Consider the following 97,189-nt stretch of genomic DNA (forward strand, 5'->3'; position numbering starts at 1 on the left):
GCCCCTGGCTCAACCGATGCGGCTTTTAGGTCATAATGGCGAAATTAATACCCTGTTGGGTAATATCAACTGGATGATGGCACGAGAAGCTAGCCTGAATCATTCAGTATGGGGCGTACAGCACTCCGTGCATGAAAACGGCGCAGCCTCTTTGCAGGAGACTCGCATCAATGAACTCAAGCCATTAGTCCATATTGACAATAGCGACTCTGCCACCTTAGATAACGTACTGGAGTTATTGGTACGTTCCGGTCGCAGCCCCTCAGAAAGCTTGATGATTATGGTTCCAGAGGCTTACCAAAACCAGCCTTCTTTGCAGGACTATCCAGAAATTGTTGATTTTTACGAGTATTACAGTGGTCTGCAAGAAGCGTGGGACGGGCCAGCACTTTTGGTATTTAGCGATGGGCAAAAAGTTGGTGCAACATTAGATCGCAATGGCTTAAGACCAGCTCGCTACGTGATCACTAAGGATGATTATATCGTCGTCGCTTCTGAAGCAGGTGTGGTGGAATTCCCAGAAGCCAGCATTCTTGAGAAAGGGAGATTAGGGCCAGGGCAAATGATTGCTGTGGATTTAGTAAACCATGAAGTGTTGAAAAATTGGGAGATTAAGCAGCGCATCGCCAAGCAGCAACCGTACGGGGAATGGTTGCGACAGCATCGTCAAGAATTAAAGTCATTAGTGAGCCAACGCGATCTTGGGGGTCTCCCCCATGAGCGATTGGCGAACTCCGAAGGGGTCATTAGTCATTCCTCATTAGCAAATGGAAATGGAAATGGCAGACAAATAACAAATGACATCGAGACAACTGATAGACAAACCTTACTTCAGCGTCAAACAGCCTTTGGCTACACTTCTGAAGATGTAGAAATGGTGATTCAACCAATGGCGATCGCCGGTTCAGAGCCGACTTTCTGCATGGGTGATGATATTCCTTTAGCAGTGCTGTCATCAAAACCTCACCTGCTTTATGATTATTTCAAACAACGCTTTGCTCAGGTGACGAACCCAGCAATTGATCCCCTACGGGAAAAGCTTGTAATGTCCTTGAAAGTCGAACTGGGTGAGCGGGGTAACTTATTAGAAGCAAAGCCAGAATATGCCCGAAGACTGAAGCTAGAATCGCCACTATTGACAGAAGCAGAGCTAGAGGCAATTAAGCTGTCGGGATTTGCCACAGCTGAGTTGTCAACCCTATTTGCAATTGCCAACGGCCCAGAAGGATTGAAAGCAGCAGTAGAGTCATTACAAGCACAAGCAGCTGAATCAGTCCGAGCAGGTGCGAAGATTTTAATTCTTAGCGATCGCCCTGTGCTCGATACTGAATACACCTACATTCCTCCCCTGTTGGCGGTGGGTGCTGTACATCATCACCTGATTCGCGAGGGATTGCGAATGAAAACTTCTCTGATTGTCAATACAGCCCAGTGCTGGAGTACCCATCACTTTGCTTGTCTGATTGGCTATGGTGCAGGCGCAATTTGCCCGTATATGGCTTTGGATACGGTGCGCGATTGGTGGTTTGACCCCAAAACTCAAAAGTTAATGAGTTTGGAGAAAATTCCAGCCCTGACTCTGGAGCAAGCTTTAGGAAATTATCGCAAAGCTGTAGAGTCAGGTTTGTTAAAAATTCTTTCAAAAATGGGAATTTCCTTGCTGTCCAGTTATCAAGCAGCGCAAATCTTTGAAGCCATTGGCATTGGTAGGGATTTAATAGAACTGGGATTCCGTGGTACGACTTCCCGTATTGGTGGTTTGAGTATCAAGGAACTCGCTGATGAAGTGCTTTCTTTCCACGTCAAGGCTTTCCCTGTAACGACTAAGAAGCTAGAAAACCTAGGTTTTGTGCAGTATCGTCCTGGTGGCGAGTACCACATGAATAGCCCCGAAATGGTAAAGGCTCTGCATAAAGCTTTAGATAGCAAGGAATACGACCACTACGAAGTTTATAAAAAGCATCTTCAAGGTAGGCCAGTAACAGCCTTGCGTGACTTGCTAGATTTCCAAAGCAATCGCTCGCCAATTCCCATAGAAGAAGTGGAGTCAGTTAGTGAAATTGTCAAACGCTTCTGCACTGGTGGGATGTCTTTAGGCGCTTTATCACGAGAAGCGCATGAAACTTTGGCGATCGCCATGAACCGTATTGGCGGTAAATCTAACTCTGGGGAAGGCGGTGAAGACCCAGTGCGCTACACAGTCCTAGATGATGTAGACGAGTTTGGTCACTCGCCAACCCTACCGCATTTAAAAGGATTGCAGAACGGTGACACTGCTTCTAGTGCGATTAAGCAAGTTGCATCAGGACGCTTTGGTGTTACCCCAGCCTACCTCAGTAGCGCTAAACAAATAGAAATCAAAATTGCCCAAGGTGCAAAGCCTGGGGAAGGTGGACAACTGCCAGGGCCCAAAGTTAGTCCTTACATTGCGATGTTAAGACGCTCCAAGCCAGGTGTTACATTGATTTCGCCGCCACCGCACCACGATATTTATTCTATTGAAGACCTGGCACAGCTGATTTTTGACCTCCACCAAATTAACCCCAGAGCGCAGGTGTCGGTCAAGCTAGTTGCAGAAATCGGCATCGGTACAATTGCCGCAGGTGTAGCAAAAGCTAACGCTGATATCATTCAGATTTCCGGTCACGATGGCGGTACGGGGGCATCACCGTTGAGTTCCATTAAACATGCTGGTTCACCTTGGGAACTCGGTTTAAGCGAAGTGCATCGCGTTTTGATGCAAAATAGTCTACGCGATCGCGTGATTTTGCGCGTAGATGGCGGATTCAAAAGTGGTTGGGATGTGGTAATAGGTGCATTGATGGGCGGCGAAGAATTCGGTTTTGGTTCCATCGCCATGATTGCCGAAGGTTGTATCATGGCGCGAATTTGCCATACAAATAACTGCCCCGTGGGTGTCGCCTCTCAGAAAGAAGAACTCCGTAAGCGGTTTACGGGGATACCAGAAAACGTCGTTAACTTTTTCTACTTCATTGCCGAAGAGGTGCGTAGTCTTTTAGCAAGACTCGGCTACCGTTCCTTGTCGGAAATCATTGGACGTGCAGATTTGTTAAAAGTCCGCCAAGAGGCAACACTTACCAAGACACAAGCACTAAATCTCGACTGCTTACTCCAACTACCAGATACCAGAGATAATCGCAGTTGGTTGGTACATGAAGAAGTCCACAGTAATGGCATGGTCTTAGATGATCAATTGCTTGCTGATCCCGAAATTAGGACTGCTATTAGCAAACAATCAACTGTCACCAAAACCTTCCCAATAGTCAACACCGACAGAACAGTAGGTACACGTTTAGCAGGGGCGATCGCTTCTCAGTACGGCGATAGCGGCTTTGAAGGACATATTAACCTCAACTTTCAAGGCAGTGTTGGACAAAGCTTTGGAGCCTTCAATCTCCCCGGTATAGTTCTAACGCTGGCAGGTGAGGCAAACGATTACGTAGGTAAGGGAATGCATGGTGGTGAAATCATTATCAAACCACCATTTGATGCTACCTATGACCCATCACAAAACGTGATTGTTGGCAATACCTGCCTCTATGGTGCTACTGGTGGCGTTTTATTTGCTAACGGCTTAGCGGGAGAGCGCTTTGCTGTGCGTAACTCTAAAGGCACAGCAGTTATTGAAGGCGCTGGGGATCACTGCTGTGAGTATATGACTGGTGGCGTGATTGTTGTCCTCGGCAAGGTTGGACGTAACGTCGCTGCTGGGATGACTGGTGGACTGGCGTACTTCTTGGATGAAGACGGCTTATTTCCTGAGTTAGTCAACCGAGAAATTGTTAAAATACAGCAGGTGATTACAGAAGCAGGCGCAAAACAACTGCAAGAGTTAATTAAAACTCATGCGGAACGCACTGGTTCACCAAAAGCAAACAAGATTCTGCAAAACTGGCAAGAATACTTGCTGAAGTTCTGGCAGTTAGTTCCACCTTCTGAAGCTGATAGTCCAGAAGCAAATCCCAACGTTAAACCTGAAAAAACAACTGAGTGGAGTTTAGCTGTTAGTCATTAGTTATTTAATTTAAGTTAATTGTGGTGACTAATAGACTTTTTGCAGAAGTCGGGGAAAAGGTAAAGGGAAAAGGTCAAGAGTATTGAGTTTTCGCTGTACTATTTCTCTTTAACCTTTACCCAGCATTTTGCAATCATATATGAATGCGAAATGACTAATTCAGGACTAACGTATTATGAACTACATGCGTTACTCCTGAATATGAATACGCCCTGCTCAAGCGAATCCAGGCGTGTGTAGTTCATGAAATCAAAAAACCTCTATCGATAGAGGTTTCATATCAGAATAAAATTTTCTGTGACTGATGCAACTTTTTTAGGTAAATACCCAGAGATCTGAAAATATTGCCGAAATGGCAACATTACTTTTGCGAGTTTAGTTATTGTCGGTATTAGGTTTATCAATTGTGGATTTTACATTTACCCTTATCTATTAAATAAGTCGGTATTTGTATAATAAGTTGCCCATAGTTACTGATCTAAATCTTCATCTGCACAGTCGTTTGCTAAAATTCACATAGGAGAATTTTACTTGGTATCTTCAAGTATGTGGTAATACAGAATCTATGTAAAAGAAGACAAAGTGTAAAGATATGAACAAGAGGCGCTAAAAAGGCGTGAAGTGGCGTTAGAGCCTCTTAAAGTAGTAAATTTGACTACACATTGCCCATAAAAATGGAATATGTAGCTTTTCTATAGTTGACTAGTGCAGAATTTAAGTTACTCTTAAAACGGATAGCTGCCAGTAACAATCTATCCTGACAGCACTGTTATGAAGACAAAACTAAGTTTAGCAATTCTGTCTGAAATTTTGAATTTACAAATTGAATAATTTGATACGGTAGCCAAATCCGTTATCAACTACCCTAAGCAAGGTAGTCTATTAATGACTTCATCTATTTCTTGGAATTGTAATGAATAGTTTACAATACCAGTGGGTGAGAAAATCTAAAGAAAATATAAAAGAGACTCAAATGACTGTGGTGTCTGGAGGACAAAAGTGTTTCTGAGACTAGCACATCAACACCGACAATTCGTCCAAGACTTGGTAATGAACCTACAAGCCTTGGCAATTGTACTAGAACGACGGGGATATCCTGCGTCTTGCTATACCTGTGGTGATCAGATGAATAGTGCATCATTTATGGTTAGCTTGGGTGATAACCACCTAATTCGGTTTTTAGTGTCCGATTACGGAATTACTTGGACGGAGATGCGAGATGACCGCGAATTAATGAAGTTAGAGGGTGCAGAGGCAATTAACCAGTTACAAGAATTAGCTAATCTTGTCAAGCAATCCATGCAAACTGGAACAGTCTCTAAAACTCTTGCCAAGAAGTATTAAGGTTCCAAGAATCGATGGCAAATTGGGAATTAATCATCGGTAATGGGGAATATTGGTTTGGTTGACATCGCCTATTAGCAATTCTCTATTACCGTTAAGTGATTGGCTGATCGCTAGCCTGTCATATCTTTTTGCGAGTTTGCCAAAATCTCACCCAAAGGATTGTGAGCTAGAAGCTCGAACGTAATTAAAACGCATTGCCAATCAAAATGAAGGGTGCCCAATATCATAGACAATCGGGTCAGGGCTGCCAGTCATCAGAGCAGTGTAAATTTTTGTCAGGGTTTCTGCCGTAAACTTGCCAGTTTGCTCTGTGGCAAAGAAAGCTTTATCAGGGGTATTAAATATTTATAAAGTAGTAATTGCTACTTTTGCTTGACAATTTTAGATTAATCTTACACAAGATAACGCGATCGCTATTGGCAAAGGTTGCGATCGCTCAATAGCTAAAGTCCATTACCAATTAAAATAAAGGGTGCCCAGTAGTACGGGTGACTGAAGTCACTAACTGCTGTAGATTTATTGTGACTTACCTTCCAATCTCCAGTAATTAAAGAGATTTGAGCTTGTCGTAAAGCTTCAGCTTTTGTCAACTTGCCTGATGGCAGCGTAGCATAAAAAGCACTCATCAATGCCTGCGTACCACCATCATCCACAGCCCACAAAGAAGCAATTGCTGCCTTAGCACCAGTTTTTTGCATCTGATAGCCAAAACCCAAGATTTCCTCACCGTTGCCTAAAGAGCTTCCTAAGCCGGTTTCGCAGGCACTTAAAACTACCAAATCTACATTGGGAAGTGACCAAGTGGCGACATCTCTAAGATTAACGCGATCGCCATTCCCAAATAAAATAAACGAATCTTCTGGTTTACCCATTACAAAAGCTGCATGAGTCGCTAAATGGACAATTGTATAATCATCCATTTGCGGTACAGTGACTTTGGGGCTAAAAGCATCGTCTAAAAGTTTCTTTGTTTCAGGAACTACCTCTGCTAAGCTTTCCACTTCTCGCCCTGCAAACGGCAATCCAGCAAAAGCAAACTGCCGATTACCAACTTTAATCTGATAATTACCTTTAGTGAAAGCACCAGCTAAAACCCGCAAACTAGATTGATTTGGGGTGTTCAAATTACTTAAGCTAGCAGATGTGATGTGATTAACGCTGAAGCGCTCAACTAACCATTTTCCATCAAATAAAGCAGTTATTGGAATGTAGCGTAACTGGTCATCTGGAGCATAAATTAGAGTTTGTGTACCTGAGAGCTTTAGGTCGTTTTCTATCGGCTTGATTAGCCAGTCATATAATTGGCGTGCAGGTGTTTTGAGATTGCGACTGGGATTTTTTAAAGCTTGGCGGAAAGCAACAATTGTCTGACTGAGGTTTTTGCTTGTCACAGCAACGGTGCGATGAATTGGTGGGGATTCAGGAGTTACTAGTACCAATTCCAAACTATCTTTTAAAATTAGTGGGTAAAGAAGTGCAGATTTTTGAGGCAATCGCGCTAAATTATCCCGAACTTGATTGAGACTCTCCAAATCTAAATTTTGCTGTCTTGCTGTGCGGCTAATTTGCTCTACCTGCGCTGTGACTGCGGGACTAGTGATAAATTTATTAAATGCTTCTAACTGTTGTTGCTGAGTCAATACTAATTGCTCAATGCGTTGTTCCTGCTGAGGCGATCGCTTTTGAGGAGAAATTTTACGTAATGTTGTCAGTTCTTTACCCAGTAAAATAGCCTGAGCTAGGGTTTGCTCTAACTTTTGTTTAATTGGTTTTTCTCTTGTTACAATCTCAATGCCTTTAGCAGTACGTTGATTACCTGGCACATTCTGGAGATATTCCTCTAGTTCTTCGACTTTGAGTAAATCCATTGTTCTTTGCGCTTCAGCAACACGTTCCTGTTTGAGCAATCGTTCAGCCAAAATCCGATATGTCTGGGCAACAGTTATGCTGTAAGCATCTGGTTGTGGTAGAGAAAGTGCTGATGGATTCAAACGAGCTTTCTCGCGATTAATCAAGCAATGCTTATAGAAGAAAATTGCTAACTCTGGTTTATTTTGGATATCAAATAAGTAACCAATATTACTATAGGTTTTGCCAAGTCGGACAGCATCTCCGATTTCTTTATCAATAACTAAAGCTTGTTGATAAGATTTTAGTGCTTGTGAATACTGACCTTGACTTTGGTATACTCTACCGATGTTATTGAATGTTACGGCTTCCCAAGAGCGTTCTCCAAATTCTCTAGTTATGTCTAATGCTTTCTGTAATCTCTGTAATGCTTCTGGAAAACGCTTTTGCTGAGATTGCTGGATAGCCTCTTGATTGAGCTTCTCGATTTCTAATTGGCTATTATTATTGGGTGAAGCTTGAGCTTTTTCTGCGTAGTCGTAGCGCAATTTGGCATTTGAGGTTACTTGTTTACCTTCTGGGTACACCATCCCAAAACCTAGTAAACTAAATACAGTTATTATCAGATTAACGTAGCGGAGATTAAGCAGCATAACAAAACACTCCTTGCGTTCAGAATTGTAAATATTAAATCAATAAGTTCTGCAATGCAATGGACTTTTATGCTATTTAATATCTGGAAAATTTATAGCTGCTTAGAAACTTGAATATGTCAGAAAAAAAACCTAGCCAACCACAACTACCGCCAATCAGTGCTATTGATACTCCATCACTGAGGGCATACGAGAGTTGGTTTGAATATCCTATCAGAGTACAACCACATCATACTGACTATGCAGGTATTGTCTGGCATGGTTCATATATTGCTTGGATGGAAGAAGCACGAATCGAATGCTTGCGCTCTATAGGGATTGAATTTGCTGATTTAGTAGCTTTAGGTTGCGATTTACCAGTTGTGGAACTGTCAATACAGTACCACCGTTCAGTGCAATTAGGTATGGCAGTGGTCGTAAAAACCCGCATGGCTGAGGTGACTGGTGTCCGCATCAATTGGGATTATGCGATCGCTTCAATTGATGGGCAAGAATTATACGTCACTGGCAAGGTGACTTTAGTAGCATTAGATCGCGAAAGAGGTAAGATTATGCGTCAGTTACCTGCAACTTTTAAGGATGCATTAGCAAAAGTTTCCGTGTTACCTAAATAGTCGTTTCTAATCTCATCCTTATTACTTGCTGCCTTGAATTTGTAACAAGTTTTCAGCAAATTGAGTTATTTGATGCCAAATATCTTGCGGAGTAATACCAAAACCAATATTTAATAAGACAAGGATCGCAGCAATAGTCAACGCATTGCTTACGGTTGTTTTTAACAATTTCCACAATATTGTAAAAACGATCCAAGCTACAATCAAGGTAACAATCATATATAACTTCCTTGAAAATCGCTCTATTTAAAAAAGGGGGTTTATTTAGAAAAAGTAAATTTTTATCTTGATAATAATTTCCAATGTAAAAGTTATGACACCAAATTTATAGTAACTATTAAGTTTGGTTTTCTGTTTGATAATCTCACAACGACTATACCCGAAAATATGAAAATAATTTAGATGTAAAGCAACTCCTTTTGTAAATTTTTGAAGAATTTTTATTGAGTTGTAGATATATAATTTTTCTGCGTAATTAGGAGGTAATTAGGTATATTTTAGGCAGATTTACATTTTTATTCCTTAGCTGTGAATAAATAGACTAATGTATTCTTAGTTGATTGAAATAAAAGACAAGAGTCAAGTGAAATTTAAAAATGATTATCAGCCTTCAGCATTAAGCTGAAGGCTGAACGATTTTATCGCAGAGAAATTATCCGCGATTGAGTTTGTAGCTTTTCAGTTGCTATTAAAACTTCTTGTCTTGCCCATTTATCTGCTGCCACAATGTCATCTAAAGAAGGATTTGCACAGTTATCATTTTGATGGCGATCGCACACCAATTCGATACACCGGGGAATATCTAAAAATCGAATTTTTTCTTCTAAAAATAACGCTACAGCTTGTTCATTTGCAGCATTTAATACAGCCGGCATTGAACCACCAGCCCTACCCACAGCATAAGCCAACCGCATACAAGGATACTTTTGGTGATCTGGTTCACGGAAGGTTAAATTTCCCGCTTTTACTAAATCTAGGCGTTCCCAATCCGTATAAATGCGATCAGGCCAAGATAAAGCATACAGCAGAGGTAAACGCATATCCGGCCAGCCGAGTTGGGCTAAAACTGAAGTATCTTGCAGTTCAATTAGCGAGTGAATAATGCTTTGAGGATGAATGACAATATCGATATCGTCATAATCCAACCCAAACAAGAAGTGAGCTTCAATCACTTCTAAGCCCTTATTCATTAAAGTGGCAGAGTCAACCGTGATTTTACGTCCCATCGACCAATTGGGATGCTTGAGGGCATCAGCAACCGTCACTTCTGCCAACTTTTCTACATCGCAATCTCGGAAAGCTCCACCAGACGCAGTGAGCAAAATCCGCCGCAAGCCAGCTTTGGGCACACCTTGAAGGCACTGAAATATAGCAGAATGCTCGGAGTCGGCTGGTAATAATTTAACACCGTGTTTTTCTACTAGGGGGAGAACAACAGGGCCGCCAGCGATCAGAGTTTCTTTGTTCGCTAAGGCGATATCTTTACCAGCTTCAATAGCGGCGATGGTGGGTAGCAACCCAGCACAACCAACAATACCCGTAACAACCGTTTGGGCTTCGCCGTAGCGGGCAACTTCTATAACTCCGGCTTCGCCAGCCAGGAGAATCGGTTGGGGATCAAGGTCTTTAATAGCTGCTTGGAGTGCTGGCAATTTCTCTTCTGAGCAAATCGCTGCTATTTTTGGTTGAAACTGCCGAATCTGAGCAGCCAACATTTCCACATTGTTCCCAGCTGCTAATCCCACAATCCGAAACTGATCTGGGTACTGAGCGACGATATCTAAAGTCTGAGTACCGATAGAACCAGTGGAACCAACAAGAGTAATCGCTTTCACAATTGCTTCAGGATTTACAGACAACTCCCACTATAAATTGCTTGGGACTCCTTAATAACAGCGATCGCTATAATCAATAGACTTCTTACAAAAGTTGCTCAATTTTCCTTGAAATAGACAAAATATGTGTTCATAAATACTATATATAAAATAAATGCTGAGGATTTTAGCAAAAATGACTAAATAGCAAATACTTTCAACTAAGTGCCGATCTTTTTAGTGGTAGAGGATTAATGTGCAAAATGTTACTCATAAATTGCTGTGTTACAGCCATAGGTCAGAGGATGCATAAAGGAGTCTGTTGAAACACTCAAGTCTATGGCAAAAGTTCAGACAGATATAAAAAAACTTTTATGGAAAAATGATTTTTTCTTTCCCGCAATAATGTGGCTTGTCAGCCGAATATTTATTTTGACTGCCATGTTGCTGGTTGCGCCAAAGCTGCCGTTACCAGTAGAAGGAATTGTGCCCCGTTTTGGCTGGGAGGTTTTTGACGCTTGGGATAGTATGCATTACCGAGCGATCGTCACTTCCGGGTATGAATTTGTCAATGACGGCAAACAGTATAATCTAGCCTTTTTTCCCTTATTTCCCTTAAGCATTTGGGTGTTGATGAAGTTGGGCTTGCCGTTTGAAATGGCAGGTACGCTGGTGAATAATCTGGCATTTTTTGCAGCGCTTTACTGTTTGTATTTTTGGGTTAAGGAGCATTATGGGATCAGCGCCGCGCAGTGGGCGACTGCGGTGTTGTCTTGGTGTCCGTCGTCCATGTTTACGGGGGTGATTTACACAGAAGGGCTGTATTTGTTTTTGAGTACAGCTACTTTACGGGCGTTTGATCAAAAGCAGTATGGCTGGACTACCCTTTGGGGTGCAATGGCCACAGCAACACGACCCACAGGGATGGCGCTAATTCCGGCCTTGGCGATTGCATCTTGGAAAGAACGCAGACCACCTATTGCCTACGTTGCTAGTTTAGCTACCGCTATTGGGCTACTTTTATTCAGTCTGTACTGTGCAATTTATTTTGGTAATCCCTTAGCGTTTATCGAAGCACAGCGGGGATGGCGACCTTCCCTAGGGTTTGATTGGCAGGGTTGGTTAAACATGCTCATGCAAATTCCATTGGGCACAAATAATTGGCAATTTGGCTGGATTAAAGACCCATCTGGCAGGATTATTAAAGATCCTTGGTATCCTTTGTGCTTCGGTGTAATTGTTGTCAGTGCTTATCTTTTATGGCATTACCGTAAACATTTGAGTTCTGCAAAGGTAGTCTATAGCTTTTATGCGTTCGTCTTATTTTTGTTGATACTGGCAAACGAACAATTGATCAATAACTTGCTGAACGCGTTTATGGTCTTGGGTGGAGGCTGTATATTATGGCGATTACGTGCACAACTGACCCCAGTTACTATTCTCTATGGCTTTTGTGGTATTAGTCTGCTGCTAGCCTCTGGAGGAACTATCTCCTTAAGTCGTCTCGCTTACGGTATTGTGCCTCTGAATATAGCTATGGGTGTGCTGCTATCTCGCCATCCGCGTCAGGGATATTTAATGTTGGGTTTGTTTATGACATTACTCGCCAAGATTGCTGTAGGATTTGCCCAAGAACGCTGGGTAGGGTGAAGAGGATTGGGGACTGGGGAACTCGGGGCCCCCTCTGGGGATAAGGGGCAATGGGGATTAGGGATTGGAAATTGGAATTTGCTCTTAACTTCAGACTATTGATGCTTACTAATAATAGTTTTTTGATGGCATGGGAAAAAAACTGAATCAGTTTAGTTCTGTTGGTTGGATGATTGGCGTAAGTGCCTTAATTTTGTTCGCGTCCAGCGGCTTACGACACGAGCTGTTTAATTCAGGCGCTTGGGACTTAGGAATTTTTGACCAAGCAGTTTACTTAATTAGTCAGGGACAACCGCCGATTTCTTCTTTTTTGGGTTTTCATATTCTTGGCGACCATGCTGCTTGGATATTGTATCCCTTGGCTTTGCTGTACAAAATTTATCCCAGTGTTTATTGGTTGTTTGCAGTCCAGTCAGCTGCTTTGGCGTTAGGTGCTTTGCCTACATGGCATCTAGCCCGTCAAGCTGGGTTGAAAGAAAGCCAAGCAGCAGCAATGGTGGGGGTTTATCTGCTGTATCCAGTAGTGTATAACGCCAATTTGTTTGATTTTCACCCAGATACGATCGCCATCCCAGCACTTTTGGCGGCGGTTTTAGCAGCACGGCTAGGTCAGGTAGGATGGTTTTGCTTAAGTATTCTCATAGTGTTGGGATGTAAAGCGGTATTATCTTTGACAGTTACCGCTATGGGAATTTGGTTACTTTTTTTTGAAAAGCGGCGGCTATATGGTGCGATCGCTTTTATTAGTGGTCTTGCCTGGTTTTTAATTGCTAACAAGGGGATCATCCCATTTTTTGGCAGTGAAGCAGCGTTACTTGAACGTCATCTTTATCGATATAGTTATCTGGGAAACTCCTTTCCCGAAATGACTAAAATTTTGCTGTTTCAACCAGAATTAATCTTAGGAAAAGTTTTTTCATTAACTAACTTAGAATATTTAGTTCTATTATTAGCACCTGTAATTTGGGGACTTCTGCCTCAAGTGACAGCTTTGATTGGTGCTATTCCTTGTTTAGTACTCAACATTCTCGCCAATCATCCATCGCAAAAAAACTTGATTTTTCATTATTCGCTACCAGTCATACCATTTCTAGTGTTAGCTGTAATTGCCAACTTAGCAGCAGGTAGGGCATGGCTGCGAACCCCAAGAGCAATTATTTTGTGGTCATTAGTAGGATTTTTTGCTTTAGCTAAATTTGGTTTTTTTGCCTCACAACATCTGAAATATCTGGATAATTGGCAAGCTACACGAGAAGCGCTCGCCCTTGTTTCGTCATCAGGAAATGTACTAACTACAGAACACATTGCACCACACTTAAGCCAACGCAAATTAATTAAATGTAAATTTGTTAAGTTTCCACCAGATAATGAGTTGAATACGTTTGATTATATATTACTAAATGTCCGCCATCCTGGTTGGTCAGATACTTCTGAGTCTGCTATTAACTTGGTAAATCAACTGAAAACTCAGTCAAGGTTTAAGTTAACATACCAGCGCGATGATATATTTCTATTTATAAAAAATTGAGCAAATTGTCTAAAATTACTTACGGAATGAAAAACCTGAAGCTTGGTACTGTTGGTTGGATGATTGGCATCAGTGCGTTAGTTTTATTCGCTTCTAGTAGCTTACGGCACGAACTATTTCAATCAACCGCTTGGGACTTAGGAATTTTTGACCAAGCAGTTTACTTAATAAGTCAAGGACAAACGCCTATTTCTTCTTTTTTAGGCTTTCATATTCTCGGTGATCACGCTGCTTGGATTTTCTATCCTTTGGCTTTACTATACAAAATTTCCCCTAGTGTTTACTGGTTGTTTGCTGTACAAGCTGCTGCTTTGGCGCTAGGAGCTTTGCCTACATGGTATCTAGCCCGTCAAGCTGGATTAAAAGAAAGCCAAGTACTTGCAATTACTACTACATATTTACTATATCCGTTGGTTTTTAATATTAATTTGTTTGATTTCCATCCAGAAGTTATGGTTTTACCTGCACTTTTGGGAGCAGTTTTAGCAGCTAGAGAAAAACATATTTGGTGGTTTTGTTTTAGCATTATCTTAGTGTTAGGATGTAAGGCTGTTTTGTCTCTCACAGTTGCCGCAATGGGTGTTTGGTTACTATTTTTTGAAAAGCGGCGACTATATGGTGTGATCGCTCTTATTGTTGGTCTTGCCTGGTTTGCGATCGCCACTAAAGGTATCATTCCCTTTTATGGGACAGAAGCAGCCTCCATAACACGTCATCTTGGAAGATACGGCTATTTAGGAAGCTCATTTTCAGAGATAACTAAAAATTTACTTTTCAACCCAATAATTATCTTAGAAAAGCTTTTTTCATTGGATAACTTAGGATATTTAGTACTGCTGCTAGCACCGATCATTTGGGGAATATCGCTCCAAGGAATGACGCCCTTAATTAGTGCTATTCCTTGTTTAGCTATCAACCTTTTTGCCGACTACCAACCTCAAAAAGAATTGCTACATCAGTACTCTCTACCAATTTTACCATTCCTGTTATTATCTGTAATTTCTAGCTTAGCAGCAGGTAGAGGTTGGCTACAACATAAACGAGCAATTATATTGTGGTCATTAGTGGCGTTTTTGAGTTTAGCAAAGTTTACTTACTTCGGTGAAAGATATTTAGAATCTCTCGATACTTGGCAAGCTACGCGAGAAGCGATCTCTCAAGTTCAACCTATAGGAAGTGTTCTCACTACAGATGAAATTGCTCCGCATTTAAGCCATCGACCATTGATTAAATTAATTCAATCAAATTCACCATCAGTTAATTTAAAAGCATTCAATTATATATTGCTTAATATTCGCCATCACGGTCTATCAAGTAATCAAGAATTTGATATAAACTTGTTAAATCAGCTTAAAAATCAGCCAGAATTTAAACTGCAATATCAACGTGATGATGTGTATTTATTTGTAAAAACCTAGTTATTTTTTATCCATTTTTTCTTATTAATTTTTATATATATTGCTGCAATACATGAAAACCAAAAAAATAATCATAGTAATTTTACTTTTAATAATATGTAGTGCATTTATACTTTGTGCTGCTGTAGGGATGTGGATTTACCCTGATACTTTCTATAAGTTTTTTTCACAGTCTCAATTGGTTCGAGAAAATCCTCCACAGTTACCCCATAAAAGTTACTACTGGGATATACAAGCTTACGCCGAGATGGCTATAAATCCAAGCTGTCAGGCATTTTATCCGCTTTGGCCTTTAATCATCCGTAATATTTTTCATCCACAAACTATAGAGCAGGCTGCACACTATTTTTTACTCGTTGCTACTACTTTATTTTTTATTTCTACTTTTTTGCTTTTTTGGGTTTTAAAAATAGGTTTACAACGCTTATATTTAACTTTCTGGTTAGTTTTAGCCTATACTCTGAATCCTATGGCAATATTCCGAGTTATAGGTTACACAGAAAGCTTATTTGCGACACTTAGCACCTTTCTTATTTGGGTTTGCTTGCCACAATTAAAACTCAATGAAAAAATAAAACTTTGTTTTACATTTATTATTACACTTTTAATGGCTTTAACTAGACCAGTATTGCTCCAAATATTTTTTTCGACCATAGCAGCAATTATGACAATGTTTACATTAGAAATTTTGCAGTTAAAAGTTTATTCTTGGAGGAATTTATTAATTGGCATCAAAAAATATCAATATGAACTTAAAATGTCCATCACTATGTGGATATCAACATTATTAGGCTACTCTATTTACGGAAATTTCTGTCTCCAAACTAGAGGTGATTTTCTTGCTCCTTTCCATGACCAAAAAAACTGGGGAAAAGCTTTAGGTCTGCATTTAGAACTGTTATTATTTCCTAAATCTTTGCTAATTGACCTTTTAGGTTTGTATTTACCTTTAATTATTTTATTTTTATCACTTGTTTTTGTTTATTTCAAACTTATTCAACCACAAAATATATTTGCTCCTAAATATAAGTTTTGGCAAAATATATTAATACTATATCCACCTTTGCTAATCTGCTTATATGTTCTTAATTTTATTATCTTAAAAAAGAGAAGTTTTCAATACAATTCATACAAACTGTTGATATCTAATTACACTAAAATATTGGCTAGTAACTATCTTTTTTGGTTTTGTATTTACTTTACTACTGCTCACTCAATTATTATATTTTTTACCCAGGATAGATTACATAGCTTGGGAAGATATATATTTGCAGTTCCCTTCTTTTTCGTAGCTTTAGGATATTTATATCGTTGTATTTCTGGTAAAACAAAATATCACACTTTGTGGTGGCTAATTTCGATTTCTGCTATTGGATTAGTTCAACAGTGGATTAATTATGGTCAGGATAAATGGCTTGGTTAGAACATATAAAATCTGATTAATTATCTAAATAAAAGTAATGATAGTTAAAATTTAATTAATTGATGGTGAAATTAAAGTAAAATCTTCAGCAGTGCCAAGAACTTTACTACCTAGTAAATTGACTTTTTGTAAACTTGCATTATCTAGCAGTAAATAAGATTTATTTGACCACATTTCTTGTAAAATAGGCAAACTTTGAGGAATTACTTTGCAATCACAATAAAAGTTCAAACTAGGACGGCCATAAGCAAAAGAGGTGTAAATTGTTGTTCCTGGTGAGACGTGTTTGCGAATTAATGTAGCAACTGGCTTGACTGCGAAAGCTTCATTTAACTCCCAAATCCATGATTGTGAACTCATTAGCAGTGCTAAAACTAAATACATTCCACAAAACAAAACTTGAATAAACTGGCGATCGCGCTGTTTAATCAGCCATGCTACAATGCTCATACTTATTGTTAAAACTATACTCATAACAATTAAAATAGGCTGAGAATTTGTAATCGTAAAGTAAACGCAACCTCCTAAACCTGCAATAGCTATAACAGCAAATAATATTGCCAAAATTTGTGTTTTAAAACGATGTTGTTGCCATTCACTAAGTTCAGCACCAATTGCCAAAGCTAAAAATGGATAAACAGGCATGACATACCACGGCAGTTTTGTTCTCATCAAAGAGATAGTTCCTAAGTAAACAATTGTGCCGATCAGAATTAAAGAACCCCAAGTCGTATAACGCTTTTTCCAAGCTAGATAAAATCCTTGCGGCAAAAATAACAGCCAGGGAAAACCATACTTAAGTAGCTCAATTAAATAGTACCAAGGAGGTGCGCTATGACCTTCAACAGGTTGTACAAGGCGAGCAAAAGTTTGTGCTTGAAAATTAACTTGTAAGAAACTACTTCCATAATGTTGCCATTGAGCAGTATACCAAGCGATCGCTGGAGCATTTCCTAAAAACATTCCCACCCATAAATAGGGGTTTATCAATAAAGCTAATTGTCGATTTGCCAACATAAATAAACAAACAATACCTCCTAATAGCAAAACTATCATTCCCTTTGTCAGAGTAATTAGCCCAAAACAAAATCCTACACCGAGAGCATATCGTCGGTTATAACGTGCTTTTAAAAAGCAAAACAACAACATTAGGAAAAAAGTAATAATCGTACCATCTAACATCGCCAGTCGTCCGTGACGCACCACAGGCAACATTGTTAAGTAAACCAAAGCAGCAAACAGAGCTGGTATTTGGTTAAAAAGTAAACGCCCCACCAAGTAAAGCAAAGGCACTCCCAAGGCAGTTAAAACTGCACTAGGTAAACGTGTTGTCCACTCATTGACGCCACCAATTGAGTAAGCCCAAGCAATTAGTAAGTGTATTAGGGGCGGCTTATTATGGTAAGGTTCACCTCCCAAGGTAGGGTAAAGCCAACGCATTGAACCAACTGGAGCACGCCAAATTTCACGGGCAACTTGTGCTACTGTACCTTCATCCCAGTCTCGTAAGGGGGAGTTTCCCAAAAATATTAGCCACAGAAATAGAGCTCCCACGAGCAAGCTCAATAGCCATTCTTTTTCTCGGAATGGACGCATATCTAAAATCGGAATAATCCTTTGATAATAGGTTGATTCATTTCTGTAACTCTATATAATTTTTTATTTGCACAAAAATTTATATTGACATGAGAAATGACAGCAATTATTTTACAGTAAATCTCTCTCATTAAAGGTGATATAAACCAGATAACAACTGTGACTAAGCCAATCTACTCTCTAGTAATCCCTATTTATAACGAAGAAGAAAATATCACTGAAATGTATCGGCGTCTGATTAATGTAACATCACAGTTAGATGGTGAAGTAGAATTGATTTTGATTGACGATGGTAGTCGCGATCGCTCTTTAAGTATGATTCGTGAACTTCACCATTGCGATCGTCGTGTGCGCTATCTCAGTTTTGCTCGGAATTTTGGTCATCAAATCGCAGTCACAGCTGGTTTGAACTTTGTTCAAGGCAAAAGTATCATCGTCATGGATGCCGATCTCCAAGATCCTCCAGAACTAATCTTAAAGATGATTGAAAAATGGCAACAGGGCTACCAAGTAGTTTATGCTCAGCGTATATCTCGCCAAAAGGAAAGCTGGCTAAAACGTCTTACTGCCTACGCTTTTTATCGCATTCTTCAACGGCTAGCTAATGTAGACATACCTGCCGATACAGGAGACTTTTGCTTGATGGATAGGCAAGTAGTAGATATTCTGAACGCAATGCCTGAGCGCAACCGCTACATTCGCGGCTTACGAGCTTGGATAGGATTCCGTCAAACAGCCATACATTTTGAACGAAATCCTCGTTTTGCCGGCAAAGTTAAGTATACTTTTGGTCAATCTTGGGCATTAGCAGTTGATGGAATTATTTCATTTTCAATTGTTCCCTTAAGACTGGCAACTTATATAGGGTTGCTGTCAGCCGGTATAGCTCTGTTAATGATATTGCTAGTACTATATTGGCGTTTATTTGACCCAGTGTCTCCATTAATTGGCTTCACTTTAATTACAATTGCTATGTTGTTTCTAGGGTCTGTGCAATTACTTTGTATTGGAATTTTAGGCGAGTACATTGGACGTATTTATGAAGAAGTCAAAGGTCGCCCTATCTATACTTTGAAGGAAACTGGAGGCTTTACTAAGACATCAGAGCCAGCCAAATAAGCCTTACATTTGTGTTAGAGCTTTATGAATGAGGGTTTATAACTTTTAATTAACCTATTTGCCAACGTTTGGCTGTCGAATATACAGTAAATTTCTTTAACTCTGCAATAATTTTGTTTACTTTTGTTAACTAAATTTAGACGCATTTATCTAGGATGATTAGTAACAAAAGTTACATTATTTGTGAATAATTGATGCTGGAATAATTATATCAGATAGCTACTATAATTTTAACATTTTTCTCATAATTTTCCTATCAATTACCGTATAAATACGGTAACATTGCATATTGAATTGTACTATTAATAATGTATTGCCTTTCTGGACTTGAGGTAAATAGTAGCTAACAAAAAATTTCAAGTAATTTAGGCTGATGTACCAGCATCAAAAACTGAAATAAGCTATCAATAAAATTATTTTCAGTGAATGAGTGAACAGTATCTATGTTAACGAATAACTGCCCCTTGGCAATGAGAAACTATATTAACTTGATTTGCGTCTATTTATTTCTCAGAAGGTCAAAGGCAACATCAGCATGTTAAAAATTTAACTTTTTCTTAAAAAGGAAGGAATAGTCATAGACAGTAGAATATACATTATAAAGAATGAACTATTAGTTCATTAGATTTTTTCTAGGTGGTTACTGTACCCCTTGTGTCAATTCTGTATACTAATCCAATAATTCACTAGCCCACCTCATTCGCGAAGACACAAAACCCGGAAGGCTACTGACTCCCGGTTAAACTGTCTACAAGCAATTAGCGGTTAGAGGAAAACAGGAGTTATAAATTGGCTCCTAGTAGCATGGTTTGTTGAGGTGCGGTTACTTATTCAATTACGCTTATTCTTAAAGCTAATAGTGGAAGTGTGGAAATGCAGACTTTACCTCTTATAGACGCGTAGTTGAAATTAAATAGTACCAATTTTTATATGACCAGCGTATGTCCAAAGCCAACCAATTTGGACTTTGGTTAAACCTGTATAATTTTCTTCACAATTTTTTCATTCCTGTTAATCTCTATTCTATTTTTCAGGATTATTTAGAGAATCACTGTGTATTTGAGTATCTAGAAAAAATGTGCTACAACGTACCGTCAAAATTGTTACCGATGGTTCGACCCTTGAAGGAGCTATGAAGTGGAAAACAATAAATCGTTTCTTTGGCCGGAAGGAATATTAATTACACTGCTTGCATTGTGCGGTACTTTCAGCCTTGGTTTTATGATGCTTGTAAAATCAAATTTTTCCGAGGCTCAGAATAGACAAAATATATATGTCACCGATATAGCAGCGAAAGTAGGAACTCAGCAGCGCATTGAGGGATTAAAGGCGGCGATGCTCACAACTTGGCAGCAAGAAGCACAAGCAAAGGGACTTTCCTACTCTGTACCATCAAGCTTTCAAGGAGTAATAATTAAGGCTGCAAAACTTACTCATGGTCAAAAGGTGATTGCTCTTACTTTTGATGACGGCCCTTGGCCTGAGACTACAGACCAAGTATTAGATATTCTCAAAGCAAATAATATCAAAGGGACATTTTTTGTTGTTGGGCAGAACTTGAAAAATTATCCCGAATTAGGGAAGCGGATTGTAATTGAGGGCCATGTGATTGCTAACCATACTTGGCATCACTGGTATCATTTTTTCAATCCACAGGCAGCTGCTTTTGAAATTGAGCGTACGACAGACCTGATTTATCAAGTTACAGGTGCTAAAACAACTCTGTTCCGACCACCTGGTGGCATGCTACATAATGGATTAGCGGCTTATGCCAAAAACAAAAAATATACTGTAGTTATGTGGTCAGCTGACTCCATAGATTACAAGCTGCCAACTGTACCAAACTTGATCAAGAACGTGATCAAAGATTCAAAACCTGGTGGTATTGTGCTAATGCATGATGGTGGTGGTAATCGTTCCAGAACTGTGCAAGCTTTACCAGAAATTGTTAGTACTTTTAGAAAGCAAGGCTATCGTTTTGTAACTATCCCAGAACTTTTAGAAATACAAGATACAGACCAAAAGTTGGCTGCTCACAAACAGAAATAGTTATTAAATATGAGTTAATATGGTTAAGTCAAAAATAATTATTGGGTTTCCCTTTGCTTTACTCAACCTACTAATTTTATGGTTTTTAGCTCTAACACATAGCGTATTGAATTAAAGGTTATTAATCAATAATTATTTGTTAACAATTAATAACTAACTCTGACTTTTGGTATTTTATACTCCCACCAGGTTTTCTGATAAAAAGTCTACTTATGAACGGTTACGCGGAAGAAGCGTAACCGTTCATAAATGAAATCAATATTTATAAGACTACTTGCCACCAACCAAAAGCTGGGCCGATAAAACGGATAGTCACCCATGCAACAACCATAATGCCAATACCTATCCAGGCACCGCGAGTAGTCCAAGCGACAAAGAGTTCAGCTTGGGTTTTGGTGATGGGAACCCAAGGCAAGATTCGAGTATCTTGACCGTATTTTTCTCCAAGTGTGGTTTTACGACGCTTTGCTTCACCCATAATCAGCAATTAAAAATTTAAAATTCAACGTAGTTCTAAGTTCATACTGACAAATTTATTACTTGCACAACAGCCGTTGTAAACTTTATTGCTAGTGCAAATTTCAAATGTCATAGTTAATGAAACTTGGAATGTTCGATCAAACTGATAATAGCGCTTGCTATGAGACGATCGCGCTTCGGTTGACAAAACGTAAATAGTCAGTAAAAGAGAATAAATAACTGTAAACTGACCTTACGCAGAATTTTCCTCACTAGTATTAGAAAACAGACTTGGGTCAAGATAGTTAATGCGTGCTAAAGGACTAAGAGCGGCAAGAATTTGAGCGCCGTAGCTACGGTTAACCACGCGACTATCAAGTAAAGCAACGATACCTTGATTTTCTCGCACTGGCGCGATCGCCCGTTGTAATTCATTCAAGGCAGATGGTAACAAGAATAAACGAAACCAATCTTGATGCGATCGCTTATAGTGAGCGACCCTACCAGCGACTAAAGGATTTTCCAAAGATGGCAAGGGCAAAGTAGCAATGATCAATAGCCTGGGTGCAGGTAAGACTGTTTGATGTTCTCGCCAAAATTCCCAACCACTGACCAAAATACCATTCTCGTCTAAACAAGTTTTTTCCACCTGCACCCGCGAACCAAACTCTGAAGCCAGAATTGCCCCTACTTGAGACTTGAGTGGCACATCTCCCACTAACACAACCGTCAATCCTGGCGATGTAGCACTTAGGCAAACTAGTGTACGGACTTTGTGGATAAATGCCGCTTGAAATTCTGGCGTGTTAGGTAGGGGCAACTTATAGGGTACATAAAGTTGAATTGCTTCCGCTTGGCTATCCGAGGAAAACTTTAAGCAAGTCAAATCGTCCAAACCCAAGCGCTGGTGAAACAGAGGAGCCTCTGTTTCTGATTCTAAAGCGCTGCCAATTAAAACCACAGGTTGCCGCTGCCAAATGGGCGAGAGTATTTGCGCTAACTCGATTGGGGCGTAGTGCAATGAAAATAAACCTTGACGACGGGCAATAGTCGCCCAGAGGAGGGGAGATGAGGGAGAAAGATTTTCATTAAAGCTTTGAAATTGCTGCCAGAAATGTTTCCAGCCATCAGGTATGTTGGCTGATTCCAATACTGAATAAAGATGGCTTAAAATCTCGGCTTCTGGTTGAGAAATCAGATAGCACTCATAAGGATTAGCGGGATGCTGGAACAGTTCATGTGTCAGTTGCACCCGTGCAGAGCGAATTGCCTCAGCTTGGTTTGGACAAGCGAGCATAAGTTGATCCCAGTCATGCGGTTGAATAGATTGAGTCAGCTGATGACGCACCCAATCTTCCAGATCATCCACTCCATCAATTATTGTGGGAATACCGTGAGGAAAACGATCGCTATCAGTCAACTGACCTCTTAACCAGGCTTCTGGAGTGGTCAACAATAGTCCTTGGAACTCGCTACCTGGCCAGGCGTCACCTGTCCTAATTGGTTTGTTGGCTGGTAGCCACTGCTGTAGCCGAGGAATTTCTACTTGTAACAGGCGTTGCTGTACTATTTCTTGAGCAACAATAATTACAGGCCCATGCCACATCAACGCTGATGCGACAAAACTAGTACGATAGCGCCCTTGATAGCCACAAACTGCCCCTACTTGAATTAAGGCGCTACGTCCTAAGCGCAAGGCGCGTGCTACCAACCTTGCCATCGTCAAATGATGGGGCCAGGAAGGGAAACCCGCCTGCGATCGCAAAAAGTTATGTAGTGACAAATGAACTTCTGCCTCAATCACACGCTTTTAATCCCATACAAAGTGATTTTTACTTACAAAGCCCCATTTCTATTATCTTGTCATTAGTCATTTGTCCTTTGTAAAACGAATGACTAATGACCAATCACCAATCCCTCTGAATTATGCCAACTTACACAGGAATTTCCAGCGAAGCCTTCAGGCATCCACTGGATCGCCAAGCCGAGCAAGCTTTACGAAACTTACCAGGATTTGATTTAATCGCTCGTAAATTCGTGGAATTTGTCTACGAACGTCCTCAATTAGTCTATCTAATGGGCAACACCATCCAAGTCGGGCCGCGCCAATATTCCACTATTTACCAGATGTTTCGGGAATGTGTGCGGGATTTGGACATTTATCCAGAGCCTACACTATTTGTCTCACAAGATCCCCAAGCAAATAGCTATGCTCTAGGGCAAGAGAATCCTTACATAGTCATAAATACAGGGATACTAGACTTACTAGACGAAGCCGAGATTCGGGTGGTGCTAGCCCATGAATTGGGGCACATTAAATGTGGTCATACTATTTTAATTCAAATGGCGATGTGGGCGATGAGTGCTGCATCTGCCTTGGGTGAATTAACCTTTGGCATAGGAAACTTTCTTAGTCAAGGGTTGATTTATGCGTTTTTTGAATGGCGGCGCAAAGCCGAGTTATCTTCAGATCGCGCTGCACTGTTAGTGATGGATGACTTGAACCCAGTGATGTCTTCAATGATGAAAATTTCTGGCGGTAGTATCAAATATAGCCATGAATGCAGTTTACAGGAGTTTATTCGTCAGTCAGAAAGTTATCAAGCACTAGATGAAGATGGACTGAATCAAGTGTATAAATTCTTAATGTATAGCGGTGTGCAAGGAACAATGCTGAGCCATCCTTTTGCTGTGGAACGCTTGCACTATTTACGGCAATGGGCAGTATCAGAAGAATATCAGCAAATTCGCCGGGGAAATTATCAGCGATCGCCTGCTTCAGGATCAGTAAATGTTGCCGCCAAGACTAATGAAAATGAAGCTGAAGCTTTACGCCGTCAAATTGAAGAATTACAACAAGAAATTGAGAGAATGAAAAGATCACAATAGTACTGATCACTAAGTCTGTTAGCTTTCTTCTCTATGTTCGCGTAGCGTGTCGTAGACAGAGGCAGCGCCAATGGGGTGTTTAGCCCATCTTGATTTAGTTTTCTTTTACTCAACACTATTTTTATGTGAAATATATTTCATGAGTTAGTGCATTATGAAAATTAACTTGACAAAACGACTGTTTGTGTTGATTAATATTCTGCTTCTAAGCCTTTTCTTGCCTAGAATTACTTTGGCTGCACCAGTTCAACTCCATACTAATTCTGGTGCTATTTTTGCCCAAGCTGCTAACTCTGTAAAATACTCTGCCGCATCTGCTGATCTAAACCTGACGCCGCAACAACGCCAACAACTCCAGGCTGTGCGTCAACGCAGAAACAAGGAAATTAGTGCAGTCTTAAACTCTTCTCAACGTGCCCAACTTGCTCAAAAACTGCGTGGGAATAATATCTATCAAGCTTTAGAAACACTGAAGTTGCAACCAAATCAGCAAGAATTGGTGGATGCGATCGTGCAATTTACTAACTTGAAGATGAAAGCAATATTATCTCGATATTCACTACAAGTCGGGCAAAAATAAAGGTTGAAAACTCTGGCACAGTTGATCCAACCTCTCCTGACATCTTTCTCTTAGTCAGAAAGTGGGCTTTATCTTTGTCTAACAAAAGAGAAGTTTAGAATTTTCAATTCATGTAAAGCCAAAAATTATGGAAACAGTTGACTAATCTGAACTTCTATTTCTGGAAATGCAACCAAAGATAATGTTGTATCTTCCTCCAGAATAAATTCTTGATTGTAAGCTTCCGAACTGGGTTCACGGAAAACATAAACCTGACGCTGATTCACATCCAAAATCCAGTATTCAATAATTCCTGCTTTAGCATAAAGAAGGGCTTTTTGTTTACGATCTGTCTCTAGCGTCGTGTCAGCGACCTCAATCAATATAAAAACTTCATTGGGTGCAGGATGGTGGTCAATGTACTTTCGTAAATCGATACGGACAACAGCAATATCTGGCTCAGGTTCCGAGTATTGGCTCAACTGAATGGGATCTTGTACCCGAACTAAGGCAACTTCCGCTAGCAGACGCTTGAGGTAGTCAGATGCACACAGCGTTGTCGCTGCGTGGGGAGGATTTTTGGCACTCATCGGAATTACTTGCCCTTCAATCAGTTCCACGCGCTCATCCGCTGCAATAATACCTGTCTCAAACATGCGGTGATACTCATCTATATTCCACAAGCGCACTCTAGTTTGTGTCATTGTGCATTTCCTTGATTCGGCGATTGCATGGCATTCTGGAAGTAGCCTGCAAAGCGTAAATATCTCTTACTCTCAACTTTTGCAGCATCTATAATTAATCTTGCCCTATTTAGTTCGTTACCATGTCGGAAGAAGATATCCGTGCCGCCAGGCTGGAAAAAGTAGACCAGCTCAAGCAGCTAGGAACAAATCCCTACGCCTATCGTTGGGAATCTACCCATCATGCAGCGCAATTGCAAGAACAATTTGCCGATTTACCCAGTGGTGAAGAAGTTGATTTAGAAGTTGCCATTGCTGGACGCATTATGGCGCGTCGCGTTTTTGGTAAGCTGGCTTTCTTCACCTTGCAAGATGAAACCGGCACAATTCAGCTTTATCTGGAGAAAAATCGCATCCAAGAAAGCATGGCAGATATTGATGCCGATGCCTTCAATCACTTGAAACAACTCACAGATGCCGGCGACATCTTGGGAGCAAAAGGTACTGTCAAACGGACTGAAAAGGGCGAGTTATCTGTCTACGTCAGACAATACACCATCCTCACTAAATCACTTTTGCCCCTACCCGACAAGTGGCATGGGTTGACGGATGTTGCTAAGCGTTACCGTCAGCGCTACGTTGACTTGATTGTTAACCCGGAAGTTCGGCAAACTTTCCGCCGTCGTGCCCAAATTACTGCCGGTATTCGCCGTTATTTAGAACAGCGAGATTTTCTAGAAATTGAAACGCCAGTTTTGCAAAGTGAAGCTGGGGGTGCAGATGCACGTCCATTCACCACTTACCACAACACCTTAGAAATGGAGTTGTATCTACGAATTGCCACAGAACTTCATCTCAAACGGTTGATTGTGGGTGGTTTTGAAAAGGTGTTTGAATTGGGGCGGATTTTTCGTAATGAGGGAATTTCGACTCGTCACAATCCTGAATTTACAACGATTGAAGTTTACCAAGCCTACGCTGACTACAACGATATGATGGCGTTAACAGAAGGGATTATTACCACTGTCGCTCAAGAGGTACTCGGCACACTGCAAATTACCTACCAAGGGGAAAGTGTAGATTTGACACCACCTTGGCGGCGGGTAACAATGCACGATTTAGTTAAAGAAATTACAGGCTTAGATTTCAATTCTTTCCAAACCTTGGCAGAAGCTAAAACAGCAAGTAAAAATGCTGGGCTTGAAGCTATAGAAGATGTGCCATCAATTGGTAAACTCTTAAATGAAGCCTTTGAGCAAAAGGTAGAAAGCAACTTAATTCAGCCTACCTTTGTAATTGACTATCCTGTAGAAATTTCGCCTTTAGCCAAGCCTCACCGCTCTAAGCCTGGTTTGGTGGAACGATTTGAGTTATTTATTGTGGGGCGCGAGACTGCTAACAGCTTCTCAGAACTTACCGATCCCATCGACCAAAGAGAACGCCTAGAAGCACAAGCCCAGAGAAAAGCCGCGGGTGATTTGGAAGCGCAAGGCGTAGATGAGGATTTTCTGACTGCCCTTGAATATGGAATGCCGCCTACTGGTGGTTTAGGTATTGGGATTGATCGGTTAGTGATGTTATTAACTGATTGTGCCAGTATTCGGGATGCGATCGCCTTCCCTCTACTCAAGCCTGAAGGCAGCGTTATTAAGCAATTTAGCTATGAGCCAAAAACTCAAACACTGACTATTGAATTTGATAGTGGAAGTGTTTACGAGTATTTTAAAGTACCTCCTAGTGTCAAGGAAGATTTAGACAATGCACCGTCTAAAGGTCAATACTTTAACAAGCTTATTAAAGGGAAATTTAAATTTGAACAATTGAGTTGAGACAGTAAGTAAACCAAATAAAGATATAGGGTGCGTTGAGCTAAGCCTTAACACACCCTACTTTTAATGACTAATAACTAATTTGCTACTTCAGCCAGTTCGATAATGCGCCCTTCATAATCCTTAACCAAAAAATTCAGTGGCTTCTGGTTACGAATCTTAAACTTCAAGCCGCGTGTTTCAACTCGCATTAAAATCATTTCCAGGCAGTCACGGTCAAAGCAAACGTGGCGTTGCTGATTTTTGCTGCCTAAACTAGCGCCAGTAATCACGTGTAGCTGGATGTTTTTCTTTAATTGATACCACAGCCCATCGTTAGCATTATTCATCATTCTGCCTGACATGGTGGGACTTGCGGACATATAAAGTGGATCAATCCCAGTTGCGCCTATAGTTTGTTCGTAGTTGTAGTAGTAGTGCAAAGGCACATCCGCTGCTGGTAAATCTAGCAGACCTTCATATAGCTGTCGTGCTATCTCCAAATCCGACACCATAACGGTGTGTACTTTTGGGGCACTAGTAAGGAACATCCACATAGCGCCAGCATAGGCCGCCAGCAGTATTACCATAATGCCTTGGGTGGAAAACAGGCTATCCAAGGGCAGGGAAGGCAAAAAAGAGCCTAAAGTAACAGGATTGAACAGGAACGATATCACACTAACTGCTATAACCATGAACAAATCAAAGATTGTATAAGGGATTCGCTTTTTATGATTGTCGATTTCAGACTAAAATTAAGTCTTTGTTTTTAGTTTATCAATACTCAACTGATGTGAGTCTCAGCTACAAACTGAGCAGCACCAAGATATTATGCGTTTAACTACGAGGCTATGAGTCTCAAAGATATTTTAACAACTATCAACCGAAAGGCTTGTGCAAATTCCTCACTTTCCTGAAGCTAATCACCCACTAGTTAAGTCGCTGTTTCATCACAGTGACCATGAATTGCTGACCCTGTTTCAGCGCTATCCAGAGGCAGGCAAGTACTTTACAGTCATTTTTTGCCGCTATAGCCCGATAGTGTACACCTTGATTCGGCATTCGGCGCGATCGCCTGTGCAAGCAGATTATCTGTTTGCCCTCACCTGGCGTCATATCTACTACGAACTCGGTGGACTCAATTTAACTAGCGCTGAATCAGGCAAAGAAGCCTTAACCATGCAAAATTGGTTGATCAATATGACAGCTTTCTGTATTAACGAGATTAAAATACCACCCACAGAAGCAATTCATTATTCTCTTCAGGCGACTTCTCCACCACTATGGTGCTATGTAGAACAAGCATTAGACCAACTAAAACCAGTTTTGCGATTAATCGTGTTGATGGCTCAGACTTTCCACTGGAGCGAAACTAGAATCGCTGCTTATCTGCAAGCCGAAGGAGAAGCGATCGCCCCTATCGAAGTAGCCAATTTTCTCCAAGAAGGCTATCGTATGCTAGAAGACAAATTACCTGTAGATATTCGTGCCATTTACTTTGGTGAGGATTTAGGCAAATCTTAATATACGTAAAAACGCGTATGCTAATTGTCTTCCATTTAAAACATTAATACTTCTTCTTAGACCTTCTACTTAAACCCGAAATTTCAGGGGTAAGTTTTATGAAACAACGGCATGTGTTAGGGGATACCATTTTGGATTTAGACCCAACTTTTCACTCACGACGCTATGGTTTATGGATTTTGGCTGTCATCCATGTCTTACGCCAGATTGACAAATTTAAGTTTTGCACTTTTTATTTATTGTTTACTTTTTTGCTTAGTCCCATAGCAGCGGGTGCAGTTGATATTACACAACAACTACATCGCCCTTTAAATAGTTCGGTTGGGCGACAATCAAGAGATCAAGCAGACAGCTTGTTGCGTATCGCTGAACAACAATACGTCTCAGGATATGCTGATAAAACAATTGCGTCTTGCTTGCAGGCACAGAAAATATATCACTCAATTGGCGACTTAAAAGCACAAGGTTTAACTTATAATTTGCTTGCTAAGGCTTATGTCCAGCTAGGTAGTTTCAAAGAAGCGGATGATGCTTTACGGCGAGGATTAGCGATCGCTCGTGATACTAGAGACTTTCAATCTCAGATTTTTGTGCTGAATAACATCGCTACATATTTACTACAACAAGGGGAGTTTGCTGCTGCTGGCAAAACTGTTGAGGAAGCACTTTCAATTGCTCATGATGTCAAAAATATTGAAGGAGAAGGGCTATCATTGAGCAATTTGGGTTTAGTAACTGCCAGATTGGGAGATTATAACAAGGCGATTAAACTGTATGAAAATGCTTTAATTTTCCGCCGTCAAACTGGCGATGCTATCGGTGAAGCTAATACTCTGAATAATTTGGGTGATGCCTACTTAGCATCTGGAAATTATCAGGATACAATTGGCACTTATGGGGCAGCAATGCGGATAGCAAAAACTAAGAGCGATCGCACTAATCAATTACGATCAATTGATGGTTTAGTTACAGCTCACACTGCTGTAGGACGCTATGAGCGTGCCTTGGACTTACTAGAACAGCGTCTAGTACTTGCTAACGAATTACAAAGTCTCCAGGAAGAATTAAAATCGTTTGAATCTTATGCTCAGTTGTATGAGCAACTAGGTAATTATCCAACTGCCCGCAATTTTTATGAAAGGGCTATTACACTGGCCCGGAATTTGGAAGACAACAAGCGGGAAGTATTTTTGCTGGATAAGCTGACTAAAATTCAGAAGCGTTAAGGTGATTTAAAAATCTGAGGTTCCCGCTGACGCTGAGATTCCCGACTTTTCTAAAAAGTCGGGAATCTTGTTATTTCTAATTCAACAATACTGCACCATTTTGCTGAATCCGCATCGTACCTCTATCCTTACCTACGTCAGTTGCTTCGTTCAGTCTGAGTTCTAACATTCCTGGCTCCGAAGAAGACTGAGGAGTCGCTATAAGTAAACCGCCATCGTCGCGTTGGAATGTTACTGTTACTGGCGCATTTAGACCTTGCAACATTACATCCGACTTACCTTTTAGCGATCGCGGTGCTGTATCACCAATTACTTCGTAAGTTACATTAGCCGCAGTGTCATTTACTAACTTGACATTAACTCTACCATTCGCCAGTGCGATCGTAGTACTGGGGGCTTGTTGTTGAGTTGTAGTCGGAACCTGTGGGCTTAAAACACCTTGTCCAGGTATTGATGATTGGGACGTAGGTGGGCTAACTGAAACACCTTGTTCGGGTGCTGGTGATTGGGTTCTAGTGGGAACTTGTGGACTAACTGAAACACCTTGTTCGGGTGCTGGTGGTTGAGTCGTAGTTGGAACCTGTGGACTTGAAACACTTTGTTCGGGCGCTACTGGTTGCGTTGTAATCGGAACCTGTTGGCTTGGAACTTCTTGACTAGAAGTTACTCCTTGTGCTTGACGTTGTTGAGTGAAAGCATTCGGAGGGCATCCCTGTGGTACTATAACCCGACTGTTATGTGGTTCTTCGTAAAAAATTCTTGGGCAGGGGTTGACTTTGGGAGTTGATTGTTGTGCTATTGCTGCTTGAGGAATTGCTGGCAAGCTTATTAGTAATCCTCCACAAATAGCGCCGAGTAACTCAGCCGATTTGCGTAACTTTAGATAATCATTCATTTTTACCTCCTGGGAAAATATTTCAACTTGATCTACACTGCTAAACTTAGCAGCAGTTAAAACTGGGGATAAAAGCCCATTTAGCTTTGCCTGCTGTATTCAGATTTCATTGTTACTTAATAAATATAGAATAAATAGTAATTTTAAATTACCAAATAAATAAAAGTTTTTAACTCTTACTGTAGAGATGAAAAAATCTTGATTTTAAGTATATTTTTAAGCCGTAAGTAGCAGGTAAATAAATCAATAGTTATAGTTAAGAGTTAAGAAATATTTCCTAACTCCTAACTTTAAACTTTACTAAGCTTCTTCCCAGAGTTGACGAACTTTATCAGGCAACCAGCTAGCAATTTCTTGAATTCGTTCTGATGATAATTCGTCTTTAGTAGCAGAAAAAACAGCCTTAACCACCTGTTCCCGGTCTATATTTGGTGGCATTCCACCTTCATTTGCTACTCGAAATAAAAAGCGATCGCTATCAATTTTAAAGATACCAGGGCCTTGCCAAGGTGGGCGTACCCGACTCAGAAATCCCACAATCGGATTTGTATCATGCCACAGATCTGCAATTTCCATTTGCAGCGATTTATCATCAGTTACTTCGGCTGGTTTGTGCAGTTCCTCTTCAACCCGATCAGCAGCTTCGGTAGTCATCAAGTCGCGCATTACCCGGAATACTAATTCGGTTAAGTCTCTAGCATCATAAAGATCTGCCAAACCACTTTTAGCTTTAACCTTTTCTAAAAAAGCCGTATCTTTTTCTTCTATGGGAACTGGTGGCATCTAAACCCTCCGAAATACTTTTATAAATGCGTCATGAGTAAAGAAATTTCACCAAAAATAAACTAGCAGTAGCGATATAAAACTTTTATAAGCTAGAATTATGGTTTAATTTCTCAACCTTTGCAATATAAATTAATATTTAAAACTAAACGTCTGCATCTATCACAGGAAACAATTATTAGATCAGAAATTTAAGACTCAAGAGTTATTGGTAAAGTGACAATGAATGTTGTGCCCTTACCAAGTGTGCTTTCAACTTGAATCTGGCCTTGATGATGTTCGACAATAGCTTGAGCGATCGCTAATCCCAATCCTGAACCAGTAGCGCTTTGTGTAGCTGTATTCTCAGTAGTATGCGTACGCGCTGGATCTACCCGATAAAAACGGTCAAACAAGTGTGGTAGCGCCTCCGGTGGAATTCCAATGCCAGTATCACTGACTTTAATTTGCAATTGGGCGCTGGTGTAACGTAGTCCAGATACCCGATTTATTCCCTCAATACGCGCCAATTCTACATTTACTCTTCCACCAGCAGGTGTGTAGCGCAAGGCATTGCCAATCAAATTTGTAAACAGCCGCACCAGTTGATCCCAGTTACCTATAAATGTGAACCAATTTTCGAGCAATTCAAGACTGTTTTCTGATGCGGGAGGATCAATTAGTTTTAGAGAAAGGCTGATTTCTTGTTCAGCAGCTAACAGTTGTTGTTCTTCCACTACTTCTATCAGTAAGGCATCCAGTGGACAAGGTGAAAAGACATCTTTGGTAATACCGCTATCTTGCCGTGCTAAGAAGAGTAAGTCATTGACTAACTTACCTAAACGCTGTGTTAAGCGTTCCACCACCTTTAACTGTTGTCGATAGTGTAAAGCAGTAGTGGCTTCTGTCTGTGCTAACTCCAAGTCAGCAAGAGCAACTTGCACATTAGTTTGAATCAAAGTAATGGGACTTCTGAGTTCGTGAGAAGCATCAGCAGTAAATTGCTTGAGACGTTGGTAAGACTCGCCAACGGGTTCCATTGCTTTACCCGAAAGAAACCAGCCACTTGCAGCCACGGAAAGCACCATTAATCCAGTACCCAGTGCCAAATCAAATATTAACTGACGGCTGGGTTTGGTGACTTCAAACCAGGGATGACTAACACGCAGATATCCCAATACCTGCCGTCCAACTTCTACACGCTGTGTTACTTGTCGTAATAACAGGGCTGAGTCTTGAGTGCTGTTAGCGAATAGCTTTGGTTTAGCCTGTGCTGAGTTAAGAGTGAGAAGTTTTTCATCTGGCCCTGTCTCCCTCTCTTGCTTAATTACACGCACAGTTTCACCAGTGCGGTTGGCATGAATGGGAATATTTAAAGGTTCGGATAGTGTTGACCAGAGTAATTCACCAGTTGGACTGAACCATTCTAAGTCGATGTGATCATCTTCTACGGTGTCAGCGTTATTACGAAAACTGGCTTCTACATTGATGCGGGATTTATCAGCATCGGAATTAATTGACTCGATAACGAGCGATCGCTCTACTATCTCCACTACATGGTTCAGGGTATCATCAATCCGCTCAACCAATGTACTACGGACGTATAAATAAACGCCACTGGCAAACAGTAGCAGTAGTACAGCAGTGACGGCAGTATACCAAAGAGCAAGACGGCGACGCGTAGCTTGAAACATATTTTTTTACCCTACTTTTTTCACTCAACATACCTGTACTAAGTATTTATATGGTTAAATTTAAGCTTTGTTGTTTAACTTAAGTGATATTACTGAGGCTAGTTTTTGACTCAACAATTACACTCTTGTTGCAGTGAATTTGCTTAAGTCTCCTTGACTCTTTACAGCTAGGTTACAAAAGTCTGTTTTCTTTAGTTACCTATATCAAGATTAGCGAGATAACTGTTTAGTGCATTAAAACAAACGGCAAACACTGATTTTTTAACATCAAAAGTAATAGCTTGTATCTGATAGCTACCAATTTTGTGCAAACAAAACTGGTGGTCAAATTTAGCTGTTTAATTTGAACTTATTCCTTTTGAATATGTCGGGATTTGAACTAAAAGTTATCTTGTTAATTTGTCAAGCAAAAGATTATTTACTTTAAGGAAAACAGCAAGATTTTGGGTCAATTGATTACTGGCATGTACTACTGATGAAAATTACAATTCATATCCGAATTATTTTAGCTTGGTTAATTTTACCTACTATTTTAACAAAATTTATATTGGATGAATCATTTGCGATCGCCTTAGAAATAGATAATCAAAACAGTATTAGCTTAATTGTAAATTCCGATAATAATTTGCAAATAGCTTCTAATAGAGAAAGTAAATTGTATGAAGTAGAAAAATCTCAAAGCCAAGCACTGTTAAAACAGACTTTAAAAAATGCTAAACCTAACTCACAGCAAACAAAACAGCTACCGAAACTTATAATAGCTGAAGTTATCCCAATTGAAGATTTTAAGGTGCAACCTCCTAAGCCACCTGAGCAAGGTGAGGATGAGCCTGAAGCAGATACAACTCAACCATCAAAATTAAACGAAAACAGACCATATACACAAACGCAAGAAATCCTGATACAAAAACTACGCCAAGCGAAAAAGCAACAACAAGACAAACAAAAAGAAATCGTTCTTAATGCCCTGACATTTAGTGCTAATAAATATTCTTGGATTGTTAATCCAACAGATAATATTACCTTTAATGCTCAATTGTTTAAGCCAAATGAAAATGAGAACTATATAGATACAAATATTAGTGTCAGAGATTCACAAGATAGTCAGATTATTGATAAATTTACTTATGCAAATTTTCCTAAAAATGACCAGTTTTACTGGGTCACTAGTAATAATAGGCTAGTATTTGAAACTAAAGGTTCGCAAGCAGGTATCCTTTATCAAGGAAGACAAACTGACACTTATATAACTCAAAATGTGACATCATCGCAAGCATTTTGGGGATTGCAAACTCTCGTCAGCTTGCCTCCTGATTTTGAAGCTTTAAATGGGGAAGCTAATAATAATGAATTGTCTTTAATCTCAGTAGCAGGACAGGTGATTAATCCTGAAGGCGTACCTGCTGGTAGAGTTGTGATTAATAGTGGCGTTGATTTGCAAAGTGCTAACGTCACAGTTTTAGAAAATCGTACACCGATTATTGGTAGTGGCTCAACTTATAGTCCCGATGGTGGTGGAGCTTTATTCCAAGCGTTAGATGCTAGTAATACCCCCCAAATTATTCAAGGCTTTCCTACAATTGATTTGAAACCCCTCCTAGACGAAGGCAATATCAGACTTCAAGAAGGAGAAATCATCCCTAATAACGTTCTAGAAGCAGCTGGTATTTTCTGGGGAGATATTATAACTGGAAAAGGTTTTGGTTTTTCAGCTCCGGTTACTTCAGCACCAGGTATTAAAGTTGCCCAGCGTAGCAAATTCGACAACTTTGATTTATTAAATATAGCAGTCAATCCTTTCCTTTCTCCAACTGAGAGAGACTTACATTATCTTAATTCTTTATTTTGGGTATCTTTTGGAAAAAGGACACCGATATCTGAAACTCTATCTGAGGAACAAGATAGTTCTAATTGGTATAGATTCTACGTCAGCTATCCCCATAATCGTAGTATCCTTCAATACGACACTATAAAAATTAGTGCTACTTATTCTAATATTTTTGCTGCTCCTGGATTATCCATAACAGCTAATTTAAGCAATACTGAAATTGATGCTAAGCAAACTATCAATTCCACATTAGGCATGGCGCTAGGTGGAATTTTTGAAGCAATTCAAATCGAACAAATCGACCAAAGCTTAGTACAAGCTCGCCAAGAATTTGAGAATGGAGAAGGTTTTTCCCCTTTAAAAACAACTGCAACACCTTTTCAACGAAGACAAATAAATCAAAGACTTAATCGTACTTTAGCCTATGCTAATTCAGCTAGTGGTCTAGCACAAGTGTCAGGAACTTTCACACTACCAAGTAAAATTAATCCCAACGAATCAAATATTTTACAAGTGAGAACCGGAAATCATAGACGAGCAGTTCAGTTTCTAGAAAGAGATATTGAACTTTTAGATCCAGGTGATACTTACTTTTCTAATCTCAGTCTTTCTAATGAAAAATTTGGCCCACTGACTTTCGCTGGAATTGCAGTTCCTTTAGATAATACTTCTATTAGCCCAATTAATGAAGCTTCTGCTGCACAAATTATTTTAACTGATTCTCAGGGCAGGCAATTTATACAGAGTTTTAGTTCAAACGATAATACTGTAGTACCGCTTAACGTTCGGACATTTGATTTAGCATTCGATTATATGGAATTCACCAGAGTTGACAAAATAGGCACTAGCTTTAAAGGATTTTCTGGTGAGCTATTGTTACCTACAATCGAATTATTAACAGCAGGTTCTTCTGGTGATTTTAACTATAGTGCTAACTTAGGAACTTGGTTCAATATAGATGCAAACTCAGCCCCAGGCGTTGCTAACAATAATCTAGGACTAGAAGAACCAACTGTTGGTATTTATACTAATGTTTTGCTTAACTATATTAAAACCTATGTACAGTTCGACTCAGCAAAAAAACCTGTAGCTATTGATAATCATGTACCATTTTTGAAAATTACCTGGAATAGCGCCTCTAGTAGAAATAATCCTTTTACTACTTTCCTTAGCTACTTCTTTGAACATCAGGAGAAGAAATTTGGTTATTCTTTAGCTCCTGGCATAGCATTTGTTCAAGATAATAGCAATGGAGAATTACTAGTTCTTTTTAATGGACAGTTCAGTACTAGTAGTGGTTTAAATTTAAAAACAAGTTTCGAGATAGGTAAAGAAACTTTCTTTGAAATACAAGGTTTACATAAGATAGTTACAAATTTTTCTCTTGGGACTTACATAAAAAATTACAGTGTGGGCAATAGAGGTTTGAGTAATAGAGTTTCTGGTTTCAACTACGGTGGTATTTTAAAGTATAATTTCCCTGACAATAATGTTTTTATAGAAACCAGAATTGGTACAGGTGATAGCGGATTTGAACTTCAGCTTCAAGGTGGTTATCGATTCTAATTTTATTAACATAGATGCCCCTGGTGTCGTAGATGCGCTCAATTGTAAAGTAAGTTACTCCATACCTCCTGATAATCCTTGAACTCCATTACCCGCCTGAATAAGAGCCGCTGCATCTTCAAGTTCGTTTACATTTTTTATTGCCTCCACTGTTTGTCCTGTTACTGAAACAAATGGGTTGGTATCAATGGTTGCAGTACTTGCAGGTGTTCCCGCAGAAATAGAAAGAGACTCTACACTTTCGTTACTTGTGCCTAAATTGGTAAAGGTAGGTGTAACTATTAAAGTCGGATTATTTCCTGAGTTAAAATACATACCTTCAGGTAAGAACAGTTCACCACTCAAGCTTTGATAAGCACCAGAAGGTCTAACTATTGTAACAGCACCACGAGCAACAGCTTGTTCCGCATTGGTTGGCGCTACCAAGAAATTCCCCACACCTACTAAGGTTAACAGGCAGGCACTTCCTTTGATTGTTATAGATAATTGGCTAAATAGTTTATTCATGATTTATGAACTCTTGATGTTTTTTGGTTTTACGCCATTTACGACTTTTCCTAAACTGTCATTACCTTGACAATGACAGCATTAAAGTTAGACATCGCGTAGTTTTGTATTTGTAATATAATCATGACTTTTAAGAAGGATTTGAGTAATACGCTACTGAAATTTTTATTAGTATTAAATATTACAAAAACATTAAAATGATTCAATAACAAAAAAACTGGGTTTTTGTTTAATAGCCCGGTTTTTTAGATATTTATTTTTATCTGGCTAATGATAATTGCTGAAAATAAATAAAAAGATTATACGAGCAGATCCCCGACTTCTTGAAGAAGTCGGGGATCTAGCAACCCAGCAGTCGACAAACTAGTAGTTTATTAATGTGAACAAAAAACAGACTCCCAATTTCTTGAAGAAGTTAGGAGTCTTATTTTCAAAGTATGTAGAAATTCAGTTTATTCTAAACCGTCAACGCCAGCAGCAGCTTTGATGATTGCTGATGCATCGTCAATAGTTACAGCGTTAACACCAGGGGTAGTATTAGTACCTCTAAGAATAGCTATAACAGCAGCAGATAGTGATCCTGGTGTACCTGTACTTGCATTTCCACCTGCATTGAAAGATAGACTGCTTACAGATTGACTGGTTGTTCCTGGATTGGTATAAACAGGTGTAACTGTTAAAGTTGCGCCGGATGGCCCTGTGAAATAATAACCATCGGGCAAAAGCACCTCACCACTGATGCTTTCTGTAAAAGAACTAGGTCTAGTAACTGAGACAGCAGCACGAGCAGCTGCTTGGTCTGCATTTGCAGGGGCTACTAAGAAGTTACCAGCACCAACTAAACCTAACAGACCAATACTACCTTTAAGAATTGCAGATACTTTCATGATTAACAATCTCTCCGTATTGTTTATCTTTGTGTTCTTAATATAACCTTCGTATTGAAGAGTAGTTTCAGTGGTAAAACTGAAGTTTCCTAGTACATAAGTAGTATAAAAAACTACTAATAATTTACAAAGGATTATATTAAGTAGATAGTATTAAATAAAACTATTAAGTAAGTAGATGTAATTAAATGTAAAATAAAATTTTTGTTCGTAGTGAGGGATTTATCGCTTTATCTATATAAGGTTTTCAAAGGCTAAAGCCGCTTACCCTAGCTCTAATTTAATTAAGCTTTTCTACTTAATATGTAAAAAACATGTAAAAAAATGCGTAGTATTCCTGACGCTCTTTTCTACATGTCTTTTATTCAACTGCAAGATTTAGCAGTTGCTAATATATGGATAATCTGAACAATTTCTTGAACTTTAGTACTTTGTCAAGTTAGTTTTGAGGGTTTGTAGTAAGCACTTTAGTGCTTAGAACAATCAGGACTAAAGTCCTTACTACGAATTTGCTATCCATCAATTTAAACTTGATGCACATGCCTTCTTGAATTAATCTACGCCTCTGATAGAAATTTTGTCGGATTTTTCTGGTGTCGTAAAAGTGTGCAGTGCAAAACTCAGTCTACTCTAAGCCATCAGCACCAGCAGCGGATTTGATGATAGCTGCTGCACCATCGATAGTTGGAGCTTTAACGCCATCATTATCACTTTGAAGTATGTCTACAACAACACCGGCAACTGTACCTACGCTATTCACTGCTGTGGGTGTACCAGCGTTAAAGGATAAACCGTTTATGGATTCGTTAGTTTTTCCTGCGTTAGCGTAAGTGGGAGCAATTGTTAAAGTTGCACCAGGTGTTCCAGGTATTTCAGGGGTTGCAGGCGATCCTCCTACTAAGAATACTGTATAAAATGGATCGCCTGGGTTAGGTTGATAACATTCACTAAAGCCACATGTTGAGGTCGGGGCTCCTGGTGGTACGGCTAAAGTACCAGTACCGGGGACATTATAAGATTTAGTACCAGGAATTGCAGGCATTGCAGGAATTGTAGGAACCGCTGGTATTCCTTGGAAGAAATAACCAATAGGCGTAAGCACTTCACCAGCGAGGCTTTCGGTTACACCGCTGGGTCTGGTAACTGAAGCAGCAGAGCGAGCAGCACCTTGACCTGCATTTGCGGGTGCTGTCAACAAATTACTAGCACCAACCAAACCTAACAGACAAATACTTTTGATAATTGCAGAGACTTTCATGATTACAAGCTTCGTGTTTTGTGTATCTTTGCGTTATATGACCTTTACTTTGGTAGTCGTCTCAGTCTTGTGACTGTAATTTATTTATTGCATGAATAAAATAGTAGGTTCGGTAGATGGTATTAGTTTTAATGCCACGTGGAAAACATGTAGAAAAGATATGCAGTATTTCTACTGCCCTTTCCTACATGTGTCCTACTCAACTGCTAGATTTAGCAGTTGCTAGTTTGTAAATAACCCGGACAATTTTTTGAATTCTAGAGGCATTAACTATTATTCCAGCTTGAAATCTGTGATCTTGCCTTTTCTAGTTAATCTACGCCTCTTGTAAAAATTTTGCCTGGATTTTTGTAGTGTGTAAACTTGTGTGGTGCAAAACCCAGTTTACTCTAAGCCATCAGCGCCAGCAGCGGCCTTGATGATAGCTGCTGCATCGTCAATGCTTGCAGCGTTAACGTTACCAGTGTTGTCACCTTGGAGTATATCAATAACAACACCAGCAATTGTGCCTGAACTGTTTGTAGCTACAGGCATACCAGCATTGAAAGCTAAACCGTTTAGAGATTGAGAGGTTGTTCCTGCGTTTGCATAACTAGGTGTAACTGTCAAAGTGTTACCACCTGTACCCTCGAAATAATAACCAGTAGGCAGTAGCACTTCACCACTGAGGCTTTCGGTAACACTACCGGGTCTGGTAACAGAAGCAGAAGCACGAGCAGCTGCTTGATTTGCATTTGCTTGCTCTGCCAACAAACCACCAGCACCAACCAAACCTAACAAACAAACGCTTCCTTTGATAATTGCAGATACTTTCATGTTTACGAACTCCTCGTCGTTGTATGTATCTTTGCGCTCTTAATATAGCTTTCACTTTGGGTAGTAGTTTCAGTGAAATCACTGAAATTAATCAAAAATAAGTTGGTAATAAATTTTAAATAATAACAGGCATAATTTCTAGTATGAGCTTGAAAGCTAGTGCCAAAATTTTCATAAAAATAGAGCTTATGTTAATGAAAGAGACTAATATCAACTAAATAAATCCTACGGTTGTATTTGGGTAAGTTACTCGATGCATAGTATTTATATGTACTAAAAACTACAATACATATTAATTTCGGTAAAAGTACTGATGTTACATCTGAGCTTTGATGATGTACTAGGTAACGCTTGCAATATTTACGCGATACGCAACTTTCTCTTGAGTTCTCTGCTTTTTAAGGAGGGTCAGGGATAATTCAAATCTTGCACTTGCCCAATTTCTCGCAAAGAAATTTATTTCTTGGCTAACAGCTTAAGTCTACTTAAGTGAACTGCTATCCATGTATCAATGGGGTTTAATTCTCTTGAGAGGATTAGAGAATAGTGAAAGTTCGTAAAGTGTGGACTGAATTCCCTTACCAGTTGTCTTGAGATGACTTTAACTATTAACCTGAGCATTTATTCTCAAGCGGTTGTTGCAATTTAGTTTGAGTGAGATCTCCTCATTTACCCAACTTTAGGGAGAACTCTTACGCTTTTGATAAAGCTTGCTCTAGAAACAGTTGCATATTGCGTAATGTTTTTAATCTTCTTTATAAACTTAGGGCTAAATGCATGAGTGACGGTACTGCTTTGCTTACCAAAGGGCATTACTCAGAGGCTATTGCCTACTTTCAAGAAGAAATTACTAAAAGCCCAAATGCACCAGAATTTTATTTCCAGCTAGGAACCGCTTTAGCTTTGAGTAGTCAACTTCAAGAGGCGGTAGGTGCATTTCAGCAGGCTCTACAGATCAACCCAGAGTACGCGGAAGCTTACAGTAACTTAGGAGTGTTATTTTCCCTCCAAGGACAGGTTGAGAAAGCTATTACCTGTTATCGTCAAGCTGTGCGTTTGCAACCAAACTTTCCAGAAGTTCTGAATAATTTAGGACTTTTGCTCAGAGAGCAAGGCAAGTTAGATGAAGCAATAAGCAGTTTTCGAGAAGCCTTAAATCTGAACTCTAACTATCTCGAAGCCATTAATAATTTGGGCTTAGTTTTAACGCAACAAGGGGAACTAGATGAAGCTATTACCCTATTCAGACAAGCTCTAACATTGAATCCTGATAATGTTGATACTCTCAACCATCTAGGCTCAACCCTAAAAACAAAGGGAATGTTAGCAGAAGCTATTGTTTATTTAAAACAAGCAATCCAGCTAGAACCAGAAGAAGCGATCGCCCATAATTATTTAGGAACTATTTACAAAGACCAAGGACAAGTTGAAGAAGCTGTTGTCTGTTACCGCCGAGCAATTGATATTGATCCCAGCTATGCAGAGGCTTACCGAAATTTGGGATTAATCTTAACTCGACAAAATCAACTAGAAGAGGCAACCGAGTGTTTAGAAACAGCCCTAAAGTTAAAGCCAGATTTTCCTGAAGCTTTTAACAATCTAGGCATTATTTGTAAACGCCGGATGAGATGGCAAGAGGCTGGTGATTACTTTGAACAAGCGATTGAGTTACGTCCTCATTATGCTCTTGCCCACAAAAATTTAGCTGATATCTTTGTGCTAACGGGTTGCATAGATAAGGCTATTACAAGCTATCAAGAAGCCCTAAATTTGGGATTGACTGACCTAGATGCTTGGGTTACTCTGTGCCGTCTTTTGCGTCAACAGTCTCGGATAGAGGAAGCCTTATTTTGTAGTCAACGAGGTCTAGAGCAGTATCCTAAATGTGCCAATCTACATTATGCACAAGGTCTAATTTATATCCATACCAATAAAGTAGATAAGGCAGTTGATAGTCTGCGACAAGCTTTGGAGTTAGAGCCAGAGCAGTTTGAAACTTACTATCACCTGGGAGAAGCTCTAATTTCTCAAGGACGGCTTGCTGAAGGCAGAGATGTGTTACGACGAGGCTATTCTGTCCACCGCGATCCTAATTTTCGAGTTCGCCGGGCCCTGTCTTTGCCTATAATTTTGAGTTCTTGCCAAGAAATTGATCAAGAGCGCGATCGCTTGCTTGATGAAATGCAAGCGTTAGACAGTGAAGGAATCACGCTCAAAGATCCGGTTGGTGTTGCTTCAGTAGTAAATTTTTACCCAGCCTATCATGGTCGCAATGATCGCCAATTGCAAACAGCAATAGCTCGCTTTTACGTGAACAATTGCCCAAATCTGGACTGGGTTGCTCCTCATTGTAAAGGCGATCGTCCTATCAAGAAGCGATGGCGCATCGGCTTTTGTTCCCAATTTCTCCGGGGACACACAATGGGTAAACTCTACGGAGGCATTCTTGAGAAATTACCTCGTGACCAGTTTGAGGTGATTTTGCTACGTCTACCTGATTTTAAGGATGCTATGACCGCAAAAATTGGTAGTTATGCGGATAGTGTCATTTCCTTAGAAAACAATTTAGTCAAGGCGCGTCAGCAAATTGCTGAGCAGGAACTAGACTTGCTGTTTTATACCGACATTGGGATGGCTCCTTTGTCTTACTTCCTGGCTTTTGCGCGACTGGCTCCAGTTCAATGCATGACTTGGGGACACCCTTCCACTACTGGTATCCCCAACATGGATTACTTTCTCTCAGCAGAGGTTTTTGAATCTGACAATGCTCAGGATCACTACAGCGAGCATCTGATCCAATTGAAGCAACCAGGAATTTATTATACTCAGCCAACTCTGCCCCTTCCTGCCAGCCGTGAAACTTTTGGTTTACCTCCAGAAGGTTCCCTTTACCTCTGTCCCCAAAGCTCATTTAAGTTCCATCCAGAGTTTGACCAAATTATTGGGGATTTGTTGCGACGTGATCCACAGGGATGGTTTGTGCTGCTTGAAGGAATCTCCTCTCATTGGGATGAGCTACTGCGCCAACGTTGGGTAGAAAACATTCCCGATGTGGCAAACCGGATCTGTATTATGCGACGGCTTAGTTATGAAGAATATCTACAGCTATTGATCTTAGGGGATGTCATGCTTGACCCTATTCACTTTGGGGGTGGCAACACTTCCTTAGAGGCATTTGCTGCGGGACTACCTATTGTCACTTGGCCAGGAGATTACCTGCGTAGCCGGCTTACTTATGGATTTTATCAACAAATGGGCTTGCTAGATTGCGTTGCTTGGGACGCTAAATCCTATATTGAGATGGCCTACCGCCTCGTGCATGACTTGGAATGGCGTAGCCACATTCAGCAAGAAATCCAAAAACGAGCCTCGGTGTTGTACGAAAATCAAGCCGCTATTACCGAAATAGCTAGATTTTTCCAACTTGCCATTACTGCTTACGACTGCCATCAAACTATTCGCACCTGGAGGTAATTGAAAAATGCTAGTTTCTGTCATCACCCCGGTAACAGGTAATCCTTTGATGAAGCAGGCGATTCAAAACGTCCAAGATCAGGATTACCCACACATTGAACATCTAATTGTCATTGACGGTCAAGAGCGGGAAGCCGCTGCCCAGTCTATTTTAGAGGAAATTGAGTTTAAGAAGCCTCAAACCCATGTTCTTTGTTTACCCTATGCCACAGGTAAAGATGGGTTTAATGGACATCGTATTTATGGTATGTCGCCTTTCTTAGCGAAAGGAGATTATTTGGCTTTTCTAGATGAGGATAACTGGTTTGAGCCAAATCATATTAGTTCTCTTGTTCATATTGTCGAAGAAAAACAACTTGATTGGGCTTATGCCTTAAGAAAAATAGTAAATTCTAATGGCACTTTTGCAACCTACGACAACTGCGAGAGCTTGGGTAAATGGCAAGTCTTTTACAACAACTATCATCTAATCGATACTAATTGCTACTTTCTTAAAAAACGAGTTGCCCTCCAACATGCTCACCAGTTATACATGAGACATGGCGAACTTACTACAGGTGAACCTGGCACAGCAAGTGTCAAAAGTTCAGCGATCATTCTGTGCAATGAATTGCTAAAAGCCTATCCTCACTGCGATACTCCTGGCCTTTACACAGTTAATTATCGAGCGGGAATGAGTAGGTTTTCTGTACAGCTTGAGTTCTTCCATCAGGGCAATGCTGTCATGCAGACCAAATATCCCCAAGGTTTTCCTTGGCAAAAAGAATCCTTAATTCAAACGCACACTCAACCTGTATCTAACGCAGCTCAAGATAATTCTTTTGTTCCTGCACCTTCTATTCTTCAAATATCTTTAGATGATTTGGAACAGAATGGTAAAGCTACTGCATTTAAAGATTCAACTCAAGCAATTGTAGACAACCTGGGTTTAGAAAATCCCTACACTAACTTCAACTACCAAGATTATCCTTTAGACTTGCAAGGCTGGGGAAGTAACCATCCCTCATTTAGTCAATTAATCGATCAAATCAAACCCAAGATTATTATCGAAGTTGGCACTTGGAAGGGTGCTTCTGCTGTTCACATGGCCAAGTTGCTGCAAGAGAAGCACATTGACGGCACAATTGTCTGCGTTGATACTTGGCTTGGAGCCATAGAGCATTTATCAGGAGAATACTCTATTAGCCTATCCCGGAAGCATGGCTGGCCAACAATGTACTACCAATTTTTAGCAAATGTTATGTATAACAATTTACATGACTCCATTGTACCATTGCCTCTTCCCAGTAACATTGCTGGTCGATGGATACAGCAAAAAGACTTAAAAGCTGATTTGATTTACATCGATGCCAGCCATGAGGCGGACGATGTGTATGCAGACATTACATTATATTGGGAATTGCTCAAACCTAATGGTGTAATGCTTGGAGATGACTATGTTGTTTTAAAACACATTGGTGTGACGAGCGCTGTTCACAAATTTACCAAAGAACGCAATCTGACATTGAAAACAGCAGGAAATAAGTGGTGGTTACAGAAGCCTTCCGATCCTCAAGAAGTCATTGGTGCTTTGAACCGCCGTATTTCTCAACTTGAGATGATGTTGTTGAATCGTGATGTCGAGCTAACCTCAAACAAACGCATCTAGTACTAATTCGTAACTCGCTCCGGAGCTACGCCTTGCTGCGTTAACGTAATTAAGACACATAGAATAAGGCTTGATACAAGTTACGCTGTTTCTGAAACAATACATCTTTTTCCAATTTGTACAAGTCCAAGATGCGTTCCATGTCAAGTTAATAATCGCAAAACTTCCTTCTATAGAGACGCGCTGTTTCAAGTGTCTCTATAGGAGGAAAAATTATAGCGCAAATATTGTATCCATCATTGCTCTATAGCAGGCAAAAAGACAGAGTAGCCATATACAACTAAGAGCTCAGAGTTCCGCTCAAGCCCTATTTAATTTACTATGTTTGTATTCTCCAGTTAAATGGGCGACACCTGCCTCATATTAGGTCATCATGGCAAAATCCAAAAAGAGCGCGACCCCCATCAATCTGAGTGACCCGCAATACTATATAAATCGAGAGTTAAGCTGGTTGGAGTTTAATGGCAGGGTGTTACATGAAGCTTGTGACGATCGCACGCCTCTTCTCGAACGCCTCAAGTTTCTAGCAATCTTCAGTTCTAATTTAGATGAGTTTTTCATGGTGCGTGTTGCAGGGTTAAAGCAACAGGTAGAAGCAAAAGTTAGTCAGTTAACCCCTGATGGACGTACGCCGCAACAACAGTTAGACGATATCGGGTCTACCCTCAGTCCTCAAATCACAAAACAGCACCAACATTTTGAGCAAGTACTTCGACCCCTGTTAGCAAGTCACGGTATCCATATCCTAGATTACATAGATTTGAATCAGAAACAGCGGACTCATTTAGAGGGTTACTTTGAAGAACAAATCTTCCCGGTTCTAACTCCCCTTGCTGTTGACCCTAGTCATCCCTTTCCGTTTATTTCCAATCTCAGTTTGAATCTGGCTGTTGTAGTCAAAAACCCAGACACCGAAGAGGAATTTTTTGCCAGAGTTAAAGTCCCTAACGTTTTGCCGCGATTTTTACCGATACCGCCAGAGTTAGGAGATCAGCAAGACGGAAAACCGATCCACTGGACTGGAGTACCTTTAGAACAGGCGATCGCTCATAATTTAGAATCCCTATTTCCAGGGATGATTATTCAAGAATATCATCCGTTCCGTATTACCCGCGACGCCGATTTGGTATTAGAAGAAGATGAAGCAGATGACCTGTTGTTAGCGATCGAACAAGAATTGCGAAAACGGCGCATGGGTGGGAGTCCAGTCCGGCTAGAAATTCAATCCCAGACTCCTGAACCAGTGCGATCGCGATTATTGCAAGATTTAGAATTAACAGACAAGGATGTTTACGAAGTAGACGGTCTTTTGGGACTACGGGACTTAATGTACTTTATGGCATTACCATTACCGGAACTCAAAGATCCACCGCGACAATCTGTTGTGCCTCTGCGTTTACAACGGCTCAGAGAACCAAGTTTAGACCCGAATGTTGTGGAAGTAGACGAAGGCAAAGACTTTTTTGCTGTAATTCGGGAAAAGGATTTGCTAGTACACCATCCCTATCAATCCTTTTCGGCAACAGTGGTGCGCTTTATTACCCACGCTGCTCATGACCCAAATGTGTTAGCCATCAAGATGACCCTTTACCGGACTTCTGGTGACTCGCCCATAGTTAATGCTTTAATTGCCGCCGCTGAAAATGGTAAGCAGGTATCTGTATTGGTGGAATTAAAGGCGCGGTTTGATGAAGAGAATAATATTTACTGGGCAAGACGTCTAGAAAGAGTCGGAGTTCATGTTGTCTATGGTTTAGTGGGGCTGAAAACCCATAGTAAAACCCTGATGGTGGTGCGGCGGGAAAAAGATTGTATGCGTCGCTACGTGCATATTGGCACTGGTAATTATAACCCAAAAACAGCACGACTGTATACAGATTTAGGATTATTTAGTTGCCGCGAAGAATTGGGTGCTGACATCACAGATTTATTTAATTTCTTAACAGGTTACTCTCTGCAAAAGTCTTATCGAGAGTTGCTGGTTGCACCTGTGAATATGCGCGATCGCTTTCTAGCACTAATTCACCGCGAAATCGAAAATGTTCAAAATGGATTTACTGGACGCATTGTTGCCAAAATGAACGCCCTAGTAGATCCACAAATTATTGCCACTTTATATGAAGCTTCCCGCGCTGGAGTGCAAATTGACCTAATTATTAGAGGCGTTTGCTGTTTACGCCCAGGACTCAAAGACATTAGTGAGAATATTCACATAATCAGCATTGTCGGTCGCTTTTTAGAACACTCTCGCATTTATTATTTCTACAACAATGGACAGGAAGAAATCTACATTGGCAGTGCTGACTGGATGAGCCGCAATCTAGATCGCCGTGTTGAAGTAATTACTCCAGTCAAAGATCCAGATATTGCTAAAGACTTGCAAGAAATTATGGGAATTATGCTGGCAGATAATCGCCAAGCTTGGGAGTTACAATCTGATGGCAGTTACATCCAGCGGCGTCCCGGTGACGATTGTCCAGAAGCTAATTCACAAAAAACTCTCATGAATATGGCATTACGTTCAACTGGCACAACCTCAAATCTGATTGATTAAAAAACAAGTTATTTCTAGCTTGACAACTAGCTCAACTCAGTTTTTTTTAGAAAACTTTAATTTTTTGGAGTTATCTAAATTATTATTCATGGCAATACACAAGTTATTCAACCATAGGATAGAGTGAGTGCTGGCACTTGTTCCCATAAACTATTAAAGATTACCCTACGTAGTTTTTTATTTCCCTGGAATGTTAATGTTGTCCTGCGAGCTTTCTACCTTGCGCGTTTTAGTAGTTGATGATCACGAATTAACTCGTTTAACCTTACAATTGGTTTTTTCTGGTCAGGAAAATATTCAAGTAGTAGGTTTAGCCAGTAATGGTGAAGAAGCTATAGAAATGGTTAAACGTTGCCATCCTGACGTGATTATTCTAGATTTACAGATGCCCGTCATGGATGGTTGGAGTGCGTCTAGTCATATAAAAGCTATATCTCCCAATACTCAGATTCTTGCTTACTCCTCGGTGGAAGATACAAGCATTTTGGAGACAACAGCAATGCCTAGTTTTGATAATTTTTGCAGAAAAGATGTGTCCACAACCGAACTCATTGCTTTAGTCAGACAATTAGGTCAGCGTGCAGGAGATGGTTCAGTTGCAGGATAAATGATACAGCTATAATTGCTGGGTAAACCTGGGCATAGCTCAATTCTGGGGATTTGGGAATTATCGTATGTATTACTGAAAGGCGTCGGTAGAGCCGTAAGTTGACGGTTACACCGACGCAATTTCTTATCCTTGCTACCGCCTATTTCGACTTAATTATTTTCTGTTTGCGGAATAGTGCGTCTAAATTCATCAATTAACTCGTCCAGTTCATCTAGAGCTTGATCTACGTCAATTTTCAATGTTCCTAGGTTTGGTTGCTCCAGCAGATTCAGCAGATATTCGCGTTTACTTTGCACTACAGCAATTCGTTCTTTTAACGTCTGTATATCCATTATTTCCTTCCAAACTTTAACTATCCTCAAGTTTAAACTTAACTCAAAATCCAACGCCCTGGACAGATTAATTTACCTAGTAGTTTCAGCCAATACTCTTCCCTAATCTGTTACTCATAGCCGATGATAATAAAACTGAGGTATTAAGAATTTATAGTAATCTAAGCTCATGCTACGCCAAATTTCTTTGGGAACACTCGGTTTAACTATCGGCAGCATATTAACGATCATTGGCTTTGTTGCCTACGCTGCTAATAATGCCACGCTCAACCTTGTAGGATTTTTTTATGGTATTCCTCTATTGTTGGGTGGACTGGCGCTCAAAGCTAATGAACTCAAGCCCATACCCTTTAGCCAAATTACCACACCGTCAATGTTAATGCTGCGGGAGCAGCAAGCAACTGTTACTCAAAATAAAATTCGCAAAGACATTACCCGATATTGCTATGGTCAAGATGCTCATCTAGATTCCGCACTCTCTTTTTTGGGGCTGAGTCCCACAGATGAAGAACGACCTGTAGTTACAGGGTTACGAGAAACAGAAGTTAATGGGTCTTATACCTTGATTTTAGAATTTGATTCGCCCTTGATACCAATTGATGTGTGGCAAAAAAAGCAGGAAAAAATGACTAGCTTTTTTGGGCCTGGAGTGGAGGTTGAAATAACACAGCCAAGTGAAAATAAAATTGAATTAGCGCTGATTACTACTCAAAAAGAGTTGATTAATAAATAAACAATAAAAGTATGCGTTGACCGAAATCGCAGCTATAAAAATGAAGTCCGCAAAGGCGGACTTCATACCAAAAAGACTAAGAGGCTGTTTGAAAAGTAGTTACCTGTGATTTTAGGCACTTGTTGATCCCCCCTAACCCACGCCAGTCGCTCATGGGGAGCCACCCCAAGGCGGAGGTTCCCGACGCTCGTTCGCGCAGCGTGTCGCAGACAAGACTCGCTCTAAGCGTTGGCGAAGCCTCTCGAAGAGAAGCCATGCCGTAAAGCCTGCGGCATGGCTTCGCTTAAGGCGAAGCCTCTCGTTCACGAAGTGTCTCCGATAGGAGAAGAGAAGGCTTTACGCTGCGCTATCCGTTGTGGGGAGTGGCGTGGAAACCCCCTTGGCGCTAGCCTCTCCCTTTGGGAGAAGACCCCGCTGGCTCCCCTTTTTAAGGGGGGAAACCGGAATTAAAGTCCCCCTTTTTAAAGGGAGCCACTGTGTTGGGGAGACAGCGCCGTGGGCGGGTTTCCCGACTTGAGGCGACTGTCGTCGGGTTTCCCGACTTGTAGCAAGTGGCGTGGATTTAGGGGGATCTAGAACATTTTGCTACCAACAAGAGGACTTTTCAAACATCCTCTAATAAATCAGGCTTTGTTCGGGTAACTCTAGATTTTAGCTTGATGATACTTTAAAATTTTGCCAGAGACTCTGTGAGATGCACTCACAGAGAACAATAAAAATAGACTTTCAAGGCAGGTTTATTGACTTTTGATTCAAAAATTATTTTTCTAAGCGAACTGCATACCACTGCAAATATTGCCCAGGGCCAACATCTAACTCGCAACTGGTGTCAAGTAAATATTGTGCTTGGGCTTCTACAGCATTAAACTTTTGCAAATCTGGTGGCAAATCTTGAAATTTGAGTTGTTGAAGAATTTTTTTGAGCTTTTCTAATAACTCTGTTGCTGTCAAAAATTGTTCTGGTTGGTTTGTTTCTAAGACGACAAACACATCCTGTTGATACATTAAGGGATCTGGCATTTAGGAAATCTGGTAAATGTCAATAGACTTTCATTTTCCGAAAATCTTGTTATAGCAGTCAAAGTATAGGTTAGGACAATGTTGATTGCTCAAAGCCTTGAATTACTTGGATTTCTAATCAGCACTCAGCACTTTGCTATACGTGCCAATTTTTTACTGTTTTCGCATATTAATACGACAATCTCGTGTGTTCTTCAATAATAAATTAATTATAAGTCTTATGAGCCAATCATAATAATCTTAATTTAGCATTTATGCATTTATGGATTAGATTTAGATTATTTTAACTACCTGATTTGGATAAAAAAGTTGCCTATCTTTTTTACCACAGATATGTATATATTATTGAATACAGTTAAGGATTTTTACTTAGCGTATTAAACCTAAAATCAAAAATAAACTTCTGTCTTCAGGTATATCTTCACCTTATGTAATTATTTTCAACCCTGATACGTCTTACCAAATCGGTTGATTTAGTCAAGTTAAGTTATACCATTTAACTGGGTTAAGTTTAGTAATATTAGCAGTATTGAGTATCTCGTTATAGCAACGCAGTAATAGCTTTGCCCCATATTATTTAATTTTAAAACTATGACAGAACTAAATAATTAAGCTGGCTATTTGAAGTTTTCAATAACATTGCAAGATAATTGCAATTTCACTATGTGACTGGGGAATGATAAAACTAACATTTCATACTACATACCATAGCTAAAAAAAAGTAAAATTTACCTTTGTATTTTAAATACACTCGTCTATGAAGCCTATTTATCTGGCGCTTGTTTGGCTCAAAATCGAGCAGTCTATTGTCAGAAAAAGTTTGTTGTGAAGCAAGACATACTTTTTGTTCAAGTTCTGAAATTGCTCAGTAACAAATAGCCTCCATACGATCGCTTCCAACGGGCACTATGCGCCATCGCAGCACAGCTTTCTTTCAGGATAATTCTGAAAGTCGTCACTAGTTTCACACGCAACACATCTTTTGTTCACATCTCTCCTGCCAAATTGCGCGTCAAGTGCGAGTTTAATAGCTGCAATAAAACTATTGCTCACAGGCAATTTGGCTACGGATGCAAGGTTTTTTCTGGCTTCCCCCTACCCAATACTTTCATTTTCTGTGGAACGCAACTCATGTCAGGCATAAGCCCATTTTCTCTTTCCAAGCAACCTCCTGTGATTCTAGTGGCTGATGATGACAAGACCATCCGACTACTGTTGCGTAAAGCTATGGAAAAAGAAGGCTATCGGGTAGTCGAGGTTTCTGATGGTAAGCAGTGTTTAGATGCTTACGAGACTGTTAAACCAGATATAGTTTTGCTAGATGCTGTCATGCCGGAAATGGATGGCTTTAGCTGCTGTAAGCAGTTACTCCAGATTGCCAGAAACAATTTAATCTCAGCACTGGCAACGTTTGATACTGACTCTGCCATTGGTAGTACTGTAATCTCAAAATTATGGGAGCGTACTCCCATATTGATGATCACTAGTTTAAATGATGAAGAGTCTGTAGACCGCGCGTTTGAAGCAGGAGCAACCGATTACATCACCAAGCCAATTCACTGGGCAGTGCTGCGCCAGCGGTTGCGCCGACTACTGCAACAAGCGCAAGTATACAAACAGTTAGAGGCAGCAAACCAAGCCTTACAACACCTTGCAAACGTAGATGGTTTAACTGGGTTAGCTAATCGTCGCCGCTTTGACGATTATCTCAATACTCAGTGGATTAATCTGGCACAAGAGGAATCTCCTCTATCGCTGATTTTGTGTGATATCGACTTTTTCAAATTTTATAATGATAGATACGGACATCCTGCTGGGGATATTTGCTTACAACAAGTGGGTGCTGTCTTAAACCGTAAGGCGCAGAAACATCAAGACTTACTAGCGCGTTATGGCGGCGAAGAATTTGCTGTGATTATGCCAAACACCCATGCATCTGGTGCGCTTCACGTTGCCACAGCGATGCAAGCAGCAGTAAGAGATTTGCAAATTGTTCATCACGGATCTGCTGTTAGTCAGTATGTGACTTTGAGTATGGGAGTGGCAACCGTTATTCCCACTTGGGAATCCTCACCTTCCGATTTAATTGTGGGGGCGGATAAGGCACTCTATCGAGCAAAAGCCGAGGGACGCGATCGCATTGTCTCAAGCTAAGATATCATTTGTCTTTGACTCTTGACTAAGACGGGTAAACTGGCAATGTGAAGTGGAACCATGCTCCGCCATAGGGAGCAGTGTCTACCCAAATTTGACCGTAGTGTGCCCTGATAATCCGTTGGCATAAACAAAGACCAATCCCATAACCTTCTGTACCTTCATCGCGTTGCAGACGGAAGTGATTTTCAAAGATGTGATCGCAATTTTCTACAGGAATGCCAGGGCCGGAATCGCCAATACTGAACTGAACTTTTTGGGTAGTACGATGCAGTCCAGCAACGCTAATTTTCCCGCCTTCTGGCGTGTATTTAATGGCATTGTCCAACAGATTCATCAGTACTTGCCGTATGCGTTCTGGATCGGCATAGACACAGGGTAAGTCTTTGGGGATATCTGTATCTATATTTTGGGATTTGGCAGTGTAGCGATCGCGCAATTCCTCCAGTACATCCAGGCAAACTTTACCTAACTCCACTTTTTGTGGTATTATCGGTAGTTCAGTATCATTACCACGACCAACGTGTAAAAGGTCAGTAATCATTCGGTCAATAGTTTTAGTTTGACTGCGGGCTTGCTTTAATAGATGCGCCGTCATGGCTGGTTTGAGGCGCACAAACTCACCTGTATCTAAATTGTAGTTAGATTGGAGAGTTTCTATGGCGATTGCGGCAGCAGTTAGCGGATTGCGGAGGTCATGTGCCAGCATCGCTATCACCCGGTCTTTAAACTGTAGCTGCTCTTGAAGTTTATCTTTTTCCTGTTTCAAGCGAAAAATTTCGTCTGAAAGTCGGATGAATTCGGCGGAAACAGCAACAGAACTGATTGTAGATTTTGGTGATGTTACTCGGCTATTTTCGTCTATACGTTCTTGTAAATCTTCCTGTAATTTTAAGTAAGCATCTATGGCACTCTGCCAGCGAGGCCACCAGTTTTTCAATTGGGCAATTATATTACTACCCGCTAGAATCTGCCGGGGTTCTGGGTGGATTTTGATTAAAGCTGGCGTTGCTATCAATTTAAAGTGTTCAGCCAAGTAGGGTTGTTGCCCGACATCAATGATTTCAAGTTCAAAACTATACTCAGCCTGCAATTCTTTTAAGTAAGCACGTATTCGTTGTACCTGTTGTCGGGACTTTGGGCGTCCATCAACAAACAGCAACAGATGGAGTGGAGCCTCAGAATAGATAGGCTGATCCTGGGAAACTGGCATGTATTCGTGTTTCAGCACTGGTAACAACCCGGCGACGCTTACGGAAAGTAAAATGGACTAACGTTTGTCGATGGTCGTTCTTTGTTCTCAATTTAATATCTATTTTAGATTTTTCATACTCTTATACAATCTGTGTTTTTGACATCAAGGTATCTTTATGCACCGTGAGAGTTAATTCTTCCATAAACATTCCCCCTTAACTAAGCGATTGACTAAGCCACAAGCACAAATTTACTGCTTTTTGTCTGCTTCTAGCCAATAATTGCTAGAGCTGGCTCCAGTAATAGATTGGTTATTATCTTAGCGGGTTGAGTTCTTGACTAAAGCACAAGTAGGATTTCTCCCAAAAACTCAATTTATAGATTCGAGAGAAATTGCTGCGACACTTGACCGCTTTGCCTATGACCTCGATTTCTAAGAGTGCAAGCTCACGTTAAATGCCTGTAATTGCCTAAAACTGACATTTTTTGCGTATTGCTTTATTCAGATTACCATTCTCAGATGAACAGTCTCTAGAATTGATCGCAAGCTAGCGTTAGAAAACGTTATCTATAATTTCCCTCCTTGGATGAGGCTAAGGCGGGATTTATTCTTAGTCTATCACTTTAGGTAGTTGGCGATCGCTTCTAGTTAGTGCATTAAGCAGTAGATGACAGCCATACCCTTCTTTGGCGAGTTTTCAATCGTTCTCGCATCCCAAATTTAAGATTTAGATCACTCTACCTTAATCAGCAAAACCTTACAACTTATGTATAGTAAGCTTTTTAGGTTTATTTATAATTTTTTTCTGCAAATGTTACTTTAGCGAAATTTTAGGGAACTCTATAAATAAGCATGGGAATTATCAAGACCTAATAGCTGTAGACCAAAGACAATACGGTAGCTTTTGCTACCGTTTACTCATTTTTATAGATCCTTTTATCCATAGGTAAATTTTTTGAGTATACCGAGGTTATTTACTTAATTAAGTAAATAAGTATCAATAAACTTCAGTTTTATACTTAATAATCAAAACTAAACCATTAATTTACATTATTAATAAAGATATTTAAATAGTCTATTTACGTATGAAGCTTTTAATTCAGCATCGTCATTCTGACAACGAAATTGCTGGTGTTTTAACTTATATTTATTCTATTATCCCAGAACTTGAAACCAGAGGAACTGAAATTAAAACTATTTCCACCAAACAAGATAATTTCATCAAATGGTTGAGCTATATTGTCTGGGCTGATATAGTTCACATGAACTCAAATAACTTAGTTTTTGCGATGCTTTGCAAAGCGTTGGGTAAAAAGATAGTTATTAAATATCATTATTCTTTTTATCATACAACGCATATTAATTATGAGAAGATGACGTTTGGCAGACGTCTGCAAGCAGAATTAAAGCACACATTACCTAAAGCTAACTATCCTTTAAAATGGAAATTGTATACTGCCGTAAAATGGATGCGACTAGCTATCCGGCTTTGTACTGCATTAATAGCTGATTATCATACAGCTTGTAGTAATTTTTTGGCCGAATCTAGCGCCTTTCCTTGGTTAGTAGAGACTTTATATAATCCCATAGAAATTAACCAAAAAAACCAGCCAGAGGATCAAAAACTATTATCTAATCCATATAAATTTGTTTTTGTCGGCAGATTAGATGGAAGTAAGGGAGTTGATATTTTATTGAAAGCAGTGCGAATTTTGAAAGACGAAAATCAGGAATTTGAAGTTTTAATAATTGGTAACGGAATACAAGCTAGTGAATTGAAACAGCTAGCATCTGATTTAGGGATTTTAAGTTACGTTAGTTTTTTGGGTCAACTTCCTAATCAAGAAGCACTTGTAAAAGTTCAGGATGCGCTAGCTTTGGTCGCTCCTTCTCGCTGGCAAGAACCAGCAGGTTACGTAGTGTTAGAAGCCTCTAGCGTTCAAACCTGCTCCATTGTCTCAAAGATGGGAGGATTGCCAGAAGTTGCTGGGCCACACAGCCTATTTTTTGAAAATGAAGACGCAGAAGGATTAGCCAGTTGTATGAGATACTGCCTGAATAATCCAGATGAAGCAATTAAGCGCGGTTTCCAGTCCAGTCAATATGTCGCCGAGAATTTTTCTCCAGCCCGTGCTGCTACTCAACTGCTGGAGATTTGCTGTAAACTCAGCCCTAAGCTATTAGCAAAAACTTATAGATAGGCAAATTAAATTTCGACAGTCTGCGCTAGGGTAGGAATTGAAACTCAATTTGTGATTTCCTGTGCTTCCCTGTAAACGTCCAGCTGTCTTTCTGAGTTTAGCTGTTTTACTCACTTCGTTAACAGCTTGTGCTAACAGTCCAGTTGCCAAAAACCTTGAGCAGTCTTTGGCAGCAGATCCGCAACTCCAAAATAACCCAATTGTTTTTGGGGAAGCTAAAGGTAACAAACCACAAGCACAGCAAAACGAATCAATGGTTCAGTTGCCGGCTGATTTTCCCAAAGATATCCCGTTATATCCCAATGCCAAGCTAGAGGAAGTTACGCCTACTAACGGCTCAGAAAATACAATATCAACTCGCTGGCTAAGTTCTGATCCCAGCAATTTTATTGCCGACTTTTATCGTAGCCAGTTTCAGACAAATAACTGGCAGATTTTGCAACAACCAACAGATGAAGCAGGAGGTACTTTTGAAGCACGTCGCAACGATTTGCTATTGAAAGTTTCTATTCAGCCACAATCAGTCACCAACGCTACACCCAATCAACCTCAAACGGCTACTGAATTACGGATTGAGTACGCACCAAATAGTACAGTAACGATACAACCGACAAATCCTAACGAAACTACTAGCGAAATTCCCAAACCAGGAGATTCGCAGTTTATTGGCCCGGTGTCACCCACAAACTTGGCAGCACAGCCAGGAAACACATCTGGTAGCCAAACAACCCCTACGACTACATCTGCTCAAGAATTTAACGATCTGAATAAAGCACCAGAAGAATGGCGGCAATACGTCCAAGACTTAGCTGCATTAGGTGTTTTATCTATAGAATCACAGCCTACTAAGAGTAACATCGCCACAACTAACCAGTTTGAACCCAGTAAGATCGTTACTCGTCGGGAATATGCCCGTTGGCTGGTTGCTGCTAATAATGCTATGTATGCTAGTAATCCAGCTAAACAAATTCGCTTGGCATTAGAAAGCACTCAACCAGCTTTTAGTGATGTGTCGAAAACTGATCCTGATTTTCGAGTAATTCAGGGATTAGCCGAAGCTGGGTTAATTCCTAGTCCTTTGTCTGGAGATTCTACAACAGTTTTGTTTCGTCCTGATGCACCCTTAACACGTGAGCAATTGCTGCTGTGGAAATTACCTCTGGATACTCGCCAAGCTTTACCTTCTGCCAACTTAGATGCGGTTAAGCAAACCTGGGGTTTCCAAGATGCGGGAAAAATTGATCCCAAGGCTTTGAGAGCAGTTTTGGCTGATTTCCAAAATGCCGAACAATCAAATATTCGGCGGGTATTTGGCTATACAACGCTGTTTCAACCCAAAAAGCCAGTAACTCGTGCTGAAGCGGCTGCGGCTTTGTGGTACTTTGGCACTCAGGGTGAGGGTGTATCGGCTGCTGAAGCTTTAAAGTTAAAGCGATCGCAAACCTAAGTCTATTACGTTCAATAGGTAATTATTGATTTTTCAAATTAATACATTGATGCGGGATTACGATCGCTTGTTTCAAACTATTGAAGAATTGGTAATGCACCATTCTCCTAGTGGTGCAGAAGCCGAAATTAACCAGTTGTTATTACAGCGATTTACAGATCTGGGTGTAGAAGTTTGGTGCGATCGCGCTGATAATATTATTGCGAAAATTCCTGGCAAAAATCCAGACAGAGCGATCGCGATTACAGCTCATAAAGACGAAATTGGCGCAATTGTCAAAACTCTTGGCGATGAAGGTCGTGTCGAAGTCCGTAAGCTAGGTGGTTCTTACCCTTGGGTTTATGGTGAAGGCGTTGTAGATTTACTAGGAGATCACGAAACTATTAGTGGCATTCTCAGCTTTGGTTCGCGCCACGTTTCCCATGAATCCCCCCAAAAAGTTCAGCAGGAAGATACCCCTGTTAAATGGGAAAATGCTTGGATTGAAACAAAACTCTCTACCACAGAACTAGAAGCTGCGGGTATTCGACCCGGAACGAGAATGGTGATTGGCAAGCATCGCAAGCTGCCAATTAGGCTAAAAGATCATATCGCCAGTTACACTCTAGATAACAAAGCTTCTGTTGCGATTCTGCTTGGATTAACTCCAAGCCTGAAGCCAGTTGTTGATGTTTATCTAGTAGCATCAGCAAAAGAAGAAGTGGGAGCAATTGGGGCGCTGTTTTTTACTCAAAACCAGCGTTTGGATGCTTTGATTGCTTTAGAAATTTGTCCGCTATCCACCGAATACCCAATTGAAGACGGCAAAAATCCTGTGCTTCTTTATCAGGACGCCTATGGTATTTACGATGAGAATTTGAATGGACAACTACGCCATTGTGCTAAAAATCTAGATATGCCAGTACAGTTAGCAACCTTGAGTGGATTTGGTAGCGACGCATCGATTGCTATGAAGTTTGGTCATGTTGCTCGTGCTGCTTGTTTAGCATTTCCTACACAAAATACGCATGGCTATGAAATTGCTCATTTAGGAGCGATCGCTAACTGTATCGATTTGTTAAAAGCTTTCTGCGAAACTGAGTTTGAGTGATAATTCGAGGCTTTCACTCCAAAGAGCGATCGCATATCAACCCAAAATAACCAGAAAAAGGTTTTGCAAAGTCTGAAGGTCTAGCTCCTCAAGTCGCTCTAACTTTTTAATCACCTTGTTTTACTCATTGGCCAAGATGATATTTGGGTGGTGTCCATCCGGTTGGTAGGTTAATTGTGTTCATGGTATTTTTGTGGAGTGAAGTGAAATCAAATGATGTTGATTACTTACTTTAGGTAGTGAATTAACTTTTTGTGGCAAAATAAAAGCGTTGATCTGCAAACAAAACGCTTTTGAAAACGTAAACAAAGGTTGTTCTTAGCTTTGACTTTGCCGCCTTAGTAACTCACCAATCAAAACTTGGCAGCGCTTGCTGGACTCGTAAGCTTGTCGCATCAAGGTTCTGTTTTGTTCTCGGTCTGTGTCAAAGACTTGAATGGCTTGGCGACTGTAGTCTGCTGCTTGCTTCCCAAGCTCTTTAATTCGAGCTTTTAACTCAACGTTTGTCTTCATTAACCCTCCAATTCAGAAATCAGAATATCCAGGTTTTCCGCTTCTACATAAAGTTTATCGGCTATGCTTTGAAGTAAGCTAGCATCTGGCAAGTCATCGTTGTCCAATGCAGTTTGAGCGACCGTGTACAACTCTTCAATCAGGGATTGCATCCGTCTATGTGCAATTCTTAATGCTGTAAGAGTGGTTGGATTCATATTTATTTTTCTAATCCTACCTCTTGGCTGTGCATCCTTCCAAGACTTCCTCTAGGATTTACGATTCCGGCTACTTGTCCCGGGGTCATTAAGCAAATACGCTCGTATTTGTTCAGATGCCAAAGTAAAAGCTGTTTTTTCTGCATCTGTTTTGGCTCCCCAGAATATTGCTTGCTTTCCTTTTACCCCTTCTATGGGACGGCTAAACTTTATGGGATTAGCCAAACGGTAAACGTAATTTTCTGGAGAACCAACACAACTGGCGATTTTTACCGCCCCAATTATTGCACCGCGCTTGACTGTTGTCGGGTCGATGCCATAATCAGCAAAATAATCATCACTTTGTTTTGACTGAGAAGCGTGTATTAGCACCCATCCTCTACGAGTTGTCGGTTGTGATCGGTATTCGGCTTCCTTAACGCCTAAGCAGATAGCGTAAGCATGGGGCGCATGGATGCTGATAGCTTTTAGCTTTGGCGGATAGTTTATTTCGACATTCATAAGCTGTAAAAACCATGAAAAATGATGCGGTACCAATATAGGCGCGTTTTTAATGGTTTTTGCAAGCATTTATCAAAGTGCTTGATTTATTTATGTCAAACTTGACTATTGAGCAATACTTTCATCGAAGCCGATGACGGGATTTGAACCCGTGGCCTGCTGATTACGAATCAGCTGCTCTACCACTGAGCCACATCGGCGTACACAATCTAACAGTATAGCATAATTTACTCATGACAGAACCAAATCCCAAAAATCACCTGAACTCTGAACAATATGCTCGCCTCAAAGCAGAAATGAAGACCCCATATCGAGGATTGCGGCAATTTCTTTATATCGCTTTCGGTGCTTCTGGTTTGCTTGGCGCATTCATATTTTTTTTTCAACTGCTTGCGGGACGGGATATTGACAGTGCTTTACCTAACTTGGCGCTCCAGGTAGGAATAGTTGCCCTAATGGTATTTCTTTGGCGCTGGGAGCAGCAGCGGCAACGACGTCCTTAGAGATTGGTAGTCCCAAATTCTTTAAAGAAGTAACTTTAGCTATTAATTTTTGAGCATACTTTTCTTGACATATATTCATATCAATTAAGTTTATTGAAATTTTCATAAAGTTGAAAATGTAAAAATAAAAAAAATATTAGGAAATCTCAAAATGCAAAAATTTCTGGGAAACTAGAAACTGTTCAAACGGGGTCAGCTAATATAAAAACCCTGAACATTAACTCAATAAAATTTAAATGAGGTCAATTATATTAAAGACCTCAAGTTTAATAAAACTCAAAATGTTTAAAGCGCCAGACTAACAATTTGTTAGTTTGGCGCTTTAATGCTAACTAAAGGTTTACTGAACTGTTACCAAATAGGATGAAGGAATTGGTTGGGCACGTCCTGCACTAACGAGTGCTTGGTAAACAAAGGCTGCAACTTCTGCTCTGGTTGCCTCACGATTAGGATTGAGTTGTTTAGCTGTGGGATAGTTGATTACTAATTGCCGTGCAGTTGCGGCGGCAACTGGAGCGATCGCATAATTAGGAATCTGGGAAGCATCGGTGTAAAAGGAAAGGACATTCTGATTATTGGCAGTTAAGCCCAAACCATTAGCTAAAGAAACTAACGCCTGCACTCTAGGAATTTGCTGTTGGGGTTTAAAATTCCCATCGGGATAGCCAGAGACAAATTGACTCTGGTAAGCAGATTTGATGGCAGCGTAAGCCCAAAAGTTGTTTTTTACATCCTTAAACTCAATGCCTGCGCGTTTTGCAGGTGGTTTCAGGGCTTTAGTGATAATAGTGGCGAATTGGGCGCGAGTCACAGGCTCGTTGGGTTTAAAGCTCCCATCAGGAAAGCCAGCAATAATATTTTGGGAGGCTAAGGCTTCGATGTAGGGTTTGGCCCAATAAGTTGCTGTCACATCCTTAAAGGCAACAGGCCCTCCTGGTGGTTGGTCAACAGCAGCGGCAACAAATTCCACTGACCCTAAAATCCGTTTCTGATCAATATCGTTGCCAATAGCGAGAATCTGATTAGTTTTGGTGGCGTTGTTCAGGTCATAACGAGTGTTATTGCGGATGAGATTGCCACCAGGATTTTCGTTAGTGCCAAGATCGGGTAGAGCATTGACAGTTGCTACGACGCCATCCCGCTTATTGTTCTGAATAACATTCTTACGTAGTATGGGCTTGGCTGACTCTGAGATAAAAAGACCGTCTTGGTTTTGGACAATTTGGTTTTCCACAACCAAAGGTGTGGAAGTACCACCGATCGCCAAACCAAAACCCGTATCCTGAAATACGTTATTCCGAATCTCTCCTTGGGCAGATCTAGCGATAGAAACCCCGTTACCTTTGTTTTGCACAAAGAGATTGTTTTCAATTTTGGGATTACCTGTACCCGTAACAAAAACACCCTCTCTTACACTGTTAGTAAAAGTACTATTTTTGATAATGGGATTAGTTGATTCTACCCACACACCTGTACCCCGCTGATTTGGGTTGGTGACACTCACGCCTGTGATCGTAGTATCTTGCTCGGCAAGAATTGTAATATCCTGTCTGGCAAAGGTGCGACTAGTGTAGAAACCTCCACCTGTAATCAATATTGCCTGACCTTTAGTCGATTCATCACCCCGCAGCGTTACCCCTGGTTTAAGCAAGACTGGAAAAGTTTCTCCACTTTCCTGGTTATAGTTCCCAGCAGCCAGTTGAATGGTTGTACCTGGTTGGGCTTGACTTAGGGCGAAGGTGATGGTTTTGTAGGGTGCTGCTGCCGTTGCACCTGCACCAGTAGTATCTGCACCAGTTGCAGAGTTAACGTAAATAACTGTTGCACTTGCAGGAACTTGCGCTGTGAGAGTAGGGGCAATAGCTGCTTGGTGAGTAGCACCAGCATTTACCTCACTAGGTAGTAGCATTGAGCCACTAGAAACAACTAATAAAGCCGTTAGTCCAGCTCCCACACGTAAAGTAGATTTGAGGTGATTGCTAGAAAGAAGGCGATTTTTCGCTGGAGAAATGTGAAAACTCCGATATTTCATTTTTAAGGTCTGTAATGTGCTGAATTAAAGTACGTTGAACAAGGTTGAAGGTAGCAGCCATGTAGCTGTAAAACCCATGCAAAACTATACCGGATGATTAGCACTAATTCAGCTAAATTCCTTAGATAGATCACAGAACTTATACTGTTGATTTCTAAAAATTACCCGCGAGTGGATACCTAGAGCCAGATGCCACAACTAATTGTCCTGGAATACCATCCAGGAAAAGAAGCCTTTTGGAAATCAAAGGAAATGCGTTGTCAATTTTTAGCGCTACGTCGAATCTTAGTTTTAGTCTTTACCGCCTGTCTTTTAACCTTCACCGCTCCTGGCTTCGCTGCTGAACGAGTGGTGCTCAAGTACGGGGTCTTCCGTGAATCACTTTCAGTAGAGGAGCTATCCACTTTTGCCCAAACAGGTGAACTTTCACGTTCATTAAGAGTTAATTTAGCTTTAGCGCGACAAAATCCCAGAGCAATTCGTCAGTATTTAACTCAACCAGTGAAGGTAAACCCCGTGTTTTTGGATAGAGTACTCAATAGCCCGGTTGGTAACGTTATTTTGGATCAAATTAGTGAAGTTATTCATACACCTTCTCGCAGAGCAGACCGACAGGCTATACGTGCTGCTTTAGTTGTTTCTGCAAGTCAAGATGGGCAAGTGTCGTTAATCGAAATTATTGAAAATTATCCCACAACAGAAGTAGAAGTTGATGGCGATCGCTTGGAGAGTGCCTATCGTCAACTTCGTCGCTTGCAAACAAGCTTAGAAAATTTATTTGGTATTTAGTAAGCTAAAGTCTCTAAAGTTTCTCTTAAATACCGCTGTACCTGCTGTTCTAGGCGAAGCCCTTGTAATTGAACATCGCGTTCTAGCTGCCAGCGTTGAAAGCCGGAGCTTGCAGAGATTGCGTATTTGAGGCTATACCAAATTTCAGTATCAGGAGAAATTTGGCGATCGCTAAAAGCTGGAATTTGAGCCATAGTTCCTCATTCCTCAGTTTTAACTTCCAGATTCAAATGGGGCAAGATTCGATTAACTCGTACCCCTAAAATTGTGAAATCCTGCTTAATCTTTTCTAAAGATAATGCTTCTGCGGCTGCAAAATCTGTGTCATTAGTCACTAAAATTCGTGCGACACTCACAGGAATTTGTAAAAATAGATTACTTGCTAAAAAGGCTAAAGCAGCAAGCAGTAACCCCAGACTACGCCATTGTGGTAAAAATTTAGCTACATTGGCTACCATTGGGGCAACTTGATAGAGATGCCACAGCACCCATACTAATAATACTGCTGCTAGCAGCGATAGCATCCGATTTAACTTTGTATTAATTAAACAGAGAATTTTTCGCTGCCGCTCTGTCAGATTTTCTGGTTTTAAGGCTATTCCCAAAATCGCAAATATATAAAAAGGGCGGCGCAGCTGCATCCACAGCAGAGGAACAATACCAATGGTGGCCACTAGGAACAGTTCCATCCACATTGGCAACATTGGCTCACCCATAGACAGGAACAATAAGCACAATACCAAAAAAATAGGCAACGTTGCCAATCCAGCAATGTGAATCCATAAGATAGGTTCAGAGCGAAATGAGGGCATATATCAAGTTATCAGTCTTGAATTCTGAATAACTAAAGTTCAGATGTCTGAGTACTAAGTGTTGATTTTCAAGTTTTGAATTTTGAGTTTTGAACTAAAAACTGTTTTCAACTCAACACTCTTAACTTTTACTCAGCACTTTGCGAGAAGTTGGAGCGGAGGCTTCCTCCGCTCCAAACTTCGGTAACTCATTGCACAACACTATTTCGTCAATGTGAGAGTACGGCGCTTAGTCACCATCTGGTAGGCTTCGATGATGTCACCTTCAATCCAATCATTGAATTTATCAATGCCGACTCCGCATTCATAACCGGCGTTGACCTCACGGGAATCCTCTTTCATCCGTTTTAAGGAATCTAGGACGCCTTCATAGATCACTTTATTGCCACGACGCACCCGCACTTTGCAGTTGCGAATCAATTTGCCAGATTGAACATAGCAACCAGCAACCGCACCACGACCAACTGGGAAGACGGCACGTACTTCGGTTTGACCCAAAGGTTCTTCCACCAACTCTGGTTCCAAAAGGCCTTCCAAGGCATCTTGAATATCTTCCAAGAGTTTGTAGATAATATTGTATTCCCGGACATCTACACCAGCCTCATCTGCGGCTTGTCTTGCTCCACTAGCGAAGGTGGTGTTAAAGCCAATAATCACAGCGTTACTGGCAGCTGCTAAGTCGATATCTGTCTCGGTGATTTCTCCAGCAGTAGCCAATAACATGCGGATTTGGACTTCGTTTTGCGGGATTTGTTTGAGCGCTCCCACAATCGCTTCCACGGAACCTTGTACGTCTCCCTTCAAGATTAAGTTGAGTTCTTTCAACTCGCCTTCTTGTGCTTGAGCTGAGAGGGTTGTGAGGGTGACACGTCCCTGCAACAGGCGGGATTGGCGTTGTTTGTCGGCTCTGTCGGCTGCGAGTGCTCTAGCTTCTTTTTCGTTCTCGAAGACTTCAAACTCGTCACCTGCCGCTGGTACTTCACTTAAGCCTAATACCTCAACTGCAAAGGAGGGAGAAGCAACATCAACTCTTGCACCTCTGTCATTGACCATTGCTCGCACCTTACCAAAGGCAGAGCCAGCTACCAGCATATCTCCCACGTGTAGGGTACCATTCTGAATCAGTAGGGTAGCAACTGCTCCCTTAGCTTTATCCAGATGGGCTTCAATTACCGTTCCTTTAGCGGAGCGGTCTGGGTTCGCATTGAGTTCTTCTACCTCTGCTACGAGCAGAATCATCTCTAAAAGCGTATCTAGGTTTTCGCCTCGGATAGCACTCACAGGAACCATAATTGTCTCACCGCCCCAATCTTCTGCGGTCAGTCCATACTGGGTGAGTTCTTGTTTCACCCGCTCTGGCTGCGCCCCTTCTTTATCGATTTTGTTGATTGCGACGATAATTGGTACTCCGGCAGCTTGAGCGTGGCTAACTGCTTCAACGGTTTGAGGGCGAACGCCATCATCAGCAGCCACTACCAAAACGGCAATGTCTGTTACCCGCGTTCCTCGCGCCCGCATAGCTGTAAAAGCTTCGTGACCGGGGGTATCCAGGAAGACAACCTGCTGCATTTTGCCTTCATGTTCCACATCTACATGATATGCACCAATGTGTTGGGTAATACCACCTGCTTCGCCAGCAGCCACTTTGGTTTTACGAATCGAGTCGAGTAGAGTTGTTTTACCGTGGTCTACGTGACCCATTATTGTCACTACTGGCGGACGACGGTGGAGATAATCCAAGTCTTCCGCACTGAGCATTTCTGTGATTTTCCGGGCTTCTGCTTCCGGTTCAGCAGTTTCGACTTCTATTTCTAGTTCTTTTCCTACCAGAGTAATTGTGGGAATATCCAGATTTTGGGTGATACTCACCGCCATGCCTTTGAGGAACAGGATTTTCACAATCTCTGTATCGGCAACGGCCATAACGTCAGCCAATTCTTGTACTGTCAGCGGGCCTGTCACTACAACTTTTTCTGGACGCTCACGCTTAATTTCGGTTTCTTGACGACGGTTTTGGTCGCGGTTGTAACTAGACTTTCTACTACCTCTGGCAGTTGGAGTGCTCACAACCGCTGCGGCAATTGGCTGCGCTGGTCGGGCAGCCTTGGGTTTGGGAGGACGGGCGATGGAAAGGCTGACTTGGACTGTGGCTGGTATTTCTAGACCATCTTCGTCCAGTAAATCTTCTTCTTCAAATTCATCATCAAGTATCGGCTTGATCCGCTTGCCTTTGACGCCGGCCTTTGCCTTTTCTTTGACTTCGTCAATGATTTCTTCTTCTACCCATTTTTTCCCACCTTTAGTGGGACGGGGTGGAGTTGGGCGTTTCAAATCGAGGAGATCGGGTGCAACTGGCTCATCACCCAATCCTTCAGATTTCGCTGCTACTCCTGACATCTGTCTGGGCGGGGTAGCTATGGGCATTGCTGCTACAGCTTCACCAGGACGTGCTGGTCTGGGTCTTTGCCCTTCTCCTATTGGTGCTGGTGCAGATGGTCTATTACCTCTATGTTCTGGTTTTACAGGCGGCGGAGTGGGACGGGCCTGTCTTTGCGGTGCAGTTTGTGGGGTCTGGTCAGTTGTGAGCTTAGCGACTTTTGGCTTGACTTGATCCCGATCATCTTCGACTCGCCGTGGGCGATCGCGTTTGAGTACAGGTTTGTCTGCCTGAGATTGCGGTTCATCTGCTTGCGCTTCTTCCGTCAATGGTCTTGACGGTGGGGCAACCAGTTGCGGTTTTTGAGGTTTTTCCGGTTTGGGTCTGGGTGGAACCGTTTTTTCCGGTTTTTCCGCTGCTATTTTTTCCGGTGTCTGATCTGTATTGGGATTGGGCTTTTGATCCGCGTCTGTGACAGTATGTTGCTGTGCGGTTTCAGGATGATTCCGGGTTACAGGTCGAATTGGTGCCGTCGGCTGCATGGGTGAGACAGGTGTAGCGAAGGACCGTGGAGGAGAAGGAGGATTAGCTTCAGACAAGGCAGCTTGGGTATTGGTAGCGACTGACGCCTCTGGGGCGTTGGAGGTAGGATTTCTCAATATTTTGGGTTTACGAATTTCCAAAATTTGTTGTTTGTGAGGTGGAGCAGGTCGGTTACGTCCGCCATTTTGTGGCGAATTGGGTTTATGAGTGGTTATACCTAATTCTTTTTTAGGGGTTCCATTTGTAGCCGCGAGTTTTTCCGCAGCCGAACGGATACGTTCTGCCTCCGATTCTGAAATCGTGCTGCTATGGCTTTTGACCGCAATGTTGAGCTGGTCGCAAATTGCTAATAGCTCTTTGTTATCCAAATTCAATTCCTTTGATAATTCGTAGATTCTAACTTTGCCGTTGTTCATCCACTCTTCCCCTTTAATTTACAGTTTTAGCGGATGGTTGCCTGGTTTGCGACATCTCCATCCTTTGATTACTGTTTTTTGGTTGCCCTTGGTGATTTTGTCGGTGCCTCCAATCAGGAAAGAGAGATGTTTCGATTTAACGCTGGCGTCCCCACCAGGAAAGACGGTTGACGCCGAATTGCGCCTGAGCGCTACCAGGTTGCCATTTTGTAGTTTCTTGTTTTGCTGATTCTGAGTCTTCCACAACACAATTGAGTAAATCTTGTTGGGAGTATTGCTTTGCCCCTCTTTGTTATTGGAGAGCTACTTGCCTACTACACCCATTTACTATTTTGGCACTAACCCTACCAATCGCAGAGGGTGTGATCAAAGCACGATTAGTTCGGCTTTCGGCACAATTCCTCTTTTGGATTACCGCCACAAAGTTGTTCCAACTAAGTTTTATTTTGGCTATTGCTTTGGGCTAGACGCTGCCACATTGTTTGATACAGTGCTTCTGGCACTGATGCATGTAGCGATCGCCCTAGTCGATTTTTTTTTTGAGCAGCTTGTAAGCAGCTCACTTGCGGACAAATATAGGCAGAACGCCCCATGCCCATATCTAATTGTACCTTCCCCGACGGAAAGACGCGGACAATCCGCCAAAACTCTTCTTTTAAGCCTACTTTGCGGCAACTAGTACAGCGCCGATAATTTGGTTTCATCGGTTTTCTGCAACCTTATGTCAGCAGTTTGGTTGTAAAAAAAGTTTTTTATTGCCAATTTTTACTTGTATCAAGATACCTTGCAAAAAGTAATTGTTAAGATTGGCAATGCATTCAACATTACCAGAACCCCAGAGGCTAGTAAATTATTCCTCATTATTAGTGTCAAAATTATCATCCTCTAATTCTAATTCTTCTTGATTTTCATCCTCTAGTTCCTCATAATCAATGTCATCTTCTTGCTCTTGTTGATATTTGGCTCGTGAGGCTGCAAACTTGGCATCTTCTGCCGCGTAATCATACTTAGCTTTGTCTTTGATGTCAATTTTCCAACCAGTCAAGCGAGCAGCTAAACGAACATTTTGCCCTTCTTTTCCAATAGCTAAACTCAGTTGATCTTCAGCTACTAATACGTGAGTTTGTCGAGTTTCTGGATCCATCAGGCGCACTTCGTCTACCCGTGCTGGACTCAAGGCGTTGGCAATGTATGTTGCTGGATCTGGAGACCAGCGGATCACATCTATTTTTTCACCGCGCAATTCGTTGACTACCACTTGAATCCGCGATCCCCGCGCTCCGATACAAGCACCTACTGGGTCAACATCGCGATCAAGAGTGTCTACTGCTATTTTAGTCCGGGGGCCCACGTAACGCGAGGGGGGATTAGCTTCCCGCGCTACGGCGACAATCCGTACTACTTCATCTTCAATTTCCGGCACTTCGTTGGCGAAAAGATAAACTACCAAACCAGCATCGGCGCGAGATACGAGTAACTGCGGCCCTCGTTGCTGACCTTGGGAAACTTTTTTGAGATAGACTTTAAATGTGGCATTTGCCCGATAATTGTCGTTGGGCAACTGTTCCCGCTTAGGTAATTCGGCTTCTACCTCTGGCTGACCAAAGCCGCTGGTAACTGCCAAAATCACAGATTGTCTCTCAAACCGCAAAACTCTTGCTTGCAAGACAGTTCCTTCTAAATCTTGGAACTCTTCTTGCACCATCTGGCGTTGTTGATCCCGTAGTTTTTGCGCTAGTACCTGCTTGGTCTGCATCGCTGCCATGCGACCAAATTCTCCTTGATCTGGGGTCACATCCAGCACTACAGAGTCCCCTAGCTGCGCTTCAGGAGCTACTAATTGAACTTCGTCTAGGGAAATCTGATGGTCTGAGTTGCTGACTTCTTCGACAATAGTTTTAGTGGAAAGAACGCGAAACCCTTCTCCTTCAATATCAAGTTCTACTTCAAAATTATCAAAATAATCTTCGTCAAACTGTTTGCGTTCTAAATTCTGGGCACGACGATAACGTTCGTAACCCTTGAGTAATGCTTCTCTAATAGCTGATTGAACTGCAAGACGGGGTAAATTACGCTCGCGACTTATACTTTCAATTAATTCTTTTAATCCAGGTAAAGTAACCATTGACATAAGCAATCTCCTTACGTTTTATGTAAGCACCCAGCGCAATTTGAATTTTAAATTTTAGATTTAGACCAGGGATTAGTGATAGTAATAAGTAATTGTGGCTCAGTTTCCCATTCCCCATTAGCTAATTACATCATCAGTCCTCAATCCAAAATCTGTCTTGGAAAGTTTAGCTACTGCGTCAATAGGTAACGCAGCGTAAAGCCTTCTCTACGAGAGGCTTCTCTACGTTCGCGTAGCGTGTCGTAGACAGAGGCTTTGCCAACGCCAACACCAAGGGTATAGCTTCTCTTAGAGCGATGTAAGAGCGTCGGAAGCCGTCGCACCGTCGCACCTACGGGAAGCAAGCTACAGACTTTCTGCAAAGTCTAAAATCCAAAATCACCTATCGGCGCTCATCCAACTGCACCCTACTAATTAGGGAACGCGGAATTTCGACTACACGACTTTTTTGGTTTAAGTAAACTTTTGTCTCATCTCGGCGAATTAACTGACCAATCCACTCTTGCTGTCCGTCGTAGGGTGAAGAAGTGGAGATGATTACAGGAAATCCTTTAAAGGAAATAAACTCCCTGTCGGTGACTAGTTGCCGTGAAATACCAGGACTGGAGACTTCTAAGACATAAGCATCTGGAACGATTTCCGCTGCATCTAAGAAGGCTTCTAAAGCACGGCTCATCCTCTCACAATCATCCAACCCAGTATCTTGCTGAGGATTGCGGATATCTACCCGCAATACTGGCGGACGTTGGTTAGTGTGAAAAACTACACCAACAACTTCCAACCCCAGTTCTTGTGCTACTGGTGTCGCCAAATCAATAATTTGTGGGACTAAGGGATGAGTCATGCGAAAATTCAATAAAAAAAGTGGGCATCGACCCACTTCCTGCGATAGGAATATCTTCCAAGAAGTCTTGTGACGAACCATGATGGTTCGCCCCTAATTTGAGTTTAGCGCATTTCTTTGATAGTCAAGGGTCAAGGGTCTGTTTATTGCTCTGCTCTGCATTTATCTTTCTCTAGTTTTTGGGAGAGCAGTAGCTTTATCTACCAATGTTGGAACTGATGCTTGTGTTCGTAAATGCCTAGTTTGTTCAATAATTTGGTCTATATCTTCTTGGGATAAACGCTGGACATAGTTGAGCTTGATTTCCTCTAAGAAGTCAAAAAGTAAGCTCTGAATTTCTGAGAGTACTTGTTTCTTCTGAACTTCTGCTCCCAAGGCTTCGCTAAAGCTTTGTACCAATTGACCGGAGAGTTTTGCACCAACAGGATCTTTGACAGCGCTAACGAGAGCGCTGTAAAGGTTAGCTGTGATTTGAGTTGCCAGTTGTTCGCTGAACTGGGTTTGTGCTTGTCCCATGCCAGGAAAATTTTGGAGATTACGGTAGATAGGCACTTGATGGAAGGCAGTTTGAATGTTGTGGCGCAAAATGGCAACGATCTCTGGTTGGATTTTAGGCAGAACTTGATAGACAATTGTTTGCACTAAAAGACCTGCGATCGCTTCTACTTCATTCACGTTATTAATATCTATGTAGGGACGCAGGTTATCTTTTTGCAATAACCAACGCATTAACTCACCCCGCTGAATTGAACCCTGGATTTGATTAATCACTCTGACCACCACAATTTCTGTGATTTCCTCGGCAAAATTAGCAACAATACCCTGATGAATTTGCCGCTGTACCAAATAAAGATCTAATATCCGCGCTTGATCGAGACGAATTAATACGGGTATTATTCGCAACCACCGCCAAAAGGGTATCAGCAAGAACAGGTCATACCAACGCCACAATATTGCTTCTAACCAGCCTAAACCTGGATGTCGGCGTTTGATCAAGAACGTTCGCCCCAGCAATTCGATGCCAAATAAAATCACAAACGGTAAGTCAATAATCCAGAAATCATCAATAAATTCCCCATTTTCCCCAATTCTGCGGTAGTAATTAACGGCAATTAGGGGACGAATTTTCTGGTTGAAAAAATTAATTTCTTGTTTCCAGCCATTTTGAGATAGATACGGCTGACTCCAAAAAGTGGCAAAGGCACTTTTTGCAGATTCTTGTCTGGTGCGATCGCGCATCCGATTTTTGATTTTTTCCAGAGTACCACTCTTATCGACTCCCGCAAACGGATTGCTGTCAATCATCTCGCTGCTCAGACGACTTATTTCCTCTAGCTTGGTTTTTACTTCAGGCGACTGTAACCCTACTTGGCTTACTTCTTGTTCTAAGGCGGCTACTGTTTCCAGGTATTTGTTCGTGTCTCGATGGGGTTCAATACCTTTAATTGGATCATAAATCTGGGTAATTTGGGGAAGTCTTCGCAAGTAGAAATCTCGCCCAGGCACGTAACTTAAATCAAACAAAACTAAACCTAAGTTTACTGTGGCAGTAATTGCCATCAATCTTTCAAACCAAAGGTTACGCTGCTTGGGTAATTTTGCTGTTTTCATTCTTGGTTTTAGATTATACAAAGTTTGAATATTGGAGACTTCAGATCTGTTTGTTATTTATTTTCAGGTCTTTTCATAACCAGACTACTTCTAATTCAAAATATTTCTCTTGATAGATGACAAAAATCTATTTTTATACATCTATTGTTTAATTAAAAAAATAGCTTATAAATTAATCAAAATTCATTAAAAATAGAGAAAAAAGATGTTAGAGAAACTTAAGGTGCATCTGTTAATCTCTATATCCTGCTGATTTAATCCAAAGGAGTTTTAAGTATGTGGTGTGAGTTTGGAAAATCAAGCGTGTCAGTTGCTACAACTTGCTTGATAACTGCTAGTTTAGTAGTCTTTGACACCAGTTTTGCCGCTATTCAGCGTAATTATACGCCACAGCAATTTCGGGCTGTATTGCGGGGATTAGGTTACAACGTCAAGGTTACAAATACGCCATTGACGGATGAAGAAACTAGAAAAGCAATTCGTGAATTTCAGACGGGTTATAAACTAAAACCAGTTGATGGGATAGCAGGGCCACAAACCCAAGGTTATGCCGCTAACATCATGCAAATTCTGCAAGCAAATTTGAATGCAGTAGTTAAGCCGAATCCTCCCCTTCCCCGCGATCAGTTTTACGGCCCGCGGACGGAAGAGGTGGTGAAGGAATTTCAGAAAAAATATCAGTTGCAAGAAACCGGAATTGCTAATTTAGCACTCCGCCAAAAGCTTAATGAAGAAGCTAAGAAAGCCCTTAGCCAACCAACAGCTAAGCCAACAGCTACGCCAACGACTACGCCAACGACTACGCCAAGAGCTACACCAACGACTACGCCAAGAGCTACACCAACGGCTACACCAACGGCTACGCCAACAGCAACACCGACAGCAACACCAACGGTTACACCAACGGCTACGCCGACAGCTACACCAACGGTTACACCAACGGTTACACCGACAGCTACACCAACGGCTACGCCGACAGCTACACCAACGGTTACACCAACGGTTACACCGACAGCTACACCAACGGTTACACCAACGGCTACACCGACAGCTACACCAACAGTTACACCCTAAGCATTACCTGAGCAATTATTAACTCTGAGGTTTCAAGTGTTCTGATTTGGTTCTTCTAATGGTCTACCTTTAGGCGTGGGTAAAATTGGGCGGCGATCATTGTAAGGCATAGGAATATACTGGACGGTGGGTCGCCCTCCTTGGGGCTGTGGATATAAATCCATAAGTTCATAAATAGAACGGGGCAGTCCGACGGTTACGGGCAGCCCCATTTCTGTAGCCTCTTCAACGGTAATGGGATAATCGTGGGTGACACGTCCAGTTGTCAAAGCTTCAATAATCGGTTCGATGTTTTCTGGCAGAACCTTTTGTTTAGGTATACTATCTTTGAGCAAAGTCCGCACAAACCGCTGTACCTGCCCAATAGCTTTGCGTGAGAGGTCTGCCATGATCAAAGTTTGGTCGTCAATTTCACCAATGGGTTTATCTTCAACCACTTTCAGAATACTCGCTGCTGGATAATTACCCAGTTGGGGATCAACTGGCCCCAAGACAGCGTTAGCATCCATGATAATTTCATCAGAGGCTAAGGCAAGCATTGTACCACCGCTCATAGCATAGTGAGGCACAAACACACTGACTTTTGCGGTATGGCGAATTAGTGCTCTAGCAATTTGTTCGGTTGCCAATACCAAACCACCAGGAGTATGCAAAATTAGGTCAATCGGAACATCTGACGGGGTGAGACGAATTGCCCGCAGTATTTGTTCTGAATCTTCGATAGTAATGTAGCGAGATAAGGGAATGCCTAGTAAGCTAATGGACTCTTGGCGGTGAATTAGTAAAATAACCCGACTTTTGCGCTCTTGCTGGAATTCTTGTAAAGCACGCAAGCGCCGATATTCTACTTGACGTCTTTGCCAGATAGGTTGTAGTGAAGAAAGAAGAAGGAAAATCCAGAATAAATCACCAATACCAAAGCCCATAAAATTAATTGTTCAACAATAACGTTTGCAGTCATTATTGTGACAATTTATGGACAATTGCAAGTCTATCTGGAGGGCTATAAGAGGAGGGGGAGAAGATCAAGAAAAGAGTTTAAAATTTACGACTATTCCTCACTCAATGATTACCCGCATTGCCAAATCTTGATGGTGTCGTCATCACTTCCACTGACTAGGGTTTGTCCATCGGGACTGAAGGCGACAGATCTAACATAGTTAGAATGACCTATAAGTGTGGCGATTTGCCTGCCTGTGTCTACGTGCCACAGTTTAATTGTATTATCCCAACTACCACTAGCTATAAGTTGTGCATCAGGGCTGAAGGCGACTGACCAAACTGAATTAGAATGACCTGTGAGAGTGTGAATTTCTCTGCCTGTGTGTACGTGCCAAAGTTTGAGAGTGCAGTCCGCACTACCGCTAGCTAGAAGTTGTCCATCGGAGCTGAAAGCGATGCAGTTGACGAAAAAAGAATGACCTGTAAGAGTTTGGATTTCTCTTCCTGTGTATACGTTCCACAGTTTGATAGTGTAGTCTGCACTGGCACTAGCTAGAAGCTGGCCATCTAGGCTAAAGGCAATTGACCAAACTGGGTCGCAATGACCTATGAAAGTTTGAATTTCTCTATTTGTGTATACGTGCCAAAGTTTGATAGTGCAGTCTGCACTGGCACTAGCTAGAAGCTGGCCATCTGGACTAAAGACAACGGAATTTACCCAATTGGTGTGACCAGTGAGAGTACTGTTTTCTCGACCTGTATTTAAGTGCCACAGTTTAATAGTGTTATCCCAACTACCGCTAGCAAGAAGCTGTTCATGAGGGCTAAAGGCAACGGAATGAACCATGCTGGAATGACCAGAACACCAACGACCTATGTGACGCAATAGCTTACCAGTTCCTAGTTGCCAAAGTTTGATAGTGTTGTCATTACTGGCACTAGCAATAAGTTGCCCATCTGGGCTTATGGCGATCGCACTGACCATGCTGGAATGGCCTTTAAGGGTGTGTATGCATTGCCAATTCGGCTGCTCCACTACAGCAGGTGTGAGGGATTGTAATCCTGGTGCGATCGCTACTGTAGGTGTTATTGATGCTACATCATATCCAATATCAGCATCTAATAAATCCAACCACTCCTGTACAGATTGAGGGCGATACGTTGACTCCAAATCCATGCCGCGCAGAATAGCCTGATTTACCCTATTGCTGATCTTGGGATTAAAATATTGTGGAGGTTCTAGGCGAATGTTTTGACGTCTGTCATCTGCATTCGTTGGCACAACTGCGGTTAGCAAATTATACAAAGTAGCAGCTAAGGCATAAATATCAATGTATTCTCCTCGTGGCGCTTCCAATTCATATTGTTCAGGTGGAGCAAAACCAGGAGTGCGATATGCGGTATGCCTTTGGATTACATTGGGAATAAATTCTCTGGCAATGCCAAAGTCTATTAGCACTGCTTCGGATTTATCTATGCGGATCATGATGTTGCGCGGCTTGAGATCTCTATGCAGCAAACCTTTGGAGTGAATTAATGTCAAAGCGTCACCAATCTGTCGCACATACAACAGCGCTTCTGCTTCTGATAGCACCCCCATGCGCCTCAAACGCTGGCCTAAGTCTTCGCCTTTAATGTATTCCATTACCATGCAAGGCAAATTCCCCTCATCGAAGATGGTTTCTATTTGCACTACATGGGGATGGTGACACACAGCCAGTCTAACTGCTTCATCGCGGAAGTCTTGCCGTAATTTATTGCGGTGGAGTATCCAGGCGGGGTGATTAAGGATTTCTTCTTTGAGGGTTTTAATCACTCGCAGTTCATCCCGTTGATTTCTGGCTAGATAAGTAATGCCAATTCCCCCTTCGCCTAGTTGGCTGTCAATAATGTAACGCCCTCCAAATAAAGGCTTTCCTGGATTCCACACCATTAGTAATACTTGCCAAATGCTGATATTTATATTGGCACTAGATTAGAACATACAACACAAGTTATTGATAACTTAAAATAGGATTGCTGTAGCCTTTAGGAAACTAGTTGCTTAAAGAATACTTTTATTAACTCTAATATTTAACAATAGTTTGCAAATGAGTGACTAGACATAAATAAACAATACTGTATTAAGAGGGATTAAAATGACAAAAGTTACCGAAGGGTAGACATCGTAAAAAAGTTTAGTCAAAATCAAGGCGATCGCTCAACCTGATATTCCTTTTTGACGACTCGCTCTCCTATTTGTACAAATATCCAAAAAACAACTTCGTTAGGAAAATATCTTGTTATTATCAATAATATATTTTAGATACACTCTAATAGTTTTAACTCAACTATACCTTTTTGCTAAAACCCTTACTTGTTTGCTTGTATAACAGTAAACGATGACTTTAACCTCGTTTGGGGATGATAATTTTAATTGTAAGTAATTTTGGATTATGTTAAAAAATCTGAATTTGAGACAAAAATTTACAATTCTGCTACTTGTAATTCTGGTATTTGGTTTGAGCTTGAGTGGTTTGGCTCTTTCTTCTCTGCTTAGGCAGAATGCTAGACAAGATATTGCCTCAACAGCTCTCATGCTCATGGAAACGATGAGTTCTGTTCGTAAATATACCAATACTCAAGTTAATCCTGAGCTAGCTGATAAACTGACAACTAAGTTTTTGCCGCAAAGTGTGCCTGCATACTCAGCACGAGAAGTATTTGAGATTCTGCGAAAAACGCCGGACTACCGAGATTTCTTTTATAAAGAAGCAACACTAAATCCCACTAATCTGCGAGATAAAGCTGATAGTTTTGAGACAGAAATTGTAGAAAGTTTCATAAAACAACCAAACCTCAAAGAAGCGAGTGGATTTCGCTCAATTCCTGGTGGAGATATTTTTTATATTGCTCGTCCATTACCAATCCGTGAAGAAAGCTGCTTAGTCTGTCACAGCACACCTGAAGCTGCACCTCAAAGTATGATTGCTCTTTATGGCACAGCTAATGGATTTGGGTGGAAGTTGAATGAGATTATAGGTGCTCAGATCATATCAGTGCCAGCAAATAAAGTTATCAACAAAGCCAATTACTCTTCTTTGGTAATTATCTTTATTGTTTCAACTGTTTTTATAGCAGCTATTCTGTTAGTCAACTTTTTCTTGAATCGACAAGTTGTTAAGCCTCTCAAACGCATAACTCGTGTAGCTGAGGAAGTCAGTACAGGACATATGGACGTTGAATTTGAGCAGTTCTCTAATGATGAAATTGGTAATTTGGCTAAGGCTTTTAAACGAATGCAGTTAAGTTTAGAAATGGCAATGAAAAGAATTAAGCGATCTCAGGGGAATACGGGGAATTAAGAAATTCAAAACTATCTATCAATTAATTATTAGTCTAAATCCACTATGATAGTAGGCTTTTCTTTAACTCAAAAGCTGCCTGAAAGTTGGAAATCTCCTGAGCTATGAGTTCAACAAATTGGGAAGATGAAATTTGAGGATTTTGAGCTAATGTCTCTTCTACAACCAGATTTGCCATTGGCCCAATGTGGTAAGCTAACGCTTGCTGACAACGTTTAATAAAGGCTGGGCTGAGTGAAGGTTGTTGTTCAATTCGGTTAATTTGCGGACTAGCAGGCACACTAAATATTGTTTCTCCAGATTGGCTGTAAGACTGCGGGATTATCGCCGTAGCCTGAGATTCAGGAATAAGTACGGTAGGAGATAAATGAACAAACGCTGTAGGTCTTTCTACTTCTAGTTCTCCAAGATGCTTTAAGTCGGTGAGAACTTCCCTAGCTGTTTGGTATCGCTTGTTAGGCGTATCTGCTAACATGCGCTCAAGTACTTGAGCAAAAGCATCGCTGACATAAGTATATACACGCCATTTCCACTCTAAGGAGTACTGATCCATTAGCAGAGATGGGTCTCGACCTGTGAGTAACACAATAGTTGTTACCCCCAAAGCATAAAGATCACTACAGGGAGAACATAAACCTAAGCTAATCTGCTCGCGCGGAGCGTATCCAACTTTACCTACGAGGGACATTTTGCCAACAAAAGTCACTTGGTTGGAGTTTTTTCCTTCGTTCAGGTCAGCAATTTGTTTACCTACACCGAAATCAATCAGTACTGGCAGATCTTTGCCATCAGGTAACATGATGTTGTCAGGAGAAATATCCCGATGGATGATGTTGTGCTGGTGTACATATTCCAAAACAGGTAACAAATTCTTTAACCACTGTATGACTTCCTCTTGCGAAAAAGTTCTTCCTTGGCTTTGAAGTTCTCCCAGCAGTCTAGAATATGTTTTGCCGTCAACATACTCTTGAACTAGGAATAACCGGCCATCTCCTTCAAAGCAAGCTAAAAACCTGGGAATCTGAGAATGTTGCAGTTGATGGAGGATTTTTGCCTCTCTTTTGAATAAGTTGCGAGATTTCTCCAGTCCATTTTCTCCTGTGCCAATGGGAGCAAATTCCTTGAGAACACAAGCTTCATTAAAACGACGAGTATCAAACGCTAAGTATGTTCGTCCCAGTCCTCCCTGTCCCAAAAGTTTTTGGATAATATAGCGGTTATCAATTAGAGTTCCGGGAGCTATTTCTGGTCTTGTTAAAGGAGATTGGGACATTTCATCGCACTCCTTGCGATTTTGTTATACATTATTTAGTCTGCTGAAAGATAGAAACTCTAGCCGATAAAAGCTGATCTCATCCCTAAAATCGAGGTTAGCACCACTCTTAAGATAAAAGAATGCACTTTTCTACAATATGTTGATGGTGTTATGTGATCAGATAGACAATTTTGCTCTAAGTAGTTTTTCTTATACTACCCGTATTTAAATATTTTAGCAGCCGAAATTCAACCAGTGTCTACGGTAATGTCTGCGGGTGCTTCAGTCATCGCTTTTCGCAATCTACCGATGTTCTTCTCTTGTAACCTGATTAGCACTAAGCTTTGTAACAAAAGAAAACAGAGTGACAGTATGGTTTTTCTAAAAAATATGAAGTCGCTATAGACTTCCAAAGATAAATATTATATGTATTTCAAGTGTTAAATGTGCGATCGCTCTCAAAAATTAATCTTTCTGCAAGCCAATGTTGTTATTAGATAGCTACCTGGGTATCGGCTATAGAAGTTTGCAGTAAAGATGATTTTTCTAGAGCAGAAAATTATGCCGCGTATCGAATAATTTTGACCAATTCGCCTTTATTACCTGCTTCTTATAAGCGTTGCAAAACTTAATTGGTAACAAAGGTTGATAAGACAATAAAGAAAAGTTACCTGAAGTTACAATAATTAATCCAGATCATCAGGATTCGCGCCTAACTGACGCAAACGTTCTGCTAGTTGTTCTTACTACACCAAACCAATCTGGGCGCTTATACCACAAAGGATGCTCTACATCATAGTAGAAATTGAAGTCAGCAGCACTGTAAACTAGTTCTGGATTCCAGTTAATTGGCTGAAAAGTTAAGTATAAAAGTAAGGGCTGTAAAAAGTGAAAATCGTCTGCTAAACCTGGTTCCTCTGGGTTATCGCTTGGTAAATCATACATCGTTGGTAGGGTTTCCCAAGGAGGAAGCGGTGGGTCAGATTGAGGGATCTAATAGGAAGAAGAAGTCATATCTTTTATTCTTCAAGAGAAGACCAAATCTTCGCCTTCGATGTACTCCATCGCCATGCAAGGCAAATTAACCTCATTAAAGACGTTTTCTACCTGCACAATATGAGGATGACCACACAAAGCCAGTCGTAAAGTTTCATCCCGGAAGTCTTGGCGTAGTTTATCTTGCTTGTTTATCCAGGCGGGACGATTGAGGATTTGTTCTTTGAGGGTTTTGATGACTCGCAATTCACCGCGTTGATTTTTTGCTAGATAAGTTATACCAATTCCACCTTCACCCAATTTTCTCTCGATGATGTAGCGATCGCCAAATAACTGCTGCCCCAGATTCCAGACCACTGGTCAAGACCGTAGTTTTACTGGTATTTATTTTGGCATACTACAAATATCAACTTTTGATAAGTTACCAACATTGCGGTTGTCGTGCCCAGATCCCCGACTTCTCAAAGAAGTCGGAGATTTAACTAAAAAATGCTAGATTTAGCAAATTTTTAGCTAATCTAGCGAACTGAATTCTTTGCAAGAAATTTAATCTTCCGGCTCAATTCCTGCCGCCCGCAATTGTGCTGCTAGTCGTTCGGCACGTTGGCGTTCTTGTTCGGCTAACTCGGAACCCCACAGCAGTAAGTTTCCTTGTTCATCCCACCACCGTAACCATTGGCCTGTGCGGTTTTCACGGCTACCTTGCCACACTCCAAGGTAAAGATTCATTTCCGCTATCCAGTAGCGTTGATTTTCATCAGGCTCTTGCAAGATGTACTGTTGTGTAGTTTGTTGTAAACGATACATCTCGAAACTACCGCTGTCTGGCTCAAAGATGATGTAGTTTGGCACTTTTAAGATGCGCTCGTAGAAAAACCATTTTCCTGGGGGATATGTCGCTTTGACAGAATACTCTGTCTCCTGTGTATCGAAAATAAATTCCATCACAATTACGGGAATGTCACCCTGTAGTTGAGGGGTATAACTGCGTGTTACTTCTTCTCTATTAACGTTAATTTTGGGAATAAAAGCCCAATCAGGGGCTTCAATAACCATTCTGTTGTTTAGGGTGGCACAAATGCCGTAATTGCTTGTTGTCAGGGCGTTAGCTGAAATTTTTCCGGCCAATTGTAGGCTTTCTGTGAGTGCAGCAGCTAAGGCTGGTTGGTTGATATTGTCCACTGGATGATCTGGCAGCTTGTAATCATCGGGTAGTTTTTCCCAAGTGATTTGGTAGTCTTGGGTAACTGTCATAGTGGATTTTCCTTTGGTGTGATATTTTACTTTATTGCTTCCCTTAATCCCTAAAAAAGGAGGCTATGGTAACTCTTCATCGAGTTCTAAATCGTCTTCTGTCAACTCTTGATGGGGAATGGCGGCGATAATTGCATCTATTACTTTGGATACTGGTAATATCTCGATATTAAGGTCGGGAAATTTTGTCCCTTTTGGCACGATCGCTCTTTTAAACCCTAATTTAGCTGCTTCTTTCAATCGCAGTTCCATTTGTGACACCGAACGGACTTGTCCACCTAACCCGACTTCACCAATCAATACTGTACCTGGGTCAACGATGCGATCGCGGAAACTGGCAACGATGGCAATCGCTACTCCTAAATCTACTGCTGGTTCTACTACACTCAATCCACCAGCAGAAGCGACGTAGGAATCCAATTTCGACATGGGAATCCCCACCCGTTTTTCTAATACTGCGAGAATTTGCACTAGGCGGTTGTAGTCTACGCCAGTACCCGCACGACGAGGGGAAGGGTAACTGGTAGGGCTTACAAGAGCCTGCAACTCGACAACAATGGGACGAGTTCCTTCACAGGCGACGACAATCGCAGTACCAGGCGCAGGATCGTCGCGGTTGCCTAAAAATAACTCTGAAGGATTGGCAACTTCCCGCAGTCCTTGAGCTACCATTTCAAAAATGCCGATTTCGTGAGTTGCTCCAAAGCGGTTTTTCACCGTCCGTAATAACCGATGAGAAGCAAAGCGATCGCCTTCAAAATACAACACAGTGTCAACTAAATGTTCTAAGACTTTTGGCCCGGCGATCGCTCCTTCTTTGGTGACGTGCCCTACAATCAACATTGTGATGTCTTCGTGCTTCGCCACTTTCATCAAAGCGGCAGTACATTCCCTTACCTGCGCTACCGATCCAGGCGCAGAAGTCAAAGCCGGAAAGAAAATCGTTTGAATACTATCAATCACCGCCACATTCGGCCGCAGAGAATCTATCTCCCGCAAAATCTCTTCTAAATCTGTTTCTGGCAATACATATAAATCTGCACCTATACTGTCAGGTGTTTCTAATTTAACAGTATCTTCTAATACTTTGCTATTTCCATTACTCACCACTTCTAGCGGTTTTGATACTCCCAAGCGGGAAGCTCTTAATTTGATCTGTTGTCCTGATTCTTCTCCAGAAATGTAGAGAATGCGGTATTTTTGTGCCAGTTGATTCGATACTTGCAGTAGTAGAGTAGATTTACCAATTCCTGGATCACCGCCAATTAGCACCATCGAACCGGGAACAACCCCACCACCAAGCACCCGATCCAGTTCTCCATAACCGGACTCCCAACGTGTTACTTGGCGATCGCTAATTTGCTCGAATGTCAAAGAAGCTCGCGCTTTAGGTGTTTTGGCAGTAGATTTGCCATTGTTCTGCGTAGCGTGCCAACTACTCACTCCTCCCCGACTGGGTATATCTACTGAGGACTGGATAGCAATCTGTTCTTCTAAAGAATTGTAAGTCCCGCAAGCTGGACACTTGCCAAACCACTGAGGCGATTCTGCTCCACAATCGTTACAAACGTAAAAGGTTTTTGGCTTTGGCATTCTTAAATCTTATTCAATAATCTTAATTATTATTTAATTCTTAGAGAAAACTAAAATCCAATAATAGTAGTAGTTAGAGCTTTTTCCAAATCAATTGATGGAATGATATCTTAATATTATGGTATTAAAAATTAATCATGTAAAATTTTAGTGAAGGAGCGTTGATAAACTTGGAAAGTCATAAAGAAAAAATCCTGGTGGTAGACGACGAAGCCAGCATTCGCCGGATTTTGGAAACGCGCCTTTCCATGATTGGCTACGATGTAGTAACGGCTGGCGACGGAGAAGAGGCTTTGGAAACTTTTCGTAAAGCCGATCCTGACCTAGTAGTTTTGGATGTGATGATGCCAAAGCTAGATGGCTACGGTGTATGTCAAGAATTACGAAAGGAATCTGATGTCCCTATTATTATGCTAACAGCCTTGGGGGATGTAGCTGATCGCATCACGGGGCTAGAATTGGGTGCTGATGACTACGTAGTTAAACCATTTTCTCCCAAGGAGCTAGAAGCTCGAATTCGCTCTGTACTAAGGCGGGTAGACAAAAACAGTGCTTCTGGTATTCCCAGTTCAGGAGTGATCCATGTTGGCAATATCAAAATAGATACGAACAAGCGACAAGTTTATAAAGGCGATGAGCGCATTCGGTTGACAGGTATGGAGTTTAGCTTACTAGAGTTGTTAGTAAGCCGCTCTGGAGAAGCTTTTTCCCGTTCAGAAATTTTGCAGGAAGTGTGGGGTTACACACCAGAACGCCATGTAGATACCCGTGTAGTAGATGTGCATATTTCCCGTTTGCGAGCAAAGTTAGAAGATGACCCCAGCAACCCAGAATTGATTCTCACAGCACGAGGTACTGGTTATCTTTTTCAGCGGATTATTGAACCAGGGGAGGAGTGAGGAGATGAGGGAGCAGGGGGAGATGAGGAGCAGAGAAAAACTACTAACCTTGACCCTTGACTTTTGACTCTTTAACTAATGACTAAACCTGATCCTAATAGAGTTTTACGGCGTCTGCCCATTGTCGTTGGTGGGTTAGGTGCTGTACTTTTGCTAATTAATCGTTTGTTGACACCCGAACTCACCGAATCCCAAGCACGGGGAGATGTGGTTGGCGTAATATTGAGTGCGGTGTTAATTTTGACGGGTTTAATTTGGCAACAAGTACAGCCGCGATCGCCTGATGCTGTAGAACTAATTGGGGAAGAAGGTTTTGTACTAGCCGCAGATTTACCAGAAGCCGTGAAAACAGAACTAGCCTGGGCGTCTCATTTATTATTGACTAATACAGTTACGCGATCGCTGGTAGTCTTTTATCAGGGCAAAGTTTTGTTGCGTCGCGGTATTCTGGGTACTAAATCTGAAGTCACGCCAGGAGCAATCTTAAAACGGGTATTAGAAACACAAAAACCGATTTATTTAGTTGCTCTGAAAGTTTATCCAGGTAAAATTGAATTTGATTATTTGCCAGAGAACACTCAAGGTGTAATTTGTCAACCAATTGGCGATCAAGGTGTCCTAATTTTGGCAGCTAATACTCCTCGTAGCTACACTAAACAAGATGAAAACTGGATTAGAGGAATTGCTGATAAATTAGCTGTTACTCTTAGCTCTAATTTATAAAGTGTAAATCCTATCTACCAAATAACTGATTAATCCTCACTCTTGACCTTACTAAGATGAGTTGAGAGCGATCGCAGATGGATTTTTACCAGATTCAGGTAGAGGCTATACAAAGCTCCTCTTGATACAAAGTCAAGGGATGAATCGAATATATATGCAAAATTTATTTTAGAGAAACTAGTTTTGTGATGGAATTTCAGGCTTTTTTAGACTAATCCCTAAAAGAATGAGTCTGCTGGCAATCTTAATGCACCCACGATGTATAATCACAGATGTTGAGGCGTTTTGCTTCTTTGAGATTTAATTTATAAGTAACTCTTAGTTTCGATTTGCTAGCTGAGTTAGAAGTTTAAAATAAAATTTTATGCAAATTACTTATTGGTTATTAGTTGCTGTAATGGTAGTGGGAATCATCGGTGCTGTGGTTCCTGCTATTCCCGGCAGTAGTTTAATTCTAGTAGCAATTATCATCTGGGGAATTGTTAGTAGTTCTTTCGCAGCTATTAAGATACCACTAATAGTGACAATTATCGTTTTACTCCTCAGTGTCGGAGTAGACTTTTTAGCTAGCTACATAGGAGCAAGACAAGCAGGGGCTAGTAAGTGGGGGCAAATTGGCGCAATTATTGGTCTAGTACTGGGATTTTTGGGATTATTGCCAGCTTTGCCTTTTGGCGGCCCTTTGTTAGGTATTTTACTAGGGCCGCTTTTGGGAGCAATCATTGGTGAGTACCTTTATCGACGTGAATTTGGGTTGGCAGTTAAGGCTGGTATAGGAATTGTGGTAGGGTCATTAATTGGGAATTTGATTCAGGGATTGTTGGCGATCGCAGCAGTTATAGTTTTTCTGGTAACAACTTGGCCGCAGGTATTTGGTGCTTAAAATGTACTCAGAAATTTTCTACCTAACCTGGATTTTTTATACAAAAAAAATTGAGTAGATAGAATAACTAATTGCGGTAGTTAGTTCTTATTATCTACTCAATTGAAAGGTGAAAGACAAGGATTTTCCTGAAAATAGATGCACTAACCTAGATAAGTTTTTATACGAGCAGTTGAATCCAAAATTAATTATTTTCTCAAGGTTAAACTGCTTGTGAGGATTTTTTACGTTTTTGCAAGCCGAATAAAGCTGTTAGTGCTAAAGCACCCAAGCTTACAGTTGCTCCTGGTTCAGGTACACGAGCTTGTAAGTTAACACCATCGCCATGATTGAATCCACCACCAATACTACCTAGTTGTACTTCAAACGATTGCACATCTGTCAAGGTTATTTTTCTAATATTACCGTCAGATCCCGGTGCAATTGGTAGTAAAAAATTGACGCCATTCTTTTTCAGAATGGTAGTACCGTTTTGTTCAGTATCAAAGAATGTTAGTTCCAACTCTCCTATGATGTTAGCGAAATCGAACTTGTACTGACCAACTTCCAATCGACCATTTTCAGCAGGAACACCTATCGGTTGAGCATCTGATGTGTCAGCTAGATAAGCTATTGGACGAAAGAAATATTCTTCTAAAGCGGGGTTTGTTCCTTCATCCTGTGATAAGAAAGTAATTCCAAATCCATAGTTGTTTGCAGTGGTTCTTTGGTCAACAAACAAACGGCTCAGACCATACTGTGGGTTTATACCATCAGTGTCATACGGCAAACTTGTAACTGTGTAACCTAAAGGATTAGTTTCAATACAGTTTATGCCAACAAGACAATCAACGTTTGTTAAGTGAATTTCTCCTTCTGTTGTCGGAACTAAAGAAGTCGCTTGAGCTTCAGATATACCACCAAACAAACTTAAGCTAAGGGTTGATACTGCAAGTGTTGTTGCTAAAATAGTGAACTTTTTCATTAGAGTCTCTTTTTTGTGATTAGTAATGTTCTAGGTAAAAAAGTTTTGTGCTTATTTCCTATCTATATTTGTATACTAATCGGGCATTTACCTAAGTGCATATACTTGAGTACGATATTCACGCAATCTTTATTACCGAATAGTTCTATATGAATACTGAGCGAATAATTACTGAATAAGGGTAATTTTATGTTACACAATTTTTTCTGTATAACGTAAAAAATTATACATTTTTTCTGAATTTCACTCTATCTTTACTCAGTAATTAAAATTTTTTATGAAAGAATTGAACAAAACAATAAACTTCTTGTAAAAGTAACCGACGATTGAAAAAGTCTAATAAAAAACCCCTCCACGATGGGAGAGGATTTGGCGGGTGTAAGAACTTGTTTCTACCCCTTATCTCTGTTTAATTACTAGGTGGACAGAAAAATATGATCTTTAGCCTGAATCTAATACAGATTTGTCAAAAGAGGGGATAAAACTGAATACATATCAGCTTAGTCTCGAAAAAATAGACTCAAGCTGATTGCAAAGAATTTCTCGCTTCAGTTGCGATCGCTTCTACTTCATCATCAGTCAGAGTTTTTAATATAGATTTGGCTTCTGCATTATTCAAATGAGTCAAAGCTTGTACAACTCTGTAACGGATTTGCCAATCTGGATTCGTAGCATAGGGAGCCAATAGGGGAACTGCTTGTACATCTCCCAACTCACCTAAAGAACTAATAGCAGCAGTTTGTACCAATTCATTGTCTGACGAGAGTGCCTCTTTGAGTAGTTCAAAGGCTCGTGGATCGCCCAACTCTCCTAACGTAGCAATGATGCTGAATTGTATTAGCCACTCATCAGTTGTGTGGTAGAGCTGCTGCATGTCTTCAAAAGCTTCATGTAGTTTAAGAGCGCCTAAACAATCTGCTGCTGCTGCTTGTACATCAGGTTCCGGGTCATTGAGCAAGCGATCGCGCAATATATCTAAAGATAACTGTAAATCCTGTGACCCAAGTGTATCCATCTGACTCACCGCCGAGTAGCGGACACGAGCATTGCTATCGCCAATCGCATCTTGAACCAATTCAAAACCAATTACTGGTTCCAGTTGGCGGATTTGATTAACTGCACGCAAGCGATCGCCCAAATCCGCAGAACTGAGCAATTGCTTAACAGACTCGGGTGTAATACTCATTTAGTTATCCTTGATTTTCAAAGGTATTAAAATTAACAGTCAAAAGTCAAAACACTCTAGACTCTTGACAAATGACTAATCTTGACTTGCTGCCATTGCTCGAATAATATCACCACGGGTTAGAACACCAATTACTTGACCCGCGCTGTCAAGCACTGGTAAGCGGTGAACACTGCGATCGTGCATGAGTTGAGCTGCTTCCTTTAAAGTTTTGTCAGGAGAAATGGTGATCGGGTTTTGACTCATCACCTCCCCAACCGTTTGCCCTAGTGCTTTGTGCAAGTCACGCTCGTATTCAGCAGGATTTTTTAAATAGATAACGCTATCAAGAAACATGATGTATGCGGGTGGAGTAACACCGGTTTCTTGCCACATCAAGTCGGTTTCTGAGATAATGCCCACTAATTTACCGACATCATCGACAACAGGTAGCCCGCTGATGTGGCGTTCTGCAAGAATTTGGATAGCTTCATTCAGTGGAGTTTCCGCCCGGACGACAATCGGATCGCGGCTCATCACGTCGGCAACGGTTTTAGGCATTTGTTTGCTGACACCTTTTATCAAAGTCCCTGCGATCATTGTAGAAAATTGCGGGACTCTACCTGATGCAATTAATAGATTGTTACTTGTAAATTACGCCTACGTTACTTGAAAAATACTCTATTAGCCAGATGATTCTCTGTAAATGTAGTTTCTGTCTACCTGTTTACTCTGCTTCAAGGCAGCAATAATTTGAACGTTTGCTTTAGGAAAAGTAAATTTATCCAATTCTTTCAAGTTTACCCAGCGAATTTCATCGCATTCCAGAGGTTGAGGAACACCTGTAAGATGACGGCAGTGATGTACTGTCAGCGTGACGCGCAAGTCTGTGTAGGTGTGGTCAATAGTAATCAGGTGCTCTCCTACTTCAATCACTATTCCCAGTTCTTCGGCAATTTCTCGTTGAATACACTCTTTAATTGTTTCACCAAGCTCGATTTTACCACCAGGAAATTCCCACAAACCGCCCATTGCTCCCTCTGGACGACGGCGATCAATTAAAATTTGCTCTTGGTCGTTCCAAATTACAGCAACACCAATAATTTTATGGGGTGGCAAAGAACTGGTTTCACTCATAGTTAATCGCAAATATAGGAAGATAATAAAGCAAAGAAGCTTTTAATTCTGATTCTTAAGTCTTTAAATAATAACAAAACTCGGCAGGTTAGTTTGCACGCTGCCGAGTTTGTATTTATTGCAAAGATTGTCTACCGCTGTTAATTTATCCACGCGCCTGTATTATTCATTTGGAGATAAGCCTCTCATTGAACTAATTACCTCATTCACTACCGATGACACCGCAGTTTGAATTAGGGAAAGATGATTTTTAAACTTGACATGCTGACATGCTTATTCGATTTCGCTATTGGTTTCAGTACCTTGCAAAGCAATTTCAAAGTCCATTCTTTGTTCAGCGTTACGCAAGAAATAACCACTAATCATAGCGGAGGCAAGAAGCCGACCAAGACTTTCCCTATTGGTAGTAATAGTAACACCAAAGTTTTCTGGAGGCAGGTTCCCCAAAAGTCCCACAATGTTACGTTCCATCACCTGAAAAACTTCAGAGGAAGTAGGCTTAGATAGCTGGGTAACTGTCTCTGGACTTAAGGATTTTACGTATTGCCACAAGAAATTGCTAGTTTCTGATTCGCTATTAAAAAACTCTGATACTTTATTAGACGAGTTACTCACTTTTTTCTCCTTCAATACCACTATTGGCTGCGGTGTTTTTGGTCTTCCTGTCAACTAATGTAACAGGCTAGTTGTATGTTGGAAGTCGGTGTAACCGTACCAAAGTCAGCGTATTTTCTCACCCATTGGTCATCAGTCACTTGTCCTATGTAAGGAACAAACTAACAATAAAGGACAAATGACTAATGACTAACTTGCCAAATATTCATCCATATTGGCTTTAGACTTACGAAGTTTTGTTAAGGCTTCCCGCTCAATTTGCCGTACTCGTTCTCGGCTGATGTTCAGAATTTCACCGATTTTGGCAAGAGTTAGCGCTTGTCCATCGATTAACCCAAAGCGTAGTGTGATCACTTCCTTCTGCTGTGGGGTTAGATCGCCCATTAGGCGCTCTAAGTCATAAGATAAGGAAGATTGCATGACAAATTCTTCTGGAGAAGCGCCTGGATCTTCTAACATTTCTCCGAGTTCGGTATCATAGTTATCTCCTAGCCGTAAATCTAGAGATAATGGCAAACGTGCCTTTTCTAAATACTCTCGTACTTGTTTAGGGGTCAATTCTAATTCTTGGGCTAACTCAGCAGCGGTAGGAGCGCGTCCCAGTTTTTGAGATAATTGCCGCTGTGCTTTTTTAATCTTATTTAATTTCTCAGTAATATGGATAGGCAACCTAATGGTGCGAGCTTTTTCGGCAATAGCACGTGTGATAGCTTGCCGTATCCACCAATAGGCATAGGTGGAAAATCTGTAACCTTTGGTGGGGTCAAACTTTTCCACACCCCGTTGCATACCAATGCTGCCTTCCTGTATTAAATCCAGTAAATCGACGTTGCGCTTAATGTACTTTTTGGCAACGGACACCACGAGCCGCAAATTGGCTTCTACCATTTTGCGCTTGGCAATTTCCCCGTCTGCGATCGCCTCATTCAACTCTGCTGGTTCTAGCTTTGTTGCTCTTGCCCACTCATCTAGAGTCGGCTCACGACCTAACTGGGTGGTCAGATATTCTCTTGATTCGTGCAAGGTGGTTGAACGTTGCACCTGTTTGCCATAGCAAATCTCCTCCTCGTGGGTTAAGAGTGGCACACGGCCAATCTCACGCAGGTAAGTCCGCACGAGGTCTGTGGCTGTCTGAGCGGTCTTCATGGCGCTACTCTTTGGTAATGATGGGTTTGGCGGTAGGGTCATTAACGGATAGATAGATGCTTTTAGAGGGTGCTACCCAGTCTGACTGGGAACCCATGCTATGGTTTGCAATTTACGCGCCCGATAAACTCGGCTGCTCATAGTAATCAAATTAGGGCTACTAACTGCTAGAAGTTACAGTTATTTTCCTGTTTTCACAAGTATCTACAGTTAGATAAAAGGTGCTTGTTAAACATTTTTCTATTGGATAAGTATTAATAATTGTAACATTTATGAGAGAATTTTGGACATTTAATAGTCTCGAATTTCCTGATTGTTCCACTCCATGCAATACCAATATGACTCTCAAGACTTTCTAGAAGCCGATTGAATGAATATCTGGATAAAGAAATCCTCATATTTGTTAAAATATCTCAATGATAACTATAATTATTCTCTTATAACAATTGCTTAATTTTTCTGGTAATGAGACTGGACTGGGAAGGGAAAAAAGAGAGGGAGGAAAAAATATTGAAAATGATTTCCCCACTCCTCTACTCCTCCACCTTTGAGTTCTTTCTCAGAGCACCGCTAAAGGCTCGCGCAGTAATCTTGGATGACTTTTACGTCCAAAGTCGTATTTTGTAGGGAGCGGATGGCGGCGACGGTGGCTTTCGCCCCGGCAATCGTGGTAATAATTGGTATTTTGTAAGCTAAGGCTGTGCGGCGGATTAACCTGGCATCGGTCTGAGCTTCTTCCCCTGAAGGTGTGTTGATGATGAGTTGGATTTTCTGGTTTTTGATGGCATCTAGAACGTGGGGACGACCTTCATGGAGTTTCAGTACTAACTCAACATCTAACCCATGTTCTTGAAGAACTCGGCGTGTGCTAACTGTAGCCATTACCTTAAAGCCTAAATCAATAAACTCCTTGACTACAGAAACCGCAGGAGTTTTGTCGCGATCGCTCATCGACACAAATACGGTTCCCGTCAGGGGTAAACGCTCTCCAGCACCCATTTCTGCCTTGGCAAATGCTCGCCCAAAGTCGCTGTCGATTCCCATGACTTCGCCAGTAGAGCGCATTTCTGGGCCCAATATTGTATCAGTTCCAGGGAATTTATTAAACGGTAATACTGCTTCTTTGACGGCAATGTGAGATGGAATAATTTCCTGGGTGAAGCGGAGTTCATCTAAGGTTTTACCTGACATAATTAGAGATGCTAGTTTCGCTAGCTGTACGCCAGTTGCTTTAGACACGAATGGTACTGTGCGTGAGGCGCGGGGGTTAGCTTCCAAGATATAAACTTGGGGAGAATAACCTTGAGCACCGACCACGGCAAACTGGATATTCATTAACCCTACAACTGACAACGCCTGTGCTAACTGCACCGTCCAAGTGCGAATTTGATTGAGAACAGCTGGTGGTAGGGAAATAGAAGGTAACGAGCAGGCGGAGTCTCCTGAGTGAATTCCGGCTTGTTCGATGTGTTCCATAATACCGCCAATTACGACCCGTCCAGTGTGGTCAGCGATCGCATCTACATCGACTTCAATAGCATTTTCCAAAAATTTATCAATCAAAATTGGGTGTTCAGGTTCCACCTGCACCGCAAAGGTCATGTAGCGTTCCAACTCTGTATCGGAATAGACGATTTCCATCGCTCGTCCTCCCAATACATAACTGGGACGTACTACTACCGGATAACCAATGCGTTGGGCGACAATCAGCGCATCCTCGTAACTCCGAGCAATACCATTGGGCGGCTGGGCAATATTCAACTCTTTAAGAATCTTTTCAAACCGCTCTCGGTTTTCTGCCATGTCGATAGAGTCCGGCGATGTACCCCAGATTTTAGTGCTCAATCCTGAGTTGTCATTGCTTAGAAATTGCTCAAGGGGAACAGCCAACTTCAGCGGTGTTTGACCTCCAAACTGAATAATTATCCCTACAGGATTTTCTGTTTCGATGATGTTAAGGACATCTTCCTTAGTCAACGGCTCAAAGTAGAGGCGATCGCTTGTGTCATAATCTGTTGATACTGTCTCTGGGTTAGAGTTGACCATAATCGTCTCAAACCCTGCCCCTTTTAAAGCATAGGCAGCATGACAACAGCAATAGTCAAACTCAATTCCTTGTCCAATACGGTTAGGGCCACCACCCAAAATCATCACCTTTGGCTTGGTTGCTGGCAAAACCTCCGTTTCTTCTTCATAGGTAGAGTAGTGATACGGAGTAAACGCTTCAAACTCAGCAGCACAGGTGTCCACAGTTTTGTAAACTGGGATAATTCCTAATTGTTTGCGGTAAGCGCGAACTTCATCTTCAGTGGTTTTGGTAGCAAAGGCAATCTGGCGATCGCTAAATCCGTCCCGCTTCACCTGATAAAGTTGCTCTTTTGTCAATTGCTGTAAAGGTGTCCGCTTGAGGAACTTCTCCACATCCAGCAATTGCTGCATTTTATCTAAGAACCAAGGGTCAATGCCTGTGAGTTCATAGATTTCTTCAATACTTATCCCTAGCTGTAAAGCATGACGCACAGCAAAGATGCGATCAGGATTAGGTGTCCGCAGTTGAGCGCGAATTTGTTCACCACTAGGTAATTTTTCGGCTTTGTCGCAACCCCAACCAGCGCGTCCGGTTTCCAAGGAACGCAGCGCTTTTTGGAAAGATTCGTTGAACGTCCGACCAATAGCCATTGCTTCTCCTACCGACTTCATTTGCGTTGTTAGCACTGGTTCTGAACCAGGGAATTTTTCAAATGCAAAGCGGGGGATTTTTGTCACTACATAGTCAATTGTTGGTTCAAAGGATGCGGGAGTTTTCTTTGTAATGTCATTTTTAATTTCATCCAGGGTATAGCCGACAGCTAGCTTTGCTGCCATCTTAGCGATGGGAAAACCTGTAGCCTTGGAAGACAAAGCGGAACTGCGAGAAACACGGGGGTTCATTTCAATTACGACCACATCGCCTGTGACGGGATTGACGGCAAACTGAATATTAGAACCGCCAGTTTCTACGCCGATTTCACGGATGATTTTAATTGCCATATCCCGCAGTCTTTGATATTCTTTATCAGTGAGGGTTTGCGCGGGAGCGACGGTAATTGAGTCTCCAGTGTGGATACCCATAGGATCAAGGTTTTCGATCGAGCAGATAATCACGACGTTATCTGCAAGGTCACGCATCACTTCGAGTTCGTATTCTTTCCAGCCCAGTAAAGACTGATCAATAAGAATTTGCGAAACAGGACTAGCATCTATACCTACCTGTGCCATTTCTTCAAATTCTTCTTGGTTGTAGGCAATACCACCACCAGTACCACCCATTGTAAAGGCAGGGCGAATAATCAAGGGATAAGTGCCAATTTGGCGGGCGATCGCCTTTGATTCTTCTAAGGATGAAGCTGTGCCGCTAGGACACACAGCCACCCCAATCTTTGCCATAGCCTCGTTAAACAGCTTCCGATCTTCGGCTTTCTCAATCGCTGGTAGCTTAGCGCCAATTAACTCAACGCCGTACTTTTCTAACACCCCATTTTTGGCTAAAGTAACGGCAAGGTTGAGAGCTGTTTGTCCCCCCATCGTGGGTAGTAAGGCGTCGGGGCGTTCTTTAGCGATGACTTTTTCGACCAATTCCGGTGTTAACGGCTCAATGTAGGTGCGATCGGCCGTTTCCGGGTCGGTCATAATCGTCGCAGGGTTGGAGTTAACCAGCACAACTTCATAGCCTTCTTCTCGCAGCGCTTTACAGGCTTGGGTGCCAGAGTAGTCAAACTCACAGGCTTGTCCAATCACAATTGGGCCAGAACCTAATAGCAGAATCTTCCGGAGGTCGTCACGGCGGGGCATAGTCGTTGCCTTCAAGTACGAGAATACAAATCCTGATTATTTTAAGGGTCTTTACCCGTTATGATGCTTTTTATTATTAAGTTTTACAGGTTTGAGACATACAGAGGAAAACAGAAGTAAGAAATGTAGAACTCCAACTCTCCACTTTGTATTTCCCAAAAGGTCGGTTTTCGGTTCGCTTAGCATCAACTACAAGACAAGATTGGGTCAAGTTGCTTTATTAACCAGGCAACTGGCGTTGAAAATTAGGGAATATAAGAAGTTAAGAATTAATTTCTGTCTTTCTCTCCATTTTGATGTCTACTTTTATTTAAAAATGAGGGTAAAAGCTTTCAAGTTTTTGCGAATATTTACTATTTATCTTGATGATACTTTGCAACAATTAGTAATTTATTTTATTACATATAAGTTTAGCTATTCATGACAAGTAAATTAATACAGATAATAATAGTTCTTAACTAGGCTAATTGCTAAATACTCGCAATATTAAATATTAATTATATTGTTATATTTCATTAGATTAAAAATGGCAGAGAAGTAGCGATGATACTCTCTGCCATTTTTTGGATTTTTTCAGAAGCTTAGTTCTTCCAACCTTTCTTAAAGTTTAGGGTAGACCAATCTAGATTTGAGAGTTTTAATTTTGGGCTGGTTGGACAAACGCCAAGGTCAAGCTATCTTTAGCCAAAAAGTGAGCCAAATGGAAAGCCCTTTCTTCAGTCTTTAACAGAATTTTTTCGTACAGATAACGTGTAGCTCTGTCTCCTAAACTCTCTGCCTGAGCGGCTTGACGGCGAATCACACCAATAATAGCTTGTTCTGCGGCTAGGTCATTTTCTACCATCTGACGGCAAGAATATACGCCATCGGCTTCTTGCTCAAAACAGGTTAGTTCTGCTAATTTACTGAAACTAGCTACTGGCACACCACCCAGTCCATCCAATCGTTCCCCGATTTCATGGGTGTGTCCTTGCACTTCTTCGTAACTCTCATTAAAAAACTGATGCAACTGATAAAATTCTGAGCCTTCAACAACAAAATGATGTTTTTGATACTGCAAGTATAGTGCCTGGAAACTAGCTAATACAACATTAAATCCTTCAGTAACTGGAGCAGTTACACTATGATCCAGCAACACCGGATTGTCATAAACATGACCAAAATTCCGTAATACAGTTTGCGTTTCAGACATTGTTCTCCTCGCTTTTTAGCAGTTATAGTTTTTAACTGCTTGGTCTTTACATCTTAACATTTTAAAAATGAAAGCAAGCCCAATAATTATTATAGTATTTTGAATTTTGGGCTACTAAAATTCTTAAGTTTACTCCACCACCGTAGGATGATACACCCATCAAGCGGTGTATACTTACCATTATCTTTGACATACACCCTTTAATATGCATATGTATCAAGGGGAAGATAGAAGACTAAGTATTCACTTTGGGTCGGGGCTAATGAAAAACTCAGTTTCTTTTACGAAACAACCAACACTGCCCAGAGTTGTCGTAGCGGCATTTCTATAGAACACTTGCATGAGCAGGTTTCTTCACTTGTAACGTCTATCTAGTACACGTAAAACGGTTTCTTGGAGAATGGACGATTTCCAACAGAGTAGCAATGAGCGTTAGGTCGAATCCAAATCTAAATTTCAAAGTATAGAAGCTACTCAGTGCTTAGGTTGAAAAATTTAAAGTAAGTAATGTCGTTCAGCACATACCCTACAAAGAGCAATTTTTTTTTAAAAGCTACTGAGAATTGTTTGCACTTAAGGTATCCTTATTTAAGAGGCTACACTCCTAAAATTTTTAAACATAAGGAGTTGAGGCGCAGTAGTTACTGCAAGTTTGTTGCACTTTGAGGGCAATTCTCTTGAAATCGTCTAGTTCAGAAAAAGAAAGAAAGCACATTGTAGAGGTGCATTGGGCAGATCGATGGCAAGTTTATCAACGCTTACAGGAGCTAAACATTCCCTGTTGGTGTGAAACTAACCAGCCATTGAGAGTTGAAATTGGCAGTCCTGTGGCAGCTATTCAACTGTGGAGTGTGATGCAGCGATTTACAGTTTCCCGTCAAGACATGATTTGGACTCTTGAAAACTGCTGGCAGAGCCGCTACCAACAGTTTTAATTCGCAGCTACCGTTGCTAAGACTGTCTGGCTAGATAACTTAGTTTTAGTTAAAAATAGGTCAATAACATGAGTGAATCCTACACTACGGAAGTATCAGAATTTTGCTTTGAGGGAAGGTTTCTCGATTTTGATATCAAGGATGGTTATAAGCTTAAAGGCTTGCTATTGGCTACTGTTGATGGTGAATGTTATATTAAATTAGCTAAACATTTACGGGCTGCTTTTGATTTGCGGTTGCCACCAGGCACTTGGCTACAAGTTACAGGTACAAAAAAGCACGACTGGAAAAATGGCAAGGTCACACTAAAAGCTGAGCGTGTGATGGCAGCACATAGAGAGTGGGAAATTGGTAAAAGTTCGCTCCACGACACAAACACCACCAATTACCACCCACAAAAACTAACACCAATTAATAACGCTAAAGCAAAACCAACTAAGACAAAAGCCGCAATCTTAGTATGTCAGAAGTCTGATTGCATGAAACGTGGTGGCAAAGCAGTTTGTCAGGCGCTAGAGGCAGCTTTGAGCGATCGCGGCTTGGAAGACCAAGTAACTATCAAAGGCACTGGTTGCATGAAAAACTGTAAAGCTGGGCCCAATTTAGTTATGCCAGACAAAAGCCGCTATAGCCGGATTCAGGCTGTACAAGTCTCTGCTCTCATGGATAAGTATTTTGCTGACAAAAGCTTAGAAAACATCCCAGATAACTCAAGAAAAGTAGGAATTACCCATGGCAAACTTTGCTGAAGCGACTTAGGTGAATCTCTCTGTTTAATAAGAAAATTTAAAAATAAATATTTTTCTGTTGTTCTCTTAATACTCAATAGACCCTTTGCAACATATTTGCAAAAGGTCTATTTTCCTTAATTGCAGAATAGTTAAAACAAAAACCCCCTAGCCAGTGACATAGGGGGTTTTTGTAAAAAATAAACCTGGCATCGAGCTATTTTTGCGTAGGGCAACCCCTAAACTATCGTGGCCGCAGCAGCGTTTCACCTCTGAGTTCGGGAAGGGTTCAGCGTGGTTCCACCGCGCAATAGACACCAGGAAAAACTG

The 97,189-nt window shown here is 41.2% G+C and carries 77 protein-coding genes, 1 tRNA gene, 1 rRNA gene and 2 pseudogenes (1 of these 81 running past the window's edge); 33 read left to right on the forward strand and 48 right to left on the reverse strand.

The features are described 5' to 3' along the window. Together gltB and FNW02_RS17510 are read left to right on the forward strand one after the other, a co-directional pair. Window positions 1–4,036: the 3' portion of a glutamate synthase large subunit gene (gene gltB, locus FNW02_RS17505; protein WP_191758787.1), read on the forward strand. The gene continues 752 nt to the left of window position 1, outside the view; 4,036 of the gene's 4,788 nt are visible here — the last part of the coding sequence; the start codon falls outside the window, past its left edge; its stop codon occupies window positions 4,034–4,036. A 999-nt stretch (window positions 4,037–5,035) separates the two neighbouring features. Beyond that, a complete protein-coding gene (locus tag FNW02_RS17510; RefSeq protein WP_191758788.1) occupies window positions 5,036–5,380 on the forward strand; it encodes a DUF1815 family protein in 345 nt (114 codons plus the stop codon). 446 nt (window positions 5,381–5,826) lie between these two features. Here the strand turns inward: FNW02_RS17510 and FNW02_RS17515 are convergent, their stop codons facing one another. Continuing rightward, on the reverse strand, window positions 5,827–7,884 hold the full coding sequence (locus tag FNW02_RS17515) for a CHAT domain-containing protein (RefSeq protein WP_191758789.1): 2,058 nt from the start codon (window positions 7,882–7,884) through the stop codon (window positions 5,827–5,829). A 116-nt stretch (window positions 7,885–8,000) separates the two neighbouring features. Between FNW02_RS17515 and FNW02_RS17520 the strand changes: the two genes are divergently transcribed. Further along, window positions 8,001–8,498, forward strand: a complete 498-nt coding sequence (locus FNW02_RS17520) for an acyl-CoA thioesterase (RefSeq protein WP_191758790.1) — start codon at window positions 8,001–8,003, stop codon at window positions 8,496–8,498. 21 nt (window positions 8,499–8,519) lie between these two features. Here the strand turns inward: FNW02_RS17520 and FNW02_RS17525 are convergent, their stop codons facing one another. Further along, window positions 8,520–8,717 (reverse strand): hypothetical protein, encoded by a 198-nt coding sequence (locus FNW02_RS17525; RefSeq protein WP_191758791.1) that lies wholly within the window; start codon window positions 8,715–8,717, stop codon window positions 8,520–8,522. Window positions 8,718–9,136: 419 nt separating this feature from the next. Continuing rightward, a complete protein-coding gene (gene dxr / locus FNW02_RS17530) occupies window positions 9,137–10,333 on the reverse strand; it encodes a 1-deoxy-D-xylulose-5-phosphate reductoisomerase (protein WP_191758862.1) in 1,197 nt (398 codons plus the stop codon). 318 nt (window positions 10,334–10,651) lie between these two features. Between dxr and FNW02_RS17535 the strand changes: the two genes are divergently transcribed. The 4 genes from FNW02_RS17535 (at window position 10,652) to FNW02_RS17550 (ending at window position 16,331) form a co-directional block, all read left to right on the forward strand. Continuing rightward, on the forward strand, window positions 10,652–11,962 hold the full coding sequence (locus FNW02_RS17535; protein WP_191758792.1) for a mannosyltransferase family protein: 1,311 nt from the start codon (window positions 10,652–10,654) through the stop codon (window positions 11,960–11,962). A 130-nt stretch (window positions 11,963–12,092) separates the two neighbouring features. Continuing rightward, window positions 12,093–13,490 carry a DUF2079 domain-containing protein gene (locus FNW02_RS17540; protein WP_191758793.1) on the forward strand — a complete coding sequence of 466 codons (1,398 nt, stop codon included), beginning with the start codon at window positions 12,093–12,095 and terminating at the stop codon, window positions 13,488–13,490. A 26-nt stretch (window positions 13,491–13,516) separates the two neighbouring features. Further along, a complete protein-coding gene (locus FNW02_RS17545) occupies window positions 13,517–14,908 on the forward strand; it encodes a DUF2079 domain-containing protein (protein WP_191758863.1) in 1,392 nt (463 codons plus the stop codon). A 52-nt stretch (window positions 14,909–14,960) separates the two neighbouring features. Further along, entirely contained in the window at window positions 14,961–16,331 is a 1,371-nt protein-coding gene (locus FNW02_RS17550) for a mannosyltransferase (RefSeq protein WP_191758794.1), read from the forward strand. A gap of 51 nt (window positions 16,332–16,382) precedes the next feature. Here FNW02_RS17550 and FNW02_RS17555 read toward each other — a convergent pair whose 3' ends face one another. Then, the gene (locus tag FNW02_RS17555) at window positions 16,383–17,927 is read right to left on the reverse strand and encodes an ArnT family glycosyltransferase (protein ID WP_191758795.1); all 1,545 of its coding nucleotides are present in this window, start codon (window positions 17,925–17,927) and stop codon (window positions 16,383–16,385) included. A gap of 159 nt (window positions 17,928–18,086) precedes the next feature. Here FNW02_RS17555 and FNW02_RS17560 point away from each other — a divergent pair, with 159 nt between their 5' ends. After that, entirely contained in the window at window positions 18,087–19,046 is a 960-nt protein-coding gene (locus tag FNW02_RS17560; protein WP_191758796.1) for a glycosyltransferase, read from the forward strand. A 1,137-nt stretch (window positions 19,047–20,183) separates the two neighbouring features. Further along, the gene (locus FNW02_RS17565) at window positions 20,184–21,095 is read left to right on the forward strand and encodes a polysaccharide deacetylase family protein (protein ID WP_191758797.1); all 912 of its coding nucleotides are present in this window, start codon (window positions 20,184–20,186) and stop codon (window positions 21,093–21,095) included. Between the two features lie 262 nt (window positions 21,096–21,357). Here FNW02_RS17565 and FNW02_RS17570 read toward each other — a convergent pair whose 3' ends face one another. Beyond that, entirely contained in the window at window positions 21,358–21,573 is a 216-nt protein-coding gene (locus FNW02_RS17570; protein ID WP_191758798.1) for a DUF2839 domain-containing protein, read from the reverse strand. Between the two features lie 234 nt (window positions 21,574–21,807). Beyond that, window positions 21,808–23,358, reverse strand: a complete 1,551-nt coding sequence (locus FNW02_RS17575; protein ID WP_191758799.1) for a helicase C-terminal domain-containing protein — start codon at window positions 23,356–23,358, stop codon at window positions 21,808–21,810. 122 nt (window positions 23,359–23,480) lie between these two features. Here FNW02_RS17575 and FNW02_RS17580 point away from each other — a divergent pair, with 122 nt between their 5' ends. Together FNW02_RS17580 and FNW02_RS17585 are read left to right on the forward strand one after the other, a co-directional pair. Next, window positions 23,481–24,443, forward strand: a complete 963-nt coding sequence (locus FNW02_RS17580) for a M48 family metallopeptidase (protein ID WP_191758800.1) — start codon at window positions 23,481–23,483, stop codon at window positions 24,441–24,443. Between the two features lie 154 nt (window positions 24,444–24,597). Then, on the forward strand, window positions 24,598–25,023 hold the full coding sequence (locus FNW02_RS17585) for a hypothetical protein (RefSeq protein WP_191758801.1): 426 nt from the start codon (window positions 24,598–24,600) through the stop codon (window positions 25,021–25,023). 125 nt (window positions 25,024–25,148) lie between these two features. Here FNW02_RS17585 and FNW02_RS17590 read toward each other — a convergent pair whose 3' ends face one another. Next, window positions 25,149–25,706, reverse strand: coding sequence for a Uma2 family endonuclease (locus FNW02_RS17590; RefSeq protein ID WP_191758802.1), 558 nt, complete (start codon window positions 25,704–25,706; stop codon window positions 25,149–25,151). 122 nt (window positions 25,707–25,828) lie between these two features. On the opposite strand from FNW02_RS17590, the gene lysS reads away from it, so the two are divergent. Further along, window positions 25,829–27,514, forward strand: coding sequence for a lysine--tRNA ligase (lysS, locus tag FNW02_RS17595; RefSeq protein ID WP_191758803.1), 1,686 nt, complete (start codon window positions 25,829–25,831; stop codon window positions 27,512–27,514). Window positions 27,515–27,591: 77 nt separating this feature from the next. On the opposite strand, the gene FNW02_RS17600 is transcribed toward lysS, so the two are convergent. Then, entirely contained in the window at window positions 27,592–28,188 is a 597-nt protein-coding gene (locus FNW02_RS17600; protein ID WP_191758804.1) for a glyoxalase-like domain protein, read from the reverse strand. Between the two features lie 199 nt (window positions 28,189–28,387). Here FNW02_RS17600 and FNW02_RS17605 point away from each other — a divergent pair, with 199 nt between their 5' ends. Further along, a complete protein-coding gene (locus FNW02_RS17605) occupies window positions 28,388–29,017 on the forward strand; it encodes a sigma-70 family RNA polymerase sigma factor (protein ID WP_191758805.1) in 630 nt (209 codons plus the stop codon). 98 nt (window positions 29,018–29,115) lie between these two features. Beyond that, window positions 29,116–30,243 (forward strand): tetratricopeptide repeat protein, encoded by a 1,128-nt coding sequence (locus tag FNW02_RS17610; RefSeq protein ID WP_191758806.1) that lies wholly within the window; start codon window positions 29,116–29,118, stop codon window positions 30,241–30,243. Between the two features lie 76 nt (window positions 30,244–30,319). On the opposite strand, the gene FNW02_RS17615 is transcribed toward FNW02_RS17610, so the two are convergent. From FNW02_RS17615 to FNW02_RS17625, 3 genes are all read right to left on the reverse strand, one after another. Further along, window positions 30,320–31,138: a hypothetical protein gene (locus FNW02_RS17615; protein ID WP_191758807.1), complete on the reverse strand. Its 819-nt coding sequence runs from the start codon at window positions 31,136–31,138 to the stop codon at window positions 30,320–30,322. A gap of 300 nt (window positions 31,139–31,438) precedes the next feature. Beyond that, window positions 31,439–31,921, reverse strand: coding sequence for a DUF2267 domain-containing protein (locus tag FNW02_RS17620; RefSeq protein WP_191758808.1), 483 nt, complete (start codon window positions 31,919–31,921; stop codon window positions 31,439–31,441). A gap of 191 nt (window positions 31,922–32,112) precedes the next feature. Next, window positions 32,113–33,594 (reverse strand): sensor histidine kinase, encoded by a 1,482-nt coding sequence (locus tag FNW02_RS17625; RefSeq protein WP_191758809.1) that lies wholly within the window; start codon window positions 33,592–33,594, stop codon window positions 32,113–32,115. Between the two features lie 655 nt (window positions 33,595–34,249). Here FNW02_RS17625 and FNW02_RS17630 point away from each other — a divergent pair. After that, window positions 34,250–36,988, forward strand: coding sequence for a hypothetical protein (locus FNW02_RS17630; protein WP_225225722.1), 2,739 nt, complete (start codon window positions 34,250–34,252; stop codon window positions 36,986–36,988). 54 nt (window positions 36,989–37,042) lie between these two features. Here FNW02_RS17630 and FNW02_RS17635 read toward each other — a convergent pair whose 3' ends face one another. The 4 genes from FNW02_RS17635 to FNW02_RS17650 all read right to left on the reverse strand — a co-directional run bounded on the left by FNW02_RS17635 (window position 37,043) and on the right by FNW02_RS17650 (window position 40,456). Then, window positions 37,043–37,495, reverse strand: a complete 453-nt coding sequence (locus FNW02_RS17635; protein ID WP_191758811.1) for a hypothetical protein — start codon at window positions 37,493–37,495, stop codon at window positions 37,043–37,045. A gap of 452 nt (window positions 37,496–37,947) precedes the next feature. Beyond that, window positions 37,948–38,382: a hypothetical protein gene (locus tag FNW02_RS17640; RefSeq protein ID WP_191758812.1), complete on the reverse strand. Its 435-nt coding sequence runs from the start codon at window positions 38,380–38,382 to the stop codon at window positions 37,948–37,950. A 625-nt stretch (window positions 38,383–39,007) separates the two neighbouring features. Then, a complete protein-coding gene (locus tag FNW02_RS17645; RefSeq protein WP_191758813.1) occupies window positions 39,008–39,640 on the reverse strand; it encodes a hypothetical protein in 633 nt (210 codons plus the stop codon). 384 nt (window positions 39,641–40,024) lie between these two features. Then, window positions 40,025–40,456 (reverse strand): hypothetical protein, encoded by a 432-nt coding sequence (locus FNW02_RS17650; RefSeq protein WP_191758814.1) that lies wholly within the window; start codon window positions 40,454–40,456, stop codon window positions 40,025–40,027. Between the two features lie 777 nt (window positions 40,457–41,233). Here FNW02_RS17650 and FNW02_RS17655 point away from each other — a divergent pair. The 4 genes from FNW02_RS17655 (at window position 41,234) to FNW02_RS17670 (ending at window position 48,739) form a co-directional block, all read left to right on the forward strand. After that, window positions 41,234–43,930: a tetratricopeptide repeat protein gene (locus FNW02_RS17655; RefSeq protein WP_191758815.1), complete on the forward strand. Its 2,697-nt coding sequence runs from the start codon at window positions 41,234–41,236 to the stop codon at window positions 43,928–43,930. A 7-nt stretch (window positions 43,931–43,937) separates the two neighbouring features. After that, window positions 43,938–45,578, forward strand: coding sequence for a class I SAM-dependent methyltransferase (locus FNW02_RS17660; protein WP_191758816.1), 1,641 nt, complete (start codon window positions 43,938–43,940; stop codon window positions 45,576–45,578). A gap of 373 nt (window positions 45,579–45,951) precedes the next feature. Next, the gene (gene ppk1 / locus FNW02_RS17665) at window positions 45,952–48,132 is read left to right on the forward strand and encodes a polyphosphate kinase 1 (protein ID WP_191758817.1); all 2,181 of its coding nucleotides are present in this window, start codon (window positions 45,952–45,954) and stop codon (window positions 48,130–48,132) included. 190 nt (window positions 48,133–48,322) lie between these two features. Then, window positions 48,323–48,739, forward strand: coding sequence for a response regulator (locus FNW02_RS17670; protein WP_191758818.1), 417 nt, complete (start codon window positions 48,323–48,325; stop codon window positions 48,737–48,739). A 152-nt stretch (window positions 48,740–48,891) separates the two neighbouring features. Here the strand turns inward: FNW02_RS17670 and FNW02_RS38750 are convergent, their stop codons facing one another. After that, complete coding sequence (locus FNW02_RS38750; protein WP_225225723.1) at window positions 48,892–49,074, reverse strand: hypothetical protein; 183 nt, start codon at window positions 49,072–49,074, stop codon at window positions 48,892–48,894. Between the two features lie 169 nt (window positions 49,075–49,243). Here FNW02_RS38750 and FNW02_RS17680 point away from each other — a divergent pair, with 169 nt between their 5' ends. Next, window positions 49,244–49,807 (forward strand): DUF2854 domain-containing protein, encoded by a 564-nt coding sequence (locus FNW02_RS17680; protein WP_191758819.1) that lies wholly within the window; start codon window positions 49,244–49,246, stop codon window positions 49,805–49,807. A gap of 150 nt (window positions 49,808–49,957) precedes the next feature. On the opposite strand, the gene FNW02_RS17685 is transcribed toward FNW02_RS17680, so the two are convergent. Both FNW02_RS17685 and FNW02_RS17690 read right to left on the reverse strand, forming a co-directional pair. After that, a complete protein-coding gene (locus FNW02_RS17685) occupies window positions 49,958–50,113 on the reverse strand; it encodes a hypothetical protein (RefSeq protein WP_191758820.1) in 156 nt (51 codons plus the stop codon). Window positions 50,114–50,566: 453 nt separating this feature from the next. After that, the gene (locus FNW02_RS17690; RefSeq protein WP_191758821.1) at window positions 50,567–50,827 is read right to left on the reverse strand and encodes a CRR7 family NDH-1 assembly protein; all 261 of its coding nucleotides are present in this window, start codon (window positions 50,825–50,827) and stop codon (window positions 50,567–50,569) included. Window positions 50,828–51,958: 1,131 nt separating this feature from the next. Here FNW02_RS17690 and FNW02_RS17695 point away from each other — a divergent pair. Further along, a complete protein-coding gene (locus FNW02_RS17695) occupies window positions 51,959–52,981 on the forward strand; it encodes a GGDEF domain-containing response regulator (RefSeq protein ID WP_191758822.1) in 1,023 nt (340 codons plus the stop codon). A gap of 25 nt (window positions 52,982–53,006) precedes the next feature. Here the strand turns inward: FNW02_RS17695 and FNW02_RS17700 are convergent, their stop codons facing one another. Beyond that, window positions 53,007–54,212, reverse strand: coding sequence for a histidine kinase (locus FNW02_RS17700; RefSeq protein WP_191758823.1), 1,206 nt, complete (start codon window positions 54,210–54,212; stop codon window positions 53,007–53,009). Between the two features lie 1,049 nt (window positions 54,213–55,261). Here FNW02_RS17700 and FNW02_RS17705 point away from each other — a divergent pair. The 3 genes from FNW02_RS17705 (at window position 55,262) to FNW02_RS17715 (ending at window position 58,914) form a co-directional block, all read left to right on the forward strand. Then, window positions 55,262–56,377 (forward strand): glycosyltransferase family 4 protein, encoded by a 1,116-nt coding sequence (locus tag FNW02_RS17705; RefSeq protein WP_191758824.1) that lies wholly within the window; start codon window positions 55,262–55,264, stop codon window positions 56,375–56,377. 61 nt (window positions 56,378–56,438) lie between these two features. Then, window positions 56,439–57,824, forward strand: a complete 1,386-nt coding sequence (locus tag FNW02_RS17710) for an S-layer homology domain-containing protein (protein WP_191758825.1) — start codon at window positions 56,439–56,441, stop codon at window positions 57,822–57,824. 49 nt (window positions 57,825–57,873) lie between these two features. Beyond that, a complete protein-coding gene (locus FNW02_RS17715; RefSeq protein WP_191758865.1) occupies window positions 57,874–58,914 on the forward strand; it encodes a M42 family metallopeptidase in 1,041 nt (346 codons plus the stop codon). A 318-nt stretch (window positions 58,915–59,232) separates the two neighbouring features. Here the strand turns inward: FNW02_RS17715 and FNW02_RS17720 are convergent, their stop codons facing one another. From FNW02_RS17720 to FNW02_RS17735, 4 genes are all read right to left on the reverse strand, one after another. Beyond that, a complete protein-coding gene (locus tag FNW02_RS17720; protein WP_191758826.1) occupies window positions 59,233–59,427 on the reverse strand; it encodes a hypothetical protein in 195 nt (64 codons plus the stop codon). Next, on the reverse strand, window positions 59,427–59,624 hold the full coding sequence (locus FNW02_RS17725; RefSeq protein ID WP_191758827.1) for a hypothetical protein: 198 nt from the start codon (window positions 59,622–59,624) through the stop codon (window positions 59,427–59,429). The genes FNW02_RS17720 and FNW02_RS17725 overlap by 1 nt, the downstream gene beginning before the upstream one ends. Window positions 59,625–59,675: 51 nt before the next feature. Then, a complete protein-coding gene (locus tag FNW02_RS17730) occupies window positions 59,676–60,125 on the reverse strand; it encodes an ASCH domain-containing protein (RefSeq protein WP_191758828.1) in 450 nt (149 codons plus the stop codon). A gap of 128 nt (window positions 60,126–60,253) precedes the next feature. After that, window positions 60,254–60,325 (reverse strand) — tRNA-Thr (locus FNW02_RS17735). Between the two features lie 33 nt (window positions 60,326–60,358). Here FNW02_RS17735 and FNW02_RS17740 point away from each other — a divergent pair. Next, window positions 60,359–60,628 (forward strand): DUF3493 domain-containing protein, encoded by a 270-nt coding sequence (locus tag FNW02_RS17740; RefSeq protein WP_191758829.1) that lies wholly within the window; start codon window positions 60,359–60,361, stop codon window positions 60,626–60,628. Between the two features lie 340 nt (window positions 60,629–60,968). Here the strand turns inward: FNW02_RS17740 and FNW02_RS17745 are convergent, their stop codons facing one another. Continuing rightward, window positions 60,969–62,660, reverse strand: coding sequence for a DUF1565 domain-containing protein (locus tag FNW02_RS17745; RefSeq protein ID WP_191758830.1), 1,692 nt, complete (start codon window positions 62,658–62,660; stop codon window positions 60,969–60,971). Between the two features lie 252 nt (window positions 62,661–62,912). Here FNW02_RS17745 and FNW02_RS17750 point away from each other — a divergent pair, with 252 nt between their 5' ends. Further along, window positions 62,913–63,449 (forward strand): alpha/beta hydrolase, encoded by a 537-nt coding sequence (locus FNW02_RS17750; RefSeq protein WP_191758866.1) that lies wholly within the window; start codon window positions 62,913–62,915, stop codon window positions 63,447–63,449. Here FNW02_RS17750 and FNW02_RS17755 read toward each other — a convergent pair. From FNW02_RS17755 to FNW02_RS17790, 8 genes are all read right to left on the reverse strand, one after another. After that, a complete protein-coding gene (locus FNW02_RS17755; protein ID WP_191758831.1) occupies window positions 63,446–63,643 on the reverse strand; it encodes a hypothetical protein in 198 nt (65 codons plus the stop codon). The genes FNW02_RS17750 and FNW02_RS17755 overlap by 4 nt on opposite strands. 6 nt (window positions 63,644–63,649) lie before the next feature. Beyond that, window positions 63,650–64,261, reverse strand: a complete 612-nt coding sequence (locus FNW02_RS17760) for a low-complexity tail membrane protein (RefSeq protein ID WP_191758832.1) — start codon at window positions 64,259–64,261, stop codon at window positions 63,650–63,652. Between the two features lie 201 nt (window positions 64,262–64,462). Then, window positions 64,463–67,597: a translation initiation factor IF-2 gene (gene infB, locus FNW02_RS17765; RefSeq protein ID WP_191758833.1), complete on the reverse strand. Its 3,135-nt coding sequence runs from the start codon at window positions 67,595–67,597 to the stop codon at window positions 64,463–64,465. Between the two features lie 434 nt (window positions 67,598–68,031). Then, window positions 68,032–68,301 carry a YlxR family protein gene (locus FNW02_RS17770; RefSeq protein WP_191758834.1) on the reverse strand — a complete coding sequence of 90 codons (270 nt, stop codon included), beginning with the start codon at window positions 68,299–68,301 and terminating at the stop codon, window positions 68,032–68,034. A 146-nt stretch (window positions 68,302–68,447) separates the two neighbouring features. Further along, a complete protein-coding gene (nusA, locus tag FNW02_RS17775) occupies window positions 68,448–69,728 on the reverse strand; it encodes a transcription termination factor NusA (RefSeq protein ID WP_191758835.1) in 1,281 nt (426 codons plus the stop codon). A gap of 170 nt (window positions 69,729–69,898) precedes the next feature. Beyond that, window positions 69,899–70,090 (reverse strand): hypothetical protein, encoded by a 192-nt coding sequence (locus FNW02_RS17780; RefSeq protein WP_191758836.1) that lies wholly within the window; start codon window positions 70,088–70,090, stop codon window positions 69,899–69,901. A gap of 20 nt (window positions 70,091–70,110) precedes the next feature. Continuing rightward, on the reverse strand, window positions 70,111–70,572 hold the full coding sequence (gene rimP, locus FNW02_RS17785; protein WP_191758867.1) for a ribosome maturation factor RimP: 462 nt from the start codon (window positions 70,570–70,572) through the stop codon (window positions 70,111–70,113). 162 nt (window positions 70,573–70,734) lie between these two features. Then, window positions 70,735–72,183, reverse strand: coding sequence for a hypothetical protein (locus FNW02_RS17790; RefSeq protein WP_191758837.1), 1,449 nt, complete (start codon window positions 72,181–72,183; stop codon window positions 70,735–70,737). A 276-nt stretch (window positions 72,184–72,459) separates the two neighbouring features. Between FNW02_RS17790 and FNW02_RS17795 the strand changes: the two genes are divergently transcribed. After that, entirely contained in the window at window positions 72,460–73,257 is a 798-nt protein-coding gene (locus FNW02_RS17795; RefSeq protein ID WP_191758838.1) for a peptidoglycan-binding domain-containing protein, read from the forward strand. A gap of 32 nt (window positions 73,258–73,289) precedes the next feature. Here the strand turns inward: FNW02_RS17795 and FNW02_RS17800 are convergent, their stop codons facing one another. Continuing rightward, window positions 73,290–74,183 carry an SDH family Clp fold serine proteinase gene (locus tag FNW02_RS17800; RefSeq protein ID WP_191758839.1) on the reverse strand — a complete coding sequence of 298 codons (894 nt, stop codon included), beginning with the start codon at window positions 74,181–74,183 and terminating at the stop codon, window positions 73,290–73,292. Between the two features lie 143 nt (window positions 74,184–74,326). Then, window positions 74,327–76,132 (reverse strand): serine/threonine-protein kinase, encoded by a 1,806-nt coding sequence (locus FNW02_RS17805; RefSeq protein ID WP_191758840.1) that lies wholly within the window; start codon window positions 76,130–76,132, stop codon window positions 74,327–74,329. A 502-nt stretch (window positions 76,133–76,634) separates the two neighbouring features. Here FNW02_RS17805 and FNW02_RS17810 point away from each other — a divergent pair. Next, window positions 76,635–77,543, forward strand: a complete 909-nt coding sequence (locus FNW02_RS17810; RefSeq protein ID WP_191758841.1) for a Tll0287-like domain-containing protein — start codon at window positions 76,635–76,637, stop codon at window positions 77,541–77,543. A gap of 43 nt (window positions 77,544–77,586) precedes the next feature. On the opposite strand, the gene FNW02_RS17815 is transcribed toward FNW02_RS17810, so the two are convergent. The 5 genes and pseudogenes from FNW02_RS17815 to radA form a co-directional block, all read right to left on the reverse strand. Next, window positions 77,587–78,816, reverse strand: a complete 1,230-nt coding sequence (locus FNW02_RS17815; protein WP_191758842.1) for a serine/threonine-protein kinase — start codon at window positions 78,814–78,816, stop codon at window positions 77,587–77,589. Window positions 78,817–79,542: 726 nt separating this feature from the next. After that, window positions 79,543–79,743, reverse strand: a pseudogene (locus tag FNW02_RS17820) (Uma2 family endonuclease); the annotation flags it as partial. 93 nt (window positions 79,744–79,836) lie between these two features. Beyond that, a pseudogene (locus tag FNW02_RS17825) lies at window positions 79,837–80,151 on the reverse strand (protein kinase domain-containing protein); the annotation flags it as partial. A gap of 189 nt (window positions 80,152–80,340) precedes the next feature. Further along, entirely contained in the window at window positions 80,341–81,048 is a 708-nt protein-coding gene (locus tag FNW02_RS17830; protein WP_191758843.1) for a Uma2 family endonuclease, read from the reverse strand. Between the two features lie 63 nt (window positions 81,049–81,111). Beyond that, the gene (gene radA / locus FNW02_RS17835; RefSeq protein ID WP_191758844.1) at window positions 81,112–82,641 is read right to left on the reverse strand and encodes a DNA repair protein RadA; all 1,530 of its coding nucleotides are present in this window, start codon (window positions 82,639–82,641) and stop codon (window positions 81,112–81,114) included. Between the two features lie 170 nt (window positions 82,642–82,811). Between radA and rpaB the strand changes: the two genes are divergently transcribed. From rpaB to FNW02_RS17850, 3 genes are all read left to right on the forward strand, one after another. Then, window positions 82,812–83,540, forward strand: coding sequence for a response regulator transcription factor RpaB (gene rpaB / locus FNW02_RS17840; protein WP_191758845.1), 729 nt, complete (start codon window positions 82,812–82,814; stop codon window positions 83,538–83,540). A 78-nt stretch (window positions 83,541–83,618) separates the two neighbouring features. Continuing rightward, window positions 83,619–84,263, forward strand: coding sequence for a cofactor assembly of complex C subunit B (locus FNW02_RS17845; protein ID WP_191758846.1), 645 nt, complete (start codon window positions 83,619–83,621; stop codon window positions 84,261–84,263). A 364-nt stretch (window positions 84,264–84,627) separates the two neighbouring features. After that, window positions 84,628–85,146, forward strand: coding sequence for a DUF456 domain-containing protein (locus FNW02_RS17850; RefSeq protein WP_191758847.1), 519 nt, complete (start codon window positions 84,628–84,630; stop codon window positions 85,144–85,146). Between the two features lie 202 nt (window positions 85,147–85,348). Here the strand turns inward: FNW02_RS17850 and FNW02_RS17855 are convergent, their stop codons facing one another. From FNW02_RS17855 to dpsA, 8 genes are all read right to left on the reverse strand, one after another. Beyond that, complete coding sequence (locus FNW02_RS17855; RefSeq protein ID WP_191758848.1) at window positions 85,349–86,110, reverse strand: LEVG family PEP-CTERM protein; 762 nt, start codon at window positions 86,108–86,110, stop codon at window positions 85,349–85,351. A 520-nt stretch (window positions 86,111–86,630) separates the two neighbouring features. After that, window positions 86,631–87,296, reverse strand: a complete 666-nt coding sequence (gene nblB, locus FNW02_RS17860; RefSeq protein WP_191758849.1) for a phycobilisome degradation protein NblB — start codon at window positions 87,294–87,296, stop codon at window positions 86,631–86,633. Between the two features lie 75 nt (window positions 87,297–87,371). Continuing rightward, on the reverse strand, window positions 87,372–87,836 hold the full coding sequence (locus tag FNW02_RS17865; RefSeq protein WP_191758850.1) for a CBS domain-containing protein: 465 nt from the start codon (window positions 87,834–87,836) through the stop codon (window positions 87,372–87,374). Window positions 87,837–87,959: 123 nt separating this feature from the next. Further along, complete coding sequence (mutT, locus tag FNW02_RS17870; protein WP_191758851.1) at window positions 87,960–88,412, reverse strand: 8-oxo-dGTP diphosphatase MutT; 453 nt, start codon at window positions 88,410–88,412, stop codon at window positions 87,960–87,962. 273 nt (window positions 88,413–88,685) lie between these two features. Next, window positions 88,686–89,027 (reverse strand): DUF760 domain-containing protein, encoded by a 342-nt coding sequence (locus tag FNW02_RS17875; protein ID WP_191758852.1) that lies wholly within the window; start codon window positions 89,025–89,027, stop codon window positions 88,686–88,688. Between the two features lie 189 nt (window positions 89,028–89,216). Next, window positions 89,217–90,173 carry an RNA polymerase sigma factor, RpoD/SigA family gene (locus tag FNW02_RS17880; RefSeq protein WP_191758853.1) on the reverse strand — a complete coding sequence of 319 codons (957 nt, stop codon included), beginning with the start codon at window positions 90,171–90,173 and terminating at the stop codon, window positions 89,217–89,219. Between the two features lie 570 nt (window positions 90,174–90,743). Continuing rightward, complete coding sequence (gene carB / locus FNW02_RS17885) at window positions 90,744–94,004, reverse strand: carbamoyl-phosphate synthase large subunit (RefSeq protein WP_191758854.1); 3,261 nt, start codon at window positions 94,002–94,004, stop codon at window positions 90,744–90,746. 637 nt (window positions 94,005–94,641) lie between these two features. Then, on the reverse strand, window positions 94,642–95,196 hold the full coding sequence (gene dpsA, locus FNW02_RS17890) for a DNA starvation/stress protection protein DpsA (RefSeq protein WP_191758855.1): 555 nt from the start codon (window positions 95,194–95,196) through the stop codon (window positions 94,642–94,644). A 677-nt stretch (window positions 95,197–95,873) separates the two neighbouring features. On the opposite strand from dpsA, the gene FNW02_RS17895 reads away from it, so the two are divergent. Both FNW02_RS17895 and FNW02_RS17900 read left to right on the forward strand, forming a co-directional pair. Then, complete coding sequence (locus FNW02_RS17895) at window positions 95,874–96,131, forward strand: Asr1405/Asl0597 family protein (RefSeq protein ID WP_191758856.1); 258 nt, start codon at window positions 95,874–95,876, stop codon at window positions 96,129–96,131. Between the two features lie 68 nt (window positions 96,132–96,199). Further along, a complete protein-coding gene (locus tag FNW02_RS17900) occupies window positions 96,200–96,880 on the forward strand; it encodes a (2Fe-2S) ferredoxin domain-containing protein (protein ID WP_191758857.1) in 681 nt (226 codons plus the stop codon). A gap of 183 nt (window positions 96,881–97,063) precedes the next feature. Here the strand turns inward: FNW02_RS17900 and rrf are convergent. Beyond that, window positions 97,064–97,181 (reverse strand): 5S ribosomal RNA (gene rrf / locus FNW02_RS17905). Window positions 97,182–97,189 lie beyond the last annotated feature (8 nt).

Origin of the sequence: Komarekiella delphini-convector SJRDD-AB1, from assembly GCF_014831675.1 — a bacterium.
Lineage (GTDB): Bacteria > Cyanobacteriota > Cyanobacteriia > Cyanobacteriales > Nostocaceae > Komarekiella.

Excerpts from the sequence above, each read along its gene's own strand:
- FNW02_RS17515 (WP_191758789.1), bottom strand. The coding sequence starts at position 7,884 with ATGCTGCTTAATCTCCGCTACGTTAATCTGATAATAACTGTATTTAGT.
- FNW02_RS17520 (WP_191758790.1), top strand. The coding sequence starts at position 8,001 with ATGTCAGAAAAAAAACCTAGCCAACCACAACTACCGCCAATCAGTGCT.
- FNW02_RS17525 (WP_191758791.1), bottom strand. The coding sequence starts at position 8,717 with ATGATTGTTACCTTGATTGTAGCTTGGATCGTTTTTACAATATTGTGG.
- FNW02_RS17535 (WP_191758792.1), top strand. The coding sequence starts at position 10,652 with ATGGCAAAAGTTCAGACAGATATAAAAAAACTTTTATGGAAAAATGAT.
- FNW02_RS17540 (WP_191758793.1), top strand. The coding sequence starts at position 12,093 with ATGGGAAAAAAACTGAATCAGTTTAGTTCTGTTGGTTGGATGATTGGC.
- FNW02_RS17545 (WP_191758863.1), top strand. The coding sequence starts at position 13,517 with ATGAAAAACCTGAAGCTTGGTACTGTTGGTTGGATGATTGGCATCAGT.
- FNW02_RS17550 (WP_191758794.1), top strand. The coding sequence starts at position 14,961 with ATGAAAACCAAAAAAATAATCATAGTAATTTTACTTTTAATAATATGT.
- FNW02_RS17555 (WP_191758795.1), bottom strand. The coding sequence starts at position 17,927 with ATGCGTCCATTCCGAGAAAAAGAATGGCTATTGAGCTTGCTCGTGGGA.
- FNW02_RS17570 (WP_191758798.1), bottom strand. The coding sequence starts at position 21,573 with ATGGGTGAAGCAAAGCGTCGTAAAACCACACTTGGAGAAAAATACGGT.
- FNW02_RS17580 (WP_191758800.1), top strand. The coding sequence starts at position 23,481 with ATGCCAACTTACACAGGAATTTCCAGCGAAGCCTTCAGGCATCCACTG.
- FNW02_RS17585 (WP_191758801.1), top strand. The coding sequence starts at position 24,598 with ATGAAAATTAACTTGACAAAACGACTGTTTGTGTTGATTAATATTCTG.
- FNW02_RS17590 (WP_191758802.1), bottom strand. The coding sequence starts at position 25,706 with ATGACACAAACTAGAGTGCGCTTGTGGAATATAGATGAGTATCACCGC.
- lysS (WP_191758803.1), top strand. The coding sequence starts at position 25,829 with ATGTCGGAAGAAGATATCCGTGCCGCCAGGCTGGAAAAAGTAGACCAG.
- FNW02_RS17600 (WP_191758804.1), bottom strand. The coding sequence starts at position 28,188 with ATGGTTATAGCAGTTAGTGTGATATCGTTCCTGTTCAATCCTGTTACT.
- FNW02_RS17610 (WP_191758806.1), top strand. The coding sequence starts at position 29,116 with ATGAAACAACGGCATGTGTTAGGGGATACCATTTTGGATTTAGACCCA.
- FNW02_RS17615 (WP_191758807.1), bottom strand. The coding sequence starts at position 31,138 with ATGAATGATTATCTAAAGTTACGCAAATCGGCTGAGTTACTCGGCGCT.
- FNW02_RS17620 (WP_191758808.1), bottom strand. The coding sequence starts at position 31,921 with ATGCCACCAGTTCCCATAGAAGAAAAAGATACGGCTTTTTTAGAAAAG.
- FNW02_RS17625 (WP_191758809.1), bottom strand. The coding sequence starts at position 33,594 with ATGTTTCAAGCTACGCGTCGCCGTCTTGCTCTTTGGTATACTGCCGTC.
- FNW02_RS17635 (WP_191758811.1), bottom strand. The coding sequence starts at position 37,495 with ATGAATAAACTATTTAGCCAATTATCTATAACAATCAAAGGAAGTGCC.
- FNW02_RS17640 (WP_191758812.1), bottom strand. The coding sequence starts at position 38,382 with ATGAAAGTATCTGCAATTCTTAAAGGTAGTATTGGTCTGTTAGGTTTA.
- FNW02_RS17645 (WP_191758813.1), bottom strand. The coding sequence starts at position 39,640 with ATGAAAGTCTCTGCAATTATCAAAAGTATTTGTCTGTTAGGTTTGGTT.
- FNW02_RS17650 (WP_191758814.1), bottom strand. The coding sequence starts at position 40,456 with ATGAAAGTATCTGCAATTATCAAAGGAAGCGTTTGTTTGTTAGGTTTG.
- FNW02_RS17655 (WP_191758815.1), top strand. The coding sequence starts at position 41,234 with ATGAGTGACGGTACTGCTTTGCTTACCAAAGGGCATTACTCAGAGGCT.
- FNW02_RS17660 (WP_191758816.1), top strand. The coding sequence starts at position 43,938 with ATGCTAGTTTCTGTCATCACCCCGGTAACAGGTAATCCTTTGATGAAG.
- ppk1 (WP_191758817.1), top strand. The coding sequence starts at position 45,952 with ATGGCAAAATCCAAAAAGAGCGCGACCCCCATCAATCTGAGTGACCCG.
- FNW02_RS17670 (WP_191758818.1), top strand. The coding sequence starts at position 48,323 with ATGTTAATGTTGTCCTGCGAGCTTTCTACCTTGCGCGTTTTAGTAGTT.
- FNW02_RS38750 (WP_225225723.1), bottom strand. The coding sequence starts at position 49,074 with ATGGATATACAGACGTTAAAAGAACGAATTGCTGTAGTGCAAAGTAAA.
- FNW02_RS17680 (WP_191758819.1), top strand. The coding sequence starts at position 49,244 with ATGCTACGCCAAATTTCTTTGGGAACACTCGGTTTAACTATCGGCAGC.
- FNW02_RS17690 (WP_191758821.1), bottom strand. The coding sequence starts at position 50,827 with ATGCCAGATCCCTTAATGTATCAACAGGATGTGTTTGTCGTCTTAGAA.
- FNW02_RS17695 (WP_191758822.1), top strand. The coding sequence starts at position 51,959 with ATGTCAGGCATAAGCCCATTTTCTCTTTCCAAGCAACCTCCTGTGATT.
- FNW02_RS17705 (WP_191758824.1), top strand. The coding sequence starts at position 55,262 with ATGAAGCTTTTAATTCAGCATCGTCATTCTGACAACGAAATTGCTGGT.
- FNW02_RS17715 (WP_191758865.1), top strand. The coding sequence starts at position 57,874 with ATGCGGGATTACGATCGCTTGTTTCAAACTATTGAAGAATTGGTAATG.
- FNW02_RS17720 (WP_191758826.1), bottom strand. The coding sequence starts at position 59,427 with ATGAAGACAAACGTTGAGTTAAAAGCTCGAATTAAAGAGCTTGGGAAG.
- FNW02_RS17725 (WP_191758827.1), bottom strand. The coding sequence starts at position 59,624 with ATGAATCCAACCACTCTTACAGCATTAAGAATTGCACATAGACGGATG.
- FNW02_RS17730 (WP_191758828.1), bottom strand. The coding sequence starts at position 60,125 with ATGAATGTCGAAATAAACTATCCGCCAAAGCTAAAAGCTATCAGCATC.
- FNW02_RS17740 (WP_191758829.1), top strand. The coding sequence starts at position 60,359 with ATGACAGAACCAAATCCCAAAAATCACCTGAACTCTGAACAATATGCT.
- FNW02_RS17745 (WP_191758830.1), bottom strand. The coding sequence starts at position 62,660 with ATGAAATATCGGAGTTTTCACATTTCTCCAGCGAAAAATCGCCTTCTT.
- FNW02_RS17750 (WP_191758866.1), top strand. The coding sequence starts at position 62,913 with ATGCGTTGTCAATTTTTAGCGCTACGTCGAATCTTAGTTTTAGTCTTT.
- FNW02_RS17755 (WP_191758831.1), bottom strand. The coding sequence starts at position 63,643 with ATGGCTCAAATTCCAGCTTTTAGCGATCGCCAAATTTCTCCTGATACT.
- FNW02_RS17760 (WP_191758832.1), bottom strand. The coding sequence starts at position 64,261 with ATGCCCTCATTTCGCTCTGAACCTATCTTATGGATTCACATTGCTGGA.
- infB (WP_191758833.1), bottom strand. The coding sequence starts at position 67,597 with ATGAACAACGGCAAAGTTAGAATCTACGAATTATCAAAGGAATTGAAT.
- FNW02_RS17770 (WP_191758834.1), bottom strand. The coding sequence starts at position 68,301 with ATGAAACCAAATTATCGGCGCTGTACTAGTTGCCGCAAAGTAGGCTTA.
- nusA (WP_191758835.1), bottom strand. The coding sequence starts at position 69,728 with ATGTCAATGGTTACTTTACCTGGATTAAAAGAATTAATTGAAAGTATA.
- rimP (WP_191758867.1), bottom strand. The coding sequence starts at position 70,572 with ATGACTCATCCCTTAGTCCCACAAATTATTGATTTGGCGACACCAGTA.
- FNW02_RS17790 (WP_191758837.1), bottom strand. The coding sequence starts at position 72,183 with ATGAAAACAGCAAAATTACCCAAGCAGCGTAACCTTTGGTTTGAAAGA.
- FNW02_RS17795 (WP_191758838.1), top strand. The coding sequence starts at position 72,460 with ATGTGGTGTGAGTTTGGAAAATCAAGCGTGTCAGTTGCTACAACTTGC.
- FNW02_RS17800 (WP_191758839.1), bottom strand. The coding sequence starts at position 74,183 with ATGGGCTTTGGTATTGGTGATTTATTCTGGATTTTCCTTCTTCTTTCT.
- FNW02_RS17805 (WP_191758840.1), bottom strand. The coding sequence starts at position 76,132 with ATGGTGTGGAATCCAGGAAAGCCTTTATTTGGAGGGCGTTACATTATT.
- FNW02_RS17810 (WP_191758841.1), top strand. The coding sequence starts at position 76,635 with ATGTTAAAAAATCTGAATTTGAGACAAAAATTTACAATTCTGCTACTT.
- FNW02_RS17815 (WP_191758842.1), bottom strand. The coding sequence starts at position 78,816 with ATGTCCCAATCTCCTTTAACAAGACCAGAAATAGCTCCCGGAACTCTA.
- FNW02_RS17830 (WP_191758843.1), bottom strand. The coding sequence starts at position 81,048 with ATGACAGTTACCCAAGACTACCAAATCACTTGGGAAAAACTACCCGAT.
- radA (WP_191758844.1), bottom strand. The coding sequence starts at position 82,641 with ATGCCAAAGCCAAAAACCTTTTACGTTTGTAACGATTGTGGAGCAGAA.
- FNW02_RS17845 (WP_191758846.1), top strand. The coding sequence starts at position 83,619 with ATGACTAAACCTGATCCTAATAGAGTTTTACGGCGTCTGCCCATTGTC.
- FNW02_RS17850 (WP_191758847.1), top strand. The coding sequence starts at position 84,628 with ATGCAAATTACTTATTGGTTATTAGTTGCTGTAATGGTAGTGGGAATC.
- FNW02_RS17855 (WP_191758848.1), bottom strand. The coding sequence starts at position 86,110 with ATGAAAAAGTTCACTATTTTAGCAACAACACTTGCAGTATCAACCCTT.
- nblB (WP_191758849.1), bottom strand. The coding sequence starts at position 87,296 with ATGAGTATTACACCCGAGTCTGTTAAGCAATTGCTCAGTTCTGCGGAT.
- FNW02_RS17865 (WP_191758850.1), bottom strand. The coding sequence starts at position 87,836 with ATGCCTAAAACCGTTGCCGACGTGATGAGCCGCGATCCGATTGTCGTC.
- mutT (WP_191758851.1), bottom strand. The coding sequence starts at position 88,412 with ATGAGTGAAACCAGTTCTTTGCCACCCCATAAAATTATTGGTGTTGCT.
- FNW02_RS17880 (WP_191758853.1), bottom strand. The coding sequence starts at position 90,173 with ATGAAGACCGCTCAGACAGCCACAGACCTCGTGCGGACTTACCTGCGT.
- carB (WP_191758854.1), bottom strand. The coding sequence starts at position 94,004 with ATGCCCCGCCGTGACGACCTCCGGAAGATTCTGCTATTAGGTTCTGGC.
- dpsA (WP_191758855.1), bottom strand. The coding sequence starts at position 95,196 with ATGTCTGAAACGCAAACTGTATTACGGAATTTTGGTCATGTTTATGAC.
- FNW02_RS17900 (WP_191758857.1), top strand. The coding sequence starts at position 96,200 with ATGAGTGAATCCTACACTACGGAAGTATCAGAATTTTGCTTTGAGGGA.